Source organism: Pandoraea sp. PE-S2T-3, from assembly GCF_002179965.1.
Lineage (GTDB): Bacteria > Pseudomonadota > Gammaproteobacteria > Burkholderiales > Burkholderiaceae > Pandoraea.
Window position 1 is genome coordinate 115,344 of record NZ_NGUQ01000001.1, and the last position, 115,343, is coordinate 230,686.

Annotated in this window: 88 protein-coding genes, 2 tRNA genes and 2 pseudogenes (2 of these 92 cut by a window edge); 41 read left to right on the forward strand and 51 right to left on the reverse strand. The window is 62.7% G+C overall.

The features are described 5' to 3' along the window. Both CDV46_RS00525 and rraA read right to left on the reverse strand, forming a co-directional pair. A protein-coding gene (locus CDV46_RS00525; RefSeq protein ID WP_087721553.1) for a gamma-glutamylcyclotransferase family protein crosses the window boundary here: on the reverse strand, nucleotides 1-334 show its 5' portion. It extends 86 nt beyond the left edge of the window; only the first 334 of its 420 coding nucleotides appear in the window; its start codon is at nucleotides 332-334; its stop codon lies off the left edge, out of view. A gap of 56 nt (nucleotides 335-390) precedes the next feature. Next, nucleotides 391-885, reverse strand: coding sequence for a ribonuclease E activity regulator RraA (rraA, locus tag CDV46_RS00530; protein ID WP_087688828.1), 495 nt, complete (start codon nucleotides 883-885; stop codon nucleotides 391-393). A gap of 247 nt (nucleotides 886-1,132) precedes the next feature. On the opposite strand from rraA, the gene CDV46_RS00535 reads away from it, so the two are divergent. Beyond that, nucleotides 1,133-2,107: an AraC family transcriptional regulator gene (locus tag CDV46_RS00535; RefSeq protein ID WP_087688829.1), complete on the forward strand. Its 975-nt coding sequence runs from the start codon at nucleotides 1,133-1,135 to the stop codon at nucleotides 2,105-2,107. Here CDV46_RS00535 and CDV46_RS00540 read toward each other — a convergent pair. The 4 genes from CDV46_RS00540 to clpB all read right to left on the reverse strand — a co-directional run bounded on the left by CDV46_RS00540 (nucleotide 2,070) and on the right by clpB (nucleotide 7,646). Further along, a complete protein-coding gene (locus CDV46_RS00540; RefSeq protein ID WP_087721494.1) occupies nucleotides 2,070-2,933 on the reverse strand; it encodes a LytR/AlgR family response regulator transcription factor in 864 nt (287 codons plus the stop codon). The two genes, CDV46_RS00535 and CDV46_RS00540, sit on opposite strands and share 38 nt — an antisense overlap. Before the next feature lie 28 nt (nucleotides 2,934-2,961). Further along, nucleotides 2,962-4,119 carry a sensor histidine kinase gene (locus CDV46_RS00545; protein WP_176398972.1) on the reverse strand — a complete coding sequence of 386 codons (1,158 nt, stop codon included), beginning with the start codon at nucleotides 4,117-4,119 and terminating at the stop codon, nucleotides 2,962-2,964. Nucleotides 4,120-4,127: 8 nt separating this feature from the next. Next, complete coding sequence (locus tag CDV46_RS26980) at nucleotides 4,128-4,604, reverse strand: DUF2306 domain-containing protein (protein WP_176398973.1); 477 nt, start codon at nucleotides 4,602-4,604, stop codon at nucleotides 4,128-4,130. A gap of 414 nt (nucleotides 4,605-5,018) precedes the next feature. After that, nucleotides 5,019-7,646: an ATP-dependent chaperone ClpB gene (gene clpB / locus CDV46_RS00555; RefSeq protein ID WP_058379023.1), complete on the reverse strand. Its 2,628-nt coding sequence runs from the start codon at nucleotides 7,644-7,646 to the stop codon at nucleotides 5,019-5,021. A 219-nt stretch (nucleotides 7,647-7,865) separates the two neighbouring features. Here clpB and CDV46_RS00560 point away from each other — a divergent pair, with 219 nt between their 5' ends. Further along, nucleotides 7,866-8,486: a group III truncated hemoglobin gene (locus CDV46_RS00560; protein ID WP_254915885.1), complete on the forward strand. Its 621-nt coding sequence runs from the start codon at nucleotides 7,866-7,868 to the stop codon at nucleotides 8,484-8,486. A 54-nt stretch (nucleotides 8,487-8,540) separates the two neighbouring features. Here CDV46_RS00560 and moaE read toward each other — a convergent pair whose 3' ends face one another. The 6 genes from moaE to CDV46_RS00590 form a co-directional block, all read right to left on the reverse strand. Then, nucleotides 8,541-9,032, reverse strand: coding sequence for a molybdopterin synthase catalytic subunit MoaE (gene moaE, locus CDV46_RS00565; RefSeq protein WP_087721497.1), 492 nt, complete (start codon nucleotides 9,030-9,032; stop codon nucleotides 8,541-8,543). A gap of 65 nt (nucleotides 9,033-9,097) precedes the next feature. After that, nucleotides 9,098-9,355 carry a molybdopterin converting factor subunit 1 gene (gene moaD / locus CDV46_RS00570; protein WP_058379026.1) on the reverse strand — a complete coding sequence of 86 codons (258 nt, stop codon included), beginning with the start codon at nucleotides 9,353-9,355 and terminating at the stop codon, nucleotides 9,098-9,100. Between the two features lie 40 nt (nucleotides 9,356-9,395). Continuing rightward, entirely contained in the window at nucleotides 9,396-10,631 is a 1,236-nt protein-coding gene (locus CDV46_RS00575; RefSeq protein WP_087721498.1) for a molybdopterin molybdotransferase MoeA, read from the reverse strand. A 105-nt stretch (nucleotides 10,632-10,736) separates the two neighbouring features. Then, nucleotides 10,737-12,200, reverse strand: a complete 1,464-nt coding sequence (gene thrC, locus CDV46_RS00580) for a threonine synthase (RefSeq protein ID WP_087721499.1) — start codon at nucleotides 12,198-12,200, stop codon at nucleotides 10,737-10,739. A 52-nt stretch (nucleotides 12,201-12,252) separates the two neighbouring features. Beyond that, nucleotides 12,253-13,563, reverse strand: coding sequence for a homoserine dehydrogenase (locus CDV46_RS00585; RefSeq protein WP_087688838.1), 1,311 nt, complete (start codon nucleotides 13,561-13,563; stop codon nucleotides 12,253-12,255). A 37-nt stretch (nucleotides 13,564-13,600) separates the two neighbouring features. Further along, nucleotides 13,601-14,827 (reverse strand): pyridoxal phosphate-dependent aminotransferase, encoded by a 1,227-nt coding sequence (locus tag CDV46_RS00590; RefSeq protein WP_170936004.1) that lies wholly within the window; start codon nucleotides 14,825-14,827, stop codon nucleotides 13,601-13,603. Between the two features lie 369 nt (nucleotides 14,828-15,196). Between CDV46_RS00590 and CDV46_RS00595 the strand changes: the two genes are divergently transcribed. The 11 genes from CDV46_RS00595 to CDV46_RS00645 all read left to right on the forward strand — a co-directional run bounded on the left by CDV46_RS00595 (nucleotide 15,197) and on the right by CDV46_RS00645 (nucleotide 27,086). Next, nucleotides 15,197-15,583 carry an Mth938-like domain-containing protein gene (locus tag CDV46_RS00595; protein ID WP_087688839.1) on the forward strand — a complete coding sequence of 129 codons (387 nt, stop codon included), beginning with the start codon at nucleotides 15,197-15,199 and terminating at the stop codon, nucleotides 15,581-15,583. Nucleotides 15,584-15,615: 32 nt separating this feature from the next. Continuing rightward, nucleotides 15,616-17,337 (forward strand): glycosyltransferase family 39 protein, encoded by a 1,722-nt coding sequence (locus CDV46_RS00600; RefSeq protein ID WP_441339295.1) that lies wholly within the window; start codon nucleotides 15,616-15,618, stop codon nucleotides 17,335-17,337. A gap of 248 nt (nucleotides 17,338-17,585) precedes the next feature. Next, entirely contained in the window at nucleotides 17,586-17,957 is a 372-nt protein-coding gene (locus CDV46_RS00605; RefSeq protein ID WP_058379032.1) for an SMR family transporter, read from the forward strand. Between the two features lie 36 nt (nucleotides 17,958-17,993). After that, nucleotides 17,994-19,160 (forward strand): DegT/DnrJ/EryC1/StrS family aminotransferase, encoded by a 1,167-nt coding sequence (locus tag CDV46_RS00610; RefSeq protein ID WP_087688841.1) that lies wholly within the window; start codon nucleotides 17,994-17,996, stop codon nucleotides 19,158-19,160. Continuing rightward, nucleotides 19,157-20,224, forward strand: a complete 1,068-nt coding sequence (locus tag CDV46_RS00615) for a glycosyltransferase (RefSeq protein WP_087688842.1) — start codon at nucleotides 19,157-19,159, stop codon at nucleotides 20,222-20,224. The genes CDV46_RS00610 and CDV46_RS00615 overlap by 4 nt, the downstream gene beginning before the upstream one ends. 23 nt (nucleotides 20,225-20,247) lie before the next feature. After that, nucleotides 20,248-21,153 carry a formyltransferase gene (locus CDV46_RS00620; protein ID WP_087688843.1) on the forward strand — a complete coding sequence of 302 codons (906 nt, stop codon included), beginning with the start codon at nucleotides 20,248-20,250 and terminating at the stop codon, nucleotides 21,151-21,153. Nucleotides 21,154-21,160: 7 nt separating this feature from the next. After that, complete coding sequence (locus CDV46_RS00625) at nucleotides 21,161-22,204, forward strand: bifunctional UDP-4-keto-pentose/UDP-xylose synthase (RefSeq protein ID WP_058379035.1); 1,044 nt, start codon at nucleotides 21,161-21,163, stop codon at nucleotides 22,202-22,204. A gap of 243 nt (nucleotides 22,205-22,447) precedes the next feature. Further along, on the forward strand, nucleotides 22,448-23,353 hold the full coding sequence (locus CDV46_RS00630; RefSeq protein WP_087721501.1) for a polysaccharide deacetylase family protein: 906 nt from the start codon (nucleotides 22,448-22,450) through the stop codon (nucleotides 23,351-23,353). 69 nt (nucleotides 23,354-23,422) lie between these two features. Continuing rightward, nucleotides 23,423-23,884, forward strand: a complete 462-nt coding sequence (locus CDV46_RS00635) for a peroxiredoxin (protein WP_058379037.1) — start codon at nucleotides 23,423-23,425, stop codon at nucleotides 23,882-23,884. Nucleotides 23,885-24,250: 366 nt separating this feature from the next. After that, a complete protein-coding gene (locus tag CDV46_RS00640; protein ID WP_087688845.1) occupies nucleotides 24,251-25,990 on the forward strand; it encodes a PhoH family protein in 1,740 nt (579 codons plus the stop codon). A 241-nt stretch (nucleotides 25,991-26,231) separates the two neighbouring features. Beyond that, nucleotides 26,232-27,086: a C40 family peptidase gene (locus tag CDV46_RS00645; RefSeq protein WP_087721502.1), complete on the forward strand. Its 855-nt coding sequence runs from the start codon at nucleotides 26,232-26,234 to the stop codon at nucleotides 27,084-27,086. Between the two features lie 336 nt (nucleotides 27,087-27,422). Here the strand turns inward: CDV46_RS00645 and CDV46_RS00650 are convergent, their stop codons facing one another. From CDV46_RS00650 to CDV46_RS00685, 8 genes are all read right to left on the reverse strand, one after another. Beyond that, a complete protein-coding gene (locus CDV46_RS00650) occupies nucleotides 27,423-28,433 on the reverse strand; it encodes an inorganic phosphate transporter (protein WP_058379039.1) in 1,011 nt (336 codons plus the stop codon). A gap of 13 nt (nucleotides 28,434-28,446) precedes the next feature. Then, entirely contained in the window at nucleotides 28,447-29,073 is a 627-nt protein-coding gene (locus CDV46_RS00655; protein WP_058379040.1) for a DUF47 domain-containing protein, read from the reverse strand. 113 nt (nucleotides 29,074-29,186) lie between these two features. Further along, on the reverse strand, nucleotides 29,187-30,554 hold the full coding sequence (locus CDV46_RS00660; protein WP_058380343.1) for a replicative DNA helicase: 1,368 nt from the start codon (nucleotides 30,552-30,554) through the stop codon (nucleotides 29,187-29,189). A gap of 326 nt (nucleotides 30,555-30,880) precedes the next feature. Then, nucleotides 30,881-31,333, reverse strand: a complete 453-nt coding sequence (rplI, locus tag CDV46_RS00665; protein WP_087688847.1) for a 50S ribosomal protein L9 — start codon at nucleotides 31,331-31,333, stop codon at nucleotides 30,881-30,883. Nucleotides 31,334-31,360: 27 nt separating this feature from the next. Continuing rightward, nucleotides 31,361-31,642, reverse strand: a complete 282-nt coding sequence (gene rpsR / locus CDV46_RS00670; RefSeq protein ID WP_010803800.1) for a 30S ribosomal protein S18 — start codon at nucleotides 31,640-31,642, stop codon at nucleotides 31,361-31,363. Between the two features lie 2 nt (nucleotides 31,643-31,644). Next, nucleotides 31,645-31,947: a primosomal replication protein N gene (gene priB, locus CDV46_RS00675; RefSeq protein WP_087688848.1), complete on the reverse strand. Its 303-nt coding sequence runs from the start codon at nucleotides 31,945-31,947 to the stop codon at nucleotides 31,645-31,647. A 46-nt stretch (nucleotides 31,948-31,993) separates the two neighbouring features. Beyond that, nucleotides 31,994-32,371 carry a 30S ribosomal protein S6 gene (gene rpsF, locus CDV46_RS00680; RefSeq protein ID WP_087688849.1) on the reverse strand — a complete coding sequence of 126 codons (378 nt, stop codon included), beginning with the start codon at nucleotides 32,369-32,371 and terminating at the stop codon, nucleotides 31,994-31,996. Nucleotides 32,372-32,556: 185 nt separating this feature from the next. Further along, on the reverse strand, nucleotides 32,557-37,206 hold the full coding sequence (locus CDV46_RS00685; protein WP_140413263.1) for a hypothetical protein: 4,650 nt from the start codon (nucleotides 37,204-37,206) through the stop codon (nucleotides 32,557-32,559). 706 nt (nucleotides 37,207-37,912) lie between these two features. On the opposite strand from CDV46_RS00685, the gene CDV46_RS00690 reads away from it, so the two are divergent. Then, entirely contained in the window at nucleotides 37,913-42,529 is a 4,617-nt protein-coding gene (locus tag CDV46_RS00690; protein ID WP_087721504.1) for a hypothetical protein, read from the forward strand. Nucleotides 42,530-42,601: 72 nt separating this feature from the next. Here the strand turns inward: CDV46_RS00690 and CDV46_RS00695 are convergent, their stop codons facing one another. Beyond that, entirely contained in the window at nucleotides 42,602-43,513 is a 912-nt protein-coding gene (locus CDV46_RS00695) for a LysR family transcriptional regulator (RefSeq protein ID WP_058379046.1), read from the reverse strand. A gap of 121 nt (nucleotides 43,514-43,634) precedes the next feature. On the opposite strand from CDV46_RS00695, the gene gcl reads away from it, so the two are divergent. The 3 genes from gcl (at nucleotide 43,635) to glxR (ending at nucleotide 47,471) form a co-directional block, all read left to right on the forward strand. Beyond that, nucleotides 43,635-45,404: a glyoxylate carboligase gene (gene gcl, locus CDV46_RS00700; protein WP_087688852.1), complete on the forward strand. Its 1,770-nt coding sequence runs from the start codon at nucleotides 43,635-43,637 to the stop codon at nucleotides 45,402-45,404. A 172-nt stretch (nucleotides 45,405-45,576) separates the two neighbouring features. Continuing rightward, nucleotides 45,577-46,368: a hydroxypyruvate isomerase gene (gene hyi / locus CDV46_RS00705; protein ID WP_087688853.1), complete on the forward strand. Its 792-nt coding sequence runs from the start codon at nucleotides 45,577-45,579 to the stop codon at nucleotides 46,366-46,368. A 200-nt stretch (nucleotides 46,369-46,568) separates the two neighbouring features. After that, nucleotides 46,569-47,471 (forward strand): 2-hydroxy-3-oxopropionate reductase, encoded by a 903-nt coding sequence (glxR, locus tag CDV46_RS00710; protein ID WP_212677120.1) that lies wholly within the window; start codon nucleotides 46,569-46,571, stop codon nucleotides 47,469-47,471. Nucleotides 47,472-47,718: 247 nt separating this feature from the next. Here the strand turns inward: glxR and CDV46_RS00715 are convergent, their stop codons facing one another. The 6 genes from CDV46_RS00715 to CDV46_RS00740 form a co-directional block, all read right to left on the reverse strand. Next, the gene (locus CDV46_RS00715) at nucleotides 47,719-48,759 is read right to left on the reverse strand and encodes an asparaginase (RefSeq protein WP_087688855.1); all 1,041 of its coding nucleotides are present in this window, start codon (nucleotides 48,757-48,759) and stop codon (nucleotides 47,719-47,721) included. Nucleotides 48,760-48,861: 102 nt separating this feature from the next. Beyond that, complete coding sequence (locus CDV46_RS00720) at nucleotides 48,862-49,800, reverse strand: CysB family HTH-type transcriptional regulator (RefSeq protein ID WP_058379051.1); 939 nt, start codon at nucleotides 49,798-49,800, stop codon at nucleotides 48,862-48,864. Nucleotides 49,801-49,926: 126 nt separating this feature from the next. Next, on the reverse strand, nucleotides 49,927-51,003 hold the full coding sequence (locus CDV46_RS00725; RefSeq protein WP_087688856.1) for a sulfate/molybdate ABC transporter ATP-binding protein: 1,077 nt from the start codon (nucleotides 51,001-51,003) through the stop codon (nucleotides 49,927-49,929). Between the two features lie 99 nt (nucleotides 51,004-51,102). Continuing rightward, a complete protein-coding gene (gene cysW / locus CDV46_RS00730) occupies nucleotides 51,103-52,008 on the reverse strand; it encodes a sulfate ABC transporter permease subunit CysW (RefSeq protein ID WP_087688915.1) in 906 nt (301 codons plus the stop codon). Nucleotides 52,009-52,028: 20 nt separating this feature from the next. Continuing rightward, a complete protein-coding gene (gene cysT, locus CDV46_RS00735) occupies nucleotides 52,029-52,892 on the reverse strand; it encodes a sulfate ABC transporter permease subunit CysT (RefSeq protein ID WP_058379053.1) in 864 nt (287 codons plus the stop codon). 31 nt (nucleotides 52,893-52,923) lie between these two features. Next, complete coding sequence (locus CDV46_RS00740; RefSeq protein ID WP_087688857.1) at nucleotides 52,924-53,955, reverse strand: sulfate ABC transporter substrate-binding protein; 1,032 nt, start codon at nucleotides 53,953-53,955, stop codon at nucleotides 52,924-52,926. Between the two features lie 258 nt (nucleotides 53,956-54,213). On the opposite strand from CDV46_RS00740, the gene lexA reads away from it, so the two are divergent. Together lexA and CDV46_RS00750 are read left to right on the forward strand one after the other, a co-directional pair. Next, nucleotides 54,214-54,867 (forward strand): transcriptional repressor LexA, encoded by a 654-nt coding sequence (gene lexA, locus CDV46_RS00745; protein ID WP_058379055.1) that lies wholly within the window; start codon nucleotides 54,214-54,216, stop codon nucleotides 54,865-54,867. 173 nt (nucleotides 54,868-55,040) lie between these two features. Continuing rightward, nucleotides 55,041-55,457, forward strand: a complete 417-nt coding sequence (locus tag CDV46_RS00750; protein ID WP_087721505.1) for a hypothetical protein — start codon at nucleotides 55,041-55,043, stop codon at nucleotides 55,455-55,457. Nucleotides 55,458-55,489: 32 nt separating this feature from the next. Here CDV46_RS00750 and CDV46_RS00755 read toward each other — a convergent pair whose 3' ends face one another. Continuing rightward, a complete protein-coding gene (locus tag CDV46_RS00755) occupies nucleotides 55,490-56,611 on the reverse strand; it encodes an enoyl-CoA hydratase/isomerase family protein (RefSeq protein WP_087721506.1) in 1,122 nt (373 codons plus the stop codon). A gap of 190 nt (nucleotides 56,612-56,801) precedes the next feature. Continuing rightward, on the reverse strand, nucleotides 56,802-58,622 hold the full coding sequence (gene typA, locus CDV46_RS00760; protein WP_087688860.1) for a translational GTPase TypA: 1,821 nt from the start codon (nucleotides 58,620-58,622) through the stop codon (nucleotides 56,802-56,804). A 274-nt stretch (nucleotides 58,623-58,896) separates the two neighbouring features. Between typA and CDV46_RS00765 the strand changes: the two genes are divergently transcribed. From CDV46_RS00765 to CDV46_RS00780, 4 genes are all read left to right on the forward strand, one after another. After that, the gene (locus CDV46_RS00765; protein WP_087688861.1) at nucleotides 58,897-59,409 is read left to right on the forward strand and encodes a MarR family winged helix-turn-helix transcriptional regulator; all 513 of its coding nucleotides are present in this window, start codon (nucleotides 58,897-58,899) and stop codon (nucleotides 59,407-59,409) included. A gap of 111 nt (nucleotides 59,410-59,520) precedes the next feature. Further along, entirely contained in the window at nucleotides 59,521-61,041 is a 1,521-nt protein-coding gene (locus tag CDV46_RS00770; RefSeq protein WP_087721507.1) for an efflux transporter outer membrane subunit, read from the forward strand. Between the two features lie 84 nt (nucleotides 61,042-61,125). Continuing rightward, nucleotides 61,126-62,364: an HlyD family efflux transporter periplasmic adaptor subunit gene (locus CDV46_RS00775; protein WP_087688916.1), complete on the forward strand. Its 1,239-nt coding sequence runs from the start codon at nucleotides 61,126-61,128 to the stop codon at nucleotides 62,362-62,364. Nucleotides 62,365-62,401: 37 nt separating this feature from the next. After that, entirely contained in the window at nucleotides 62,402-63,952 is a 1,551-nt protein-coding gene (locus CDV46_RS00780; protein ID WP_087688863.1) for a DHA2 family efflux MFS transporter permease subunit, read from the forward strand. Between the two features lie 162 nt (nucleotides 63,953-64,114). Here the strand turns inward: CDV46_RS00780 and CDV46_RS26720 are convergent, their stop codons facing one another. Beyond that, nucleotides 64,115-65,047: a hypothetical protein gene (locus tag CDV46_RS26720; RefSeq protein ID WP_140413264.1), complete on the reverse strand. Its 933-nt coding sequence runs from the start codon at nucleotides 65,045-65,047 to the stop codon at nucleotides 64,115-64,117. Between the two features lie 277 nt (nucleotides 65,048-65,324). Between CDV46_RS26720 and CDV46_RS00790 the strand changes: the two genes are divergently transcribed. The 4 genes from CDV46_RS00790 to CDV46_RS00805 all read left to right on the forward strand — a co-directional run bounded on the left by CDV46_RS00790 (nucleotide 65,325) and on the right by CDV46_RS00805 (nucleotide 71,613). After that, nucleotides 65,325-65,819 (forward strand): acyl-CoA thioesterase, encoded by a 495-nt coding sequence (locus CDV46_RS00790; protein ID WP_058379063.1) that lies wholly within the window; start codon nucleotides 65,325-65,327, stop codon nucleotides 65,817-65,819. A gap of 225 nt (nucleotides 65,820-66,044) precedes the next feature. Beyond that, nucleotides 66,045-70,991: an RHS repeat-associated core domain-containing protein gene (locus tag CDV46_RS00795; RefSeq protein WP_176398974.1), complete on the forward strand. Its 4,947-nt coding sequence runs from the start codon at nucleotides 66,045-66,047 to the stop codon at nucleotides 70,989-70,991. Further along, nucleotides 70,988-71,365 (forward strand): hypothetical protein, encoded by a 378-nt coding sequence (locus CDV46_RS00800; protein WP_087721510.1) that lies wholly within the window; start codon nucleotides 70,988-70,990, stop codon nucleotides 71,363-71,365. The genes CDV46_RS00795 and CDV46_RS00800 overlap by 4 nt, the downstream gene beginning before the upstream one ends. A gap of 35 nt (nucleotides 71,366-71,400) precedes the next feature. After that, entirely contained in the window at nucleotides 71,401-71,613 is a 213-nt protein-coding gene (locus CDV46_RS00805; RefSeq protein WP_087688866.1) for a cold-shock protein, read from the forward strand. A gap of 141 nt (nucleotides 71,614-71,754) precedes the next feature. Here the strand turns inward: CDV46_RS00805 and truB are convergent, their stop codons facing one another. The 7 genes and pseudogenes from truB to scpB all read right to left on the reverse strand — a co-directional run bounded on the left by truB (nucleotide 71,755) and on the right by scpB (nucleotide 82,091). Further along, nucleotides 71,755-72,744: a tRNA pseudouridine(55) synthase TruB gene (gene truB / locus CDV46_RS00810; RefSeq protein ID WP_087721511.1), complete on the reverse strand. Its 990-nt coding sequence runs from the start codon at nucleotides 72,742-72,744 to the stop codon at nucleotides 71,755-71,757. A gap of 234 nt (nucleotides 72,745-72,978) precedes the next feature. Continuing rightward, nucleotides 72,979-73,347: pseudogene (gene rbfA / locus CDV46_RS00815) on the reverse strand (30S ribosome-binding factor RbfA); the annotation flags it as partial. 83 nt (nucleotides 73,348-73,430) lie between these two features. Next, nucleotides 73,431-76,400: a translation initiation factor IF-2 gene (infB, locus tag CDV46_RS00820; protein WP_058379068.1), complete on the reverse strand. Its 2,970-nt coding sequence runs from the start codon at nucleotides 76,398-76,400 to the stop codon at nucleotides 73,431-73,433. Between the two features lie 80 nt (nucleotides 76,401-76,480). Continuing rightward, complete coding sequence (gene nusA / locus CDV46_RS00825) at nucleotides 76,481-77,956, reverse strand: transcription termination factor NusA (RefSeq protein ID WP_087688868.1); 1,476 nt, start codon at nucleotides 77,954-77,956, stop codon at nucleotides 76,481-76,483. Continuing rightward, entirely contained in the window at nucleotides 77,953-78,411 is a 459-nt protein-coding gene (gene rimP, locus CDV46_RS00830) for a ribosome maturation factor RimP (protein ID WP_058379070.1), read from the reverse strand. The genes nusA and rimP overlap by 4 nt, the downstream gene beginning before the upstream one ends. Nucleotides 78,412-78,853: 442 nt before the next feature. Continuing rightward, nucleotides 78,854-80,776, reverse strand: coding sequence for a pseudouridine synthase (locus CDV46_RS00835; RefSeq protein WP_441339293.1), 1,923 nt, complete (start codon nucleotides 80,774-80,776; stop codon nucleotides 78,854-78,856). Nucleotides 80,777-80,927: 151 nt separating this feature from the next. Continuing rightward, nucleotides 80,928-82,091, reverse strand: coding sequence for an SMC-Scp complex subunit ScpB (gene scpB / locus CDV46_RS00840; protein WP_087721512.1), 1,164 nt, complete (start codon nucleotides 82,089-82,091; stop codon nucleotides 80,928-80,930). Between the two features lie 481 nt (nucleotides 82,092-82,572). On the opposite strand from scpB, the gene fnr reads away from it, so the two are divergent. Then, nucleotides 82,573-83,307 (forward strand): fumarate/nitrate reduction transcriptional regulator Fnr, encoded by a 735-nt coding sequence (gene fnr, locus CDV46_RS00845; protein ID WP_087688870.1) that lies wholly within the window; start codon nucleotides 82,573-82,575, stop codon nucleotides 83,305-83,307. A 222-nt stretch (nucleotides 83,308-83,529) separates the two neighbouring features. Then, complete coding sequence (locus CDV46_RS00850) at nucleotides 83,530-83,964, forward strand: YybH family protein (protein ID WP_087721513.1); 435 nt, start codon at nucleotides 83,530-83,532, stop codon at nucleotides 83,962-83,964. Nucleotides 83,965-84,084: 120 nt separating this feature from the next. Here CDV46_RS00850 and CDV46_RS00855 read toward each other — a convergent pair whose 3' ends face one another. Beyond that, nucleotides 84,085-85,041, reverse strand: coding sequence for a LysR family transcriptional regulator (locus CDV46_RS00855; RefSeq protein ID WP_087721514.1), 957 nt, complete (start codon nucleotides 85,039-85,041; stop codon nucleotides 84,085-84,087). A gap of 136 nt (nucleotides 85,042-85,177) precedes the next feature. Here CDV46_RS00855 and CDV46_RS00860 point away from each other — a divergent pair, with 136 nt between their 5' ends. After that, complete coding sequence (locus CDV46_RS00860) at nucleotides 85,178-86,194, forward strand: zinc-binding alcohol dehydrogenase family protein (RefSeq protein WP_087688873.1); 1,017 nt, start codon at nucleotides 85,178-85,180, stop codon at nucleotides 86,192-86,194. A gap of 100 nt (nucleotides 86,195-86,294) precedes the next feature. Here CDV46_RS00860 and CDV46_RS00865 read toward each other — a convergent pair whose 3' ends face one another. The 5 genes and pseudogenes from CDV46_RS00865 to hrpA form a co-directional block, all read right to left on the reverse strand. Next, the gene (locus CDV46_RS00865) at nucleotides 86,295-87,134 is read right to left on the reverse strand and encodes a competence/damage-inducible protein A (RefSeq protein ID WP_087721515.1); all 840 of its coding nucleotides are present in this window, start codon (nucleotides 87,132-87,134) and stop codon (nucleotides 86,295-86,297) included. A gap of 202 nt (nucleotides 87,135-87,336) precedes the next feature. Further along, entirely contained in the window at nucleotides 87,337-88,278 is a 942-nt protein-coding gene (locus CDV46_RS00870; protein WP_254915886.1) for an EI24 domain-containing protein, read from the reverse strand. A 116-nt stretch (nucleotides 88,279-88,394) separates the two neighbouring features. Next, a pseudogene (locus CDV46_RS00875) lies at nucleotides 88,395-89,378 on the reverse strand (sterol desaturase family protein); the annotation flags it as partial. 63 nt (nucleotides 89,379-89,441) lie between these two features. After that, complete coding sequence (locus tag CDV46_RS00880) at nucleotides 89,442-90,452, reverse strand: YVTN family beta-propeller repeat protein (RefSeq protein WP_087688876.1); 1,011 nt, start codon at nucleotides 90,450-90,452, stop codon at nucleotides 89,442-89,444. Between the two features lie 204 nt (nucleotides 90,453-90,656). Next, complete coding sequence (gene hrpA / locus CDV46_RS00885; protein ID WP_087688877.1) at nucleotides 90,657-94,763, reverse strand: ATP-dependent RNA helicase HrpA; 4,107 nt, start codon at nucleotides 94,761-94,763, stop codon at nucleotides 90,657-90,659. 44 nt (nucleotides 94,764-94,807) lie between these two features. Here hrpA and argA point away from each other — a divergent pair, with 44 nt between their 5' ends. Both argA and CDV46_RS00895 read left to right on the forward strand, forming a co-directional pair. Beyond that, nucleotides 94,808-96,157: an amino-acid N-acetyltransferase gene (gene argA / locus CDV46_RS00890; RefSeq protein WP_058379079.1), complete on the forward strand. Its 1,350-nt coding sequence runs from the start codon at nucleotides 94,808-94,810 to the stop codon at nucleotides 96,155-96,157. A 177-nt stretch (nucleotides 96,158-96,334) separates the two neighbouring features. After that, a complete protein-coding gene (locus tag CDV46_RS00895; protein ID WP_058379080.1) occupies nucleotides 96,335-96,610 on the forward strand; it encodes an oxidative damage protection protein in 276 nt (91 codons plus the stop codon). Nucleotides 96,611-96,759: 149 nt separating this feature from the next. Here the strand turns inward: CDV46_RS00895 and CDV46_RS00900 are convergent, their stop codons facing one another. After that, nucleotides 96,760-97,851, reverse strand: a complete 1,092-nt coding sequence (locus CDV46_RS00900) for a serine endopeptidase (RefSeq protein ID WP_087688878.1) — start codon at nucleotides 97,849-97,851, stop codon at nucleotides 96,760-96,762. An 18-nt stretch (nucleotides 97,852-97,869) separates the two neighbouring features. Continuing rightward, the gene (gene rpiA / locus CDV46_RS00905) at nucleotides 97,870-98,559 is read right to left on the reverse strand and encodes a ribose-5-phosphate isomerase RpiA (RefSeq protein WP_058380347.1); all 690 of its coding nucleotides are present in this window, start codon (nucleotides 98,557-98,559) and stop codon (nucleotides 97,870-97,872) included. Nucleotides 98,560-98,723: 164 nt separating this feature from the next. Here rpiA and tal point away from each other — a divergent pair, with 164 nt between their 5' ends. After that, complete coding sequence (tal, locus tag CDV46_RS00910) at nucleotides 98,724-99,677, forward strand: transaldolase (protein WP_087721558.1); 954 nt, start codon at nucleotides 98,724-98,726, stop codon at nucleotides 99,675-99,677. Nucleotides 99,678-99,793: 116 nt separating this feature from the next. Here tal and rlmB read toward each other — a convergent pair whose 3' ends face one another. After that, entirely contained in the window at nucleotides 99,794-100,564 is a 771-nt protein-coding gene (rlmB, locus tag CDV46_RS00915) for a 23S rRNA (guanosine(2251)-2'-O)-methyltransferase RlmB (RefSeq protein WP_087688879.1), read from the reverse strand. Between the two features lie 297 nt (nucleotides 100,565-100,861). Further along, complete coding sequence (gene rnr / locus CDV46_RS00920) at nucleotides 100,862-103,420, reverse strand: ribonuclease R (protein WP_084656247.1); 2,559 nt, start codon at nucleotides 103,418-103,420, stop codon at nucleotides 100,862-100,864. 286 nt (nucleotides 103,421-103,706) lie between these two features. Between rnr and CDV46_RS00925 the strand changes: the two genes are divergently transcribed. Further along, nucleotides 103,707-103,791, forward strand: a tRNA-Leu gene (locus tag CDV46_RS00925). 220 nt (nucleotides 103,792-104,011) lie between these two features. Here the strand turns inward: CDV46_RS00925 and CDV46_RS00930 are convergent. The 4 genes from CDV46_RS00930 to CDV46_RS00945 form a co-directional block, all read right to left on the reverse strand. Further along, a complete protein-coding gene (locus CDV46_RS00930) occupies nucleotides 104,012-106,225 on the reverse strand; it encodes a xanthine dehydrogenase family protein molybdopterin-binding subunit (protein WP_087721517.1) in 2,214 nt (737 codons plus the stop codon). Further along, the gene (locus CDV46_RS00935; protein ID WP_087721518.1) at nucleotides 106,222-107,250 is read right to left on the reverse strand and encodes an FAD binding domain-containing protein; all 1,029 of its coding nucleotides are present in this window, start codon (nucleotides 107,248-107,250) and stop codon (nucleotides 106,222-106,224) included. Before CDV46_RS00935 ends, CDV46_RS00930 begins: the two co-directional genes overlap by 4 nt. A 5-nt stretch (nucleotides 107,251-107,255) precedes the next feature. Continuing rightward, complete coding sequence (locus tag CDV46_RS00940) at nucleotides 107,256-107,888, reverse strand: (2Fe-2S)-binding protein (RefSeq protein WP_249277581.1); 633 nt, start codon at nucleotides 107,886-107,888, stop codon at nucleotides 107,256-107,258. Between the two features lie 386 nt (nucleotides 107,889-108,274). Then, a complete protein-coding gene (locus tag CDV46_RS00945) occupies nucleotides 108,275-109,276 on the reverse strand; it encodes an aldo/keto reductase (protein WP_087721520.1) in 1,002 nt (333 codons plus the stop codon). Between the two features lie 135 nt (nucleotides 109,277-109,411). On the opposite strand from CDV46_RS00945, the gene CDV46_RS00950 reads away from it, so the two are divergent. The 7 genes from CDV46_RS00950 to CDV46_RS00980 all read left to right on the forward strand — a co-directional run. Next, nucleotides 109,412-110,326 carry a LysR substrate-binding domain-containing protein gene (locus CDV46_RS00950; protein WP_058379088.1) on the forward strand — a complete coding sequence of 305 codons (915 nt, stop codon included), beginning with the start codon at nucleotides 109,412-109,414 and terminating at the stop codon, nucleotides 110,324-110,326. Between the two features lie 150 nt (nucleotides 110,327-110,476). Continuing rightward, nucleotides 110,477-110,561 (forward strand) — tRNA-Leu (locus CDV46_RS00955). A 386-nt stretch (nucleotides 110,562-110,947) separates the two neighbouring features. Further along, nucleotides 110,948-112,030, forward strand: coding sequence for an AraC family transcriptional regulator (locus CDV46_RS00960; RefSeq protein WP_087721521.1), 1,083 nt, complete (start codon nucleotides 110,948-110,950; stop codon nucleotides 112,028-112,030). 209 nt (nucleotides 112,031-112,239) lie between these two features. After that, nucleotides 112,240-112,806: a carboxymuconolactone decarboxylase family protein gene (locus CDV46_RS00965; protein ID WP_058379090.1), complete on the forward strand. Its 567-nt coding sequence runs from the start codon at nucleotides 112,240-112,242 to the stop codon at nucleotides 112,804-112,806. Further along, the gene (locus tag CDV46_RS00970) at nucleotides 112,803-114,023 is read left to right on the forward strand and encodes an acyl-CoA dehydrogenase family protein (protein WP_087688887.1); all 1,221 of its coding nucleotides are present in this window, start codon (nucleotides 112,803-112,805) and stop codon (nucleotides 114,021-114,023) included. Before CDV46_RS00965 ends, CDV46_RS00970 begins: the two co-directional genes overlap by 4 nt. Then, nucleotides 114,020-114,997: an ABC transporter ATP-binding protein gene (locus CDV46_RS00975; RefSeq protein ID WP_087721522.1), complete on the forward strand. Its 978-nt coding sequence runs from the start codon at nucleotides 114,020-114,022 to the stop codon at nucleotides 114,995-114,997. The genes CDV46_RS00970 and CDV46_RS00975 overlap by 4 nt, the downstream gene beginning before the upstream one ends. 51 nt (nucleotides 114,998-115,048) lie before the next feature. Next, nucleotides 115,049-115,343, forward strand: partial view of an ABC transporter substrate-binding protein gene (locus tag CDV46_RS00980; protein ID WP_087721523.1) — the start only. 890 nt of this gene lie beyond the right edge of the window; the window shows 295 of its 1,185 coding nt (coding positions 1-295); it begins with the start codon at nucleotides 115,049-115,051; its stop codon lies off the right edge, out of view.

The following is a 115,343-nucleotide window of genomic DNA, read 5'->3' on the forward strand; positions in this document are numbered from 1 at the left end:
TGACCGGGTAGACGATGCACGTGTACGTGGCGCCGTCGTGGGCCACGTCGTGCAATTCCCGCACGAACAACCCCGCTTCGCCCGGATAGACGGCCTCGATCTCGTCGAGCACGGCTACCAGCGCCGCTGGAATGCGATAGATGTCGCCGACCGTGCGCTCATTGGCTTGCGTTGATAACACCATGCCCGGGTAACGGCCAAAGTCGTAAAGGCGCCCGCCCAAGGTCGACGTTCCCACATACGTGGGCGCGGGCAGATGATGACGCGCCGCCGCACGCATCATGTCGTTGATCTCGCCCGCGCGCAGCGTGCCGTAGACGAAGACGTGAACCACCGCGTCTTCCCCGTTGCCAGTCGCTGCGCCGGTTGCCGCACTGATGACTTGATTTGTCATACCAACGGCTCCGTCGAAACGAGAATGCCGTCGATGTCGCTGTAGATCCATTCGCCCGGACGCACCAGCTCCCCGGCGATATCCACAATCAGATCGGTCTGCCCGGCGCCGAGCTTTACGCTCTTGCGCGGGTTCGTGGCGAGCGCCCGAATGCCGATCTCGCACACTTCCAGTTCCTCGGTGTCGCGCACCGCTCCATTCACCACGATGCCCGCCCAGCCGTTCTTCTCGCCGAGTTGCGCGAGGTTGCCGCCCACCAGTGCACAGCGCACCGACCCGCCACCATCCACGACCAGCACCCGGCCCTCGCCCGGCGTCTCAAGTGCAGTACGTACCCGCGAGTTGTCTTCAAAGACTTTGAGCGTCGCCGCCGGGCCGGCAAAACGACGGGCCTGTCCGAGCAACAGAAAGCCGGGTTGCAACACACGCAGGCGGCCGTCGGCCAGTGCGTCTTCATGGGCATCACACAAATCACAGGTGGCGAATTTCATGGCAAGGTTCCGATTCGAATTGGCTTGTTGAGGCGGCGGTATCCGGTGCCGCGTCATGCATTCTGGTGGGATGAGGCCGCAGGCCGCGCCGCACGCTGACATCGATCATAGCGCCTCGCCCGGCGGGAAAGCCAATGCGTCGGGTCCGCACGCGCTGCGCACTCGTGGTTAACCTCGACATTGCGCCAGCCGACACGCGGACACGGCTGAATTACACTTATGGGACACGAATTGTCGCGCTTACGCCATGCCTAGCTCCTTGCGCTTCCCGTCCGGACTTTCTGATCTGCCTGCCCCGCCCGATGCTGCGTCGTCAACGACCGCCGCCGAACCGGCAGCGGTGAACGCGCGCGCAACTCCGGCGGAAGGTGCCGATATCCCTGTCGAACCAGCGGCGCCCACGCCCCCGGCAAAGCACGTCGTCCCCCCGGAGTTCTCTCCGACGCCTGAACGGCCCGTGCGGTTACGGGCGCGGCCGATTCTCGACACGATTCGTGTACCCGACCACCGGCACGCGTGGGCACAGGTGGCGTACACGCCGCGCGGCGTGATCCAGATTGCGGTGTCCGATGCCGCATGGATTGTGCCGCCCTCGCGCGCGATCTGGATTCCGCCCGATGTCGAGCACAGCTTGCAGGTCAATGAGCCGTCGTACTTGCGCACGCTCTACGTGCATCGTGACTTCATCCCGTCCGGGCTGGATCACTGCCGGGTCGTGGAAGTCTCACCGCTGCTGCGCGAGCTGATCGCCGCCATCGACGTACCGGAAGACGAACTGGATGCGCCACGCGAGCAACTGCTCGGCGGCTTGATTCTGGATGAACTGCGCCGCGCGTCGCCGCTGCCGCTGGAAGTGCCCCTGCCTCGCGACAAACGCCTGCTGACGTTATGCAACGCCATGCTGGCCGACCCTGCCCGGGCGTGGACGCTCGACCAATGGGCGCGCTACGCAGGCGCGAGCCCGCGCACGATCGGACGCCTGTTCCGGCAGGAGCTGAACATGAGTTTCGTGCAGTGGCGGCAGCAGGTGATCCTTGCGCAAGCCATTCCGCTGGCCTCGAAGGGTTACCCGCTCGCTCGCATCGCTCGCGAGTTGGGCTATCGCAGTCAGAGCGCGTTCTCGGCGATGTTCAAGCGCACGTTCGGGCGCACGCCGAGCGAGTTCTTCGCCACCACCCCGGAGGCTACATCTGCCGGAACAAGTGCGCGTACTGACGACTGACGGCGACGCGGTCTTTGCGGCGCTTGAGCTTCAACGTCAGGCGCCCAAGCGGCGTGTGCTGTGCGCTCACCACTTCGGCCACATTGACGACGGTGCTGCGATGCACCTGCCAGAAGCGCGACGGGTCGAGTTGCGGCAGTAACTCGCGCAGGCTCGTGCGAATCAGCAGATCGCCATCGACAGTGGCGACCACGACGTACTTGTCGGCGGCTTCGAAGAAGCACACTTCCTCCACCGGCACGATGCGGATCTCGTCGCCCACCGATGCCCGCACGAACCGCAGATATTCACCCGCCGCCGGGGCTGAGGCCACCGTCACGCTTTTCGAACCGCTTGCCCCATTTGCCCCATGTGCCCCGTTCGTGCCATTCACCGCACCGCCCGGGGCCGCCTCATCTTCCAGATGCGTGCGCAGCGTCGCGAGCAACTGCGAGAGCGTGTCGTGCTTCGGCGCGGCCAGCCGTTCGCGCAGCCGTGCGACGGTGCGCGCGAGGCGATCGGGCTCCACGGGTTTGAGCAGATAGTCGATGGCCGCCGCGTCGAAAGCGTCGAGGGCGAACCGGTCGAACGCCGTGACGAACACGATCTGCGGCGCGCGCGTCAGCCGGGCACAGGCACGCGCCACATCGAGCCCGGTCGCGCCGGGCATCGCGATGTCGAGAAACACCACGTCCGGCTGCTCTTGCGCGATGGCCGCAATCGCCGCCGTGCCGTCAGGCGCCACCGGCAACACGTGCAGATCGGGCCATGCCTGCGCGAGCATGGCACGCAGGGCATCGGCGAGTAACGGTTCGTCTTCGGCAATCAGGGCGACGGGGGATGTCATGCACTCCACTCTCTGCGGAACTAGAAACCTATGCCGCTGCCGTCTGCCCGGGCGCATCCACGGGCAAGCGCAACGTTGCGACCACACCTTGCGGCACACCCTCGGCAAGGGTGAGACGCGCGGCGTCGCCGTAGAGCACGCGCAGGCGCTCTCGAATATTCGTCAGACCGATGCCGTGACCCGGCGCATCGTGTGGCATTGAAGGGGCCGGTGTCGTGGAAAACCCCGCGCCGTCATCGCTTACCTGCAACACGACAAACGGTGTCCCTGTTTCATCGACTTCACCATACGCACTCACCCGTACCGTGCCGCCGCGGCTCTGGCGCTCGATACCGTGCTTGATCGCATTCTCGACGAGCGGCTGCACCAGCATCGGCGGCACCCGTCGCGCCCGGCAATCGTCCGGCAGATCGAGCGTGTAGTGCAGGCGCTCGCCAAAGCGCACTTGCTGGATCGCCAGCAACGCGTCGAGCAACGCAAACTCGTCGGCCAGCGAGATGGTCTCGGCGCGTGTGGCTGCCAGCGATGCGCGCAAGAACCGGTTCATATGACCCAGCAATACACGGGCACGCGCGGGATCGCTGGCGATCAACGAGTCGAGATTCGCGAGCACGTTGAACAGAAAGTGCGGTTCAAGCTGTGCCTGCAAGGTCTGCAACTGGGCGCGCACCAACTGCTTTTCAGCGGCCGATTCTCGCAAGGCCTGCTGCGCTGCCGCCGCCTTCAACTGCGCCATCCGCGCCCGCGACCAACCGTGATACGTCCCTACGCCCGTGGCCAGCAACGCAATCAGCAGCACGATCGGCGTGGTGTGGCCATTGAGCGGACGCCACAACGTGAGCGGCAGCCCGAGCAGTACCGTGCCCAGCGTGATCCCGCCGACAAGGCCCGCCGAACAACCGAACGCTACCAACAACAGAAACGGGATGATAGGCGGCTCGCCATTGCGCCAGATCGCCCGGCGTCCGCCATCGATCAGCACGGTGATGGTGATGCCGATGCACTGGCTGAAAACGAAGTTCTGCCACAACGTGCCGCCGAAACCGATCAGCTTGAGTATCAGGGCGATCGCCGTGTTGAAGAGCAGCACACCCACGAGTTCGCGAAAAAACGTCGGCCAGAGACCGCGCGTCGGTTTGACGGGGGCCGGCTGCGGGGTCTCGACGGGTTGCGGTTGTCTCATCATCGTTGTCATTATCGTGTGCCCTCCCCGCCTGCCATGCCCGTCGCCGATGCCGTCGATACCGTCGATACCGTCGATACGCTCGTCGACACCGTCGCGGCCGTCATGACCTCGTGCCCCCACCGGGCGAGCGTCTCGTTGAGCATCCGGCCCGGCACCGCCACCGCCGCAACACCCGCGACGATCAACCCGGTGTATAGCCCAAGCATGCTGCGCCGATGCGTCACCACGTTGCCGCGCCGGATCGCGGCAATGGCCAGTACCAGACTCACCAGTACCCATGCCGCCAGCGCGTGCAGCCACGAGAAATGCCCCGGGTTCAACTCCCGGATGCCAAAGCTAGACAGCGCCGCGACCGCCATCGTCATCGCCCACGTCCTGCCCAGCCAGCGATGACGCGGAGTGCCCCGCCGCGCCATCAGAATCGTGATGCCCAGCATGACCGCCGCAATGGCCGCCGCCAGGTGAATTGCCACAATCGTTGTCATCGCTTCCTCTCGTCGTGATAGCTCATGACCCGACGATAGGAATTTGTTGCCGGTGGCGCACCCGCCATGCGACGAAGGACTCGCCCAGTGTCGCGAACGGTGATCCGTCAGCGCGAATCTCACGCGCCTTCGCTGACTGGCTGACTGGCTGACTGGATGCAGGCCCGCAGGCGCCACCTCGATGCCGGCCAAGTCGCGCGGTGTCAGCGCATCGACCTGCGTGCCGCCTGCCCGGTCGCGCATTCTCGCCGACGATTGTGACACGACGATGCCACGCGCGAGCGTTCCCCGTGCCGAGGCGCTCCGGCTGGCCTTTCGGCGTGTTACGGCGTCGAAAGACGAAAAAAAAGCGCGGCCGAAGCCGCGCTCTGCTACCTGCCGGGGAGGCCGTAACCTCCCCGCGAAGCCCTCGGCTTACTCCGCCGCGGCTTCTGTTTCCTTGCTCACCTGCGCGGCCGTGTCGCCGTCGAAGGTGAACCGCCCATTGCGCCAGTCGACCGGGATGGTGTCCTTCGGACCGAACTTGCCGGCCAGCACCAGCTTGGCGACCGGATTCTCGATCTCCTGCTGGATCGCCCGCTTGAGCGGACGTGCCCCGAACACCGGGTCGAAGCCCTCGCGCGCCACGTGCATCAACGCGGCCTTGCTGACTTCGAGTGCCATGTCGAGCTTGGCCAGACGCTTGCGCAGGATCTCGATCTGAATCGTCGCAATCGACTCGATGTGCTTCTGATCCAGACCATGGAACACCACGACTTCGTCGATCCGGTTCAGGAACTCGGGACGGAAGTGCTCCTTGATCTCCAGCCACACCGCGTCCTTGATACGCTCCTGCGGCTCGCCGACCATCGACTGAATCATCGACGACCCAAGGTTCGACGTCATCACGATCACGGTGTTCTTGAAGTCCACCGTGCGACCCTGACCGTCGGTCATGCGACCGTCGTCCAACACTTGCAGCAGCACGTTGAAGACGTCCGGGTGCGCCTTCTCGACTTCGTCGAGCAGGATCACGCTGTACGGCTTGCGACGCACGGCTTCGGTCAGATAACCGCCTTCCTCATAACCCACGTAGCCCGGCGGCGCGCCGATCAGGCGGGCGACGCTGTGCTTCTCCATGAACTCGCTCATGTCGATGCGGATCAGGTGATCTTCCGAGTCGAACAGGAACATCGCCAGCGCCTTGCACAGCTCGGTCTTGCCCACGCCCGTCGGGCCGAGGAACAGGAACGACCCGTACGGACGATCCGGATCCGACAACCCCGCACGCGAACGGCGGATGGCGTCGGCCACGGCGGTAATCGCCTCGTCCTGCCCCACCACGCGCTCGTGCAACTTGCCTTCCATGTTGAGCAGCTTCTCGCGCTCGCCCTGCATCATCTTCGAGACCGGAATGCCGGTGGCTCGTGAAATGACTTCAGCGATTTCTTCCGTGCCCACCTGCGTACGCAGCAGACGCGGGTGCGCTTGCTGGCCAGCCGCTTCGGCGGCAGCCGCATCCTTCAACTGCGCTTCGAGTTGCGGCAGCTTGCCGTATTGCAGTTCGGCCACCTTGTCGAGCTTGCCTTCGCGTTGCAGCTTGGCCAGCTCGGCACGCACGCGGTCGATCTCTTCCTTGACCTGCGCGCTGCCCTGCACGGCCGCTTTCTCGGCGGTCCAGATTTCTTCAAGGTCGGCGTACTCACGCTCCAGACGCGAGATCTCTTCCTCGATGAGCGCCAGACGCTTCTGCGACGCTTCGTCGGTTTCCTTCTTGATGGCTTCGCGTTCGATCTTCAACTGGATCAGACGACGGTCGAGCTTGTCCATCACTTCCGGCTTCGAGTCGATTTCCATCTTGATCTTCGACGCGGCCTCATCGATCAGGTCGATGGCCTTGTCCGGCAGGAACCGGTCGGTGATGTAGCGCTGGCTCAGTTCAGCCGCCGCCACAATCGCCGGGTCGGTGATCTCCACACCGTGGTGCAGTTCGTACTTTTCCTGCAAGCCACGCAGGATGGCGATGGTCGCCTCGACGCTCGGCTCTTCGACGAGTACCTTCTGGAAGCGGCGCTCCAGCGCAGCGTCCTTCTCGATGTATTTGCGATATTCGTCGAGCGTGGTCGCGCCGATGCAATGCAGCTCACCGCGCGCGAGCGCCGGCTTGAGCATGTTGCCCGCATCCATCGCCCCTTCGGCCTTGCCGGCCCCGACCATCGTATGAATCTCGTCGATGAACAGGATCGTACGGCCCTCGTCCTTGGCGATGTCGTTGAGCACGCTCTTCAGACGCTCTTCGAATTCGCCACGGAATTTCGCACCGGCGAGCAGCCCCGCCATGTCGAGTGCGAGCACGCGCTTGTTCTTGAGCGACTCCGGCACTTCGCCGTTGACGATACGCTGCGCAAGGCCTTCCACAATGGCGGTCTTGCCCACGCCCGGTTCGCCGATCAGCACCGGGTTGTTCTTCGTGCGGCGTTGCAGAATCTGAATCGTGCGACGGATTTCGTCGTCACGGCCGATCACGGGATCGAGCTTGCCGAGCGCGGCGCGTTCGGTCAGATCGAGCGTGTATTTCTTGAGGGCTTCGCGTTGGCTCTCGGCGTCCTGACTGTTGACGGACTCGCCGCCGCGCACGCCGACGATGGCGGCTTCCAGCGCTTTACGCGTGAGGCCACGGGCGCGGGCCAGCTTGCCCGTATCGCCCTTGTCGTCAGCCAGTGCCAGCAGGAACATTTCGCTGGCGATATAGCTGTCGCCGTGCTTTTGCGCTTCTTTGTCGGCCTGATTCAGCAGGCCCGCGAGTTCGCGGCTGACCTGCACGTTGCCATCGGTGCCTTGCACCTGTGGCAGCTTCGACAGGGCCGTCTCGATGTCGTGAGCCAGCGGTTGAACCTGCACGCCCGCGCGTTGCAGCAGCGAACGTGCTGCGCCTTCGGGTTGTGCGATGAGTGCGGCAAGCAGATGCAGCGGCTCGATATATTGCTGGTCGCGACCGACTGCCATGCTTTGGGCATCAGCCAGCGCTTCCAGGAACTGCGTGGTGAATTTGTCTTGTCGCATCGGGTGCTCCGGTAAGAAAACTTTCTGGATCGGATGTGCGGACAATCCCCTAAGGTTTCAAGGGCATTAGCGCCAAATGGTTGACATTTCGCGCAGGGCCTGTGGGTGGCCCGGTGAAGCCGTGGAATGCGGCAGTCGAACGACGCAGATCGTGGGGACACGCCCCCGCGACACGCCTGACTTTGAGGCTCATAATAGCTATTTTTAGCACGCCGCACCATGAGTCAACACGACCGCCAAGGCACTGGATCTACCCACAAGCACCCGGCCGGACATCGCGCCGAAACGGGGGATAAATCTGCGTCCGGGCTGGCGGCAGAAGCGGCCCTCGAAGGCGGCACTTTCGCCGCGACGCCGCCCGTGACACGCCTCGGTACGTGGCTCGATGCGTTGCCCCCCAAGCGGCTCGGGCAGGTCGACGAAGCGGCCGTGCAGTTGCTTGTTCACACGTTCTACGGACGCATTCGCGACGACGACCTGCTGGGCCCCGTCTTCCGGCAGGCGCTCGAAGGGCGCTGGGACATGCATCTGGAAAAAATGGTCGCGTTCTGGAGCAGCATCGTGCTCGGTGCGAAACGTTACCGCGGCAATGTGACGCAGGCGCATCAGCCGTTCGCTCACCTCACCGGCGAGCATTTCAGCCGTTGGTTGGTGCTCTTCTTCGATACGCTCGACGCGCTGTTCGAACCGGAAGCCGCCTTCGTCTTCGCCGAGCCGGCGATCCGTATCGCAGAGAGCCTGCAATTGAATCTGTTCGGATGGGAATACGCGCTGCCACCGGCGCAGCGCGCGTTGCTCGACAGCGTGAAGGCCGCGCGGCCCGCGCGGCCTCATGAATGAAAAATCGGCGAAATTGTTCGAATTTCGCCGATTTTTGTTGGGGATTTTTGATTTTTAGTCGGATTTGACCGAAGAATCCGGGACCCCACCCCGCCCCACCGCCCAGCGCTCACGTGCCGCCGTATCGGTATCGCGGGCATCGACCCAGCGCTCGCCTTGCGGCGTCGATTCCTTCTTCCAGAACGGGGCTTCGGTCTTCAGATAATCCATGATGAATTCGCACGCGGCGAACGCATCGCCGCGATGCGCCGACGTCACGGCCACCAGCACGATCTGATCGCCCGGGCCCAAGTCGCCGTACCGATGGATCACCAGCGCGTCGAACAGCCGCCAGCGCTCGCTGGCCTGCGCCACGATCTGCTCAAGCGCCTTCTCCGTCATGCCCGGATAGTGCTCGAGCGTCATGCGCGAGACGTCCTTGCCGTCGTTCAGGTCGCGCACCGTCCCCACGAAACTCGCCACCGCGCCCACGCGCAGGTCGCCCGCGCGCAGTTGGCGAATTTCGGTCGACAGGTCGAAGTCTTCGGTCTGTACGCGGATCGGCATGATCGGGTCTCGGTTCGTCTGCGTTGAGGTCTGCGTTGAGGTCAGCTTGGCGGTTGGCGCTGGACTCAGCCGCCCGTCACTGGCGGGAAGAAGGCCACTTCGCAGCCGTCGGTGAGGCGCGTGGACGCCGGCACCATCGTGTGATTCAGCGCCATGCGCAGGAATCGCTGCTCACCCAGCGTCTCGGCCCACAGCGGCCCGCGCAGGCACAACCATTGGCGCACGTCTCCCACGGTGGTAATGCCGTTGGGCACTTCCACATGTTCTTCGGCCACTTTGAGGGCCTCGCGTACGCTGGCAAAAAAGCGAAGATCGATCTGCATAGGTTGGGCCATGCCGCGTCAGGCGCGACATGCCTGTCTCTCAATATAGAAGGTCGGAAAACGGCAGGAACGCCACCGTCTGCCCCGCTTCGATGCGGTGGCCCGGCGGGTTATCGATGAGGCCGTCGCCCCATACCGTCGACGTCAGTACCGCCGAACTCTGATTCGGGAACGCGTCCAACCCGCCATTGGCGTTCAGGCGGGCACGTACGAACTCGTTGCGGCGATCGGCCTTGGCTTGCGTGAAGTCGGCGCGCATGGCGATACGGCGCGGCGTCACGTCCTGCACGCCTTGCAGGCGAAGGATGAACGGACGCACGAACAGCAGGAACGTCACGAAACTCGACACCGGGTTGCCCGGCAAGCCGATGAAATGCGCCGTCTGGGTGGCCTCCGCTGCCGCCGCGCTCGCGCCGGTGCGGTTGACCTCGCCGTAAGCGAGCGGTTTGCCCGGCTTGAGCGCGATCTGCCAAAGATTCAGACGGCCCTCGGCTTCCACCGCGGGTTTGACGTGATCCTCTTCGCCGACGGACACTCCGCCCGACGTGATGATCAGGTCGTTGCCGCGTGCCGCGTCGCGCAGAATGGCGCGTGTGGCCGACAGGTTGTCCGGCACGATGCCGTAGTCGGTCATCTGGCAGCCAAGGTTTTCCAGCAGGCTGCGCAGCACAAAACGATTCGAGTTGTAGATGCTGCCGGCACGCAACGTCTCGCCGGGCATCGTCAGTTCGTCGCCGGTGAAAAACACCGCTACCCGCAGGCGGCGCGCGACCTGAAGCTTCGCGATACCGACCGATGCCGCCAAGCCGAGCGCCGGGGCGCGCAGGCGGGTGCCCGCCGCCAGCACCACGCTGTCGCGGCGGATGTCGGCCCCCTGCCGGTTGACGAACTCGCCATCGGCCGGGGCGTGACGAATCACCACCGAACCGTCGTCGCGCGCTTCACACTGTTCCTGCATCACGACGGCGTCCGCGCCTGCGGGTACCGGGGCGCCCGTGAAGATGCGCGCCGCCGTGCCCGCTGCCAGCGGCTCGGGGGCGTGGCCCGCCGGAATGCGCTGCGAGACCGGCAACACCGTCTCTGCGCCCGTCAGATCCGCCCGGCGCACGGCATAGCCGTCCATCGCGCTGGTGTCCATCGGCGGCACGTCGAGCGTGGCCACAACATCGGCCGCCAGCACGCGCCCGTTGGCCGCGAGCGTGTCGACGGTTTCCGTCTGCCCGAGCGGACGGGCAGCGGCCAGAACAGCGTCAAGCGCTTCTTGTGTACTCAGCATGGCAGGCGTCGCGGGCCCGACAGGGCCCGGGAAGAAAAAGAGAGAGGGCGTCCCGATGCGTTCACGTGATGTGACACCGGGACGCCGCGGCGTCCATCGGCCAACTTACAGGCCGGTATGTTCCGCAATATAGGCCTTCACGCGGGCGACGTCGTTCTGCACCGTCTCGACGCGTTGCGGCAGCGATTCGAGTTGCTCGAAGCCCGCCGGACGCGGCGGCTCACGATGCAGCGCTTCACGAATCGTTTCGGCAAACTTGGCCGGCTGGGCCGTTTCGAGCACCACCATCGGCACGCCCGGTTCCAGTGCTTCGCGCGCAACCTTCACGCCGTCGGCCGTGTGGGTGTCGATGACCACGTCGTAGCGCTTCGCCACGTCCTGAATCGTCGCCACACGGTCGGCGTGCGTGCTGCGGCCCGACACAAAGCCGAACTGCGCCACGCGTGCAAACGCATCGGTGCCCGACAGGTCGAAACCGCCCTGCTCCACCTTGGCGAGCAGCGCCGCCGTGGCCTGCGCGTCGCGGTCCAGCAGATCGAACAGAAAACGCTCGAAATTCGACGCCTTCGAGATATCCATGCTCGGGCTGCTGGTGTGGAAGGTCTCGGCCGACTTGCGCACGCGATAGTTACCGGTGCGGAAGAACTCGTCGAGCACGTCGTTCTCGTTGGTCGCCACGACGAGCTTGTGGATCGGCAGGCCCATCATGCGCGCGATGTGACCCGCGCAGACGTTGCCGAAGTTGCCCGACGGCACGGTGAACGACACTTTGCCGTCCTGGCCCGACTTGCCGCCCGTGGCAGCAAAGTAGCCCTTGAAGTAGTAGACGACCTGCGCGACCACACGGGCCCAGTTGATCGAGTTGACCGTGCCGATCTTGTAACGCGCCTTGTAGGCATGATCGTTCGAGACGGCCTTGACGATGTCCTGACAGTCGTCGAACACGCCTTCGACCGCGAGGTTGAAGATGTTCGGGTCTTGCAGGCTGTACATCTGCGCGGTCTGGAACGCGCTCATCTTGCCGGCCGGCGAGAGCATGAAGACACGAATGCCTTCCTTGCCGCGCATGGCGTATTCCGCTGCGCTGCCCGTATCGCCGGACGTCGCGCCCAGAATGTTCAGGGCGTCGCCGTGCTGAGCCAGTGCGTACTCGAACAGGTTGCCAAGCAATTGCATGGCCATGTCCTTGAACGCGAGCGTCGGGCCGTTCGAGAGCGCCAGCAACGACAGTTGCGTGCCGTTCTCTTCGCCCAGCGGCAGCAGCGGCGTGATCTCGGTGGCGTCTTCGCCCGGACGCACGTTGCGGTACACCTCGGCGGTGTAGGTACGGCGCGTCAGGTCGGCCAGCACTTCCACCGGAATATCGCCAGCGAACTTGGCCAGCACTTTCGCGGCCAGATCGGCGTACGACAACTGGCGCCAGGCGCGCAGCTCGTCGGCCGAGACTTGCGGGTATTCCGTGGGCAGATAGAGGCCGCCGTCCGGCGCCAGCCCGCCCAGCAGGATGCTGGAAAACGATTGCGGCTCGCCCGAAGTCAGGCCCGCGCCGCGCGTGGAGATGTATTTCATGTCAGTCGTTGTCCTGTCCGTGGTCCAGTGGTGTCGAGTCGCTGCCAAGCGTTCAGCTCAGCGACTCCATACGGATACGCGTGACCTTCGAGAGCACGGTGCCCATCGCTTCGATCTTCGCGATGGCGGCATTGATGTGCTTCTCTTGCGTCACATGCGTCAGGAGGATGATGTCGGTCTGATGCTCGCCTTCGCGCGACTCTTTTTGCAGCAACGCGTCGATCGAGATATCCAGATCCGCCAGAATGCGCGTGAGTTCTGCCATCACGCCAGCCCGGTCGACCACGCGCAGGCGCAGGTAGTAGCTGGTGGTGACTTCGTCCATCGACAGCACCGGGGTGTTCGACAGCGCGTCGTGCTGGAACGCCAGATGCGGCACGCGATGTTCCGGATCGGCCGTTTGCAGGCGCGTCACATCAACGATGTCGGCCACGATCGCCGAGGCGGTCGGCTCGGCACCGGCGCCCTTGCCGTAGTACAGCGTGGCGCCGACGGCGTCGCCTTGCACCAGCACAGCGTTCATCGCACCTTCCACGTTGGCGATCAGGCGCTTGGTCGGAATCAGCGTCGGATGCACGCGCAGTTCGATCCCCGCTTCCGTGCGGCGCGTGATGCCCAGCAGCTTGATGCGATAGCCGAGTTCTTCGGCGTATTTGATGTCGATGGCGGCCAGCTTGGTGATGCCTTCCACATAGGCACGGTCGAATTGCACCGGCACGCCGAACGCGATGGCGCTCATCAGCGTGAGCTTGTGAGCGGCGTCCACGCCTTCGATGTCGAACGTCGGGTCGGCTTCCGCGTAGCCCAGACGCTGCGCGTCGGCGAGGGCCACGTCGAAGTCGATGCCCTTGTCGCGCATCTCCGAGAGGATGAAGTTCGTGGTGCCGTTGATGATGCCGGCGATCCACTGAATACGGTTGGCCGTCAGGCCTTCGCGCAGGGCCTTGATGATCGGAATACCACCGGCGACGGCAGCTTCGAACGAGACCATCACATTGGCCTTGCGGGCAGCGGCAAAAATCTCGTTGCCATACACCGCCAGCAGCGCCTTGTTGGCCGTGACCACGTGCTTGCCGTTCTCGATCGCCTTGAGGACGAGCTCTTTGGTGAGGTCGTACCCGCCGATGGTCTCGACCACCACGTCGATGGCCGGATCGTTGACCACTTCGAACGGATCGCCCGTCACTTCGGCGGCGTTGCCTACTAGGCCCTTGGCGCGTTCGACGTTGCGCACGGCGACCTTGGTAATCTCGATGCCCCGGCCAGCGCGACGTTGAATTTCTTCCTGGTTGCGTGCGAGCACCTGAAAGGTGCCGTAGCCTACCGTGCCAAGGCCGAGCAGGCCCAATTTGATCGGTTTCATGCAGTTTTACTCAAAAGTCGAAATCGGTTGGTGCGCATCACTTGCCGTGGCGACGGCGATAACCGTCAAGGAAGCGGGCAATGCGGCTGATGGCATCTTCCAGGTCGCCCTCGTGAGGCAGGAACACTACGCGGAAATGGTCGGGGTGCATCCAGTTGAAGCCGCTGCCCTGCACCAGCAGGACCTTTTCTTCGAGCAACAACTGGAGGATGAACTCCTGATCGTTGGCGATGGGGTACACCGCCGGATCGAGACGCGGGAAGAGATACAGCGCCGCCTTGGGCTTCACGCACGTCACGCCGGGGATGGCGGTAAGCATGCGGTGCGCGATCTCACGCTGCTCGTACAGGCGTCCGCCCGGCACGATCAGGTCCTTGATGCTTTGATAGCCGCCCAGTGCGGTCTGAATCGCGTACTGGCCGGGCACGTTCGGGCACAGGCGCATCGACGCGAGGATGTTGAGCCCCTCGATATAGTCGCGCGCCGGGCGCTTGTCGCCGGATACGATCATCCAGCCCGCGCGGTAGCCGCACGCGCGATAGCTCTTCGACAGGCCGTTGAACGTGATGGTGAGCACGTCTTCGGAGAGCGAGGCCAGCGAGGTGTGGGTCGCGCCGTCGTAGATGATCTTGTCGTAGATCTCGTCGGCGTAGATGATCAGCTTGTGCTCGCGCGCCAGGGAGACGATTTCCTTGAGGACTTCGTCGGTGTAGAGCGCGCCAGTGGGGTTGTTCGGGTTGATGACGACGATCGCGCGCGTGTTCGGCGTGATCTTCTTGCGAATGTCGGCCAGATCCGGCTGCCAGTCGGCTTGCTCGTCGCACACATAGTGCACGGGCGTGCCGCCCGAGAGACTCACGGCAGCCGTCCACAGCGGATAGTCGGGCGCGGGCACCAGCACTTCGTCGCCGTCGTTGAGCAGCGCCTGCATGGCCATCACGATCAGCTCGGACGCCCCGTTGCCGAGGTAGATGTCGTCGAGCTGCACGTCCTTGATGGCCTTCTGCTGGGCGTAATGCATGATCGCCTTGCGCGCCGCGAACACGCCCCGCGAATCGGAGTAACCGGCCGAGTTCGGCAGGTTGCGGATCATGTCCTGCACGATCTCGTCGGGCGGCTCGAAACCGAACGGCGCCAGATTGCCGATGTTCAGCTTGATGATGCGATGACCCTCGTCTTCCATGCGCTTGGCATGTTCAAGCACGGGCCCACGAATGTCGTAGCAGACATTCTGCAATTTCTGCGATTTGAGGATCGGTTTCACGGCGGTCGTTATTCTTGACTAGCTTGACTGGCTTGACGGGCGGCTGGCATGCCGACCTCTGGCGCAACGCTTGGACCGCAGGCGGGATTTGAGCGGACCGGCTATCCTCAGGCAAAATGCCCGATGTCCCCGGTTCCGGTGTCGCAAATGCCGCACTGCAACGGTTTGCCGTGCTGCGTACGGCAAAAAGCTATAATTTAGCCAATTATGACAGAGTTCGGCAATGCATCATTGACGGTTTCCGCCACGCGAGGCAAGATGCCCGACCGCGCCGAGCGTATAAATCCGTTCCGTTCATCAAGCGATCTGCTGCCACTCCGTCTCTATCCCTTATCCATTCCGTCCGCATCCGGTAGGGAATCTCCGAAAGTGAAACTGCACCAAGACCCCTCGCAAGCCTTGAACACGGTCACCGGCTACGGACCGGGTTACATCGAGATCAACAAGACGCGTCACAACCACAGTGTGATCGTCGCGCCCGAGGGCGAGATTCAAGCCTGGCCGGTATCGGCGTTCGATGCGCTCGAGCCGGCCCATTTCGAAGCCTTACGTGCCCTCGACCCGGAAGTCGTGATTTTCGGCAGCGGCGAGCGGCTGCGCTTCGCCCACCCGCGTCTCACCGCCTCGTTGACCAGCACGCGCATCGGCGTCGACTCGATGGATACGCAAGCGGCCTGCCGCACCTACAACATCCTGATGAGTGAAGGCCGCCGCGTCGTACTGGTCGTGCTCGTCGACAACGGAATGCCTGAGTGACCCGCGCCCCCGCCAAGACCGGGAACTCAGGGCTGCCTGCCGCTCACGCGCCGCTGCCCCCTGACCTCTCTCCTGCTGCACCGTACCCGCTCTCGCCCGCCGCGTTCTGGACGCTGCTCATCGGCTTTGCCCTCGTATGGTTCGGCATGCTGGATTATCGGCACCTGATCGCCAGCGACGAAGGCCGCTACGCCGAAATGGCGCGCGAGATGTGGACGACGGGCGACTGGATTACGCCGCGCTACAACGGCTACAAGTATTTCGAGAAGCCGCCGCTGCAAACTTGGATGAATGCGCTCACGTTTGCGGCGTTCGGTCTGGGCGAGTGGCAGGCGCGACTCTGGACGGCCCTGACCGGCTTCGCCGGCGTGCTGATGGTGGGCTACACCGGCCGGCGCGTGTTCAACGCGCGTGTGGGCCTGTTTGCCGCCGCCGCGCTGGCAAGCGCCCCGCTGTGGGCGCTGCTCGGGCACTTCAACGTGCTCGACATGGGGCTGTCGTTCTTCATGGGGCTGTCGCTGTGTGCCCTGCTGCTCGCGCAACGCCCCGGACTGCCCCGCCCGTCGGTGCGCGGCTGGATGTGGCTGTGCTGGGCCGCCATGGCGCTTGCCGTGTTGAGCAAGGGGCTTGTGGGCATCGTGCTGCCCGGCGCCGTGCTCGTGCTCTACACGCTCGTCGCCCGCGACTGGGCGCTGTGGAAGCGCCTGTACCTCGGCAGCGGCCTGATCGTGTTCTTCCTGATCGCAGCGCCGTGGTTCGTGCTCGTGCAGATGCGCAACCCCGAGTTCTTTGATTTCTTCTTCATCAACGAGCACTTCCGCCGCTTCGCCGAGGAAGGTCATAACCGCGACGGCGCGCTCTGGTACTTCGTGCCGGTGTTCCTTGTGGGTTTCCTGCCGTGGCTGTCGATCCTGCCCGGCACCGTGCGCGCCACGTGGCGCATGCCCCGTCAGCCCAACGGCTTCGCGCCGACCGTGCTGATGTGGACGTGGTCGATCTTCATCTTCGTCTTCTTCAGTGTCTCGCACTCGAAGCTGATCTCGTACCTGCTGCCGATCGCGCCGGCCATGGCCCTGCTGTTCGGCCTGTATCTGGCGCAGATGCGCCGTGACCAGTTGCGTGTGCATCTGGCCGGGTATGCCGTGTTTCTGATCGCAGCGCTCGTCATGGTGGCGATCTTCGTCGGCCGTTCGGGCAGCGTGCGCAACCCCAACGAGTTGTACAAGGCGTTCCAGATCTGGCTGTATTTCGCGTTGGGTGCCGGGCTAGTAGGCACGCTGGTCGCCTGGCGGCTCGCGCGTCATAGCGCCCGCCGGGCCGTCATCATGTTCGCCACGGCCATGTTGCTGCTCACGACCATCGGCGGCATGGGTCACGAGGTCTTCGGGCGGCAAAGCTCGGGCGTGCTGCTGGTGCCGGCCATCAAGGCGGAGATGCAGCGACTCGGACCCGGCACGCCGTTCTATTCAGTCAATGTGCTCGATCACACCATGCCGTTCTATCTCGGCACGGACATGATCATGGTGCAGCACCCGGACGAACTCGAATTCGGCGTAAAGCAGGAGCCACAGAAATGGGTACCGACGCTGGCCGACTTTTACACGCGCTGGCGCGCCGATCCGAAGGCGCTCGCGCTGGTCGATCCGGACACGTTCGGCAAGCTTGAAGCCGAGCACTTGCCCATGCGTGTCATCGCGCGCGACGCCCGGCGCGTTGTTATTAGCAAACCACTTCCGCAAGACAACGTAAAATAGCGCGTTTATAGTGCGTTTCAAGCGCCGGTTCGACTACCGGCCGCGGCATTCGTCTCAACATCCGAAATTATCAGGCACGGGGTTCGCGGGGAGCCCCTGCCTTCGGAAAAGTGTCGGTGCGTGCGCAGGACTATTGAAATCGACAGGGGTGTGACCCGGGCCGTTCGGGCCGTGCGCCAGCGGGCGCGGCCTAAGGATCAGCCAAGGAACGCCATCCATAATTATTCACAAACGTTCACAAACGTTCCATGAATCTCGCTACGTTTTCCCTTATTCTCACGGGCGTGCTGCTCAACGCGTGCGCCCAGCTGTTGCTCAAGGCAGGCGCCAATTCCATCGGCGCGCTCGAATTCACGCGCGCCAACATCGTGCCCATCGGCATCAAGCTCGCCACGCAGGTGCCGATCATGGGCGGCCTGGTGTGCTATGCCATCAGCGTCGTCGTGTGGATTCTGGCGCTCTCGCGCGTTGAAGTCTCGATTGCTTACCCGATGCTCTCGCTCGGCTACGTAGTGAACGCGTTTGCCGCGTGGTACCTGTTCGGCGAGACCCTGTCGATGCAACGTGTCATCGCCATCGGCATCATTCTGGTCGGTGTTTATATTCTTGCGCGCAGCTAAGCTCTGCGCCGCTTACCTGAGGCCTTGTCTACTACCATGAGCGAATCGGCGACCCCCACTGCCAATCAACCGTTCCTGCCGTTCACGCGGCCCAGCATCGACGACGCGACCATTGCAGGCGTCACCGAAGTGCTGCGTTCGGGCTGGATCACCTCGGGCCCGCAAGTAAAGGCCTTCGAACAAGCGTTGTCCGAATTTTTCGGCGGGCGCCCTGTGCGCACGTTCAATTCGGGCACGGCCACGCTGGAAATCGGCCTGCGCATTGCCGGCGTGCAAAGCGGTGACGAAGTCATCACCACGCCGCTGTCGTGGGTGGCTACCGCGAACGTCATTCTCGAAGTAGGCGCCACGCCCGTATTCGTCGATGTCGATCCGGCCACGCGCAACATCGATCTCGATCTGCTCGAAAAGGCGATCACCCCGAAGACGCGCGCCATCATCCCCGTCTATCTCGCCGGGCTGCCGGTCGATATGGATCGTCTGTACGACATCGCGCGCCGCCACAACCTGCGCGTGATCGAAGACGCGGCTCAGGCCATGGGCTCGACCTGGAAGGGCAAGCGCATCGGCGCGTTCGGCGATCTGATCTCGTTCAGCTTCCATCCGAACAAGAACCTGACGTCGATCGAAGGCGGCGCCCTCGTGTTCAACAACGAGGACGAAGCGCGTCTGGCCGAGAAGTACCGTCTGCAAGGCGTGACGCGTATCGGCATGGACGGCATGGATGTCGACGTGCTCGGCGGCAAGTACAACCTGACCGACGTGGCCGCCCGTGTCGGTGTGGGCCAGATGCCGCATCTCGCCGAATTCAACCGCCGCCGCACCGAACTCGCCCAGTTGTATTTCAAGGGACTCTCGAACGGTGCGGCCGCCGCGCTGGGCCTCGGCCTGCCGCCCGCCGACTTCGAGAACTCGAACTGGCATATGTTCCAGGTCGAACTGCCGCTGGATCGCCTGACGATCAGCCGCGCCGACTTCATGGAAAAGCTCAAGGCGGCCGGCATCGGCAGCGGCGTACACTATCCCGCCATTCACCTGTTTACAATGTATCGGGCACTTGGACATCACGAAGGGCAGTTCCCGCAGACCGAGCGTCTGGGTCGCTCGCTCCTCACGCTGCCCCTGTTCCCTGCCATGACGAACGACGACGTCACGCGCGTTTGCGACGCCGTCAACGCCATTAGCGCCAATCATCAAAAATGACTCATCCACAACTCTCCGTCGTCATCCCGGTTTATAACGAAGAGGCTGGCCTCGCCGCCCTCTTCACCCGGCTATACCCGGCGCTCGACCAACTGGGGCTGACCTACGAAGTGGTGTTCGTCAATGACGGCAGCCGCGACCGCTCGGCCGCCATTCTTGCCGAACAGTACCGCCTGCGCCCGGACGTGACGCGCGTCGTGCTGTTCAACGGCAACTATGGCCAGCACATGGCCATTCTGGCGGGCTTCGAACACACGCGTGGCGAATGGGTCATCACGCTCGACGCCGACCTCCAGAACCCGCCGGAAGAAATCGGCAAGCTGGTCGATCAACTGGCCGCCGGTCACGACTATGTGGGCACGATCCGCATGAACCGTCAGGACACGTGGTTCCGCCGGAATGCCTCGCGCCTCATGAATCGTCTGCGCGAGCGCATCACGCGCATCCGCATGACCGATCAGGGCTGCATGCTGCGCGGCTACAGCCGCCATATCGTGGACACCGTCAATCAGTGCCGCGAGATCAACACGTTCATCCCGGCGCTGGCTTACACCTTTGCGCAGAATCCGACCGAAGTGCACGTCGCGCACGAAGAACGCTTTGCCGGCGAGTCGAAATACTCGCTCTATAGCCTGATTCGCCTGAACTTCGATCTGGTGACCGGTTTCTCGGTCGTGCCGCTGCAATGGCTCTCGGGCGTGGGCATTACGTTGTCCGCCGCGTCGGGCGTGCTGTTCGTCGTGCTGATGGCACGCCGTTTCCTGTTCGGCTCGGAAGTCCAGGGCGTATTCACCCTGTTTGCTGTCACGTTCTGCCTGCTCGGCGTGATTCTGTTCGGCATGGGCCTGCTCGGCGAGTACATCGGCCGTATCTATCAGCAGGTGCGTCAGCGTCCGCGCTATCTGGTGCAAGCCGTGCTGCAAGAGCAGTCGGGCCGCAGCGCCGCCACGGCAGCCCTGTCGAATAGTTCGAACAGCTCGGCCGCCGGCGCGACGGAACTGGGTGCGGACGCCGCGCAGGATGCCGCATCGGACAGCCCCGCCCATCGTACGGGTGCACGTTGACAGGCCCGGAAATTACACACGTCATGAGTTCCAAAGCTGTCGTATTCGCTTATCACAACGTCGGCGTGCGCTGCCTGCAAGTGCTGCTCGCACGCGGCGTCGATGTCGCGCTCGTGGTGACCCATCAGGACAACCCGAACGAGAACATCTGGTTCGGCAGCGTGGCCTCGGTCGCCGCCGAGCACGGCATTCCGGTCATCACGCCCGACGATCCGGCCGATCCCGCGCTGGCGGCCCAGATCGCCGCCGTCGCACCGGATTTCATCTTCTCGTTCTATTACCGCCACATGATCCCGGTGCCGGTGCTGGCGATCGCCCCGAAGGGGGCGTTCAACATGCACGGCTCGCTGCTGCCGAAGTATCGCGGCCGCGTGCCGGTGAACTGGGCGGTTTTGAAGGGCGAAACGGAAACGGGTGCCACGCTGCACGAGATGGCCCTCAAGCCGGACGCGGGCGCCATCATCGACCAGACGTCGGTGCCCATCCTGCCGGACGACACGGCGGGCGAGGTGTTCGAGAAAGTCACGGTGGCCGCCGAGCAGACGCTCTGGCGTTGCCTGCCGGCGCTACTGGCGGGCACGGCGCCCCGCCATGCCAACAATTTGGCCGAAGGCAGCTATTTTGGCGGCCGCAAGCCGGAAGACGGCCGTATCGACTGGACGAAGCCTGCCGTCGAGGTCTATAACCTGATTCGTGCGGTCGCCCCGCCGTATCCGGGCGCGTTTACCGATGTCGGCGAGCGCCGCTGGGTGGTCACGCGGGCCCGCCTGTCACGGGCGCCCGCCCCCGCCGGTTTGCCCTGCGGCGTGCAAGTAGTGGATAATGCGCTCCTTGGCGTTTGCGGCGACGGAAATGCCCTCGTCATTCATGAACTAACGCTGGACGGCAAGGTTGTCACGCCGACACAGTTTTCCCAGCTCAATCACTGACCGTAATATGAAAAAAGTCCTGATTCTCGGTGTCAACGGGTTCATCGGCCACCATCTGTCGAAACGCATCCTGGAGACGACCGACTGGGAAGTTTATGGCATGGACATGCTCACGGACCGCCTTGGCGATCTGATCAACCACGAGCGCATGCACTTCTTCGAAGGCGACATCACGATCAACAAGGAATGGGTCGAGTACCACATTCGCAAGTGCGACGTGATTCTCCCGCTGGTGGCCATTGCAACGCCGGCAACCTACGTGAAGGCGCCGCTGCGCGTGTTCGAACTCGACTTCGAGGCGAACCTGCCGATCGTTCGCTCGGCCGTGAAGTACGGCAAGCATCTGGTGTTCCCGTCGACCTCCGAGGTCTACGGCATGTGCACCGACGGTGAATTCGACCCGGAAAACTCGCCGCTGATCTACGGCCCGATCAACAAGCCGCGCTGGATTTACGCCTGCTCGAAGCAGCTCATGGATCGTGTGATCTGGGGCTACGGCATGCAGGAAGGCCTGAATTTCTCGCTGTTCCGCCCGTTCAACTGGATTGGCGCCGGCCTGGACTCGATCTACACGCCGAAGGAAGGTTCGTCGCGCGTGGTCACGCAGTTCCTGGGTCACATCGCCCGTGGCGAGAACATCAGCCTGGTCGACGGCGGCAGCCAGAAGCGCGCGTTCACGGACATCGATGACGGTATCGACGCGCTCGTGCGCATCATCGACAACAAGAACAACGTTGCCAGCGGCAAGATCTACAACATCGGCAACCCGAAGAACAACTTCTCGGTGCGCGAACTGGCCAACATGATGCTGAAGCTGGCCGGCGAATTCCCCGAGTACGCCGAGACGGCCAAGAAGGTTCAGATCGTCGAAACGTCGTCGGACGCCTACTACGGCACCGGCTACCAGGACGTGCAGAACCGTGTGCCGAAGATCGAAAACACGATGCAGGAACTGGGCTGGGCACCGACCACGACGATGGACGACGCCCTGCGCAAGATCTTCGAAGCATATCGCGGCCACGTCGCCGAAGCTCGCCGACTGGTCGAGTAAGCATCAGACCCGCTTCCCCATGGTGGCGGGTCTCGTTGCATGAATCGCACTGCACGCCCGGTGCGCCCCTGGCGCATCGGGCGTTTTTGACTCGGTATTTCCTACGTAATGTCTACGTAATGCCTGCGCATTTCCCGCGAATGGCTCGTGAATCGCCCGGGCATCGCGTGCGCAGCTAATGTTTTCGCGGCATCCGCAACATCGGGCACCCGGCGTGCCACGATGCCCCACACGAGGACGGCTATGGCCAAGATTGTCCTGAAGATTGACGTCGACACCCTGCGCGGTACTCGCGAAGGCGTGCCCAACCTGCTCGCCGCATTGGCGGAGCATCAGGCGCAGGCCACCTTCCTGTTCAGCCTGGGGCCGGACCATACCGGTTGGGCGCTCAAGCGCGTCTTCCGTCCCGGCTTTCTGAAGAAAGTGTCGCGCACATCGGTGGTTGAGCATTACGGCTTCAAGACGCTGATGTACGGCACGCTGCTGCCCGGGCCCGATATCGGCCTGCGTGCGGCCGACGTCATGCGCACCGTGCAGACCGCCGGCCACGAGACCGGCATCCACACGTGGGACCACACGTACTGGCAGGACAATGTGCGCGGACGTGACGCCGATTGGACGCAACGCCAGATGTCACAGGCCTACGCCCGCTTCGGCCAGATCTTCGGTGCACCGCCGGTGACGCACGGCGCGGCCGGCTGGCAGATGAACAACCACGCGTTTCGCCAGATCGACGCCTGGGGCATGAAGTATTCGTCCGACGGGCGCGGCCACGCCCCGCATTACCCGATCGTCGACGGCGTGCGCCTGAACCACGTGCAGATGCCCACGACGCTGCCGACGGTCGACGAACTGCTCGGCGTCGATGACCGCGACGCGAATGCCGTGGCCGAACACCTGCTTGCCCTGACTCGCGATCCGGCGCAAGATCACGTGTTCACGCTGCACGCGGAACTTGAAGGTCAGAAGCTTGCCCCGCTGTTCCGCCAGGTGCTGGCCGGATGGCGTCGCCAGGGGCATGATCTGGTGACCATGGGTCAGTACTACGAGACGCTCGATCTCGCCAGCCTGGCGGCACGTCCGGTGGTGTGGGGCGAAGTCCAGGGCCGCTCGGGCGACTTGATTCTCGAGGGCCAGGCAGCCGCCTGAACCCGCTTTCCCGCGATCCCCCCCAGATTCCCTTTTCCGGCCTTGAACGGCCACCCCAAGGAGACCAACGTGACGGTAGCCATCGACACTCTCGTGCCTGACTTCACCGCACCGGCCACTGGCGGCGACTTCTCGCTCAAGGCCCATCGTGGCCAGAAGGTAGTGATCTATTTTTATCCGAAAGACAACACGCCCGGCTGCACCACCGAGGGCATGAACTTTCGCGATAGCTACGCCGAGTTTCAGGCGGCCGGCGCGCAGATCGTCGGCGTGTCGCGCGACAGCCTGCGCTCGCACGAGAATTTCCAGCGCAAGCTCGAACTGCCCTTCCCGCTGATCTCCGATGGCGACGAAGCGGTGTGCAAGTTGTTCGGTGTCATCAAGCTGAAAAAACTCTATGGCAAAGAACATATGGGGATCGAACGCAGTACGTTCGTGATCGACGAAAAGGGTGTGCTGCGTCTGGAATGGCGTGGCGTGCGCGTGCCGGACCACGTCAGCGATGTACTCGCTGCCGTCAAGGCACTCTGAAGGTGAAAATGGCGCATCGGCGTAGCGATGATGCGGCGCTGATGCAGCGTTGACCCAACGGTGCCGGGCAATGTCCGGCCGACCTGGGCGTCAGCGTCCGAGCGCTATTCGCGAACGTGTTGCCAAAGCGTCGACGACGCCGCCAGTCAGGTGATTCGACGCTATACAAGCACCGTCAGAGACGTTATAGTCGGTCGTAATGATCAAGCGCATTGAACGAGACTATTGCAGGCGTCGCCACGGCGGCGCCTTCAGCCAAGCCGCCTCTCCGGTGCGTCCGGGCAGGCGGCTTTTTTGTTGCCGGGATGTGATGTATTGCGGTCTGTCCCGGCCGAGTAGTGTTGTGTTTTCTTGAACGGGAAATCTATGCCATTGCCATCGGCGCCGACCAAACCGGGCACGCTGCTTGCCCCGGAACAATTCCCCACTCGCCTCAAACCTTCGCGCACGGAGGCCAAGAAACCGATCCCCTCGTCTGAACAACATGCACTGGGCGAATCGTCTGGTGCGGCTGGTACGGCCGAATTGAAGGTCGTCCCCACGACATCACCCGTGGCGCAGACTGCACCTCAGTCGCCACCCGCTGTTGCACGCTCGCCGCGTTCGGCACCTGTGGCCGACCCGTCAGGCGCGAATACGCCGCTCAAGGCGGTGAAGGCGCCCGCACCGGCCAACGGCGCGAAACGCGCGCGCGTGAAAGACCTGGAACCAGCCAAGCTCTTCGTACTCGACACGAATGTGCTCATGCACGATCCGAGCAGCCTGTTCCGCTTTGAAGAGCACGACGTCTATCTGCCGATGATGACGTTGGAAGAGCTCGACAATCACAAGAAGGGCATGTCGGAAGTGGCGCGCAATGCGCGTCAGGTGAGCCGCACGCTCGACGGGCTGGTCGCCGAAAGCGGCACGAAGTCGATGTCCGAGGGCATTCCGCTCTCGCGCCTTGGCAACAAGGACGCCACGGGCCGCCTGTACTTCCAGACCGACCTGCCCGAACCGCCGCCGCTCGAAGGGCTGCCGCAGGGCAAGGCCGACAATCAGATTCTGAGCGTCGTGCGTGCCTTGCAGGACAAGTTCCGCGATCGTCAGGTCGTGCTGGTGTCGAAAGACATCAACATGCGCGTCAAGGCGCATGCGCTCGGTCTGCCGGCGGAAGACTACTTCAACGACAAGGTGCTCGAGGACAGCGATCTGCTCTACTCGGGCGTGATGTCCCTGCCGCCGGACTTCTGGACGAAGCACGGCAAGGGCATGGAAAGCTGGCAGGACAACCGCACCGGCACCACGTTCTACCGCATCACCGGGCCGTCGTGCACCAGCTTCCTCATCAACCAGTTCGTGTATCTCGAGACGAATAACGGCGAAGCGCCGTTCTACGCTCAGGTGCGCGAGATCAACGGCAAGACGGCGTTGTTGCAGACGCTGCGCGACTACGGTCACCACAAGAACAACGTGTGGGGTATCACGGCGCGCAACCGCGAGCAGAACTTTGCGCTGAACCTGCTGATGAATCCGGAAATCGACTTCATCACGCTGCTGGGTCAGGCAGGCACCGGCAAAACGCTGCTGGCGCTGGCGGCCGGTCTGGCGCAGACGCTAGACGAGAAGCGCTACAACGAGATCATCATCACGCGCGCAACCGTGCCCGTCGGTGAAGATATCGGCTTCCTGCCGGGCACCGAGGAAGAGAAGATGCAACCGTGGATGGGCGCATTCGACGACAACCTCGAAGTACTGCAAAAGACCGACGACTCCGCCGGTGAATGGGGCCGCGCAGCCACGCAGGAACTGATTCGCTCGCGACTCAAGGTCAAGAGCATGAACTTCATGCGCGGCCGCACGTTCGTGAACAAGTTCGTCATCATCGATGAGGCGCAGAATCTGACGCCGAAGCAGATGAAGACGCTTGTGACGCGCGCCGGTCCTGGCACCAAGCTGATCTGCCTGGGCAACATCGCGCAGATCGACACGCCGTATCTGACCGAAGGCAGCTCGGGTCTGACCTACGTCGTGGATCGCTTCAAGGGCTGGGGTCACAGCGGTCACGTGACGCTCGCACGCGGTGAGCGTTCGCGTCTGGCCGATTACGCAGCAGAAATCCTGTAACGCTGACGAAGCTTCACTCGCAGCGATGACGGCGCCTTCGGGCGCCGTTTTTTATTCATGTTGAAAAGTTGTCGAACGGTCAGTCATCTCCACCGACCTCGCAGTCCAAACGCAGCATTGATGGCGCGGCGCTGACAAAATCACCCGGGAACTGCCTGTTTTGTGACCTCGACGCCACAAAAAGTCCGGATTTCGGCACTTATGCGATGCATTCGCCCGGTAAGCGTCGTAAACTCGGCGCATGCGAATCCAGCGCCCCTTCCGCATTCATCGCTCCACCGCCGCCCACCCGGCATCGCCGCGTGCGCATGCGCTGCCGTCACTGGCGTGGTTGTCGGGACGTTGCGTCGCCGTGCTGGCCGTCACCGTACTGGCCGCGGCCTGCTCCTCCGGCCCCAGCGTCCGCCAAGGCAGCAACGCCAATTTCGGCAACCGCACGATGGGCCCCGAGCGTAGCGCCGGGCAGGAGGAAATCACGATCGAGGCGATGAGTCTCGTCGGCATTCCTTACCGTTACGGCGGCAATACGCCGGATTCCGGTTTCGATTGCAGCGGTCTGGTTCGTTATGTGGTGGCGCGCGCCGCGGGTGTGAATCTGCCGCGCACGACTGCCGACATGAGCAGCATCGGTACGCCGCTCGAACGCGACGACCTCGCCTCCGGCGACCTCATCTTCTTCAATACGACGGGACGCGCCCACTCGCACGTGGGTATCTATGTCGGTCAGGGGAAATTCGTGCACGCGCCGAATACGGGCGGGACAGTACGGCTGGAAAGCCTGTACATCCCGTACTGGGCACGCCGCATCGATGGCGTCCGGCGCGTGGCGGCCAACAAGGCGCCGGCAGGCAATACGACTTACGTGAACCGTTCCGCACCGGATACGGTGGCGGCACAGACGCCGGCAACGGCACCACTGCCAGTCGTGCCGATGAACACCGCACCGAACCGTCCGTTGACGTCAGCGACGCCCTCGCCGCTCGAAACACCACAAGTGGCACCGCAAACGGCACCACCGAATCGCACGGCCAATCTGGTCCCGCCGCCAGCTCAGGACGACGACCCCATCGCACGCTTCGCCAACAGTTCGATGTAACGACTTCTGGCCGACGAGGTATTGCACCCCGTTCGGCCTTGTCTTGCCAGATCAGTGCAAATGCGCAAGCAAGGTTGCGGCACCACCAACATTAATGGCGACGCCCATCAGGATAGCCAGCGGGCGAATACGCAGCGAACGTTGGATCATCGTGGTCATGTTGGGCTCCTTTGCCATGCAATTAAACGCTATGAACAAATGATAATCAATTGCAATTAGCTATTGAAATTGATTGTCGCGATGACACCGATAGATCATCGCAATGCTCACCACGTCACACACGACGGGCAACAAAAAAGCGGCCGAAGCCGCTTTTTTGTTTTGCCGGAACTGACCTTACAGGATCTGCTTGCCGACCCACCAGGCGATGGCGGCAATGAACGCCGACGCCGGAATGGTGAGCACCCAGGCCCAGACGATGTTACCCGCCACGCCCCAGCGCACGGCCGAGAGTTTGCGCGTGGCGCCGACACCGACGATGGCGCCGGTAATCGTGTGCGTCGTCGAGACCGGCACGCCGAGCCACGACGCGAAGAACAGCGTGAACGCCCCGCCCGTCTCAGCGCAGAAGCCGCCGACCGGTTTGAGCTTCGTGATCTTCTGACCCATCGTGCGCACGATGCGCCAGCCGCCGAACATCGTTCCCAGACCGATGGCCAGATAGCAGCCGACGATCACCCACAGGGGCGGTTCAGCCGCTTCTTGCGGCCACATGCCCGCAGCGATCAGCAGCATCCAGATGATGCCGATGGTCTTCTGCGCATCGTTACCGCCGTGCCCGAGGCTATACATCCCGGCCGAAACCAGTTGCAGACGACGGAACCAGCGGTCGACCCGTGCCGGTGGCGTTCGGAAGAACAGCCACGACACCAGCAGCATGAAGAACGAGCCAAGCACGAAGCCGAGCAGCGGCGACACGAAAATAAACGCGACCGTTTGCAGCAGACCGCTCGCGACGAGCGACCCGGTGCCCGCCTTGGCCACTGCCGCACCGACCAGACCACCAATCAGGGCGTGCGAGGAGCTCGACGGAATGCCGTAGTACCAGGTGATGATGTTCCAGGCGATCGCCCCGACCAGTGCACCGAAGATCACATAGTGATCGACGATCTCCGGGTGGACGGTGCCCTTGCCCACCGTCGCCGCGACTTTCAGGTGAAAGACGAACAGCGCGATGATGTTGAACATGGCGGCGAAAGCCACCGCCTGATGCGGCTTCAGCACGCCCGTCGAGACCACCGTAGCGATCGAGTTGGCGGCGTCGTGGAAGCCGTTCATGAAGTCGAACAGAAGCGCCAGCGCGACCAATAGTCCGACCAGCCAGAGGCTGATGTGAAGCGTTGCCATCAATCGTCTCCGCTCAGGCGTTTTCCAACACAATGCCTTCGATGATGTTGGCAACGTCTTCGCACTTGTCGGTCACCGACTCGAGCAATTCCGACACAGCCTTCTGCTTGATCAGCTCTTTCACATCGGCTTCTTCGCGGAACAGCTTCGAGAGCGAACCGCGCAGCAGGCGGTCGGCTTCCGATTCGAGACCGTCGATTTCTTCGCACAACTTCAGGATGTCGCGGGCACGATCCATGTCGTTGAGCAGCGCCACGGCGCTTTGCACGCGCTCGCAGCACTTCACGCAGATCTCGCCGAGCTGACGTGCCTCGGTGGGCACGCTCTTGATGTCATACATCCAGACAGCCGTCGCCACGTCTTCCATCAGATCCAGGATGTCGTCCATGGTACTGATCAGCTTATGGATCTCATCGCGATCAAACGGCGTGATGAACGTCTTGTGCATCAGGTCGATTGTCTCGTGCGTGATGCGATCCGCCTTCTTTTCGCTGTTCTGCACGGCGACGGTACGGGACTCTGCGTTCGGCAGGTCGTTGAGCATGGCGGCAAGCTCTCGGCTGCCGGCAATCATGCACTCCGCGTGCTGGTTGAACAGGTCAAAGAACTTGCCCTCGGTGGGCATGAAGCGACCGAACATTATTGGGAAACTCCGGGTATTGAGTGGGGACTGGTCGACACAAAAACGTCACATTCTACCCTGTTGCGGGCGTGCGTCACCGCACGCCTTCTCAAACAGGCAGTAATTTCGCGTCAGTATTGGGGGCCGGCCAGATTGTCGAACTTGGTGTACGCACCGATGAACGCCAGGCGAACCGCACCGATAGGACCATTACGCTGCTTGGCGATGATGATCTCGGCGGTGCCCTTGTCGGGCGTATCGGGGTTATACACTTCGTCGCGATAGATGAACAGGATGATGTCGGCATCCTGTTCGATGGCGCCCGATTCACGCAGGTCGGACATGACCGGGCGCTTGTTCGGGCGTTGTTCGAGGCTTCGGTTGAGCTGCGAGAGCGCAATCACGGGGACGTTCAGTTCTTTGGCGAGCCCCTTGAGCGAACGCGAAATTTCGGAAATTTCAGTCGCACGGTTCTCACCGTTGCCCGAACCGCTCATCAGCTGCAAGTAATCGATGATGATCAACCCAAGCTTGCCGCACTGACGTGCCAGACGACGCGCACGGGCTCGCAATTCCATCGGGTTGAGTGCAGGCGTCTCGTCGACGAAAAGCTGCGTCTCGTTCATCTTCTGCATCGCGTGCGTGAGCTTCGGCCAGTCTTCATCGACCAGCTTGCCGGTACGCAAGCGATGCTGATCGAGACGCCCGACCGAACCCAACATACGCATGGCCAGCTGCGTCCCCGGCATTTCCATCGAGAACACGGCGACAGGCAGCCCTTCTTCCACGGCGATATGTTCGCCGATGTTCATCGAGAAGGTCGTCTTACCCATCGACGGACGGCCTGCCACGATGATCAGATCGCCACCGTTGAAGCCCGAGGTCATGCGATCGAGATCGACGAAGCCTGTCGGAATGCCGGTGATGTCACTACCGCCTTCGCGGTGGTACAGCTCGTCGATGCGCTCCACCACTTGCGTGAGCAGCGGTTGCAGTTCGAGAAAGCCAGTGGCACTGCGCGAGCCTTCTTCGGCGATGGCGAACACTTTCGCCTCGGCCGCGTCGAGCATCTGCCGCACTTCCTTGCCCTGCGGATTGAAAGCGTCGGACGCGATCTCGTCGGCAACCGTCACCAGTTTGCGAAGCACCGCGCGGTCGCGCACGATTTCCGCGTAACGGCGAATGTTCGCCGCACTCGGCGTGTTCTGTGCGAGGGCGTTCAGGTAAGCCAGACCACCGACATCTTCGCCTTTGCCTGCACTCGTCAGCGATTCAAAGACGGTGATGACGTCGGCCGGACGGTCGCTCGCGATGAGCCGGCCGATATGCTGATAAATCAGCCGGTGGTCAAAGCGGTAGAAGTCCCATTCGGAAAGAAAGTCGCCGATACGATCCCAGGCGCCGTTATCGAGCAGCAACCCACCGAGCACGGATTGTTCCGCTTCGATGGAGTGCGGCGGCACCTTCAGGGAGTCGAGCTGGGGATCGGGCGCGTTCATGCCGGGCATTATACCGTGCTCGTGCGATCCGCCATTGTCGCGATCCTGACCGGAAAATTCTCGCTTGCGCGACGATTTTCCCGAACGAGATTTGTCCAGCAGTTTCCCGGGAGGCAGCATAAGTCGGAGCTATCGAACGTAACGAACGTGGAACGGAACGCGCAACCGGAAGGCGGTCGGCGGGAGCGAGATCAGACGGGCAATCACGGCAGTGATCTTTGTGCAGCAACGAAAACTGCACGGACAGAACAGACGGACATAAAAAAACGGAAGCCGGCGGACCGGCTTCCGTCTTTTCAACGCGTCGGGAAGCTGACGCGTAATACTTAGGCGTGCTCGCCCAGGACCGAGACGGTCACATCGACGACGACGTCGGTGTGCAGCGCGACCTGAACCGGGAAATCACCCACGGTCTTCAGCGGGCCATTCGGCAGACGCACTTGCATCTTCTCGATCTTGAAGCCTTGACCAGCCAGCGCTTCAGCGATGTCGTGGTTGGTGACCGAACCGAACAGACGGCCGTCAACACCCGACTTCTGCGAGATTTGCACGGTCAGACCCGACAGCTTTTCGCCTTCGGCTTGTGCACCGGCCAGCTTCTCAGCAGCAGCCTTTTCCAGTTCGGCGCGGCGAACTTCGAATTCGGCGATCGCGTCCTTCGTGGCACGGCGAGCCTTCTTGTTCGGGATCAGGAAGTTACGTGCGAAACCATCCTTGACCTTCACGATGTCGCCCAGGTTACCCAGGTTGACGACTTTTTCCAGCAGAATCACTTGCATTATCTATTCTCCTTCGTCGACTGGCGATTAAGCACCGTGCAGATCGGTGTACGGCAGCAGCGCCAGGAAACGCGCGCGCTTGATAGCCGTATCGAGTTGGCGCTGGTAGTGCGCCTTGGTGCCCGTCAGGCGAGCCGGGGTGATCTTGCCGTTGTCGCCGATGAAGTCCTTCAGCGTTTCGACATCCTTGTAATCGATCTGCTCGACACCGGCAACGGTGAAGCGGCAGAACTTCTTGCGCTTGAACAGCGGGTTTTGCTGTTGGCGGCGGCGATCAAACTTCTTGTTTTTACCGTTAGGACGCGGCATGTTCAACAATCCTTTTCAAACTCTTGCAATGCTGTGATGTGAAACACCAGGGTTCGGCTATTGCGATGCTTCTTGGCGAGGAACCCAGCCCACTGAGCGGGTTTCTCGAGTCCCAATGCCATCACTTTGGCACTGATGGGACCGATCGCAACTGCCGGAATCGAGAACTCGACCTGACGGGCAATGCCCGCTTCTTCGGTCGCTCCCGCATGGGCCAGTGTCACGTCGATCACGGGAAGCCCGGCTGGGGTATAGCGCAGCGTGCCGATTTCGACGATGCTGGCTTCTAGCCGTAAGCGATTCACGCGGTCGATGGTTCCAATGGCGCCCTGATGCGTTCCGGTGCGCTAATTACGAAGCGGCAGCTTCCGTGACGGGCGTCGCGGCAGCCTTCTTGGCTTCTTCGCGGGCCACTTCCTTCATCATCGGCGACGGTGCGGTCTCGGCCTTCTTCATGCGAACCACGAGGTGGCGCAGAACGGCGTCGTTGAACTTGAATGCATGTTCCAGTTCGTCCAGGGTTTCCTGGTCGCACTCGATGTTCATGCAAACGTAGTGAGCCTTGGCCAGCTTCTCGATCATGTAAGCCAGTTGACGACGGCCCCAGTCTTCGACGCGATGGATCTGACCAGCCTTGGCCGTCACCATGCCGCGATAGCGTTCGATCATCGCAGGCACTTGCTCGCTTTGATCGGGGTGAACAATAAATACGACTTCGTAGTGACGCATATGTAGCTCCTTTTGGAAATAGCCGCCTGAGCGTCAGATCAGTGCAGCAAGGTTGCAGAACTCGCGATTATAGCCACTTTCGCGTGACTGTTCAAGAACGGGCGGTAAACGAGCCGCAAACCACCGCGTTCCCATCATGCCGCGCTCCCGCTAGCCGGACATGACTGGAATGTCACCGCGAGGCGTCAGTCGGGCACGGCCTGACGATTCCACGGGGTGTGCCCCGGCGTGTAGCGTTGATACGTGCCGGCGCCGCCGAGAAACTCGTTGATGCGCACGCGTTGCCCGGCCCGGCGCGTGTAGGCCAATATGCCGATGAGGTGCTCAAGCGAGGCAGCATGCCCCAAAACCCGTTGGACCGCGCCATGCCCATTTTGCCCGAGCAACGCACTGACTTCCGGCACCAGCCCGTCGTAGACGATGCGGTCCCGCGCAAGTAACTGATACCGGGGGGTATTGGTGTTGCGCATGAGGTCGTCCCACGAGTGCTCGCCTTGCGCAACCATTTCGCTCATCCCCTCGACTTGCTCAATCGCTCGATGTGCCGGCAAGGCCGGCTTGAATTCAGGGTAGAGGCTCGATCCGCCAATCACCCGCGAATCCCTCGTTCGCAATATGGCGTGGCTCAATTCATGCAGCAACGTCGACGCCAGTACCTCGGTTGAGTATCCAATGATGGACGAGGTATCGAAAACGATGACCGGACGCCCCAGGTGAGGTATCAGATCAAGATGCTCAAGTACCCCGCTCAACGTCTCGGCCATTGAGCCGTCGGTATGTTCGATCACGCCGATCACGTCCAGACGTGCCGCCGACACCGCCTGCAACCCAGCGTCCAGCCGCCCCAGGTCGATGCGCAGCGCTTCGGCGAGTTCCTGCGCCTGATCGGGCACAAAACGCTTAAGGACACAACGCGCATCGTCGGACAGGCTCGGACTCAATGCGGCACGCGCATCGCTGAGTATCTCGCCCGCTCGTGTGAACATGTCGTCGACATGGATCCTGAGCGCAGGCGTTTCGATATCACGCAGACTCTTCAACATGGGATTCCCATTGATTTCGCGCGCGTTCAGGGTGCCGTCCGACATGCGTTGTGTCAGCCCAAACCGAGTGACGTCGGGTGGCGTCATCGGCTTCAAGACAATGTTGAACGCCTTGTCGTTGTGCTGCGCAATGACGAACCGGTACGCTCGGTCGCGGGTCATGACAACGCCGAATCTTCGGTCTGACGCATCGACACCCTCCGCGTAGGGGAGCGCCATCTGGATCTCGACGGACTCCTCCTTAAACCACGGACGATTCGGTTTGTCGCGATTCTCCAGCATCTTCTCACTGAGCAGCGCACGTCGGTTTGCGTGTTCCGCGTCACGAATTTCATCCAGCTCAACGTAAAAGCTGACCCGGACATATCCGCTGTCCGGGTAGGCCGTCCCCAACGGCTCAAGGTCATGGCTCAGGGTGCCGACCTTGCGCTGAATCAGCTCCCCATCGAGCATCGTGCGCCACATGATGTCGTCACCGTCCAGCCAATAATCGTCATGCGTGCTTCCGTCAGGCCAGTCGACGCGCTTCACACGCACGGCGACGTCAGTAAGATCGACGGGTTGCCAAAGGCCGTTGAGATCGCGTCTGCGATACATGAGCGGCGCAGAGGCTTGCGGAATTCGCATCTGCAAGCGCGACGGACCCCGCAACACGTCGCATGCGCTTGACGCGGGTGAACGCCTTACCCGCGCGCTACATGCTGCGGATTGACGACGAATATCCGTGTGCCCGGCTTCACGTACGGTATTTGCCGGCCCGACCTCTCGCCCACCTGACGTCAGCCGCCCTGCGTCATCCATGCCAAGCCACGGGCCATACATCTTCCCCGTATGGGGATTGACGAGCCGTACGCCCTCCGAGGCACGCCGGACCACAACGTGCTCCCGCCCGCCCAGACGGGCCAGCTCAAGCGTCTCGCCGGCGGCCTCAAGTGTCTCGCCATTGGCACGCAGCTCGGCCGCAAGCGTAGACGGCACATACCAAACCCCGTCGCGATGCAGAAAGACGGTGCCGGTATGGGCCTCATGCGCCCAACGCTCGGCCACGCGCGAAAGCAGCGGCAGACTGCCGATACGCGTCAGCCAACGGCGCCCGAATCCCGGCAGACGAAGCATGCCCCGAACACCGAGTTCCACACCGGGATCGACAAAGCGCGCAAGGGCCACGCCGGTGTGCTTGAACTGCGCGTTGGCGACGTCAATCGCGGCGGACACCGCCGGGTCGGACAACACGCGCGTAAAGCCACCCGCCAGACCGGCGCGGCGCACGACGTTCTGCGAGACGTCGTCGAGCACGGCACCGACCAGCGTCCGGCTGACCTGCAACACCGCCTTCTCCGCCATCACCGCCGCGTGGACCAGCGGAATGGCGTTGGCAACATCGATACCGCAGTCGAGCATCGCAATGCGATAACTCCCCGACGTCACATCCTCGACGCAGTTGTAGAACGGGATAAATCCGAGCAACGCGCGCCGGACGGCCTCCCGATGGACTTCGGTCGGCGTCTTGCCATAGGCCCCCTCCCTGAATGCCATCAGCCGGTCACCGAACGCCTGCGCCACGGCGCGCGTCGGTGACTCGTGCGGCTTGCCTGCCGCAGGCGCAATCGTGCGGTACGCAGCGACATCGCTTGGCGTGCGCTTCGGCACCCCCTCCCCCGGACCGAAGAGCGTTTCAGGCGAAGCGCGCAACCACGCTTCGGTGCGCCCGTCATAGGCCGTGATCTTCAGCGCAGACAGCGTCACCGCGAAGTGCCGTGTTGTCCCGCCCATCGTGGCATCGATGAAAACAACGTTCGTCGCCTCTTTTTCGATGATTTCCGTCCGGGGCTCGCCAACAAAATGCCGACGCGACTGCGAACTCGCCGCGGCCAACGGCACCAACAGCTTCACGCTCGGCACACGAATTTGCCACTCGCCGCAGGTCCAGTGCCGGAAGTCGTAAGGGGCAAGCGCCCTCACAAGCCCCTCGAGTGCGGGCAGCAATATGGTGTCCCGGATATGCTTCACGCCGGCGGCAAACTCGGTGTCGAAGCGCGCCGCAAGCCCCTCGGAGTCCAGCCCTGCGTCATGGAGCCGTTCGCCCAACGCTGGGTCGATCCGGTCGATATCCGCCATGCAGCCATCGAGAATCAGGTCTTCCATGGCAATGAGGTCGCCGGGATTGACGCAGTCGCCACGCACCGCCCGGAGCAACTTCGCGCCCGCCTTTGCCAACAGCCACGAACCGCTGTTCTGAATACTCGGCGGCCCTACGTCGATGGAAAAGTACAACGCGTCGTCGTCCGGCAACTGCCTGACGAGCTCGCGAGTCAGCACCGCCGTACGCGTTGGCAACTCACCGCGCAAGGCTTCAATGCCATTCGCGGCCGGTGCACCGAAAGCCCGATGCATGCGCTCGTCAAACGCATCGATGGCGGTTTTCATCGCCGTCGCGGCGTGCAAATCTTCGTCACGTAAATCGATCAGTCCCTGCGCGTGGGCGTGAAGCAAAATCGGTTCCGCATTGATGTGGAAAAACACGTCGATCGCCGTGCCGTTGTCGTTGGCACTCTCGATCGCGCTCTCATAAGCCGTCGCGGCCAGTGCCGTCAGCTCCGGCGGCGACATCTGCCAGGCATCCGGACCGGCCATCGTCATACCGATCCGGGTGAGCGCCCACGGCAAATCCCCTACCCGCATCCCCCCCATGCTGTCGGGCAAGCCAAGTGCCGGGTCGATCAATGCGCCCGCCAGCCGGTACACCCAAGAACGCGCATCGCCAAGTTCCCAGCGCTCGCTGCCAAACACCAGGTCACCCAAGCGGGCGCGTAGCAGGTCAGCATCGGGCACGCCCACGGCAAGCGTACGTTCGCCATACCGGGCATCTCGCTCGGTCTCGCACGTTTGCTGCTGATGACCGGGATGCAGCCAAGTCAACCACTGCGTGCGCAACGACGGCGGAATCGTCGCTGGATCGTCGCCCCGTGCCGGCCAGATCATGGCCGTCATCACGCGAACGAAGGTCGCCTGAACAAACGTGGGATCGTCTTGCAGCGACGTCGCATGCGCGCCATATCCCAGCGAAATACCTGCGCGGGTGACCAACGCGTCGAAGGCGGTCGTAATGAAGTTCGCCGAGTCCCATGGCGAACGATGGGTTGCCTTGGCGGGGCGCAGGCAACCGTGTAGCGCGAGCAACGCAGACTCGCGCGTTTTCAGCCGTTCAGCCCCTTCGCCCGGCAATGCCTCGCCGCAGAACTCCGTCAGAAACGCAGCAAATGGCGGACCATCGAAAAAGCCGGTGAGATTGCCGCTGCCAAGCCAGTCTTCGCTCAGCAGCGATGCCGCCCCCGTCGTCAAGACAGTGTCGTTGGCGTCTGCCGTACGAGGTGTCCGCAGCGCGCGGACGCTACGGGTCACGTTAGTCGAGTTAGCCACGTTAGCGACATTAGCCGCTTGCGACGCCTGAGGTGCTCGGGCGAGCGTCGTCGCATCGCTGAATCTCTCGTCCAGCACGCTTGCATCGGACGCTGACGGCGCGGTGGGCGGCACGTAGCGCTGGCGTACGTTCATATCGAGATCGCTGTTGACGGACGCCCCGTCGCGCGATCTGGCATTGCCGCTGTGACTAGGCAGGCTGCGTGCCACCACGACCGGGCACGCAACGCTCAGGAGCGCCGCCCCCATCAGCAATGTCTTCCATACCCCGGAGCCGGCAACATCGGCGGTGGCCGGCGCGTGCGTCGAAAGCGATGGGGGTGCGGACGATGCCAGTGTCGCGGGCACGCGCCCGGTGCGGGCGGGCTTCACCCATCGCAAACTCGCCGTCCAGGTCTGGCCCTCGCGGTGTTGCCCGGTACGGCAAAGCGCCTCGGCCGTGCCGCTCGCGTGAGTGCGTCTCGGTGGGCGCGCATGACTTCGTGCGTAAAACGACGGCTTTTGCATGATGACTCTCGGTTGACGGTGCCCGCCGGTCCATCCGGCCGACACTCAGCGCGGCATCATGCGTGGCATCGCCGAGCGGCATTTCTTGGATCGGACAAGGCGCTGCGGGCCTTGACGCGTCGACCGGCAAAATCCCAGCGCGCCACCGCCGTTTGCCTAACCGCCGGGATAACAAAGTTCACATGATGACCTTGTGGGCGCTGGCCGGATCCGCCGACCCCGCGCGCCATTCATCAAGCGAGGTCATATGTCCAAGTCATCTTCTTGTGCCACGCGCCCGACGGGGCGTGCGGCCAGTTCGGGCGCACCCCAGCGCCCGCACGCACAGCGCTCGCACGCACAGCGCTCGCGACCGCCGTCAGGCAGCGAAAACATGCAGCGCGTGGCGCATTCCCGCCACACTCAGCGATGGCGTGGCGACTTCCGGTGCGCGCGGGGTATTGCCGACACCGGGAGCGTGCGGGTCAAGGCTCGCGGGCTATCCGGCGTGGTATCGCCACACACGTCACCGCACACACTGTCAGACATTTCGCTGGACGGACCGGGGGAGGTGTCATGGAAAGCGTTGTTGATGGGCGCTGCCCTGCTGATGGCCGCGTGTCCGCCGGGTGTGGCCGCGCGCGCCCGTCACCCACGCGGCGCGTCTCCCATGGCGCGCTCCACGGGTGCAACGGGTGTGACGAATGCGACCGATGCACTAACCGGCGTGCACAACGAGGTCGTGACGACAGCCACACCCCGTACGGCGGGCGCTTCCCCCTCACTCGTGAGGTCGACGTCACGCGTCGCAATGTTGCAGGGAATCGACGATGTCACGGCGATACCAACAGGGCCAGCCTCCGCGCCTCCCGCGTCCCCCGCGTCGGCGCAGCACACCGACATCGATTCCGCGTCCCCGGCGGCATCGTCAGCCCCCGCACTTGACGGCGACTGGCTTGCCGGGAGTGATCTGAGCACGTTCCTGGACGGCCCGTCGTTCACCGATTTCGTCGCGATGTTCGGCAACGGCACGCCGCCCGGCGAGACCCGGGCATCGTTTCTGAATGCGCTCTATCAGGCACTAGATCCGCAGGATCTCCCGGGCGTTTCACCGTGGGATGCCTCGAATTTCAAGCGCACAGCCACCGACGCGTTGGGTAACGAAGTCAGGGCCATCGACGCGCTGCTGCAACGCATCGGCTTATCGTTGGGTTACGGCACGGCACCCGCCGCGTATGCAGACCCTACCTTTGCGCAGGGCATGCTGGCCCGGTTGCTCCACACCATGATCTTTCCCGGCATGAACGATGCGAACGATCAAATTCCGGCATCGCTTCGCACCCAGTGGCTAACGTGGCTCCGCCCCGATGCGTTCAATGCGGCGTGCGCGGGCGAGGACACCGGGCACTTCGAACGGGCCGGCAATGCGGATCGGTGGCTCGCCCGCCTGGGCGATACGGTCTTCGCAGACGAAGGCGCCGATCTCGCGCAGGCAAAGTCGTGGGCATACCGGCTGTTGGGCGCCCTGTTCGATCCGATATTGGCCGTCGATGCAAACGCCGCCCCTGTACGCGTGGGCAGCCTGCCGTGGGCGTTGCAGCGAATCGGCATGCGTGTGACCGGTTTGAGTGCGTGGCAATCGAGCGCCCCGGAATGGGTCACGACAGCCGCAACGGCTTACCTGACGGCGCTCGAACTCGGACCGGAAGCGATCACCGCGTTTTTTCACTCGAACGCCGACATCGTGCTGCTGTTTGCGCATGCCTCGGGGACCGTCGATTTGCGCGACGACAAGGCACTGGCCGCGGCAGCATTGCAAGATGCGATGGACTTGTTCCACGTTCAGATGGCCGAATCGTTCTCGAACGATCACGCCGAATGGATCGACGCCTTGCGTGGTGAGCTGCCGAGCCGCGCAGCGATTCTGACGCGGGCGCTCTCCGACCGGCTCCCGGAGGTCGAGTCGGTGTACTTCACTGTGGCACCGGTGCCAAAGTATTTCGAGACGACCCATTTTGGAAGACTGATCACGGTTGCCTTGGCGTTTTACAAGACACTGCGCGGTGACTGCATTAGGCAAGACGAGTTTTCCGCCATGGAGGACCTGATTCTCGACGGCTGCATGGATGACATACATCGCATCGCGCCGGCACTCGGCGCCCGGCTGCGCGACGCGGGACTCGATACCCAAGGGGTCAATCAACGCTTCGACGCCGAGTTCACTGCGAGCGTGGCGCATATTCGCGACGTGATCTTGCAACCAGCGCTGGAGGCACTCGTCAGCGGACTCGCATCGGAAGCGTTTCGATACTGGACATGCGGTACGTGGCAGATGCGCGTGCCCACCGTGAGGCTGCTGGTGCCGGACGAATCGTCAAACGCCCACACGTGTGCGTCTTGTGCGGGAGGTTTTTCCGAGGGCCAATTCGCCGACACCGAAGCGACGCATACCGTTTTCATCGATACCACACTGGACGGTGCGGCAAACCACTTTGTGGTCACGCTTGCGCCGCTCAGGATCGAGAGATTCGACGGTGACGCCGACGCCTGGATGCATGCCTTTGCCCGCAAGCTGGTCGGCACGCAGGGTGACGAACCGCCGCTGCGCGCACGCAATGACGTCGCAAGCTATCGAATGATCAAGCCTGCCGCGGGCAATCTGCATGAGTCGCCGACGCGCGCACTCGCCGCCGAATTCAGTGCCCGGCTGGAGGCGTTCCGGACCGCCGCGTATGACAAGACACCGATCGAGTTGCATCGAGAATCCGTCCATCGGTTACTGCTCGGGTTCGTGCCGTTCCACGACTGCGCCGACGACGTGCAAACCGGCAGCTATCGGCGGGCATTGGTCGACTGCGGTATCGATGTTGTCGGCGCCATCCCGTTGGCTTATGCCGCCATGACGGCGCAAAAGGCTACGTGGCAGGCCTCGCGCTTGCTGTTGCAGGCCGCCATCGACGATCTGTCGCACGGCGTCGCGCGCCGCGCCGGCTTGCGCGGCGCGGCGCGTCTCGTCCCACACCTGCTTGCAGAGCCTGCGGTGCTTGCCGCCGTCGATCTCACCAATTTTCGCCTCTCCCAGACCGGGTTAGCGGCAGTGCGCTTCGTTGACCCGGGATTTGAGTTGGCAACGCGCGCAACACTGCACTTGCCGGACTTCGCGCGACGTCTTCGAGACAAGCTTCGCGCCGTGAAGGTCGCCCCGAGCACCGTCAACGCGTGGACACGTGAAGCCGATGCCGCCGTGACTTATGTGCACCACGCAGGGGTATGGCAAGTGCCACACGGACAGACCGGCGCCTTCCACGCCGCCCGCCCGATAGTGGCGGCCGATGGCGGGCAACTCGATCTGGTTGACTGGGATGCGCACACCGGCGCCGTTGTGAAACGCGATGGGGCATGGCTGCGTCTGGCGAATCCGCACTCTGGAAAAACGTACGGGCCGGCATTTTTGACGAATGCGCACAGTAAGATCATTGCGCCGACTCCCGTCACACTGCGCACGCGCCATGCGCCTCGAGCACCCGCACCGGAATCGAGCGACCTCTTGCCGACGGGCGCACCCGACGCATGCCCTGCGCCTGAAACGTTCGGAGAATTACGCAAACGCCGCGCCGTAACGCGCGGCACGATACCGTGCGCCATACTCTCCCGGCAACAAGGCGCGAAATCGGCGGTCATCACGCCGTTGTTCCAGCAGCCGCCCCCGTTGCGGCACTTCGACACGAAAACCGAGCAGTGGCGCGATGTCGACGCCAACGATGTCGCGGCCCGCATCGGCGAAGTAGCGTGGCCGATCCCCGATACGTTCGATGAATACTATCTGAAGGGCAACCGCGTATTCTGGTGCCCTACCACACGAGGGGCGAAGCAAAACTACCTGCTCGCCGGCGTACTCCATCTGCCACCGGTACTCACTGGCGTGGTGTATCCCGAGCATGGCTATGTGCGCATCGACGTCAGCATCGATCTCGATACGCTGGCGGAGCCGTTGCACTTTGAACGGCGGCGTGCGCTGTACGCCTCACGCGCGTTGGGACAGGGCAATCGCGCCGCTGAACCGGGGCCGGGGACCAGCCGCGGACGAACGAAATCGCCGGAGGGGGCGTTCACCATGAAAGTGGCGTTGCCCTACGCCGAGACGGTGGCGCAGGGCAACGAGCAGCCTGCGGTGGTGTTGCTCGGCGCAGACGCCTACGGCTTTCTCATGCATCGGACGAGAGGGCGGACGCAGCGCCCCTATCCCGTGTCGTTTGCACCGCTCACCCCCGATGCGCAGCAAAATTTCCACACGTTCCAGGCGGCGTTGCACAGCGACTTGAACGCGCGCTGGGTCGGCGAGACCCAAATGCTGGGCAGTCTGCGCGACCTAGATTCCCCGGGTCTGGAGGCACAATTTGATCGCATTTTTGGCCGCGCCGAGAGCCTGCTGGTGGAGGCACGCACGGCGCTGGGTGGTCAGCTCGCGCCCATGGTGATCTGTCTGCTCGATCGCTTCGTGCCAGGCAGGGCCCATGAGTTGGCGGCTGCGCTCTCCCCGGTTCTCGCGAAAATGCATGAAGGGTTGCAAGTGGCCCGGCGCGAGCGGGACACGGTCATGGGCGTCATGGAAAATATCTCCGGTGCCGTCGCAGAGACGCTCTACGGCACGTTAGGACACCCGGAGTATGCGTCCAACTTGCAGCGGCCCGTGATCGGCTTTGATACCTCGGCACTGGCATCGATGCCCGACGAAATGCTGGCGGCGGTGCTGCTGCATGAAATCTCCCATGCCACCGTCGCCAGCAGCGACGCCCTCTCCGATGGCCGCGACATTTACGCGGGTGTGGTACCGGCGCCTCGTACGCAGCGAGAGTTGCCGACGATGGTTCCGGCCCCTTCCGGCGAGGGGGATGATAATCGCTTTCCGCCCGACATCATGGATCGCTCCGACACCCCCCGCTACCACTTGATCGTGCGCGACTATCTGGTGAACGACGGCTTGCGTGTCGACATTGGCCAGATGCTGAACCAGCAAGGGGATAACGCCATCCGTGACATCGTGCAACATGCCGACTCGCTGGAACACCTGATTCTCACGATCGCCTACGCGCACGACCCCGCCCAGCACGGTCGGATCGGAGGGCTTCTGCGCCGCGAGACATCGGTCTATCAGCGCTACACACCAACCCATACCCCGTGGGCACACCGGACGTCGCCCGGCACGTAAGGAATCGGGGCAAAAATCCGGCGGGTGAGTTTTCCTGCCGGAGAGACGGCCCATCCCTTGACAGCAAGCCCCCTACTCCTGCTCCAGCCAGTAATTGGGCCGGGCAAAGACCTGCCGCAAATGATCGATGAACAATCGCACGCGAGCGGGCTGGAAACGTTGTTGGGGGTAGACGGCGAGGATGTCGTAATCCGGCAGGGCATACTCGTCGAGTACGGTTTCGAGTTCGCCCGAAAGCAACTCGCGCTGAATTTCCCACGTCGAGCGCCAGCCGAGCCCGAGCCCTTCCAGCGCCCAGCGGTGCAGCAGCTCGCCGTCGTTGCAGTCGAGATTGCCGTTCACGCGGGTGGTGACCAGCTTGCCCTGCCGCTTGAAGTACCAGCCGCGCTGCTGCCCGCCTTGCAGGTTGAACGCCAGACAATTGTGTTTCGCCAGATCCTCCAGCGTCTTGGGCCGCCCGTGCCGCGCGAAGTACGCGGGCGTGCCGCACACCACCCGCCGGTTCTGCGCCAGCTTCACCGCCACGAAGTTGGGGTCGACCGAGCCGCCGATACGAATCCCCATGTCGTAGCCTTCGCGCACGATGTCCACCACGCGATCGGTCAGGTTGAATGAAATCTGCACTTCCGGATGCTGGCGCAGAAACGTGGGCGCATGCGGCGCCACGTGCTTGCGCCCGAACGCCGCCGGGGCCGAGACGATCAGGTGGCCCGACACCGCGTGCCGCCCGGCACTGATCTCGTTCTCCGCCATGTCCCAGTCGCCCAGCAACTGCTTGCAGCGCTCCAGAAAAGCGCCGCCCTCTTCCGACAGCGCCAGCCGCCGCGTCGACCGGTACATGAGTTTGATGCCCAGCCGCTTTTCGAGCGCGTCGATGCGCCGCCCGAGAATCACCGGCGAGACGCCCTCCTTGAGCGCCGCCGCCGCCAGACTGCCCGCTTCGGCCACCTGTACGAAGGTCTCGATCTGCTTGTAACGGTCCATCCCGCCTCCATTCGATACTTTTTGTTATTAAAAAAACGATCTTTTGTGATCTTATCAAACAAATCGTACCGGCTTAAAGTGGCTTCCAAGATCATTACCGATTACACATTGGAGGAGTCACATGGCCAAGATGACCGCCGTAGAGGCCGCCGTTCGGGTGCTGGAGAAGGAAGGCATCACCACCGCGTTCGGCGTGCCGGGCGCAGCAATCAACCCGTTCTATTCGGCACTGCGCAAGGCCGGCAGCGTCGAGCACGTGCTCGCGCGCCACGTCGAAGGTGCGTCGCACATGGCCGAAGGCTATACCCGTGCAGAAGCCGGCAACATCGGCGTGTGTATCGGTACCTCGGGCCCCGCCGGCACCGACATGATCACGGGTCTGTACTCGGCACAAGCCGACTCGATCCCCATTCTGTGCATTACGGGTCAGGCACCGCGCGCCCGTCTGTACAAGGAAGATTTCCAGGCCGTCGATATCGAATCGATCGCCAAGCCGGTGACCAAGTGGGCCGTGACCGTGCGCGAGCCGGCACTCGTGCCGCGCGTGTTCCAGCAGGCATTCCACCTGATGCGCTCGGGCCGTCCGGGTCCGGTGCTGATCGACCTGCCGTTCGACGTGCAGGTCGCCGAGATCGAATTCGATCCCGACACCTACGAGCCGCTGCCGGTCTACAAGCCCGCTGCCACGCGCGCGCAGGCTGAAAAGGCGATCCAGATGCTGCTCGCCTCGGAGCGTCCGCTGATCGTGTCGGGTGGCGGTGTGATCAACGCCGACGCCGCCGACCTGCTCGTCGAATTCGCCGAGACAGTCAACGTGCCGGTCGTCCCCACGCTCATGGGCTGGGGCACCATCGCCGACGATCACCCGCTGATGGCCGGCATGGTCGGGCTGCAAACGTCGCACCGCTTCGGCAACGCGACGATGCTCGCCTCGGACTTCGTGATGGGCATCGGCAATCGCTGGGCCAACCGCCACACCGGTAGCGTCGACGTCTTCACCAAGGGCCGCAAGTTCGTGCACGTCGACATCGAGCCGACGCAAATCGGCCGCGTGTTCGGCCCGGACTACGGCATCGTCTCCGATGCGAAGGCTGCGCTCACGCTGTTCGTCGAAGTGGCCAAGGAACTGAAGGCTGCCGGGCGTCTGCCGGACCGCTCGCAGTGGGTCGCCGACTGCCAGAAGCGCAAGCGCACGATGCTGCGCCGCTCCGACTTCGATCAGGTGCCGATCAAGCCGCAACGCGTGTATCAGGAAATGAACGCCTTCTTCGGCCGCGACGTGCGTTACGTCTCGACCATCGGCCTGTCGCAAATTGCGGCCGCACAGTTCCTGCACGTGAACAAGCCGCGCCACTGGGTCAACTGCGGTCAGGCCGGCCCGCTGGGCTGGACCGTGCCGGCAGCGATCGGTGTGAAGGTGGCGTCGCCGTCGTCGGACGTGGTGGCCATCTCGGGCGACTACGACTTCCAGTTCATGATCGAAGAGCTGGCCGTGGCAGCGCAGTTCAAGGTGCCGTACATCCACGTCGTGGTGAACAACTCGTATCTGGGTCTGATCCGTCAGGCACAGCGCAACTTCGACATGGATTACTGCGTGCAGCTCGCGTTCGAAAACGTGAACTCGCCGGAATTGAACGGCTACGGCGTCGATCACGTGAAGGTTGCCGAAGGTCTGGGCGTGAAGGCCATCCGCGTGCATCAGCCGAACGACATCCAGCCCGCTTTCGAACAGGCCCGCAAGCTGATGGCCGAGTTCTCGGTGCCGGTGATCGTGGAAGTGATTCTCGAGCGCGTGACCAACATTGCGATGGGCACCGAAATCAACAACGTCAATGAGTTCGAAGAAATCATCGACGTCGTGGAAGAAGACAACAGCGCAGTGACGGCGTAAGCCGCCCGCCTGTGACCGTTTGCGGGGCGTGTGCGTCCCCTCCGATAAGACCTAGACCCCCTTATCGGCCCAGCACGCGCCCTGCAATCCCTGCAATACCCCGTACCACCCGAAACACCCTGAATCGAATCGTCGAAACCAACCCCCTATAAGAAAGAGAGGAGTCAGCGCAATGACGAAATTTGCCGCCAATCTGACCATGCTGTTCAACGAGGTGCCGTTCCTCGACCGCTTCAAGGCGGCCGCCGCAGCGGGTTTTCGTGGCGTGGAGTTCCTGTTTCCGTATGCGTTCCATCGCGACCAGATCGCCGACAAACTGAACCAGTACCAGCTCGATCTGGTGCTGCACAACCTGCCGGCCGGTAACTGGGAAGCGGGTGAGCGCGGTATCGCGATCTTCCCCGAGCGCATCGCCGAGTTCCGCGACGGCGTGGGCGAAGCCATCACCTACGCCAAGGCGCTGGGCGTGAAGCAACTGAATTGCCTCGTGGGCAAGCAAGGTGCCGATCTGTCGACCGACGCCGCCCGCGAAACGCTCGTCGGCAACCTGCGCTTTGCCGCCGACGCACTCAAGGCTGAAGGCATCCGCCTGCTGGTCGAGCCGATCAACACGTACGACATTCCGGGCTTCTTCGTGAACCGCACGAAGCAGGCGCTGGAGATCTTCGACGACGTGGGCTCGGACAACCTGTTCTTGCAGTACGACATCTATCACATGCAACGCATGGAAGGTGAGCTCGCCAAGACCATCGAGACGAATCTGGCGCGCATCGCCCACGTGCAGTTGGCCGACAACCCGGGCCGCAACGAACCGGGCACGGGCGAAATCAACTACGCCTACCTGTTCGCCCTGCTCGATCGCATCGGCTACACCGGCTGGATCGGCTGCGAGTACAAGCCCGCCACCACCACGACCGACGGTCTGGGTTGGTTCAAGGCGGCGGGTCTGCGCGAAGCGGCATAAGTCCGACGCCACAACACGTACGTACGCGCAAGCACAAGACAAGCACGACACAAGCAAGGCTGCTGACGGCGTTTCGACGAGGAAGGGCCCCGCCGGCCGCATGCAGGGGGCATGCGGCCGGAGCACGGGGACATGGGCAATGACGGCCCGCCTCGCTGACCGGTAACCGCAGCGGCAGCAGCAGCGACAACATTCAAACTTTGGCAACAAGGAGTCTCGAAATGGCACAACTCGGTTTTATTGGTCTGGGCATCATGGGCGCGCCGATGGCGAAGCATCTGCAAAACGCCGGTCACAAGCTGTTCCTGTACGAGCGCCGCACGCCCCCGCAAGACCTGATCGACGGTCAGGCTACGTGCTGCACGTCGGCCAAGGAAGTCGCCAAGCGTGCCGACATCATCTTCGTGATGGTGCCGGACACCCCCGACGTCGGTAACGTGCTGTTCGGTGAAGACGGTCTGGCCGAAGGCCTGACGGCCGGCAAGATCGTGGTCGACATGAGCTCGATCTCGCCGATCGAAACGAAGGAATACGCCAAGAAGATCAAGGCGCTGGGTTGCGAATACCTCGACGCGCCGGTCTCGGGCGGCGAAGTCGGCGCGAAGGCTGCCTCGCTGTCGATCATGGTCGGTGGCTCGCAAGCCGCGTTTGACGACGTGAAGCCGTTCTTCGAGCTGATGGGCAAGAACATCACGCTGGTGGGCGAAAGCGGTGCCGGTCAGACCTGCAAGGTCGCCAACCAGATCGTCGTCGCACTCACCATCGAAGCCGTGGGCGAAGCCCTGCTGTTCGCATCGAAGGCCGGTGCCGACCCCGCCAAGGTGCGTGAGGCACTGATGGGTGGCTTCGCCTCGTCGCGCATTCTGGAAGTGCACGGCGAGCGCATGGTCAAGCGCAACTTCGAGCCGGGCTTCCGCATCTCGCTGCACCAGAAAGACTTGAATCTGGCGCTGCAAAGTGCGAAGGCACTCGGCGTGTCGCTGCCCAACACGGCCACGTGCCAAGAGCTGTTCAACGCCTGCGCCGCCAACGGTGGTTCGAGCTGGGATCACTCGGGTATGGTGCGCGCGCTGGAACTGCTCTCCAACCACACGGTTGCCTGAGCACAGTCAGCGAATCTCACGCCCCGCCCTCACGCGGGGCGTGAATCATCGGGTAGTTCGCGAGAAGACGAAGAAGCGGCCGCCACAGGCCGCCAGCATGACCAGTAAGGGGAGGTGAATGCGTCACACCACGCGAGTGGCGCATCGCTGAAACGGTAACGGCGCGAGTCGCATGACTGGCGCCGTATTTTTTTGCCTGCGTTCGTCGTGACGATCACGTCTCGATCACGTCACGATCCCGCCGCGATCAATACTCGTCGAACAGACTCTGCAAGCGATCGCGCGGCACGCCGGCCTGCAAGGCCAGCATCAGCAGCACGCGCGCCTTGTACGGATGCAGATTGCCTGCACTCACAAAACCGTACTGATCGTCGGGCGCCGCGCCGTTGTGCATCACGTGACCGCTGCCTACGCGTGCGGCACGCACGACGGCCACGCCCCGCTGCACGGCCTCGGCAAGCGACTGTTGCAGCAGCGAATGCAGCGAGCCGTTGCCCGTGCCTGCCACCACGATGCCCTGCACGCCCGCCTCGACCAGTGCGTCGACGGCAATGCGCGAAACCCCCGCATAGCTCGACACGACTTCCACCGCTGGCAATTCGCCCGACAGACCGACGAACTCGCTTTCGACCGTGTGGTATTGCAGCGCGGCACGCTGGAACGCGACACGCTCGTCCTGCACCCAGCCAAGCACACCGATTTCCGGCGACAGGAAGGCATCTACCGCATACGTGCTCGTCTTGATGACGTCGCGCGCGCAGTGAATTTGATTGTTGATGGCGACCAGCACGCCGCGCCCCGCCGAAATCGGATCGGTCGCGACACGCACGGCATTGAGCAAATTGAGCGGGCCATCGGCAGACAATGCCGTCGCCGGACGCATGGCGGCCGTAATCACGACCGGCTTGCGGCTATTGACCGTCAGATGCAGGTAGTAAGCGGTCTCTTCAAGCGTATCGGTGCCGTGGGTAATCACCGCCCCGGCGACGTCGGGCTGCGAGAGCAAGGCGTTCAGGCGTGCGGCAAGCTTCTGCCACAGCGAACAGCTCATGTCCTTGCTGTCGATTTGCGCGACTTGCTCGGCATGGATATGCGCAATGCTGCCCAGCGCCGGCACGGCCGCGAGCAGGTCCTGTACACCGAGCGCACCCGCCTGATAACCGGCCGTACGCGTCGCGTCAGCGGCGCTGCCTGCGATCGTGCCGCCCGTGGCGAGCAGCACAATGCGCGGCAATTCGCCGGTGGGCACGGTGTAATGCGGGGTCGGATTAAAAGAGGTCAAGGTCATGCCAGCGATTGTATCGAATCCTGCCCCGGTTCCCAATCGCGGAAAACCCAACGGGCGGCGTGCCCCGGCGCACGGGGCACGCGCGCCGGGGGAATTTTGATCTCAGGCGGCAAACTCCAGCGCTTCGCGCAGTTGCGTCGAGATTTCCTGCTCCTTGAGTGCCGGTGCGAGCATCTCGATGAAGCGGTAAGCATACGAGCGCAGGAACGCGCCGCGACGCAGGCCGATACGCGTGGTGCTCGGCTCGAACGCGTTGTCGAGTTCGAGCACGGCCAGATCCTGATCCTTGCGCGGGTCGACCGCCATCGCCGCGACGATGCCGATGCCCAGCCCGATCTCGACGTACGTCTTGATGACGTCCGTGTCCAACGCGGTCAGCACGATGTCCGGCACCAGTCCCTGGTCGGCAAACGCCTTGTCCACGTGCGAGCGGCCGGTGAAATCGCCGTCGTACGTGATGATCGGATATTCGGCAATGTCGGCCAGCGTGACGCTCTCACGGCCCACCAGCGGGTGATCCTTCGGCACCACGGCGACGTGATGCCACGAATAGCACGGGAACGTCACGATATCGGGGAAGCGATCGAGCGCTTCGGTCGTGATGCCGATATCGGCTTCACCGTCGATGACCATCTGCGCGATCTGGCGCGGGCTGCCCTGACGCAGGGCCAGATGCACCTTCGGATACACGCTAGTGAACTGCTTGATGACCTGCGGCAATGCGTAGCGTGCCTGCGTGTGGGTGGTGGCCACCACCAGATGCCCACTGTCCTGATCGGCAAACTGACGCGCCACGCGGCGCAGGTTTTCCGCGTCGAGCAACATGCGCTCGATCAGTTGCAACACGGCCTTGCCCGGCTCGGTGAGGCCCGTGAGACGCTTGCCGCGACGCACGAACACGTCGACGCCGAGCTCATCCTCAAGGTCCTTGATCTGCTTGCTCACGCCCGACTGCGAGGTGTAAAGCGCACTCGCGGCTTCGGTCAGGTTCAGGTTTTGCCGTACGGCTTCGCGCACGTAGCGCAATTGCTGGAAATTCATGGTGTGACTCCGCCCTATCGCTTGTCTGTTACATCTACCTAGTACGTCTTGTCTTTAACTGCTTATCGATTTTCTGTCTGCTGTCCCAGGTGCTGCTGACCGCCCCGTTGCCGGGAGCGCTCATGTTCAGGCCTGCGCCGAGAACACGCGCAACTGACGCGGCACGGCGCGCAGCGGTTCGCCCGCCGTCGCACCCAATGCCTGCCAGCCCGAGCGCGTGAGTTCGGCTTCCCAAACCGCATCGCCCGGTGCCGCCAGTTCCACACGCACGGTGCCGCCCAGCGGGATCGCACGGCGCACCGACACGTCGATGCCCGGGCCGCCATCGTGCGCCGGCAGCAACGCGAGTTCATGCGGGCGCACGTAGGCAATGGCGCGGCCGTCCTGCGGCAGTGCCGGCAGATCGTCCTTGGCAACCGTCACGCGATACGCGCCCGCATCCGCAATGAAGTCATGCGTCTGCAACTGCCCCGACAGGCGGTTGGCCGCGCCGAGGAATTCGTAGACGAAGGCGCTTTCGGGCGTGTCGTACACGTCTTGCGGCGCACCGATCTGTTCGACCTTGCCCCGGTTCATCAACACGATGCGGTCCGCCACTTCCAGTGCTTCTTCCTGATCGTGCGTCACGAAGATCGTCGTGATGTGAAGCTCGTCGTGCAGGCGGCGCAACCAGCTGCGCAGTTCCTTGCGCACCTTGGCGTCGAGCGCGCCGAACGGCTCGTCGAGCAGCAGCACCTTCGGTTCGACCGCCAGTGCACGGGCCAGCGCAATACGCTGACGCTGCCCGCCGGAGAGTTCTGCCGGGTAGTGATCGGCCAGCCAGTCGAGTTGGACAAGGCTCAGCAGCTCATGCACCTTGGTGCGAATCTGCGCGTCCGAGGGGCGATCGCGGCGCGACTTCACGCGCAGGCCGAACGCCACGTTCTCGAACACCGTCATGTGACGGAACAGCGCGTAATGCTGGAACACGAAACCGACTTGACGCTCGCGGGTGCCCACGCTCGCCACGTCTTCGCCGTTGAGCACGACGCGCCCGGCATCGGCAAACTCAAGGCCGGCCACGATGCGCAGCAGCGTGGTCTTGCCGCAACCGGACGGCCCGAGCAACGCCACCAGCTCGCCCGTGGGAAATTCGAGACTCACGTCGTCGAGCGCCGCGAAATCGCCGAAACGCTTCGAAACCTGTTGTACTTGAATGCTCATCTGCCTTGCTCCTCGATGCGATGGCCGCGTTGGCGGCGTTCGCGTCTGCCTTCGTGTTCGTTGGTGTGCTTTGGTATGCGTATGCGTTTGCTTGCGGCTTCAGGTGGCGGTCGCGTCGATGCGGCGTGCGGCCTTGTCCTGTGCCAGCTTGCGTTCGGCCCACAGCTTCAGGCCCAGCGTCGCCAGCGCCAGCAGCGCGAGAATCGATGCCGCCGCGAACGCACCCACCGTGTGGTAATCGTTGTATTCGATCTCCACATGCAGCGGCAGCGTGTTCGTTTCGCCGCGAATGTGGCCGGACACCACCGATACCGCGCCAAACTCGCCCATCGCCCGCGCGTTACACAGAATCACGCCGTACAGCAGGCCCCATTTGATCTTCGGCAACGTCACCCGCGTGAACACCTGCCAGCCGCTGGCGCCCAACACGCGCGCCGCTTCTTCCTCTTCGCTGCCCTGCGCCTGCATCAGCGGAATCAGCTCGCGGGCGACGAACGGGAACGTCACGAAGATAGTGGCCAGTACCAGCCCCGGCAGCGCGAATACGATGCGCAGGTTGTTGGCGTCGAGCCAGTCCCACAGCGGGCCCTGACGGCCGAAGATCAGCAGGAACGTGAGCCCCGCGATCACCGGTGACACCGAGAACGGCAGGTCGATGAGCGTGGTCAGCACGCTCTTGCCCTTGAAGTCGAAGCGCGCAATCGCCCACGACGCCGCCACACCGAACACCACGTTCACCGGCACGGCGATCACGGCAATCAACAACGTGAGGCGGATGGCCGAGAGCGCATCGTCGTTGGTCATGCCGTCCCAATAGGCGCCAATACCTTTGCCCAGTGCAGTGACGAACACCGACGCGAGCGGCAACACCAGAAACAAGGCGAAAAACAGCAGCGCCAGACCGATCAACACGACCTTGACGAGCCTGGGCTCGTCGGTCGGATCGGTGCTGCGCACTTTCGGCACGTGCGCAGCGGCGGCCGGGAGAGTAAGCGAATCGGACATGATCGAATCTTTCTCTGGAATCACGCGCCGCTGGCGCGTCGGCCCGAATGACGGCGTTGCAGCCACCATTGCAGGGTATTGATGAGGAGCAGCAGCACGAACGAGATCACGAGCATGACGACGGCCAATGCCGCAGCGCCTGCGTAGTCGAACTGTTCGAGCTTGGTCACGATCAGCAGCGAGGTGATTTCCGAGACCATCGGAATGTTGCCCGCGATAAAGATGACCGAACCGTACTCACCGACCGCGCGGGCAAATGCCAGTGCGAAGCCGGTCAGCAGCGCCGGCAACACCGCCGGCAGGATCACGTGACGCACGGTCTGCCAGCGCGAAGCGCCCAGACAAGCCGCCGCTTCTTCCTGCTCGCGCTCGAACTCTTCGAGCACCGGTTGCAGCGTGCGCACCACGAACGGCAGACCGATGAACGTGAGCGCGACAAAAATACCCAGCGGCGTGAAGGCAATCTTGATACCCAGCGGCTCGAACCAGCGGCCGATCCAGCCATTCGGGGCGTAGATGGCGGCGAGCACGATGCCCGCGACCGACGTGGGCAACGCGAACGGCAGATCGACCAGCGCATCGACGATGCGCTTGCCGGGGAACGTGTAGCGCACCAGCACCCACGCCAGAATGAAACCGAACACAGCGTTCAGGAGCGCTGCCGCCAGCGAGATGCCGAACGTGAGGCGATACGACGCCAGCACGCGCGGCGAACTCACGGCGGTGACAAAACTCGCCCAATCGAGCGAGCTTGCCTTGATGAAGACCATCAGCAACGGCACCAGCACGACCAGACTCAGGTACGCCACGGTGTAGCCCATCGTCAGGCCGAAGCCCGGCAATGCACTCGGCTTACGCCAGATTGGAAACAGTGCGGTACTCATGCGATCGTCCCCTTCGTTCCTTTTTTCCGAATTACTTCTTGGTGTAGATCTGATCGAAGATGCCGCCGTCAGCGAAGTGCTTGGCCTGCGTCTTGGTCCAGCCGCCGAGATCGGCGTCCACCGTGTACAACTTGAGCTTCGGATACTGCGACGCGTACTTCTTGGCGATTTCCGGCGAACGCGGACGATAGAAGTGCTTCGCGGCAATCTCCTGCCCTTGCGGCGAGTACAGCCATTGCAGATAGGCTTCGGCCACCTTGCGCGTGCCATGCTTGTCGACGTTCTTGTCAACCACGGCCACCGGCGGCTCCGTCAGAATCGACGACGACGGCACCACGATGTCGAACTTGTCCGGACCGAGATCCTTCACCGACAGCAGCGCTTCGTTTTCCCAGGCGATCAGCACGTCGCCGATGCCGCGCTCGACGAACGTCGTCGTCGCGCCGCGTGCGCCCGAGTCCAGCACGCCCACGTTCTTGTAGATCGCCTTGACGAAGTCCTGCGCCTTCTGTTCATTACCGCCCGGTGCCTTGAGCGCGAACAGCCATGCGGCGAGGTAGTTCCAGCGGGCGCCGGCCGACGTCTTCGGGTTCGGCGTCACGACGCTGATGCCCGGCTTGGCCAGATCGTCCCAGTCCTTGATGTTCTTGGGGTTGCCCTTGCGCACGAGCAGCACGATGGTCGACGTGTACGGCGTGGCGTTGTCCGGCAGGCGCTTCTGCCAGTCCTTGTTCACCAGACCGGCTTGCGCGAGTTCGTCGATGTCGGCAGAAATACCGAGCGTGACCACATCGGCCGGTGCGCCATCGAGCACCGTGCGGGCTTGCTTGCCCGAACCGCCGTGCGAGGCCTTCAGCGTGACGGTGTCACCCGTGGTCTGTTTGTAATGGGCTTCGAAAGCCTTGTTGTAATCGGCATAAAGCTCACGCGTCGGGTCGTACGACACGTTGAGCAGCGAAAAGCTTGCCGCTTGTGCCTGTACCGTCATGCCGACGGACAGTGCGATAGCGCCCAGTGCGGTCGCCAGTTTCTTAGCTTTCGAACCCCGTGCTGCAATGCTCATGACTTTCGCTCCTTTTTTGCTTTCGTGTGGTAGGAGGCCAGTCTAGGGGGGCGGCTAAATAATTAAAAATAATATTTTGGCTTTTGTTTATACCGGAATAAGGATTAGAGATTTTGTGCTGAGGGATGAGGGGCACCGGTTTGCGGCAGAAATCGGGGTATTTGAGCGCGAAGCTCATGAAGTACTTGAAGTTTTCGCTTGCGCTTTTGGAAACACTGTATAAAAATACAGCCACCTGTGCTTCCATACAGTGATGCCATGATCAAACTTACCGCACGTCAACAGCAGGTCTACGAACTGGTTCGCCAGGCCATTGAGCGCACCGGCTTCCCGCCGACACGCGCAGAGATTGCCGCCGAGCTGGGCTTCTCTTCGGCCAATGCGGCCGAGGAACATCTGCGGGCGCTGGCGCGCAAGGGTGTGATCGAGCTTTCCGCCGGGCAATCGCGCGGCATCCGGCTCAAACGTCTCGATGAGGCGGGCGGCGTGCATCAGTTCACGCTGCCGCATATGGGGCTGATGCAACTCTCGCTGCCGCTCGTCGGGCGCGTGGCCGCAGGCAGCCCGATTCTGGCGCAGGAGCATATCGAACGCAATTTCCAGTGCGATCCGAACATGTTTGCCCGTCAGCCCGATTACCTGCTGAAAGTGCGCGGGATGTCGATGCGCGATGCCGGCATTCTCGACGGTGATCTGCTGGCCGTGCAGAAAGCCGCAGATGCGCGCGAAGGACAAATCGTCGTGGCGCGTATCGGCGACGACGTCACGGTCAAGCGCTTCCACCGCGTGAAGGGCGGCGTGGAGCTGATTGCCGAGAACCCTGACTTCGAGAACATCAACGTCAACGAAGGCAGTGGTGATTTTGCGCTGGAAGGGATCGCGGTCGGCCTGATTCGCAATAACGATCTCTAGGCGCAAGCCAAAGGCGCGCAACGACTTCACGTCGCGCGCCATTCCCTGACGATCAAGTAACGCTGATTTGCGCCGGGCTGGGTCCGGCGCCCGTGCCCTGCTGCGCCTGCGATTTGTGAAGCGATGCGACAGGACACCTCTCTCCAACCGCTATTGGAAGAAGGAAACGCATCATGGCTCGACTCTTTGGTTTGCTGCGCACGTCCCTCGGTCAACCGCGCATTCGCACGGCCACCGCCTCAGCGCAGGCGCGTCTGTCTGCGGTGTATGGCCTGTCGGCCTTGTCCGGACCGTTCGCGGCCGCACCGGCCATCGCACGTTCTTACACGGTCCCGACGCGTACCCGCACTACCGCCCTGCCCCGCGCTATCGCTTCAGTTGTCAGTTCGGCTGCGCGTCGCGCCTGCCCCGCTGCGCAAGCGGTCAAGGCATCGCGCAATGTGCGTGAATTGCAGACACGCCGCGACGCGCATGACGATGTGCGCGTCTATCGTGACGTCTCGCACATCGTGATGGTCGGCAGCATCGCCGACATCTGTCGCAAACTCGATCAGGCCGTTGGCGAGCAGTTTTGTCAGGCAGCGGTGTAGGCGCGTGTATTCGCGCGTAGGCGCGGCGTCTTTTACTCGCCCAGCGTTGCCAACGGGTGATCTGCGCCGCGACGCTCGCCATCGAAGAACCGGGCAACGTCTGCCGGTTTGACGTCTTCGATACGAGCGTGTTGCCAACGTGGTGCGTGGTCTTTATCGACCACGAGCGCGCGAATGCCCTCAACACCTTCGGCACCCGTGCGCCCATCCAGATTGAAAACGCAGCGCATCATCAGCCATTCTTCCCGCAGGTCTTCCGCCAGCGACAATTTGCGAGCACGCCGCACTTGCTCCAGCGTGACGCACACCATCAGCGGTGAGCGCTTGTTACGCAGCAGGTCCTCGGTTTCCTGCGCCCAGCCAGCATATTCGCAACGCGCTTCACGCGCCAGCGAATGCAGAATTGCCGTGGCGTCAGCATGACCGAAGTGCGTGTCGATGACGTCACGCAGTGCCGCGAGCTTGCCCTGAGCCAGCCCAACCGGGGGCAGACTTTCGCGCGCGAAATTGCGGGCTGCATTCAGCACGGCATCGCTATCTTGCCAGTCCCCCGTTGCCAGTTGCTCGCATAGCGCCGACAGCGACGCACGCGGCATCACCACGTCGGCCAGACCGATCTCGCAGGCGTCAACGGCGCCGAACACCGTGCCCGTCATGCCGAGATATTCACCGAGGTGCCCCGCAAGATTCGCGAGGAAGAACCCGCCGCCAACATCGGGAAACAGGCCGATGGCTGTCTCCGGCATCGCCATGCGTGTGGCTTCGGTCACGATGCGCAACGCTGCGCCTTGCGAGATCCCCATGCCACCGCCCATCACCACACCATCCATCAACGCGATGTACGGCTTCGGATATGTGGCGATGGTGTAGTTCAGCGTGTATTCGTCGGTGAAGAAGTCCATGATGCCCGCCGTCGCTTCGCCACCCCGGCTGACGACTTCATGGAAATAGCGAATGTCACCGCCTGCGCACAAGCCCTTCTCGCCTTCGCCCTGCAACACGACGCCCAGCACTTGGGGATCGTCTCGCCAGACGTGCAAAGCGCTGGCGATCGCACGAATCATGTCGTGCGAGAGTGCGTTAAGCGCCTTCGGGCGTGCGAGCGTGATGAAACCGATACGGCCACGAATCTCAGTGCGAACAAACTCAGTCATGTCGAGTAGCTAGATCGAGGGGGTTGATGTGAAGTCGGAACGTACAAAGTGACTCGGCCGGGTCGAAAACGCACGGGCGCGTCGAATAAAAAAAGCCGGCGCTGAGCACCGGCTTTCTTTCCAACAGACTGGCATCTGCAACCGGACGGGAGACTCCCACTGGCTGCCGACCCTATCGCCGGCGACTACTTTACGACGCGTCGCGCGAAGCGCGCTTGCGCTCGTGTTCCTTGAGGTAACGCTTGCGCAGACGGATCGTCTTCGGCGTGACTTCAACCAGTTCGTCGTCGTCGATGAATTCCACCGCGTACTCGAGGTTCATCGCGATCGGCGGCACCAGACGCACGGCTTCGTCGGTACCCGACGCACGCACGTTCGTGAGCTGCTTGCCCTTGATCGGGTTGACCACGAGGTCGTTATCACGGCTGTGAATACCGATGATCATGCCTTCGTACAGCGCATCGCCCGGCGACACGAACATGCGGCCGCGATCTTGCAGCTTCCACAGTGCGTAGGCCACGGCAGCGCCGTCGTCTTGCGAGATCAGCACGCCGTTGCGACGCTCACCCAGCGAACCATCCTTGAGCGGTGCGTAAGCATCGAAGATGTGGCTCATCAGGCCCGTACCACGGGTCATCGACAGGAAGTCGCCCTGGAAGCCGATCAGGCCACGGGCCGGAATGCGGTATTCCAGACGCGTACGGCCACGGCCGTCCGAGACCATGTCCAGCATTTCGCCCTTGCGGCGGCCGATTTCTTCCATGACCGCGCCCTGGTGATCGTCTTCCAGGTCGATGGTCAGCATTTCGTACGGCTCGTGCTTCACGCCGTCGATTTCCTTGAGCACCACGCGCGGACGCGACACGGCCAGTTCATAGCCTTCGCGACGCATGTTCTCGATGAGAATCGTCAGGTGGAGTTCGCCACGGCCCGACACTTCGAAGACCGAGTCTTCGGCCGTGTCTTTCACGCGCAGCGCCACGTTGTGGTTCAGTTCCTTGTGCAGACGGTCGCGAATCTGGCGGCTCGTCACGAACTTGCCTTCACGGCCGGCCAGCGGCGACGTGTTCACGCAGAAGTTCATGGTCAGCGTAGGCTCGTCCACCGTCAGCAGCGGCAGCGCTTCCGGCGTATCGATGTCGCACAGCGTTGCACCGATACCCACGTCTTCGATACCGTTAATCAGCACGATGTCGCCGGCTTGCGCGCCGTCCGACATCACGCGCTCCAGGCCTTGGAACGTCAGCACTTGGTTGATCTTGCGCTTGAGCACTTCGCCTTCCGGACCGAAGCGCATGGCCACTTGCTGGCCCGGCTTGATGCTGCCGCGCGTAATACGGCCAATACCGATACGGCCGACGAACGTCGAGTAGTCGAGCGAGCTGATTTGCAGTTGCAGCGGCGCGTCGACGTCGGCTTCACGCACGGGCACGTTCTTGAGAATCGCGTCGAACAGCGGGCGCATATCGCCTTCACGCACGTCCGAGTCGAGGCTCGCGAAACCATTCAGTGCCGAGGCGTAGACAACCGGGAAATCCAGTTGCTCGTCGGTAGCACCGAGCTTGTCCATCAGATCGAACGTCTGGTTGATCACCCAATCCGGACGTGCGCCCGGACGGTCGATCTTGTTGACCACGACGATCGGCTTCAGACCGAGGCCCAGGGCCTTGCGGGTCACGAAGCGGGTTTGCGGCATCGGACCTTCGACGGCATCGACCAGCAGCAACACGCTGTCGACCATCGAGAGCACGCGCTCGACTTCACCACCGAAGTCCGCGTGACCCGGGGTGTCAACGATGTTGATGTGGGTGCCTTCGTATTCGACGGCGCAGTTTTTGGCGAGGATCGTGATGCCGCGCTCTTTTTCAATGTCGTTCGAGTCCATCACGCGTTCAGCGACGTGCTGATTTTCGCGGAAGGTGCCCGACTGGCGCAGCAATTGGTCAACCAGCGTGGTTTTGCCGTGGTCGACGTGCGCGATGATAGCGATGTTACGGAGAGCGCGGGTCATGAAAAGGTGCTCGAAAAAAGCCTTTGGAGAATCCGCGATTCTACCACTTGCGCATGTCCCACGTCATGGCATTTCTGCAATGCAACAACGGCTTACCGCATTGACACCGCGCCGTCACGAATTTCCCCCGCACGCCAACCTCCCGCCACGCACCAATTAGAGGCTTCTTTCTAGTGCGACGTGAAATATATGCCTAGTCAACTATTGCATCGCCTTGCTTTTTATTAAGTGCCCGCTATAATCGTGACAAGTCAATTATTGCATCATCACGAAAATGGCCGAACCACCCGCCACGCTCAACGATTCAGCGCCGACGCCGCCCAGCGATGCGGCGCCCGCCGTCGACCCGCCCCGCAACGGTTACAACATCGACGATTCCCTTGGCTATCTGGTGGCCCGGGTGCGTCAGCTGATCATGGCCGAACTGACGAAGGAAACCTCGCAGTACGGGCTGACCAGCACGCAAGCCACCATGCTCTATAAGGTAGCTACGGGTAAAAGCAAGACGGCAGCCGATCTGGCGCGCGACTACTGTATAGATGCGAGCGCCGTAACCCGGCTGCTCGACCGTCTCGAAGCGCATGGCCTGCTGGTGCGCGAGCGCAGCAAGACCGACCGCCGCACGGTCGATCTGAGTGCGACCGAGGCGGGCAACGCGATGGCCGACCGCATGCCGGATATCTTCGTGCGTGCCGCCGATCACCTGATGCGTGGCTTCTCCGTCGAAGAAATGGGCTTTCTGAAGAGCCTCCTGCGGCGCGTCATTGCCAACGGAGAGAGCGGATAACCGCCGGATTCCCCTCGAATAAAGCTTGCCATGTCCACTATTGCACGGACTCGCAAGTGCCCGATTCCCCGATTATTGTCAGTAGAAGACTTCACTCGTAAAGGTTTTGCGATGAAAGCGGCCTCACCGTTCCTCCCGCGTCTGCGGGCCCGCACAGCGATTTCCGCCCTTTGTCTGGCGGCAGTGACGCTGGGATTTGCCGGTTGTGCGAATTTCGCCGGTATCCATAGCGACAAGCAGATTTCCACGCCCGACCAGTATCAGACCCAGCGCAGCCTGCCCGCCGAGGGCGGTCAATGGCCGGGCACTGACTGGGCCCAGCGTTTTGGCGATCCGCAACTCGTCTCGTTGATCAACGAAGCGCTCGCGACCAACCCCGATCTGGCCTCGGCAGCCGCGCGTCTGAAGGCCGCACAGGCCCAAACGGAAGGTGCCGCTGCGGCGCTGCTGCCGTCCGTCGGTTTCCAGGCCGACGTGTATCGCGAGAAATTCACGGAAAACACCATTTATCCGCCGGGTTACGGTGGCACCTGGTTCACTCAGGGCGACCTGAATGCCTCGCTGTCGTGGGAACTCGACCTGTGGGGCAAGAATCGCTCGGCACGTGCGCAGGCGACCAACGCCGAGCGCGCCGAAGAAGCCGAAGATCAGGAAGTGCGCCTCGCACTCTCCACCGCAGTGGCTCGCTCGTACAACCAGCTCGCGCAGCAATACGCCCTGCATGACGTGCTGGAGCGCATCGGCAAGCAGCGCCAGAACCTGGGCAAGCTGACGAACGACCGTGTGCGCGCCGGACTCGACACGCAAGTCGAACAGAAACAGGCCGAAAGCAATACCGCCGATATCGAGACGCAACTCGCGCAACTCGACGGCCAGATCCTGCTCACGCGCCACCAACTGGGCGTGCTGCTCGGCAAGGGCCCGGACCGCGGCCTTGAAATCGAGCGTCCGAAGCTTGCACAACTGCCGACGCCGGCGCTGCCCGACAACCTGCCGCTCGCCCTGCTCGGCCGCCGTCCCGATGTGGTCTCGGCCCGCTGGGGCGTGGAAGCTCAACTCAAGGGTGTGGACGTTGCCAAGGCACGCTTCTACCCGGACGTGAACCTCAACGCCGCTTTCGGCTTCTCGACCTTCGGGCTGGGCAAGCTGATCGATCCGAGCAGCCAGAACATTCAGGCCGGTCCGGTGATTTCGCTGCCGATCTTCGACGGCGGGCGCCTGCGCGCCAACCTCAAGGGTCAGTACGCCGCGTATGAAAGCGCCGTGGCGAACTATGACTCGACGCTGAACAAGGCACTCGGCGATATCGCCGACCGCATGTCATCGATTCGTTCCGCCGACCGGCAGATGGTGTCGCAACGCGTGGCGCAAAACGCTGCGCAGCGTGCCTACGATCTGGCCATCGACCGTTACAAGGCAGGCCTCACGCCGCAAGTGACAGTGCTCACAGCCGAGTCGTCGCTGCTGCTGCAAGAACAGACACGCGTGAATATCGAAGGCGCACGCCGCGACCAGCAGATCGGACTGATCAAGGCGCTGGGCGGTGGCTTCGACGCGCAGGCAGCCGGTCTGGTCGTCGGGCAGGAACGCCCGGCCACGGCCGACGGCGATGCGGCAACGCAAACGCACTGACCTGCCCTGAACCGCACAGCAGCACATAAGACACACAAGACACAACGTCAAAAAGCACATTGAGAGATTAGTACGGAGCGAATGATGAGCGACAACCAACAACAAGCGCCTGCTACGCCGGCCCCGAACAACGGCAAGCGACGCCGCATGATGCTGACGCTGACGGCCGTGATCGTGATTGCAGCGATCGGCTACGGCGCCTACTACGCGCTTTATGCGCGTTATTACGAAGACACGGACGATGCGTACGTGGCGGGCAACGTGGTGCAGATCACGCCGCAAGTCTCCGGCACCGTCACAGGCGTGAAGGTCGACGATACGCAGATGGTCAAGGCTGGCCAGCCGCTGGTCACGCTCGACCAGACCGATGCCCGCGTGGCCCTGCTGAAGTCGGAAGCGAATCTGGCGCAGACCGTGCGTCAGGTGCGTACGTATTTCGTGAACAACGACGCCTACGCGGCGACGGTCTCGATGCGCGAGTCGGATCTGGCCAAGGCACAGGCCGACGTGAAGCGCCGCGAGATGGCGATTGCCTCGGGCGCCGTGTCACGCGAAGAACTGGCTCACGCTCAGGATGCTGTGAAGTCGGCACAAGCCGCGCTTGAGCAGGCCCGTGCGCAGTTGGTGTCGAACAAGGCGCTGACCGACAAAACGTCGGTCACCACGCATCCGAACGTGCAGCAGGCGGCCGCGCAAGTGCGTGCCGCGTATCTCGACTACGCCCGCACGTCGATTCCGGCGCCGGTGGACGGCTATGTCGCCAAGCGTTCGGTGCAGGTCGGCCAGCGTGTCGCGACGGGTGCACCGCTGATGGCGCTGGTGCCGCTCAACGAAGTCTGGGTGGATGCCAACTTCAAGGAAGTGCAGATTGCGCACATGCGCGTGGGTCAGCCGGTGACGCTCACGGCCGACGTCTACGGCTCGGCGGTCGAGTACAAGGGCACGGTGGCGGGCTTCTCGGCAGGTACGGGCAGCGCGTTCTCGCTGCTGCCGGCACAGAACGCCACGGGTAACTGGATCAAGGTGGTGCAACGTCTGCCGGTGCGTATTGCGCTGGACGCGAAGCAACTGCAACAGCATCCGCTGCGCGTGGGCCTGTCGATGCAGGTGAAGGTGAACGTGCGCAACACCGACGGCAAGGAGCTGGGTGAAGCGCCGACGCTGCCGGTGTATTCGACCGACGTGTACGACAAGGTCGGGCACGACGCCGACGACATCGTGGCGAAGATCATCACTGAAAACGCTGGCGCGGCTGCTGGTTCGGGCGCTTCGGGCGCCGCCAACGACACGCGCAACCAGCCCGCTCGCGCGCGTCCCCTGTAAATCGGAGGGGGGTGCCCCCCACCCCCTTTGACAACTCATGGCAACTCAAAACGCTCCTGGCCCGCTCTCGGGCGGCCAGTTGGTACTCGGCACGATCGCGCTGTCGCTCGCCACGTTCATGAACGTGCTCGACACGTCGATTGCCAACGTGTCCATCCCTGCCATTTCCGGTGACCTCGGTGTCTCGTCGAGTCAGGGCACGTGGGTGATTACGTCGTTCGCCGTCGCCAACGCCATTTCTGTACCGTTGACGGGCTGGCTCACCGAGCGCTTCGGCGCGGTGCGTCTGTTCATCACGTCGATTCTGTTGTTTGTGCTGGCTTCGTGGCTGTGCGGCATGGCGCCCACGCTCGAAATTCTGCTCGCTGCCCGTGTGTTGCAGGGTGCCGTGGCCGGCCCGATGATTCCGCTGTCGCAGTCGCTGCTGCTCTCAAGTTATCCGCCGGCCAAGAGTTCGATGGCCCTGGCACTCTGGGGCATGACGACACTCGTCGCCCCGGTGATGGGGCCGATTCTGGGTGGCTGGATTTCCGATAACTACCATTGGCCGTGGATCTTCTACATCAACATTCCGGTGGGTATTGCCGCTGCGTATGTGACGTGGATGATTTACAAGAAACGCGAAACACCCACGCAGCGAAAGCCGATCGACAAGATCGGTCTCTCCTTGCTGGTGATCTGGGTCGGCTCGTTGCAGGTGATGCTCGACAAGGGCAAGGAACTCGACTGGTTCAACTCGGCAACGATTGTCGCGTTGGCGCTGGTCGCACTCGTGGCGTTCTGTTTCTTCGTGATCTGGGAGATCACCGAGAAGCACCCGGTGGTGGACCTGACGCTGTTCAAGCGGGTCAATTTCACGGGCGGCGTGGTGGCGATTTCGGTCGGTTACGGGCTGTTCTTCGGGAATCTGGTGATCTTGCCGCAGTGGTTGCAGATCTATCTCGGCTACACGGCAACCGAAGCCGGGCTGGTGATGGCACCGGTCGGGTTATTCGCCATCATCTTGTCGCCGATTATCGGCAAGACGCTGCCAAAGCTCGATGCACGCTGGGTGGTGACGGTGTCGTTCCTGCTGTTCGCGCTGGTCTTCGTGATGCGTTCGCACTTCAACACGCTGGTCGATACGCGCACGCTGATGATTCCGACGTTCTTGCAGGGCGTGCCGATGTCGATGTTCTTCATCCCGCTCACGGCCATCATTCTGTCGGGCTTGCCGGCGCACCGCATTCCCGCAGCGGCAGGTCTGTCGAACTTCGTGCGGATTACGTGCGGCGCGGTAGGCACGTCGATTGCGACCACGGTGTGGGATAACCGCATCACGCTGCATCACGCGCAGTTGACCGAGCATCTGACACCGTACGATGCGACGTTCAACGACTCGGTGCAGACGCTCAATCAGTTGGGCATGTCGACACCACAGGCGCATGGCTACATCGATCGCATCGTCACGCAGCAGTCGGCGATGCTGGGCGCAAACGACATCTTCTGGATCTCGGCGTTGTTGTTCGTGCTGATGATCGCGATGGTGTGGATTACACGCCCGATACGTGGCGGTGGCGGCGGCGACGCTGCGGCGGGGGCTCACTAAGCAGCACCCTCGCGACACCCCCGGGAACCTCCTTCCCCCCGAGTGCCCGGCCCTGCTCTGTACTACCGGGCACTTCTTGAACCCCGCTGACGTTAGCGGGGTTTTTTTCGTTTGGCGGCGTGCCCCAATGGCGGGCACCGCACACACATTTACCTCGTCCGTTCACTCCCGCACGTCGGGATCACGCGCCTCGACATGCACGCTTTCCAATGGGTAAGCCGGTGCATCGGGCGCATAGTACTTATCGACCAGCGTATCCGACGTTGACGCGGCGGCTTTCGTCGCCCCTGCCACGCCCTCGATCCATCGATAAAGCGCAATCAAACCATCGGGCACCGTCGACACATCGCTGCTGAACGGCAAACGCGCCACGAGCAGGATAAATAGGGTCGTAGAGGCAGAACGGATATAGCACGCGAGTTGCTTCTGCCAATGCGGATCGTCATGCATGACGAGCTTTCCGCGTAATTTGTCGAGAACCGTTGTGAGCATGGCGGCGCGAATCGATGGACTTGGCGTGACCATGCTGCCGGGCGCTTCGCCGCCGGAAGGTTCGGGCGGCCCCAGCGCGGCAAGCATTTGTTCGAAGACCCCGAGCTCATTCATCCATCCCATGAGGTTGGCAACGCTGTCGCCCCGAAACCGCAGGGCCCCGGGCTTACCGATTTCGATGGACCAGCAAATCAGGTCGCCCAGCGCGAGCAATGCGAAATATGGCGCCAGCATCATCCCCGGCGTGAAGACAGCGCTTCCGATGCGTAACACTTGAACGGGTGAATACGCCGGGTTGGGTGGAAATACTGTGGAAGAGGTGGAAGTCGATGGCACCATGGTCGCTTCGTACATAACCTCGGCAGCGATCCCGGCGAAGTACCCCGGCGCCATGTACGGGGCGGCTGCGCTTGCCGCTTGCGCGGCAAAATTGGCCATGTGGGCCATCAGCACCCCTGCCCCGGCAACCCGCGAATAGCGAGGAAGCGCCTCGGCCGGGAGCATGGCTTGGTGTTCCGAAGGGGGGTCGATTCCGCGAGGCGAGGAATTCAATGGGACAACTGATGTCGCCGCGGCGGGCAATCCGCCAATGCTGGATAGCATCCTGCAAGCTCCATGGCGCCGAGGTTCGTGCCATGGCACGACGCTAGCCGGCGACGTTGACGATGCCTGGCATCGCGTCACCCCACATTGCGTAGCGGGGGAAATCACAACGTTATGCGCGGCCATTGTCCATCCGCTTTCAGATTTCGCCTGCCTGGAAATGTCACCCGTCGGCACGCGTTTTGCGCATTCGCAGTATCATCGGCGTTCTGACGGCCGAACGCTCTGCAATGGGCGGCGCCCGACGATACATTTCCCCCGCACAATCAGCACAATCATGAATACCCCGCAAAACCAGAGCGACCGCTCCGAGATCACCTTCCGATTCCTGGCCGAACCGGCTGCCGTCAACTTTGGCGGCAAGGTGCACGGGGGCTCGTTGATGAAATGGATCGATGAAGTGGCCTACGCTTGCGCCGCCACGTGGTCGGGCCGTTATTGCGTCACGGTAAGCGTGGGCAATATTCACTTCCACCGGCCGATTCTGGTGGGCAATCTGGTGGAACTGCGTGCGCGCATCGTCGCCACGGGGCGCACGAGCATGCACATCCATGTGTCGGTGCACGCCGGTGACCCGAAATGGGGCGAACTGCGTCAGACGACTGACTGCCTGATGGTCTTCGTCGCGGTCGATGAGAGCAATCACCCGGTCAGCGTGCCGTCGTTCGAGCCGAAGACCGACGAGCAGAAAGCGCTCGCCAAGTACGCCATGGACGTTCGTGCTGCCTTGGGCGCCATCGACGCCCTCAAGCCCGAGAACGTCGCCAACTAACTCGGCAATGCGGGCGGTAGTCTCACCGCCCGCCCGCCACGCTGTCTTCCCAGCGTTCGCCGTACCCCCGCCCTGCCCCACTCCCCCTCGCTCCCACGTTCTGACGTCAGCGTCCCACGGCGTCTGACGGCTGTCGCCTGTCAACGTTGACAGTGTTTGGCCGTGATTCGTGGTGCTTCAATGAAGGCAACTCCGGCATATCGCCGCCTTCGTGGGAGCGTCAACATGTCTCCGATCAAGCATTTCAGCAGCAACGCACAATTGGCGTTCGAAACCTATGCGTCGATGAACCGGCACGTAGTCGTCAGCCCCAAAAGCGGTCAGGGCCTTTTAAGAATTCCGATCGCCAGTCTTTTCGCCGATGCCGGTACGTCACCGGCGCTCGACATCAGTCTTTCGTGCAAGACCCACGAAGGCGACCTCAATATTCTTCCTTGCGGTATCTACACGAGAGTTCGGGAAAGCCTAGCGGATGATCCCTACGATACTTTTGCGAATCTTCCGCTGTGCGACGGGCGCACGCTTAACTTCGAGTTGCGCTCGGGTGAATCATTCAACGGCGGGGATTTTCTGGTGGAGGGCCCGGGTTATGCCTTAGTCGTCTATCACAAGAATGGCGTCTCAGAAAAATTCGGAACTAGTGATTTACTCAGGCAGCAGGCAGGCGCTCAAAAATCATGGATATACCCGACTCACTACATCCTGCCCTCGGGCCGGTCACTGAAATTCGATTGGACATTGTTCCGAGGCGGACCGCGAGTCGTCGCCATCAATGACGATGACGGTCGTCTGCTAAACGCAGACTGGATGGATTCACCGCTCGCCGATATCGGCGCCAAAATCCCGGCGCCAGTCCTGAAAAGCATCACCCTTTTCCCCGGTAGCGACGAGCAGGTGAGCTACGCCTGCACATATGCCAATACGCGCTATGCCTTCGAGCAAACCATTGAAGGCACAGGCGCGATCGGAACCGCCAAGACAATCTACGTTCTCGAAAATGAACAAGGCGCGATCAAGAAATTCGAAATGCGCCGCCAGCAGTCAATGCCGGCGGAAAAGAAGGGAGATCCGGATGTGCTGGAAACCTCAACGCACGCCGAGTTGATGGAGTTCAACGACAAGCAGATCGTCAAGCACACCACCTTGCCCGGTGAGACCGTCACCGCCTTGATCGAGAGTTACAAGTACGACGCCAACAAGACCACCATTGCCTGCACACAAGGCAACAAGAACGTTCTCTCGCGCGTGTACTCGTTCAATGACACCGGACAAGTCTCCGAAGCCGTCACCGCCGCCGATGTCACCGTACTCACGGAACAAAGCGTCAGCATCGACAAGGCACGCGGCACCGCGACGCATAAAACGATCAAGAAAATCGCCAACGTCGTCGTTGACGAACTCGCGCTCGAATACGATGCCAGCGGCAACCTCATCAAGTCCACTCAAGGTGACACGATCACCGAATGGACCTACTTCAACAACTACGCCGCGTACACCGTCAAGGAAAACGCGACGAGCTATCACGACACCAGCTTCTTCGGCATCCTGTTGAAGGTCGTGGATTTCACCAATCCGATTGGCCTCGGCTTCGTCGCGTTCGGTTCCGGCGGGCTGACATGGGGCACAAGAATCGATTCGACAGTCACGATGTCGATCACCAAAAACGACTACGCGAAAGCCGCCTTTCAACTCCCTTTCGACATGAGCTACGCGGGCGACACCCAGAACTTCACCTCGCACGTGGAGTCCGAACTCGTTTGTCGGCAGGATGGCGGCAAAAAATATGCACTACGTCTCACGTACTACGGTTATGCCAGTCTCACCTGCAAACCCGTAGCTGGCGTTGACCGGGAATACGTGCTTCTGCCGGGCAGAAAACTCACCGTGATGCACCCGTCATACGAAGAAATCGACGTCAGCGCGGAGCAACTGAAAATCGCCAAAGCAGCTGCCAAGGCACTGCTCGATAGTCTCGACAAACAACTCAGTACCGCCGGCGACAAGAAATCCAAGGACCAGACGCAGAGCCTCATCGACACACTGAACAAAAGTCTGGTTCAGCAGAGCAAGACCAACGCCCGCGGTTTTAAATTGAAACAGCCAAGTGCCGGCAAGTGGACCGACCGCTCGATGCACCTCGAAGACATCGCCTATCAGACGAACGTCAACGACCCCGGGTTTGGCCAGATCAGCACAACCTCGGCGTGGCTGATCGGTGCGGGCGGCGGCAAGGTCAGAGGTTCGGAAATCAAGACCTCGTTCACTTACAAGACCGACGCCAAGAACAAGCGAAAGATCACCGTCCTGACGACGACCGAGACGGCGGATGCAACGACGTTCACATTGAGCCAGACACGCTCCGCGCTAACCGGACGCATCGATGAATCTGTCGATGGCGAGGGCGTCAAGACCACGTGCAACTATGACAAGTTTGGCATTCTGATCAAGGAAACCGCCTCGCAGGAGGGTGTCACTGCCGGGCAACGCGAGTACACCATCACACCGCTCAAAGGCAGGCGATGGCAGCACGAAACCCTCGACTCGGTTTCGAAGCAACGCACCCGTGTGATCCGAGACGAACTGGCACGCGATTGTGAGAGCTGGGCCAGTCCCGATGGCAAGGTCTGGCTGCTGATGAGCCGATGCACCTACGATGCCCAAGGCCGTCTGGCGAGCGACGAGCAATACGATTACGACTACGCGAACGTAAAGCACAGCATGCTGACGACGAACTGGACCTATGACGACGCCAAAAACACGTGCAGCGTCAAGAAAGTTCAGACCGACGCCGGCGGGAAAGAGCTCGACACCCAGTCGCTGACACTCGCGAGCAAAGCCATGGGCGAAACCATGGTGGTCGGTGCCGCCGAAACGCAGCGCGACTACGATGCTGCCGAACGCACGCTCACTGAAAGTGCCGGCGCATCGGGTGCGCCGTCATTCAGGAAACTCACCGCCTTCGACGCCGGCGGCAACATGACGTCGGTCAACACCGAGACCATCGACGGGAGCAGAACAACGCTCCCCGGAGACAAGATCACGATGGCCTACGACGGCCAAGGCCGCCTGAAGACACTCACGCCTGCGAAAGGCGCTCCCACGGCCTTTACCTACGACCGCTTCGACCGCTTGCTCACGTCGACCACCGACGGCATCGAGATCAGCAACATCTTTCCCGACGAAACACTTGCCAGTGTCGCCGTCACGGCTTACCTCAAGGACGACAAGGGCACGATCTCGCTGGGCGAACAGCGGGTCGACGGTCTCGGCCGTCCCGCCCGAGAGATCAGCAACGGCACCGATGCCATCTTCGAGTACAACGGCGCATCGCGCTGGGGCAGGCAAATCGATGCTGGCGAGCGTCCCGCAACGGTCACGGGCTACAAGAGCGAGATCGACGGCAGCGGGCTGAGGTACACCGAGACCATGACGGACAACGCTGGCACGCGAGCATCGAAGACACACTTCAGCCATCGGCAACAAATCATCGCGTTCGAGGACATCACCGGCGCGAAGACGGCCTTCCAGTACGACGCTTTCGGACGACTTGAGCGCTCCATCAACGATAGCTGCGAAGCCACGTACGTCTATTCGGATAACGGCCTGCTGTCGAAAGAAACGATCAAGGCCGCGAAACAGAATCTCACCATGACGGTGCAGTACAGCTACAACCGCTCGGGGATCGAGATCAAGCGCAAATTCGAATGCACCGGCGTCAAGACGCATGTCATTGAAAGCCAACGCATCGGCGACGGCCGCATCGACCGCATCATGCTCAAGGTCGACGACAAGACGTCGAACGCCGACTACTTCGAGTACGACGCCTCACAACGCCTGAAAACCTGGTCCTGCTCGCAGGCGGGTTTCGCAGGTTATGGCGGCAAGCAATACGTCAAACAGGTCTTCGATTACGACAAGCTCGGTAATGTACTGTCGAGCGAGAACGAGTTCTACACCGGCACGAGCCGTCCGGAGGTGCTCTCGGTGTCGACGACGACGCGCACCTACGACGCCAAACCCGGTGTGCTCACCTCATTGGACGGCAAGCCGTACGACAACGATGACGCCGGGCGGCTGACCAAGCGATCGAACCGCACCCTCGCCTACTATGGCAACGGCCGGGCCAAGAGTTGCTCTGCCACGGCAGGTGGGAAAGACGGTGATTTTGTCTTCACGTATGACGATCTTGGGCGAATTCGCGGGGGTTCTGCCGGTAAGGGAAAGTGGAACGAGACCTACCACTACCGTGGGCAACGGCGATATGCCGTTTCTCAGCAGGACGATGCAAAGAAGCACGGTTTCAACAAGCGCACGCTCGTCCTGAAGAACGACAGCCCGTCATGCTTCCTGCAAGAAGCATCCACGACGATCGACGACAAGACGACGGCAACCAGTTCGTTCGAACTTCGCGATCAGGCGGGGACCGTCTTCGCCAGCATCGACCTCGACACCAAGGCCATCACGTACTACCGCTTTTCCCCTTACGGCTACCGGACTTCGGATCCCGGTGCAGTCACCTGGCTCGGCTTCAAAGGCGAGCCGCTGAACTATGTGGGGTTCTACCATCTCGGCAACGGCTACCGGATGTACGACCCGGAGCATTGCCGCTTCCAGTCGCCCGACATCATGAGTCCGTTCGACATAGGAGGAATTGCCGCCTACGTCTATTGCCACGGCGACCCCCTCAACTATCACGATCCGAGCGGGCACGCGGAGATTGCGCAGTACAGTCGCCTCGACACGATGCCGCTCATGTACACGCAGGAATTCCGTATTGCGGCAAGCGTGCTGGGCCTTCTGGCAACGCCATTTACCAGCGGCAGTTCTCTTGCCCTTGCGATCGGCGTGACCGGGCTCGCTGCGGTCGGCAGCGCGTTCGATATTTCCTCCATTGTCCTGGAGGATAGTGATCCGGAGCTGGCGAGCGTACTGGGGTATCTCGGACTTGGTTTTGGTGTGGTCAATCTGGGCACCGGGGTATTGGGCACGGCACGGCGGGCGCCTGCGGTGGTTGCGGGTCAGGGACTTCGAGGCGGCGGCTTATATAGCCGGATGGTCGCTCGCTTTGGCCGGGTGAAGCCCGGCTTTGCCGGCAACGCCACGAAAAAATGGGCCTCCAAGGCAACAAGGGATTCAAAGCGCTCACGAAGGGAAATAGCTACGCAGGCGTGATCAACGGTGCCTATGGATCCACGCCGTACGGCGACGCTGCGGCGAAAGTGTCCAACTACCTGTCTACCGATTTTTCAACGGCAGCCTACGCCAAGGAGATGCAGGGCCTTGCCAACACAAAGTCGCTCGACATAGGGGGGCTGTTCGGCAACTTGGACCGTCAGCACGGCGTCGACCTCCTCTTACCTATGCAACAAATCACGTTCGACCAAGTGATGGACGCCCTCGCCGGCGCCGGATACCACTACAAGGTTGTCGACGGTCTGTTTTGCCGCAATGCCACAAGCGTCATGGCACCGGGTTTCGCAAAGTCGGGGCTGAGCAGGATTTTTGACGGTATGGACTGGTGGAGCGGCGCTCGAATGACTTCCTGAGCGCAAGATCCGCAAGTCCCTTTAAGGAGCGAAAAATGTCACGAGGTAAAGTCAAATTCTTTAACAACAACCGAGGTTTCGGCATCATCACGCCGGATGATGGCGGTGATGCTGTCTTCCTGCCTTCGGCCTCACTCGTGGGGTTTGCAGCGATGGGTATCGAAGCGGACACGCCTGTCGAATATGACGTCGTTCAAGGCGCCAAGGGGCCCATGGCGAAGAATGTGAAAATCGTGGCAACCGAGTGATTCGCGGTGAGGCCCGCCCTGGTCCGGAAGCCGTCAACATCCGGCTCGTAGCCGCCGGCGCGTCACGCTCGCCGGTGCTTCGGAAAATGTGTGATGGGACTCGCGAACGCGAGTCCCTGTAAATGACGTTGTTGCTGCGGATTACTGCGTCTTGAGCAAGCGCTGCGGCGTGAGAAGTGCCTCACTGTCGAGGCGGGCGACGCCGAGCAGGCGTGCTGCGTTGTCATCGAACGCTTCCGCATAAACCTTCACTTCGATACCCTCTTCGTGCCCGGACGCGCAGGTGCGCAGCGTTTGCGGGCAACGCGTTTCGTCGAGCCGCAGTCGTTGACCGTGAGCGAAACGTTTGGCAAGCGCGTCGTCCAGCCACACCGTGGGCAAGGTCTTGAGCAACGCATCCACCGGCGCGAGTTTTTCCACACGCTGCGGTTGGTCGATGGCGTTGAGGTCTTCGAGCGTCACCGCACCGTCAAGCGTCAACGGACCCACCGCTGTCCGGCGCAGTGCTCGCAGGTGAGCACCACAGCCCAGCGCTTCACCAATGTCTTCCGCCAGCGTACGCACATACGTCCCCTTGCTGCACGTCACACGGAAGGTGAACTCCGGCGCGTCGGGCAGCGAGCAATCCAGCAGTTCCAGCGAGTGAATCGTGATCTGGCGTGCCTCGCGCTCCAGCGTCTGACCCGCACGCGCGTATTCGTACAGCGGTTTACCGTCACGCTTGAGTGCGGAATACATCGGCGGCACTTGCGAGATCGGTCCGGTGAATTGCGGCAATACGGCGCGAATGGACGCCTCATCGACCGTCACGTCGCGGGTTTGCAGCACTTCACCTTCGGCATCTCCCGTCGTCGTGGTCTCGCCCAGACGCACGCGAGCCTCGTAGGTCTTGTCCGCTTCGAGCAAATCCTGCGAGAACTTGGTGGCCTCACCGAAACACAGCGGCAGCAAGCCGGTGGCCAACGGATCGAGCGTGCCGGTATGCCCGGCTTTCAACGCTTGCAGCAAGCGCTTGGCCTTGATGAGCGCGTCGTTCGACGACAGCCCCAACGGCTTGTCCAATAGCAACACGCCATCGAGGGCGAATCGGGGAAGTTTTTGGCGGGGTGCCTGCGAACGCGGGTCCGTCATGATGCGGGAGAGCTTGAGATTTTCGTGGAGAATCAGCCACGCCGCGCGTCGTGCGCCAGCAGGCTTCGTGCACCGCCGGACCGGCCTTTCGGCAGCCCGGCGTGCTCAGTCGGTCGAACCCGGGACTACGGAGACCACCGCTTACTTGCGGTCGTCGTCCTTGCCTTCGTCCTTACCTTCGTTATCAACGTCGTTCGTGTCTTGTTCTTCTTCGTCGACGCCGCCCGCTTCCTCTTCTTCCTTCGCGCGCGTGGCGTTGGCCGTGTCGATGAGGCGCGACATTTCGATCGCACGTTCGATCGATTGGTCGAAGTGGAAGTGCAACGTCGGCACGGTGTGAATGTGCAGACGCTTGAACAACATGTTACGCAGATAACCGGCCGCTTCGTTGAGCGCTTCGCCCGTCTGCTTGGGGTCACCCGTCAGCGTGGTGTAGTACACCTTCGCATGCGCGTAATCCGGCGTGACTTCCACGCTTTGCAGCGTCACCAGACCAATACGCGGGTCTTTCACTTCACGCTGGATCAGCTCGGACAGATCGCGCTGAATCTGATCGTTGATGCGCAGATTGCGGCCGCCCGGAATATTACGTTTCTTTGCCATGACTCACTCGCTAGTAATGCAATGGCCCACCCCACCGGTTACCCGGCCTGGTGGGCCATTCCACATCCGTTGAACGTCGCGCCTTACAGCGAACGCGCAACCTCAGTGATTTCGAACGCTTCCAGTTGGTCGCCTTCCTGGATGTCGTTGAAGTTCTTCACCGACAAACCGCACTCGAAGCCCGTCTTGACTTCCTTGACGTCGTCCTTGAAGCGCTTGAGCGAATCCAGCTCGCCCGTGAAGACCACGACGTTGTCGCGCAGCACGCGGACATTCGACGAGCGCTTGACGAAGCCGTCGAGCACCATACAACCGGCAACCGTACCGACCTTCGGCACACGGAACGTCTGGCGAACTTCGACGAGACCGGTGATTTCTTCCTTCTTCTCCGGTGCCAGCATGCCCGACATTGCCGCCTTCACTTCATCCACTGCGTCATAGATGATGTTGTAGTAACGGATGTCGATGCCGTTCGACTCGGCCAGCTTGCGCGCCAGTGCATCGGCACGCGTGTTGAAGCCGATGATGACCGCCTTCGAAGCCGTTGCCAGGTTGACGTCGCTTTCGCTGATGCCACCCACGGCGGCGTGCACGATCTGCACACGCACTTCCGGCGTCGAGAGCTTGTTGAGCGACTGCGCCAGTGCTTCCTGCGAACCCTGCACGTCTGCCTTGATGATGAGGGGCAGCGTCTTGACTTCGCCGTCGGCCATCTGTTCGAACAGGTTCTCGAGCTTCGCGGCTTGCTGCTTGGCCAGCTTCACGTCGCGGAACTTGCCCTGACGGAACAACGCGATTTCACGCGCCTTGCGCTCGTCTTGCACGACCAGCACTTCTTCACCGGCACCCGGCACTTCCGACAGACCCTGAATTTCCACAGGGATCGACGGACCGGCTTCCTTCGCGTTCTTGCCCGTTTCGTCGAGCATGGCACGCACGCGGCCATAAGCCTGACCGGCCAGCACCATGTCGCCACGCTTGAGCGTGCCCGACTGCACCAGAATCGTCGCCACCGGACCCTTACCCTTGTCGAGCTTGGCTTCGATCACGATACCCTTGGCCGGGGCCGCTTCCGGTGCCTTCAGTTCCAGCACTTCGGCTTGCAGCAGCACGTTCTCGAGCAGATCGTCGATACCCGTACCGGTCTTCGCCGACACCGGCACGAACGGCGAATCGCCACCGTACTCTTCCGGCACCACGCCTTCGGCCACGAGTTCCTGCTTCACGCGGTCGGCGTTGGCTTCCGGCTTGTCGATCTTGTTGATCGCCACCACGATCGGCACGCCGGCCGACTTCGCGTGAGCGATCGCTTCCTTCGTCTGCGGCATCACGCCGTCGTCGGCCGCCACCACCAGAATCACGATGTCCGTTGCCTGAGCACCACGGGCACGCATGGCCGTAAAGGCCTCGTGACCCGGCGTGTCGAGGAACGTCACCGTGCCGCGCGGCGTTTCAACGTGATACGCACCAATGTGTTGCGTAATACCACCCGCTTCGCCCGACGCCACCTTGGCGCGACGGATGTAGTCCAGCAGCGAGGTCTTGCCGTGGTCGACGTGACCCATCACCGTCACCACCGGCGGACGCGGCAAGGCTTCGCCTTCCGGTGCGTCATTGCCCAGCGACAGCAGCGTTTCCGGATCGTCCATCTTCGCGGCAATTGCACGGTGGCCGAGTTCCTCGACCATGATCATTGCCGTTTCCTGATCCAGCACCTGGTTGATGGTCACCATCTGACCCATCTTCATCATCAGCTTGATGACTTCCGAGGCCTTCACCGCCATCTTGTGAGCCAGATCGCCCACGGTAATGGTTTCCGGCACGTGCACGTCACGTACGATCGGCTCGCTCGGTGCCTGGAACTGATTGTCCTGCGCATGACGATCGCCACGACGGCCGCCACGGCCACCGCCACGCCATCCGTCCGAGCCACCGCTTGCGTCGCCGCGGGTCTTCATGCCGCCACGCTTGTTGCGGTTATCGGCATCCTTCTGCCACTGACCCGGCTTCTTGTCCTTCTTGTCGGCGGTCGTCGTCGACGGTGCAGCCGTGGTCGCAGGCTTCTTGTCTGCCGGCTTGGCCGACGTCGAACCTTCCGGCTTGGCCGGCTTGTGCAACGTACCCTTGGCTTCCGGCTTGGCGGCGGCCGGCGCCGCTACCGGTGCAGGTGCCGGCTCCGGTGCCTTCAGCACGCGGCGCGGGGCATTCAGCATTTCGCGAATGGCACGCGCTTCGGCTTCCGCCGCTGCACGACGCTTGCGAATCGCTTCCTCTTCGGCACGCGCCTTGTCGGCCGCAGCACTGGCCTTCTCGGCGGCTGCACGCGCTTCTTCGCTGGCCTTGCGGGCCTGCTCGCGCTCAGCGTCTGCCTTGGCGGCCGCTGCCTTGTCAGCTTCCTGAGCAGCAGCTTGCTTGGCCTGCTCAGCCTTTTCCGTCTCGGCCTGAGCAGCCTTGTCGGCTTCAGCATCGACCTTGACTTCGGCTTTCGCTTCCGCCTTGGCCTTCAGCTCAGCCGCAGCCTTGGCCGCCGCCGCAGCGCGCTCCGCTTCTTCACGGGCACGACGCTCAGCCGCTTCCTTCTCTTCACGCTCGCGGCGCTCGGCCTCTTCGCGTTCGAGTTGCTCTTGGCGAAGCTTCAGTTCCGCAGCCTCGGCAGCAAGACGCTCCGCCTCACGGCGTGCGTCTTCCTCGCGTTGGCGCAGTGCTTCGTCTTCGGCCGAAACCGCAGCGTTTTCAGCGCCCTCAGCCACATCGTCGCGCTTGACGAACGTCCGCTTCTTGCGGACTTCGACTTGAATCGTGCGCGCCTTTCCGGTCGAGTCGGCTTGCTTGATTTCCGAGGTCTGGCGACGCGTCAGAGTGATCTTCTTTTTGTCGCCGTCGCCAGCGCCGTGCGATCGGCGCAGGTGTTCCAGCAAACGGGCCTTGTCGGCTTCCGTTACCGAATCGTCGGCGCTGAGTTTGTCCACACCGGCGGCTTTGAGTTGCTCCAGCAACACGCCGGCCGGCATTTTCAGTTCTTCAGCAAATTGGGCTACGTTGATGCTCGCCATTCAAACCTCTTCAAGCAAGGCCACGCGCCTTGCGGTTAACTTCAAAGTTCACTGTTCCATATGCATGCCGGGGCAGGTCATCATTGGAACCAGTGCTCTCGCGCTTTCATGATCAAAGCCTTCGCAGCTTCCTCGTCGACACCGGTCATTTCGGTCAGTTCGTCGACGGCCAGCTCGGCCAGATCATCGCGCGTCTGAATTTCATGCTCGGCCAGTTTGGCCAGCAACTCGGGCGTCATGCCGTCGAGGCTCTTCAGGTCGAGCGCAACGCCCTCAACCTTCTCCTCGGTGGCAATCGCCTGCGTCAGCAGTGCGTCGCGCGCACGGTTGCGCAACTCATGCACCGTGTCTTCATCGAAAGCTTCGATTTCGAGCATTTCGTTGAGGGGCACGTAGGCGATCTCTTCCAGACTCGAGAAACCTTCCTCGATCAGGATGTCCGCCACTTCCTCGTCCACATCGAGACGCTGCATGAACAACGTGCGCAACGTACCGCGCTCTTCGCTCTGCTTCTCGGCCGATTCGTCCGGCGTCATGATGTTGATCTGCCAGCCGGTCAGTTCCGACGCGAGACGCACGTTCTGACCGCTGCGGCCAATCGCCACGGCCAGTTCGTTCTCGTCGACGACGACGTCCATGCTGTGCTTCTCTTCGTCAACGACGATCGACTGCACCGCCGCCGGCGCCAGGGCACCGATCACGAATTGCGCCGGGTCTTCCGACCACAGCACGATATCGACGTTCTCACCGCCCAGTTCGTTACGCACGGCCTGCACACGCGTACCGCGAATACCCACGCACGTACCGATCGGATCGATACGCTTGTCGTAGGCCACCACGGCGATCTTGGCGCGCACACCCGGGTCACGGGCAGCGGACTTGATCTCGAGCAGGCCTTGCTCGATTTCCGGCACTTCCATGCCGAACAACTCGATCAGGAACTCCGGTGCGGTACGCGAGAGTTCGATCTGCGGGCCACGGGCCGTACGATCGACCTTCACGATGTACGCGCGAACGCGGTCACCGATACGGAGGTTTTCTTTCGGAATCAGTTGATCGCGACGCAGCAGCGCTTCGACACGGCCCGACTCGACGATCAGGTTGCCCTTATCGAGACGCTTGACCGTACCGGTCATGATCTTTTCGCCGCGCTCGAGGAAGTCCGACAGGATCTGCTCGCGCTCGGCATCGCGAATGCGTTGCAGAATCACTTGCTTGGCGGCTTGCGCGCCGATGCGGCCGAATTCGACCGACTCAACCGGCTCTTCGACGAATTCGCCGAGTTCGATCGCGTCGTTGTCTTCCTTGGCTTCAAACAACAGAATCTGCTTGTCCGGCTCTTGCAGGCCAGCCTCGTCGGGCACAACCAACCAACGACGGAAGCTCTCGTGCTCGCCCGACTCGCGGTCGATGTGCACGCGAATGTCGACGTCTTCGGTGTAGCGCTTTTTGGTGGCCGAAGCCAATGCTGCTTCCAGCGCGCCGAACACGACATCTTTGTCGACGTTCTTTTCGCGCGCGAGCGCATCGACCAACAGCAATACTTCGCGACTCATCGTTTGCGACTCCTAAAATCAATCTGCGGCACTAGGCGCGCACGGTCAATATCCGCGAGGGTGAATTCGAGCAGCGCCGGGCCGCCCTTGCCTTCGAACTCGAGGCTCAGATTTTCGCCTTGCGGCGCCTGCAAGATGCCGCGGAACTGCTTGCGGCCGTCCAGCGGCACACGCAACGTGAGACTCACTTCAACACCGGCAAAACGCTCGAAGTCGCGCAGCTTTCGCAGCGGACGATCCAGCCCCGGTGACGACACTTCGAGTCGGTCATAGTTGACGTTCTCGACCATCAGCACGTGCGAGAGCTGACGGCTTACCGTCTCGCAGTCATCGATGCCGATGCCCTCAGGCTTGTCGATATAAACGCGCAGCAAACCGCCGCCGGCGCGTTCAAGATCGACCAGCTCGTAACCCAGGCCTTCGACCGTGGTCTCGATCAGTTCTGGCAATTGCAACTTTGCTCACCCTAGAAAAACTCGTGCGCATCAGCGCCCGACTATATCTGCGCGCCCCGCATGGGACGCCGCACGATACCTGCCTCGACCGTCCAGGCCGGCGTGCCTGTGTCGACACACCCACTCCCCAACGCGGCGGTATCGGCCGCGCAAAACGCTCGCGGCAAAAAAAAATGGGCGAAACGCCCATTTCTTACATCCTCATTGCGCATGAGGTGCGCGCCGCAACAGAAAGTCCGGCACGCCAACCAGCTTATTCACTGATTTTATATGGTTTTTGGCCATTTTGCAACGCTTGGCATGGCAAATGCCCGTGGGACGGGCGTCTTCACAACGCCGCTGCAATGCAATAAGTCCGCCGCCTTCCGGCGTGTCAGTCGGGCGCCCGGGGTGTCGCGAATGCCGTGCATCCGCTCCGCCATGCCGGGCCTGCCGTGAAGCATCAGCGCGAACGGTTACCGCCGCGATTGCCCCGGTTGCCGCCCGTGTTGCCCTGGCCGCCACCGCCGCCGGCACGATTGCCGCCGCCGCTGCGATTGCCGTTGGCGTTGCCGCCACGACCGCCACCGCCGCCGCTACCGCCTCGGGATTGACCGCCGAAACCGCCACCACCCGCGGAATTGCCGCTGCGCGATTGACCACCAAAACCACCGCCACCCGCCGAATTACCACCCCGCGACTGGCCGCCAAAACCACCACCGCCAGCGGAATTGCCGCCGCGCGATTGGCCGCCGAAACCACCACCGGACGCATTGCCACCACCGAAGCGGCGACCTTCACCGCGCGGCGATGCCGCCGGCGCCGGGAAACCACCGCTCGGACCGACAAACGTAGTCAGCGGATTAGCACGCGGACGACGTGCCTGACCGTAGCCCTGCTCGCGAGTGAACACGCCAAGCGCGGTCTGCATCGGGTCCGGCTGACGGCGCGGCTCTTTCGGCGCACCTGCCCCACCACGCGTACCCTTGCCACCCTTTTCGGCTTCGCTTGCACCGGGCACCTTCATGCCGACGGCGGCGAAGAGCGAACGCACCTGAGCGTCGTCCAGTTCTTCGTAGCGGCCACGCTTCAGACCGCGCGGCAGCGTGAGCGGGCCGTAACGCGTACGGATAAGACGGCTCACCATCAGACCTGCCGCGTCGAACATACGACGCACTTCGCGGTTACGCCCTTCGGTCAGCGCCACGTGATACCAGTGATTCGAACCTTCGCCGCCGCCATCCTGCAAGCGCAGGAAGTTGGCCTTGCCGTCGTCGAGCTCAATGCCACGCAGCAATTGCTGACGCGACGATTCGCTCAACTGGCCGACCGTGCGCACGGCGTATTCACGCTCGATGCCATAACGCGGATGCATGAAACGGTTGGCCAGATCGCCCGACGTCGTCAGGATCAGCAGACCTTCCGTGTTGAAGTCGAGACGGCCCACGGCCAGCCACTTCGCAGTCTTCATCGGCGGCAGACGGTCGAACACCGACGCGCGGCCTTCCGGATCTGCATGGCTGACGATCTCGCCCGATGGCTTGTGATACAGCAGCACGCGCGGGGGCTTGCTGGTGATCCGGCGCTTGACGAGCTTGCCGTTGATGCGAACCTGATCGGTCGGCAGAATGCGCTGGCCGATGTGTGCCGGCTCGGCATTAACCGATACGCGACCGGCAAGAATCAGTTCTTCCATCTCGCGACGCGAGCCCATGCCCGCCTCGGCGAGCACCTTATGCAGCTTGGGCGCTTCGTCGTCCGGCGAAAGCACACGGCGATCGGCCGATTTGCGGGCACCGCCACGCTTGGCGTCGCCTTCGGCTTCTTCGCTATCGAAGCCACCCGACGTCACAAACGCGAACAGATCGTCGTCGCCGGCTTTTCCGCCGCGGGGGCCTGCACCGGCACTGCCGGTCGCCTTGCGTCCACGGCCCTTGCTTGCGCCCTGGGGTTTGCCTGCGCCAGCACCTGCGCCGCCACCATTACCGGCAGCGCCTGCATTCCCGCCATTGGCTGCGTTGCCAGCAGGCGCGCCTTGCGCCCCTTGGCCCGTGCCATCGCGCTTGGCACGCGGCTTGCGCGCGCCAGTGCCATTACCGCTGCGGCCACGGCCTTGTGCGGCAGACGCGGCGCCATCGGCAGCCACTTCCTGAGCTTGCGGCGCGTCGCCCTGCGGGGCGTCGGCCGAGTCGGACTCGCCCGGGCCGCCTTCATCGCCTTCTCGCTTGGCTTGCTGGGCCGCACGACGGCGGGCGATCAGACTACGCGGACCACGGCGCAAACCGCGGCGCGACGCCTTGTCATCGCCGCCCTCGCCTTCCGGCGCGCGTGCTTCGGCACCGGCATCGCGTGCGTGCAGGTCCTGGGATTCTTCGTTTTGTTTCAACACAACCTCATTGGAAAACGGGATCGTGGCGGGCAGGCAACTATCGCTGCCCTGATCCGTGTTCGCACCATGAATGCGCGGCAAACCTATGCCGCGGCTTCGTTTTTGTCGCTAACGGCCCTGTGCGAACCCGGCGCGATGCGCCGGAGCCTCAGGTACCGGTGACGAGATTCTTGTCGTCCCCGCCGTTTTCGTCGTCGTCCTCGTCCGCACCGGGCAAGGGCTGCCCGGATGCGGCTTCGTTCGCCGCCGTGTCGGCAGCGTGCGGGGCCACATCTTGCGTTGCCGGCGCGGCGGGATCGGCCGCCTGCGTCGTCACGTGCTGCATATCTTGCGGCGGATCGTTGTCGATCGGTGCCGCAGCTTCCGAGTCTTCGGAATGTTCCTCATGCTGCTCGACAGCGGCATCGATTTGTCCGGCATCGACCGGATCACTGTCCAGTGCGTCGACCGACTCCTCGACGTGCTGATTAACCTGCGCATCGTCCTGCTCACTGACGTGCTCAACGCCCGCGAGTTCCGTCGATACCGGCAAAACACCGTCTTCACCCTCGGCAATGACTGCATCGAGCAGTGCGTCGTCGGTGAGTGCCTGCGCCGCCTCCGACACCGGCCGCTGGTCTTCCGGCACGCCCTGGGCGAGCGGCAGATCGTCGGCACGGGCTTCGGCCAGTCGGGCCAGCGCCTCGGCATCGGCGACCGGCGCATCGTCCGAGGTCGCCTCGTTATTGCTGTCTTCGCCTTCGGCACGTTCGCCGAATTCGATGTTCTGTTGCGCGAGCAAATCGATTTGCGCCTGCGCCGCCGGGTCTTCCAGCGGCGGCAGTGCGTCGAGTGCACGCAAGCCGAGATCGTCCAGGAAATCCTTGGTCGTCGCGTACAGACCAGGGCGTCCTGGCACGTCACGATGGCCGATCACCTCGATCCAGCCACGATCTTCAAGCTGCTTGATGATCTGTGTATTGACCGTCACACCGCGAATTTCTTCAATATCGCCACGTGTGACCGGTTGACGGTATGCAATGATCGCCAGCGTCTCCATCACAGCCCGCGAGTACTTCGGCGGCTTTTCCGGATTGAGGCGATCGAGATATTCACGCATGCGCGGACGGCTCTGGAAACGCCAGCCGGTGGCCAGAGCCACCAATTCCACACCTCGGCCATCCCATTGCACGCGGATTTCCTCGAGCAGCGCGCGCACCGTATCGCCTGACACGGTGTCATTGAAAAGCTTTCGCAGATCGCCCACCTTCAGCGGCTCTTGCGCGCAAATCAACGCGGTCTCGAGGACGAGTTTCGCCTCTTGGGTATTCATGTGCGACTAAGCAGACCGGGGGCTTGGCGACCCGGCATCAGGAATAAATGGATGCTTGGAACACGAGAAACGGTCGTAACCGCTTCGCATAAGCGCGCGCCCTTTTGTGTTCGGTCGTAGTGACGGCGGCGCGACCTGGATGCTTCGAAACGACCTGCCGGGAAAACGCCCAGGCCGATAGTGCGGCGAGACGGACGTCCGGTATGTGCGCAATTATTACTGAAACACTGTCGCCCGTAAAGCGTCGTCGATATGTCTGGGTCCCGCGCTCGCCCTTACCGGCCGGGAGAATGCCGCCATCGCCCCGCCGGCCGCCATTTGCCAGCCTGCGGCGTCTTGTCGCATTCGCACACGGCGCGGACCGACACAACCCCTCAAACGCCCGTTCTGCGCCCCTATCGAGTCCAACAGGCCACGCCGTCGTTTGAAACGGCGGGTAGACGCACCATGGTAAACTTCTGAAATAACTTCAAGGGCATTCATGACCACCGAGATCGGACGCATTCCAGTCGCTCAGCCGCGTTGTTCCACGTGTTCGCTGGGGCAGTTCTGCCTGCCCGTCGGCATTCCGGCACCCGAACTGGAACGACTGGATGCACTCGTGAGCGAGCGCCGCCGCCTGAAAAAGGGCGAAGTGCTCTATCACGCCAACGATGCGCTCAACGCCGTCTACGGCATCCGTTTCGGCTCTCTCAAGAGCTGCGTTACGGCACCGGACGGGCGCGAGCAGGTCGTCGGCTTCCACCTGCAAGGCGAACTCATCGGCCTTGATGCCATCGCCGACAACCACCACCCGAGCACCGCGGTCGCACTCGAAGACAGCGAACTCTGCATTGCCCGTTTTGGCGAACTGGAGACGCTCTCGCGTCAGGTACCCACGCTGCAACGTCAGATGCACCGCCTGATGAGTCAGGAAATCCGCAACGAACACCAGCAGTTGCTCGCGCTCGGCACCATGCGCGCCGAAGAGCGTCTGGCGGTATTCCTGCTCAACCTGTCGGAGCGTCTGGCCGCACGCGGCTACGCTGCCAACGAATTCGTGCTGCGCATGAGCCGCGAAGAAATCGGCAGCTTCCTCGGTCTCAAGCTCGAGACGGTGAGCCGGCTGTTCTCCCGCTTTGCCCAGAACGGCATGATCGAAATCCGCCAGCGCCACGTCAAGATCATCGACGCCACCGCTCTGCGCACACTGGCTGGCGCCCCCTCCGCCTGCTAAGAGCGGCTTGCGCGCATAACCAATAAGCTACCGGTCGACTGGATCGCCCGCCTTGCGCCAGATCAAGAGTCGCGTAACGTCGATGACGACGCACGCGATTCGCGACACAGGCCGGGCGGTGCGCGCAGGCGTTCGACAAGCCCGGGCAAACCCTCCATAATCGGCGCGTTCGCCGTCCCGCCACCTGTGGTCCGGCGCATCACCCCGACGGAGGCCGCCGTAATGCCCGCAGCCATTTTTCTGAGTCCGGAAGACGCCGAGCACGCTTATTACGAAGCGCTTCGTGCCGGTGACATCGATATCCTGATGAACGTGTGGTCGGAAGACGAGGAGATCGTCTGCATTCATCCGGCCGGTCCGCGCCATGTCGGCCCTGCGGCCGTGCGCACGAGCTGGCGTCAGATTCTGTCCAAAGGCGGCCTGCAATTGGCCGTCAGTCATCTTCAGGTCGCACACAACCCGCTGTGCGCCGTACACAACGTGCTGGAACAGATTTTGGTGGAAACGCATCCCGAAGCGCGCTACGCGTTTGTGCTTGCCACCAACGTCTATCTCAAGGAAGCCGACGGCTGGCGCCTCGCCCTTCACCACGCGAGCCCCGCCATCGGTCACGAAGATACCCGCTCGCCGACGTCTCACTCGCATCGCCTGCATTGACTTCGTCGGCACGGACTTCGGCTGCACTGACGTCGCCTGCATTTCACCGCCTGCAGCTAGTCGGACGGGTAGCGCCCCCCACCTGCTCGCCGACGACGGCCGACTCCCTGCCTCTACGGCTCACACGCCCGCGTCCGTGGCGGCAGAATCGTCCTGCGTGTCGTCCTGCGCGTCGTCTTGGCTGTCCCAATAGGGCGTAGGACCGAAACGCGCCTGAAGGAAATCGATCAGCGCATGTGTTTTCGGCGGCACGAAAGCGCGGCTCGGGTACACCGCCCAGATTGCGACTTCATCGGCCAGCGGATACGCCGACAGCACCGGCACCAGTTCGCCGCGCCGCAAGTACCCCCCGATATCCCACGTCGACTTGGGCGCAATACCCAGCCCCGCCACCACGGCGTCACGCAGCACTTCGCCGTTATCCGACGACAGCCGCCCCGTCACCCGCACACTGAGTGCGCCCCCGGATGTCATGAACCGCCAGTCACGCTGATCGCCCAGCGTCAGACAATCGTGCCCGGCCAGATCACCGGGGTGCTTCGGCGCGCCGCGGGCGGCAAGGTAGGCCGGTGACGCGCACAACACGCGCCGATTGGGCGCGAGCTTGCGTGCAACCAACGTCGAATCACGCAACGCCCCCACGCGAATCGCCAGATCCACACCCTCCTCGATCAGATCGACCACACGATCGGTCAGCCGGAAATCCAGCGAAATCCCCGGGTACTGCGCCAGAAACGCAGGTAGTGCAGGCGAAACGTGTTGCCGCCCGAACGACGACGAACACGACACCCGCAAGCGCCCCTGGGGTGCCGCAAGCCCCTGCCCGACCGACGCCAGCGCCTGCGCCTCTGCCATCAGCAACGCCTGCGCCTGCACGAGAAAAATATCGCCTTCCTGCGTGAGTGCCACCCGACGCGTCGTACGATGAAACAAGCGCGCGCCGAGCACGGCTTCAAGTTGGGTGAGCCGTGTACTGGCCGCAGCAGGCGACAAACCGCGTTCGCGGCCCGCAGCAGACACGTTTCCCAGTGCCGCCACCCGCACGAACAACGCGACAGTCTCCAGGTCCAACGACATTTATCGCCTTTTCAAAAAAATCTTTTCTGCATTATGCGGATTATCAAAGTAATCGACCAGTCGTAATCTCTCGTCATCATGGTCGGCGCTGGTTAGCCTCAGGGCGAAGCGCCTTGCCCTTTCAAGGAGAAAACAGATGAAAGCTGTCGGATTAACGCGTTACCTGCCCATCGACGACCCCAAGTCGCTCGAAGACGTCGAACTGCCCACACCGACTCCGGCGGGCCGCGACTTGCTGGTCAAGGTCGAGGCCATTTCCGTGAACCCGGTCGACACGAAGGTCCGTGCCCCGAAAGACCGGGTGGAAGACGCGCCGCGCGTGCTCGGCTGGGACGCAGCGGGCACCGTCGCCGCCGTTGGTCCGGACGTCACGCTCTTCAAGGTCGGCGACCCGGTGTACTACGCGGGCAGCATCACGCGCCCCGGTGCCAACAGTGAGTTCCATTTGGTGGATGAGCGCATCGTCGGCCACATGCCGGCGTCGCTCGACTTTGCGAATGCTGCGGCGCTGCCGCTGACGACCATCACCGCTTGGGAAGGCCTGTTCGACCGCCTCGGCATCGCCCCGGACGGCAGCGACGAAGGCAAATCGATTTTGATCGTCGGCGGTGCCGGGGGTGTCGGATCGATTGCGATTCAGCTAGCGCGGCGTCTTGCCCGGTTGAATATCGTGGCGACTGCCTCGCGACCCGAGTCTGCCGACTGGTGCCGTCAGTTGGGTGCCCAAAACGTGATCGACCACTATCAGGACATCCCTTCGCAACTGCAAGCGCTCGGCTTGCGTCATGTGGATTTCGTCCTGTGCCTGAACGACACCGACAGGCATTTCCCCGCGCTGGCCGAAGCCGTCGCACCGCAGGGCAAGATTTGCTCGATCGTGGAGAATTCGGCGCCGCTGGAAGTCGGTTTGCTGAAAAGCAAGAGCGCCACGTTCGTGTGGGAATTCATGTTCACGCGGGCAATGTTCGAAACGCCCGACATGATTGCGCAGCACAAGCTGCTGACCGAAGTGGCACGACTGGTCGACGCGGGCACGTTGCGCACGACCGTCGGTGAGGTGCTGGGTCCGATTAACGCGGTCAATCTGCGCCGCGCCCATGCGCAGTTGGAAGGCGGACGCACCATCGGCAAGCTGGTGCTGGCAGGATTCTGAGCCCGGTATCCGATAAAAAGAAAGGCGTTTGCGCACGATTGCGCAGACGCCTTTTCTACATCCTGTTCGCGACAACGCGCGGGCACCCGCCCCGCCCGCTTCACTTCGTCGTCGGCACCGTCCCTTCAGGCAACGCCACCGCTTCGGCCGGATGGATGATCTCGCCGCCCAGCGCGTTCACACCGGCCACCAGCCGCTCAAACGCTGCGCCAACCTGCGCCGGGTCGCCCTTCACCCCGAGATCGATGTGGCGCCGCGCATAGACCGCACCGCGCTCGGCATCGCCCACGCTCGGCAGGCTGAATACCTTGATGCCGTCATATTCGGCTTCGATGGCTTCCATCAGCGGCGTCAGCGTCGACTCCGCCAGCCCGAACACCAGCACCGAGCGCTCGGCGTGTCGCGTCAGATGATGCAACTGGGTGTAATACGTGTCGAGCACCCACGCCATCATCGGCCACGCCATCACCGGGAAACCCGGCATGAAATGGTGTTGTTCGACCGAGAAACCGGGAATCTTGTTGTACGGATTGGGCAGGATGCGCGCGCCGACCGGAAACTCGCCCATCTTCAGACGATGGCGGTTGTCGGGGTTCGTCATGTCGGCACGGCCGTCACCGCTCGTGTCTGCAATGCGTTCCATGATGAGCGCCTCGGCTTCGGGCGTGAGGGCCAGCGGCACGTTGAGCGCCGCCGCCGCGCACTGACGCGTGTGGTCGTCGGGGGTGGCGCCGATGCCGCCGGTCACGAACACGACGTCGTCGGTCGCCAGCGTGCGGCGCAGCGTGGCCGTGATGCGCTCGGGATCGTCGCCCACATACTCGGCCCAGCCCAGTTGCATGCCGCGTTCGGCGAGCAACTCGATGATCTTGGGCAGGTGCTTGTCGTGGCGACGACCGGAGAGGATTTCGTCGCCGATGATGATGATGCCGACCGCCATGATGCTTCCTTTGTGTTGTCTTGCCGACGCGCTCGCGTTGCTCGTTTTGCCCGATGCAGCGCGCCGTCGGCGCTTGGGGGAGGGTCTTGAATCCGGACCGCGGCCGTCCGGCCCGCTGGACGTCCGCAGATCAACGATTGTGCCACTTTCGCGGCTAATCGTTACAGCACTTGCACACGAGCGTCGCCCGCTCACTGCCGCGTCACCGCCCTTCCGGCGGCGGCAGCATGGGCGGCGCACCCGAGGTGCCCGAAGCACCCGCTGCGCCCGCAGCATCGCCACTTTCGTGGGTCAGCGTCGTGGCGGCCGGCAGCACGGTGCCGTGAAGCGTCGGTTCGTGATGGGCGGCCTCTTCGATGCGCAACCGCGAGAGCGCGCGCAGGCAGTAATGCGCGAACCACAGCGCCGAAAACACGAAGATCACCACGTAAAGCCAGATCGCCAGCAACGCAATGACCGGGAACAGCACGATCATGATGACCGACGACACCCACAGCAGCGTCGGCAACGAGCCCAGCAGCCCGGTCGCCACCCCGATGACCAGCAGCGGCAAGCGTCGTTCCCGCACGATCCGCTTGCGCTCCTCCGCACTCGCGTGAAACGCCAGCGCGTCGTAAGTCATGACCCGATACGTCAGCCAGCCCCACAGCAGCGGCGGCACGATCGCGAAGAACGGCGGCACGAGCCACAGCGGCAACGTCACGAGTGCCGCGATGAGAAAGATGACCGTGGCGCCCAGCGACTGGCCGAGGCTGCCCCAGAACGAGCCGCCCTTGCGCGCTTCCAGATGAATGAAGTGCCGGCGCGACAAATGCCGCAATACGGCCGGCATCGACCAGCCGGCGATCAGCAGCAGCGCGGTGACGACGATCAACGGCACGAGCAGCGCCACGAGAATGAACGGGGCGAGCGCCATGCGCACGCTATCTACGCCGAAGTAGCCGAAGAACCGGTAAATCCACTGCGTGAACTCCCACTGCTCAAGCCACAGCCGCAGGAAGTCGGTGAACGGCTCCCAGCCGAACCAGATCACGGCCCCCCAGATCAGGCCGGAAACAAAAAAGGGCATCGCCGTGAGCCACAACATGCGCGGGTGCAGCAGGCTCACGAGCGCGCGGCCAAGCGCGCGAAGAATATCGTTCATGCAGATTCGGTGCGGTCAGTACGGGAAGCGGATGGACGGCCATCGCGGTCATTACGACCGTTGGGACCATTGGTGATATCGGTGACACCGGTGACACCGGTGACATTGGGGCCATTCCGGCGAGTCGGCCGCAGGCTTCTGGCCATGCGTTTGAGGCCGAGCCATTGCTGGGCCCAGAACCCTTCGCCATAGTCGGCCGAGCGGCCGGCCGGCGGCGGCAGTTGATCGCGAATGCCGGTCGCCACGGCGGCGGACGAAAAGTCTGCCGTGCGAAACGCCATATCCCACCAAGGGAACAGCACGCCGAAATTGCAGCCGCGATGGCGCCCCTCATGTCCGGCGCCGATGGCGTGATGGCGGCGATGGAACGTCGGACTCACGAGCCACCGCTCACCCAGCCACCCGAAGCGCAGCCGGGTATTCGCATGCTGCAAGCTTTGCAGCCATTCCGACACGGCCACGAGCAGCACGAACTGCACCGGGCTCACGCCGATCAGGATCGCGATGGTCGCAAAAAACGCGGCCTTGATCAGATCGTCGAGCAAATGGTTGCGGTTATCCGTCCAGAGCGACATTTGCCGCTGGCTGTGATGCACCGCGTGCAGCGCCCACCACCAGCGGAACGTGTGGCCCCAGCGGTGATACCAGTAACCCGCAAAATCGAGGATCAGCAGATAGATCAGAAAACTCGCCAGCGCGTGATCCGTCACCCCCGGCCAGACATCTTCCAGATTCAGATTGACGAAACCCATCAGGCGCAGCCACGACTGCAAGGCGTCAAAGAGCGGGCGGAACGCGAAGAAGAACACCAGATTGACCAGGCCAAGCCGGTGCACGAGCGTGTAGAGCACGTCCACACGCACGGCGCGCCGTTCGCGCCATGCTTCAGCGGGCGCAATGGCTTCGAGCGGGCGCAGCAGCACCAGCATGAGCACAATCTGGAGAACGCCGATGAGGAAGAACTGCACGGCGTCGTAAGCATCGTCGGCGAACGACATCAGCCCGGTGGCGAACAGCACGGGCTGCACGATGCGGGTATAGATCTCGGTCTGCGCCGCCGAGAAGGCGGCGTAGAAACCGTCGACCAGCGTTTCGAACATGGAGCGGGGCCGGGCGGCACGGGGACACCCGGTCAGAGAAGCCGTTGCGGCAATGCCCCGATGTTACAGCACCGGCGCGCGGTCGTAGAAGTAGATCCCGTGCGGGGAACGGCCGACCGGAATGGTGTTGATCAGCTTGCGCGACGCGAGGTCGATGATGCCGACCTTGCGCGCCCAGCGGAACGTCACCCACAGCGTCTTGCGGTCCGCCGAGAGCTCCATGTCGTCAGGCCCCGGCAGCAGGCCGGTGATGTCGCCCACGTTGGTGAGCGCGTCCTGATCGATGATGCTGATCGTGCTCGATACACGGTTCGAAATCAGCACGTGCTTGCCGTCGGCCAGCGAGCGGAAGTTGTGCGCGCCCTTGCCCGTCGGGATCGTCTTCACGACCTTCTGGTTGCGCCAGTCCACCACAGCCGCGTAATCGGCACCGGTCATGCCCACCAGCAAGTACTTGTCGCCGGGCGTGAGCCACACCCCTGCCGGGCTGTCGCCGACCTTCATCTTCCAGATCACTTTCTGGCTGGCCAGATCGATGGCGGCCACTTCGTTCGACTCTTGCAGCGAGATGAACACGAGCTTGCTGTCTTGCGTGAAGACCAGGTGGCTCGGCATCTTCTTGAGCGGAATGCGCGACGCTACCGTCAGATTCTTGCCGTCGAACTTGTAGACGTCCACGCGATCCAGACGCAGACCGTTGGCGACGAACCACTTCTTGTCCGGCGAAAAACCGATCTGATACGGGTCTTCGATGTTCTCGATCTTGCGTTGAATCTGCCCCGTCTTCGGGTCGAGGAACACGAGGTTGTTGCCCACCGAGTTCGCCACGATGAGCGACTGGTTGTCGGGCGTCGCCATCAGGTGATGCGGTTCCTTGCCGACCGGAAACGTCTGGATGACCTTCTGGCTGGTCTTGTCGATCAGGCTGACGCTGGCGTCGCCGGAATTGAGCACCACCACCACGCCGTCCGGCACCGCTGCGGGCGCGGCCGGTGCGGCCACGGCCGCCGGCCCGGCAAGCGCCGTCAGGCCGAAGGAAGCAGCCAGACTGGCGGCGATCAGGAATTTACGCATTGCGAAATCTCTCGGGAAAAAAGAGTCACTGAAGAGTCTCTGCGAGGTCGCTGCGGGGCCATCGTCTGGCCGCCGCAGCGTCGCGAAAAAGTTTCGCTATTGTAGGCTGGGAAATTGCCTAAGCGCGCGCCTCACCGGCGCTTTTTTGATCAGACGAAACAGTATCTCGACAGTTCCTGATGTAGCGCAAACCGGCACGGGCAATCAGCGTTGCAACGCCTCCCAGACCTTGTGCAGACGCTTGACCGACACCGGCATCGGCGTGCGCAGCTCTTGCGCGAAGAGCGATACCCGCAGCTCTTCGAGCAGCCAACGGAACTCCTCCAGCCGCACATCGCCGTGGTCGCGGCGCTGCGACGTCGCCCGTTGCCAGTTTTGCAGCAGCGGGCCCAGTTCGCTCATCGCACGTGCATCGCGGGCCGGGTCGGCCTTGAGCTTGTCGATACGCGCCGCCATCGCCTTCAGATAGCGCGGGTAATGGGCCAGTTGCGCGTACGGCGTGTCGATCAGGAACCGCTTGCCGATCAGACGCTGCAACTGCGCCGTGAGGTCGGCGTAGGCCTGCGCAAACGGCTTGGCCTGCGCCAGCTTCTTCTGCAAGGCCGCATATTCCGTGAGAATCAGCCCCGCCAGCCGCGCGATCTCCTGCGCGAGCAGCGTGAGCCGGCCGCGCCCTTCGTCCTTGCGCGCGACGAACGAGGTGTTATCGCTCGGCCACGGCAATTGCAGGCAGGCGCGCTCCAGCGCGAGATCCACGATCTGATCGCGCAACTCCTCCTGCGTGCCCAGATTCATGTACTGCATCGCCATCTGTTGCAGGCCGGGGATGTTCTTCTCGAGGAATTTCACCTGTTCGCGCAACTGAATGGCGAACAGACGCCGCAGCCCGGCGCGGTGCTGACGCTGGGCTTCATCGGGGTCGTCGAACACTTCCAGATCGCAGTGATCGCCACGATCGACGAGTGCCGGGTAGCCGAACAACGTCTGCCCGCCACGCCGGATTTCGAGCATTTCGGGCAGTTCGCCGAAGCTCCACGTCGTGAGGTTGTCGTATCGGCCCGGCTCCACCGCTGCCGCAGACGCGCCCTGCCCGGCACCCGCGCCGCGCGAGGCTGCGCCCTTCGCACCCCCAGCAGCCCCCGCCGCGCCGGTCATGTCGCCCTTGCCAGCCTGCTTGGCAGACTGACGGCCACCGCCATCGCTGCCCGCACCACTCGCAAGCACGCCAGTGGGCGTCGTGCCGCTCTTTGCCGCGAGCTCTTGGAACGTACGCTGCGCCTGCTGACCGAGTTCTGCGCGCAATTGCGCGAGATTGCGGCCCATGCCGAGTTGGCGCCCGTGCTCGTCGACGATCTTGAAGTTCATCGTCAAGTGCGCGGGCAGCATCTCCAGCTTGAAATCGCTGGGGCTGAGCATGACACCGGTCTGCTCGCGCGCATCGGCCATCAGCGCGTCGAGCAAAGCCCCCTGCCCGAACGTCGCACGGTCGACAAACCCCGCCGCGTACTCGGGCAACGGCACGAAGTGACGCCGCAACTTCTGCGGCAACGACTTCATCAACAGGTGCGCTTTTTCCTTGAGCATGCCCGGCACCAGCCACTCGCAGCGGCGCGCGTCCACCTGATTGAGCGCGAAGAGCGGCACGGCGAGCGTGACACCGTCGCGCGGCGAACCCGGTTCGAAGTGGTACGTCAGCACCATCTCGATCCCCGCGATGACCGTCTTTTTCGGGAACAGATCGGTGGTCACGCCGGCCGCTTCGTGGCGCATCAGGTCGTCACGCACCAGATACAGCAGCTTCGGCGTGCCCTTCGCCGTCTCGCGATACCAGTGCTCGAAACTCGTGCCGTCGTAGAGATCCTCCGGCACCTGTGCGTCGTAGAACGCGTAAATCAGCTCGTCGTCGACCAGCACGTCCTGCCGGCGCGACTTGTGTTCCAACTGTTCGATGTCGGCGATCAGCTTGCGGTTATGCGCGTAGAACGGCAGCTTGGTTTCCCATTCCCCTTCCACCAGCGCACTGCGCAGGAAAATCTCGCGGGCACGACGCGGATCGCGCGGGCCGAAATTCATCCGGCGGCGCGCGTAGATCGTCAGGCCGTACAGCGTGCCACGCTCGTAGGCGGTGACCTGCGCGGCCTTCTTTTCCCAGTGCGCGTCGGACAGCGAGGTCTTCACCAGATGCTTGCCCACGCGCTCGATCCATTCCGGCTCGATGCGGGCAATGCAGCGCGCATACAGGCGGCTCGTCTCGACCAGTTCACCGGCCATCACCCAGCGGCCCGCCTTCTTCACCAGCGACGACCCCGGCCAGATATGGAACTTGATGCCGTGAGCGCCGAGGAAATGCGGATCGTCGTCGGCCTTGCAGCCGATGTTGCCAAGCAGACCGGCGAGCAACGCGAGGTGCACCTGTTCATACGTCGCTTCCGACTCGTTGAGGCGCCAGCCCTGCTCGCGCACCACCGTCAGCAACTGGCTGTGCACGTCGCGCCATTCGCGCAAGCGCAACTGCGAGAGGAAGTTCTCGCGGCACGCCTGCCCGAGCAAACGGTTCGACTTCTTGTGCGCAATCGCCTCATCGAACCAGCGCCACATCTTGATCCACGAGAGGAATTCGGACTTCTCGTCGGCGAACTTGCGATGGGCGTTATCGGCGGCGTCCTGCGCCTCGATGGGCCGATCGCGCGGATCTTGCACCGCCAGTCCGGCGGCGATGATGAGCACTTCGCGCAGCGACTGCTGATCTCGCGCGGCGAGAATCATGCGGCCGACGCGGGGGTCGAGCGGCAAACGGGCCAGCTCGCGCCCGAGCGGCGTGAGCTGATTGGTGTCGTCCACGGCACCCAGTTCGTTCAGCAACTGGTAGCCGTCGGCGATCGCGCGGCCCGGCGGCGGCTCGATGAACGGAAAGTCCTCGACCTTCGCCAGACGCAGCGATTGCATCCGCAAAATGACGGCGGCGAGCGACGAGCGGAGAATTTCCGGGTCGGTGAAGCGCACGCGCGACTGGAAGTCCGCTTCGTCGTACAAGCGGATGCACACGCCATCGGCCACCCGGCCGCAACGCCCGGCGCGCTGGTTCGCCGCCGCCTGCGAGATCGATTCGATCTGAAGCTGTTCGACCTTGTTTCGGTAGGAATAGCGCTTCACGCGCGCGGTGCCTGCGTCCACCACATAGCGAATGCCCGGCACCGTGAGCGAGGTTTCCGCCACGTTGGTGGCCAGCACGATGCGCCGCGCGTTCGACGCCTTGAACACGCGCTCCTGGTCCGTCGCCGAGAGGCGGGCGAACAACGGCAGAATCTCCGTGTGCGGCGGATGGTGCTTGCGCAGCGCCTCGGCGGCTTCGCGAATTTCGCGCTCACCTGGCAGAAACACCAGCACATCGCCCGAGCCTTCACGGCAAAGTTCGTCCACGGCATCGACGATGCCATCCATCAGATCGCGATCGCGGTCTCGCGCGCTGGCGCGGCTGCCCTCGCGCCCTTCCGCGTTGGCAATGCGGGCGTCGTCCTGAATCGGGCGATAGCGCACTTCCACCGGGTACAGGCGGCCACTGACTTCGATCACCGGCGCGGGGTGCAGCGTTTCGCCGTCCATCGTGCCGAAGTGACGGGCGAAGCGGTCCGCGTCGATCGTGGCCGAGGTGATGATCACCTTCAGGTCGGGCCGGCGCGGCAGCAGTTGCTTGAGGTAGCCGAGCAGGAAGTCGATGTTCAGACTGCGCTCATGCGCCTCGTCGATGATGATGGTGTCGTACGCACGCAACAGCGGGTCGGTCTGCGTCTCGGCCAGCAGAATGCCGTCGGTCATCAATTTGACCGACGCGCCATTCGAAAGCGTGTCGTTGAAACGCACCTTGAAGCCGACGATTTCGCCGAGCGGGGTGTTCAATTCGTCGGCGATACGGCGTGCCGTGGCCGAGGCCGCGATACGGCGCGGCTGCGTGTGGCCGATCAGGCCTGTGCCGCCCGCACCCAGCCCGCGACCGAGCGCGAGACAGATTTTGGGAAGCTGAGTGGTCTTGCCCGAGCCGGTTTCGCCGCTCACGATCACGACCTGATGGCCCGCGATGGCGCGGGCGATCTCCTCGCGGCGGCCGGACACCGGCAGCGCTTCGGGAAACTGAATCTCGGGAATTCGGTTGGCGGCGGCCTGCTTCGCGGCCAGCCGCTCGGCGTCGCGTTCAGCCCGTTGGGCGGCCGTCATGCGGCGTTCGCCGGCATTCTCACGTCCGCGTTTAGGTCCCGCAGCCGGCACTGTCGGCTTCGGGGGCTTAGATTGTCGATTTCGTTCATCACTTGCCATGGGCGCGCATTATATAATCTGCGGATGTTTGCGCACGTACACCCATGCTGACCGAACCCGATCCCGCCCTACAAGACGAAGAGACCGCCCACCAAGCCCAGTTTGTGGATTGGCTGCGCTCGGTCGCCCCCTACATCCATGCATTTCGTGACAAGACCTTCGTGGTCGCCTTTGGTGGCGAACTTGTTGCGGCCGGCGGGCTCGATACCCTGATTCAGGACGTCGCGCTGCTGTGCGCCATGGGCATGCATATCGTGCTGGTGCACGGCTCGCGACCCCAGGTCGAAGAGCAGATGCGCCTGCGACATATCGAATCGCACTTTGCCCAGCAGCTCCGTATCACCGACGCGGCCGCGCTTGAAGCGGTCAAGGAAGCGGCCGGTGAGTTGCGTCTGGATATCGAAGCGTCGATCAGCCAGGGTTTGCCGAATACGCCGATGGGCAACGCGCGCATCAGCGTGGTGTCGGGCAACTTCGTCACGGCGCGCCCGGTGGGCATTGTCGACGGCGTGGATTTCCAGCACACCGGCGTGGTGCGCAAGGTCGATGCCGAATCGATTCGCCTGTCGCTCGCCAACGGCAAGATCGTGCTGCTCTCGCCGCTCGGCTTCTCGCCGACGGGTCAGTCGTTCAATCTGACGATGGAAGACGTGGCATCCTCGGCGGCGATTGCGCTGCGCGCGGACAAGCTGATCTTCATCACCGAGACGCCGGGCATTCTCAACGAATACAACGAGTTGCAGCGTGAGCTGACGCTCGAAGACGCCCAGCGCATGCAGTCGCAGGGCGCGCTCGACCGCGACTCGGCGTTCTATCTGAAATACGCCACACGCGCTTGCCGCGCGGGCGTGGGACGCGCGCACATCGTGCCGTTCGCGCTCGATGGCAGCATGCTGCTCGAACTGTTCTCGCACGATGGCGTGGGCACCATGATCTCGTACGAGAACCTGGAAAGCCTGCGTGAAGCGACGGTCGACGACGTCGGCGGCATCTTGCAGCTCATCGAGCCGCTGGAATCCGACGGCACGCTGGTGCGTCGCGGACGTCACCAGCTCGAGCGCGATATCGACCACTTCTCGGTCATCGAGCACGATGGGCGTCTGTTCGGCTGCGCGGCATTGTATCCGTACCCGAGCGAGCGCATCGGCGAGATGGCCTGCCTCACGGTGGACCCGGAAGCTCAGGGTTCGGGGGACGGCGAGCGGCTGCTCAAGCATATCGAGCAACGCGCGCGGGCGCGGGGGCTGGAGCGGCTGTTCGTGCTCACCACGCGTACCGAGCACTGGTTCCTCAAGCGCGGCTTCGTCAAGGCAGGCGTCGACGACCTGCCGGCCGACCGTCGCCGGCTTTACAACTGGCAGCGCCGGTCGCTGGTGCTGATCAAGAAGCTGTAACACGACACCGGGGGACGGGCCGCGTGGTTTGAGACCGATGTTTCATCGGCACCTTGAGTCTGACGCGCCCTGCCCCCATATCCGGATATCGGCCACGGCAAACGACGTCTCGATGTCGTCGCGTGAGTGCGTGGCCGCTCTTTTCACGCCCTACCCAAGATTACGAAGGAGTTCCCCATGGCTCGCATGGTTCAATGCATCAAACTCGGCAAGGAAGCCGAAGGTCTCGATTTCCCGCCGATGCCCGGCGAGCTCGGCAAGCGCCTGTGGGAGAGCGTGTCGAAAGAAGCATGGGCCGGCTGGCTCAAGCAGCAGACCATGCTCATCAACGAAAACCGTCTGAACATGGCTGACCCGCGCGCGCGCCAGTATCTGGTCAAGCAGACCGAGAAGTACTTCTTCGGCGAAGGCGCCGATGTGGCGCAAGGCTACGTGCCGCCGCCCTCGGAGTAAGCCTCGCGCACTGCCGGTGGCCTTGAGGGTCATTGAGGGTCACCGCCAGCCGAGATGAAAAAAGGGGTTCGCGACGTCATGTCGTGAACCCCTTTTTCTTTGCCTGAACCGCTGACTGCCAGCGGCTGTCAACGTTGACCGGACGCGTGTCAGGCAGGCTTGCCCGTCATGCCCATGCCTTCAACCGCCGCATTTCCCGCGTTGGCACCGAGCGACGCTGCCCCGCAGTGGTGGCAATAGTGCGCGAACGCGTTCTTGCGCGTCTTGCACGTGCCGCAGTGGTCGAACAGGCAAATGCCGCAGTGCATGCAGAAATCGCGCTCCGGGTCGTCGAGCTTCACCGGACGTTCGCACCCCGGGCACACCGCCTTCGACAGCCGCGCTTGCGCCAGATCGTACGACAGCGTCTTGCGGCGCTCCTGATCCGGCAACTGCTCCTCCGCCTTCTGCCGCGCCAGATAGCGTTGCAGCGAGACGATGGCGTAGCGCCCGATCAGCACCGTCAACACAATGCCCACCAGATAGCGCACATAACCACCGTAGTCCGGCAGATACGGCACCAGTTCGACAAAGAATGCGAACAGCGCGAAGAAGATAAAGCCCCAGACGAACGGCCACCACGTGCTCTTGCGCTGACGCACGAAGAGCCAGCCGCCAATGGCCAGCAACGGCAACGTGATCGCCAGTCGAATGCCGAAGACTTTCAGGTCCTGCGAACGCTGGATCGCGGCCAACTGTTCGCTGGCTGCCGTGTTGAGTGCGAAGCGTGCCGTACGGGCCGACTGCACTGCGCGCGAGGCGTCGAGTTGCTTCGTTTCCAGCGTGTCGACCTGCGTTTGCGCATCGCGTTCGGCGGCCTTGAGCGCGTCGAGGGCGCGCGTGCGGGAGACGAGTTCGGCATCCTGACTCGCCTGCGCCGTAGCGGTGCGCGTGGCCACCCAATCGTTGAACGACTCACGCGCATTGCGATAAGCCGTGCTGCGCGCCTTCAGTTGCAGACGTGCCGTTTCCAACTTCGTCTGGATGTCTTCGGCCTGCGTTTCTGCCTGCTTGATGGCGGCATCGGCGCGAGTTGCCTGTGCCGGATCGATAAACGAATCGAGCGTGGGCGCCGGAGCGACGCCCGGCAGCTTGTCGACCACCAGACCGCCGAGGCCGATCAAAAACGCCGCAAACAGCACGGCGATCAGCCACAGCCCACGGCGAAACCAAGTTTCGGGAAGACGACGCGATTGAGCCATCCTGCCCTCCAGGGTCAGTTATTTGTAGTCGATGGTCTTGACGCCCTCGGGCGTGCCCATGAGCGTCAGGTCGGCACCACGTTGCGCAAAGAGGCCTACCGTCACCACGCCCGGCAGTTGATTGATTTGCGTCTCGAACGCCACCGGATCGAGGATTTGCAGGCCGTGCACATCGAGAATCGCGCAGCCGTTATCGGTCATGTACGGGCTGCCATCGGCGCGCACGCGCGCTTGCGGCTTGCCGCCGAGGGCGGTGAGTGCACGGGCGACGCTGGCCTGCGCCATCGGGATGACTTCCACCGGCAGCGGGAACACGCCGAGCACGGCGACGAGCTTCGACGCGTCGACCACGCAGACGAATTCCTTCGCGACCGAGGCGACGATCTTCTCGCGCGTGAGCGCCCCGCCGCCGCCCTTGACCATGTGGCCCAGCGCGTTGATTTCGTCCGCGCCGTCCACATAGACGGGCAGGCTGTCGATCTGGTTCAGGTCGAACACTTCGATGCCGTGCTTGCGCAGGCGCTCCGTGCTCGCTTCCGAGCTCGATACCGCGCCGCGATAGCGGCCCTTGTGGGCGGCGATGGCGTCGATAAAGCAGTTCGCCGTGGACCCGGTGCCCACGCCGATCACGCTGCCTTCGGGCACGTGTTGGTTCACATAGTCGGCAGCAGCCTGGCCGACCAAGCGTTTGAGTTCGTCCTGGGTCATGGGGAATTCCGGCAAAGTTTGGTAAAGTCGGAAGTTTACCGGAGTCGGGCGTGCCGCGCCGTATTTCGTCGCACGGCATGCCGGCAGTTTCGCGCCGACCGCCCCCGTTGCGGGGCGGCATCATCGGCATCATGTCATGCAGTGCATTACTCGTAAGGCCCGCCATCATGAATCAGCTCGATCAGCTCAAGCGCCACACCATCGTCGTTGCCGACACCGGCGACTTCCAGGCCATGGATGCCTACAAGCCGCAGGACGCGACCACCAATCCGTCGTTGATTCTCGGTGCCGTGCAAAAAGACGCCTACAAACCGATTCTCACGCGCGTGGTGAGTGAGCATCGTGCCGAGACCGTCGACGAAATCATCGATCGGCTGCTGATTGCGTTCGGGCGCGAAATTCTCGACATCGTGCCGGGGCGCGTGTCCACCGAAGTCGATGCGCGTTTGTCGTTCGACACTGCCGGCACCGTTGCCCGTGCGCGCAAGATCATTGCCATGTACGAAGCCGAGGGAATTGAGCGCAAGCGCGTGCTGATCAAGATCGCGTCGACGTGGGAAGGCATTCGGGCGGCGGAGATTCTCCAGCGCGACAACATCCACTGCAACATGACCTTGTTGTTCTCGCTGGTGCAAGCGGCGGCATGCGCCGAAGCCGGTGCCCAACTGATTTCGCCCTTTGTCGGCCGGATTTACGACTGGTACAAGAAGTCTGCCGGGGCCAAGTGGGACGAAGCCGCCAACGCGGGCGACAACGATCCGGGCGTGCAATCCGTCGCGGCGATTTATCGCTATTACAAGCATTTCGGTTACGACACCGAGGTCATGGGCGCGAGCTTCCGGTCAGCCGGCCAGATTCTGGCGCTGGCGGGTTGCGATCTGCTCACCATCAGCCCGGCGCTGCTTGAGCAGCTGCGCACGACCGAAGGCGACGTGCCGCGCAAGCTCGATGTCAAAGACGCGCGTGATGCGGCGATCGATCGCGTGAAGACCGACGAGCCGTCGTTCCGCTTCCAGCTCAACGACGATGCCATGGCGACCGAAAAGCTTGCCGAAGGCATTCGCGCGTTTGCTGCGGATGCGATCAAGCTCGAAGCGTTGATCGAAGCGGCACGATAAGCCGCCGGGTTCGGGCGGATCAAAAGCAAAAAGCCGGCGAAAGCCGGCTTTTGCGTTGCTGCTGCGCGGATCGTGAATCGTGACCCTTGACTCTTGACTCTTGACTCACATGCGACTTACTTCGCTTTGGCGGCCACCTTGCGTTGACGCACGGCTTCGTACAGGCACACAGCGCTGGCGACCGAGACGTTCAGGCTTTCGCAGCCGCCCGACATCGGGATGCTCATCAGCATGTCGCAGTTCTCGCCCACGAGGCGGCGCATGCCCTCGCCTTCTGCGCCCATGACGATCGCCATCGGGCCGGTGAGCTTCGTGCCGTAGATGTCGGCGGGTGCGTCGTCCGACGTGCCGACCACCCAGATGCCGCGATCTTTGAGTTCGCGCAGCGTGCGCGACAGGTTCGTCACCATGATGTACGGCACCGTTTCAGCGGCACCGCTGGCGACCTTGGCCACCGTTGCGTTCAGGCCGACCGCGCGATCCTTCGGAGCGATCACAGCGTGAGCACCGGCGCCATCAGCCACGCGCAGGCAGGCGCCGAGGTTATGCGGATCGGTCACGCCATCGAGAATCAGCAGCAGCGGGTCACCCGAGATGCCGTCGAGCAATTCGTCGAGGTTCAGCGCGAGCGAGACTTCCTGCGCGCGGGCGACCACGCCTTGGTGGCGTGACGAACCGGCCATGCCGTCGAGGCGTTTGCCGTCGGCCTGCACCACCTTGATCTTCACGCCCGGCGCGCCCTTGGCGGCTTCCACGGCCTTCAGAAAGTCCGACATGCGGCGATCGCGCCGGGTCGGGTCGTAGTAGATCTCTTCGATGCTGGTTGCGTCGTGGCGCAGGCGGGCTGTGACGGCGTGAAAGCCGAACAGCATTTTCAATTGACTCATTTCACATCCTCAAAATAGCGTGTGCCGAGGCAGGCCCCGACGTCGGGCGGGCCGGACGGGTCGCGTTGGCCGGGGGCGTCGAATTCTCTGAATTCGCCCGGCTGTCGTACAAAGTACGACGGCGGCGGCACCCTTGCCGGGTGTCCGCCGCCGCAACCCTACGCGGTCTTCTGCGCTGCCTTGCTTGGACACGGGGGTCGGCACAAGGCGCACATCTTACTGCAAAGCGCGAACGGCCCCTGCGCTTTCCACGACATCGTGCACTGGGTGCATCGTGTCAGGCACAGGGCAATCCGATCAGCGGCGCGGCTTCTTTGCCGGGCCGCCTGCGCGTTTCGACGAGGCCGTTTTACCGCCCGAGCGCTTCACGGGCGTGGGTGCGCCGCGTTCGCCGTGGGGGATCTTGACCTTTGCCGGCTTCGGTTTGGCTGCGTGCTTGCCGGCCGGGGCCAGTTGCACGCCGTTGAGCAGCGCGCCGCCCTTGGGCAGTTGACGCACCGACGGCCCTGCCCCTGCACCAGCCGTGCCTGCTACGCCCGGCGTACCGGCGGCAGGCGTCGGCACCGGTGCGCCACCGCGCTCCGTGCGGCCTGAGGTCTTGGCGAGACTGCGGGCATTGGCTTCCTTCACCAGACGGAAGTCGATCTTGCGGGCATCGAGGTCCACACGGCTGACTTGCACGCGAACGCGGTCCGTCAGGCGGTAGCGAATGCCGGTGCGCTCACCACGCAGTTCGTGGCGGACTTCATCGAACTGGAAGTAATCGCTGCCCAGTTCCGTCACATGGACGAGGCCTTCGATGAAGAGGTCGTCGAGTTGCACGAAGATACCGAACGACGTGACCGCGCTGACCGTGCCGCCGTATTCCTCGCCGAGCTTGTCGCGCATGAAGTAGCACTTGAGCCAGGCTTCCACGTCGCGCGAGGCTTCATCGGCGCGGCGTTCATTGGCCGAGCAATGCAGGCCGAGTTCTTCCCAGACTGCGTCGCGCTTCTTCGCCGAGGGTGACTTCTTGTTCTTCGCGGCCTCGTCGTCCTTTTGGAGCTTACGGGCGTGCGGCGAAATCCCGGTCGTCATATCGACGCCCTGCGGAATCTCGGGTTCGTACTTGCGGCCGGCGAGAATGGCCTTGATCGCGCGGTGCGTGAGCAAGTCCGGATAGCGGCGAATCGGGCTCGTGAAGTGGGCGTAGGCCGGATAAGCGAGGCCGAAGTGGCCGATGTTATCGGGGCTGTAGACCGCTTGCTGCATCGAGCGGAGCAGCATTGTCTGGAGCATCGGTGCGTCGGGACGCGATTCGATTTGCGTCATCAGCTCCGAGTAATCCGAGGTTGCGGGTTCATCGCCGCCGCCGAGCGAGAGGCCGAGCGTCTTGAGGAACGTGCGCAGCACCTGAAGCTTCTCGCCCTTCGGCCCTGCGTGGATACGGTAGAGCCCGGGTTGCTTGTGACGCTTGAGGAAGTCGGCGGCACAAACGTTCGCCGTCAGCATGCATTCCTCGATCAGGCGGTGGGCGTCGTTGCGGGTGCGCGGCAGGATCTGTTCGATCTTGCCTTGCGCGTTGCAGACGATATACGTCTCTGTCGAATCGAACTCGATGGCGCCGCGCGACTTACGCGCTTTGGCGAGCACCTTGTACAGCTCGTAGAGATTTTGCAGATGCGGCAGCAGTGCGGCGCGGCGTTGGGCCTCCGGGCCCTTCGTGTTGCCGAGCACGGCGGCCACTTCCGTGTACGTGAGGCGTGCGGCCGAGTGAATCACGGCCTGATAGAACTGATATGCCTTCACGTCACCGGTCGGGGTGACGATGGCATCGCAGACCAGCACACAGCGATCGACGTCCGGGTTCAGCGAGCAGAGGCCATTCGAGAGTTTCTCCGGCAGCATCGGAATGACGCGGCGGGGGAAGTAGACCGAGGTACTGCGCGTGAGGGCGTCGGCGTCGAGCGGGCCGCCTGAGGTGACGTAATGCGACACGTCGGCGATAGCGACGATCAGGCGGAAGCCGTTGGCGCGGCCGATTTTGACGGGTTCACAGTAGACTGCATCGTCGAAGTCGCGGGCATCTTCACCGTCGATCGTGACGAGGGGCACATCGCGCAGGTCCACGCGGTGGCGCAGGTCTGGGGCGCGAACTTCGTCGGGGAGTGCACCGGCGGCGGCGAGGGCTTCGGGGGAAAACTGATGGGGCACGCCGTATTTACGGACGGCGATTTCGATTTCCATGCCGGGGTCATCGATATCACCGAGCACTTCCGAGACGCGGCCGATGGGTTGGCTGTAGCGGCTGGGGTAATCGGTGAGTTCGACCGAAACGACTTGTCCGACCTTCGCTTTGCCTTGCGAGCGGGGCGGGATGAGGATGTCGTGCCCGATGCGTTTGTCTTCCGGGGCGACGACCATCACACCGTTCTCGTTGAGAAGGCGGCCGATGACGTGGGTGTTGGCGCGGCTGACGACTTCGACGATGTGGCCTTCTGGGCGGCCGCGGCGATCGTAGCCGGCGACGCGCAGGAGGACGCGATCGTTGTGCATGACCTTCTTCATCTCTTCCGTGGGGAGATAGAGGTCATCGCCATCGTCATCGCGCACGGCGAAGCCGTAGCCATCGCGGTGGCCGATGACACGGCCGGCGATGAAATTCGAGGGGTGAGTCAGTTGATAGTAACCACGGCGATCGAGACGAATTTGGTCATCGCGTTCCATGGCGGCGAGGCGTTTAAAGAAGCCTTCGCGTTCTTGCTTTTTGATGGCCAGGGCTTCGGCGATATCGTTGGCGGACAGCGCGGAATCGGCGGTGCGCAGTACACCGAGGATTTCTTCGCGGCTCGGAATCGGATAGGGATATTTGCTCAAAGGTCGGTAGCGTTACTGTGCCGGTTGAGTCCGGCCGAGCGGCGCACCATGCGCCCTACGGTCCGTGGTGATGTTCGCGCACCGGTAAAGGGGGTGTGTGGCGAGAACAAGGACAATCATACGGCAAACCTTGCGAAAACTGCCACCTGTGCGGATTTTGGTTTTTGCGTGGGGGTTGGGTGGGGAGTTTGAAATTTTTTTGTGCGGAAGTGTTGACAGTGCGAGGGTGCATGCGCATAATCTCACTTCTTCGCAGCGAGCAGGCAGTAACGAGTGAGCTGGCGATGCCCAGATGGCGGAATTGGTAGACGCACTAGTTTCAGGTACTAGCGGGTAACACCGTGGAGGTTCGAGTCCTCTTCTGGGCACCAAGACAAAAAAAGCCGGTGATCGAAAGATCACCGGCTTTTTGTTTTGGCGCCCAGAAAGCAATGTGCTTGAGCACATTGCGTGGGGACTCGAAAGGCATCGCATGCAGGCGATGCCGGGGTCGCGCGGAGTGTGACCGAGTCCTCTCGGTGCCGGGAGGCGCCGTACGGGAGGTTGAAGCGACCACTGATCGTGGGCCAGAATTAGCGGTGTATTGCGGCGTCAGATATCCATCACCTTCTCAACCGTAATCGGCAGATCCCGCACGCGTTTCCCGGTAGCGTGAAACACCGCATTCGCCACCGCAGCGGCCAATCCGGTAATCCCAATTTCCCCAATCCCTCTCACGCCAAACTCATTGAGCGCAAGGTCAGGGTAATCAAGAAGAATCACGTTGATATCGGGTTGATCGGCGTGAACGGGGACGAGGTATTCGGCGAAGCTGTTATTGGCTGGGAGTCCGGAGTGGGGATCGTAGTCGGTGGCTTCGAAGAGGGCCATGCCGATGCCCATGACGATGGCACCTTCCACCTGATTTCGGGCGGTGAGCGGATTCACGATCTTGCCGACATCGATCGCGCTGACCACGCGAGAAACGCGCAGGTGAGAAATACCGGGATCGAAGCGGACTTCCACAAAATGGGCGCCGAAGCTACGGAAGGAGACTTTGCCTTCAGGGGCACCGCCGGTGGCGCCGTCGCCGATGGCGAGTCCGAGCCGAAGCTCTTTAAGCACGTCGCCGAACGGCACGTGTTTCCCGCGATAGACCAGCGCGCCGTCCGCAAACTGCACCTCTTCCGCTTTAGCCCCGGCAAATGCGCCCTTCCCTGCCACCGCATACGAAGTGAGTTGTCCAATAGCGTTGCGCGTCGCCGCAGCAACAGCGGGCATCACACTGGCCGTCGCCCATGAGCCACCGGAGAGCGGTGCTGCGGGCATTGCCGAGTCGGCGAGTTTCACATCAATCTTCGCAATGCTGACCCCAGTCAAATCCGCCACCGTCTGCGCGACCACCGTATACGTCCCGGTGCCGATATCTTGCACCGCGCAGGTCACCTCTACCGTCCCATCAGCGCGCAGCATCACGCGAGCCCTTGCAGGCGTACGCATCGCATCCCAGCTACAGGCGGCCATACCCATACCGATGACTTCATCGCCGTCCCGCATCATCCCAACACGGGCATCTCGCTTGCGCCATCCGAACGCATCCGCCCCTTGCACAATCGCTTCACGAAGATGATTACTCGACCATGGGAGATTGCTGCTTTCATCTCGCGTAGAAATATTACGCAGGCGAAATTCCAGCGGATCGAGACTGGCGGCGAGCGCCATCTCATCCACCGCCGACTCCAGTGCGAACAGCCCGGGCGCAGCGCCCGGCGCTCGCATGGACGTCGGCGCGCCTTGGTGCACCCGAGTCGTATGGTGGCTCACCAGAACATTGGCGCAGCCGTAAAGACTCTTCGACATCCCCCCGCAGTTTTCAGTGAAGTTATCGACAAACGCCTGCGTGGAAATCGACTCATGTCGTAGCGAAACAAGCTTCCCGTCAGCATCCGTCGCTAGCCGCAGCCGTTGCTCCGTTTGCGGCCGGTGCCCGGTCGTCGTAAACATCTGCGCACGCGGCACGAGCAACTTCACCGGCCGTCCGACTTCGCGGGAAACAGCGGCCGCAGCAATCGAATGCGGCCAAATAAACAGCTTCGAGCCGAAGCCGGAGCCGATAAACGGCGCCTCGACAACCACACGCTCAGGATCAAGCCCGAACACGCGGGCAATCGTATTGCGGTGCACGGTAACGCCTTGCGTCGCCTCATAAAGATGCAGTCCGCCATCGCGCCACTGCGCCGTGGTGGCGTGCATTTCCATGGGGTTATGCGTTTCGACGGGCGTGCGATAAACCACATCCACACGGCGTGCGGCGTTATCGAACGCGGCGGCGGCGTCACCGCGCTGGTGCCCTCGCCCGCCGTCTTGCGTGCCGTTGCGGGCGACGCCTTGTTCAAGACTCGTGAGCGGCGTTTCCTTCAGATAATCCACCCGCACCCGATACGCCGCTTCACGCGCATGTTCGAACGTATCGGCGACCACCAGCGCGACAAACTGCCCGGCGTAGTAGACCTTGTCATCCTCAAACGGCAGCCGGTGCTCGTCGGTAATCGACGCCTCGAGAATCGCGTTGAATCCGCCACCGCGTTGCGGCACGCGAAAGAGCGTCGGGAAATGATCGTGATGAAAGATATCGACGACACCGGGCACGCGCCGCGCGTCGCGCACATCAATGCTGCGGATCGTGCCGCGCGCTACGGTCGAGAACACGCCGTACGCATAACAGAGCCCGGGAGGATGCCAATCTGCGGCGTAATGTGCGGCACCGGTGACCTTCTTGCGGCCATCGATGCGACGAATTGGCTGACCGATCGTGGGCGTCGTCATACCGCACCTCCCGCCGCGAGTCGCGAGAGATTTCGGACGATGGCCTGTTCGCACAGTGCGATCTTGTAGCCGTTCTGTCCGTAGTCATGTGCGCCGTCGAGCGCCGCCGCTGCTGCCCGCTGCCAGAGTGCGGGCGACGCTTGCCCGCCCCGCAGCACCTGTTCAGCTTGCAAGGCGCGCCATGGCTTCGTCGCCACCCCGCCAAGCGCCACCCGCGCGTCGCGCACCACACCCCCTTCTAGCGACAGAATCACGGCACACGACGCCAGCGCGAATTGATAGGACGCCCGGTCCCGGCGTTTCAGATAGGCACCGCGCGCGTTCGCGAGCGGCGCATCGAGCGTCACATGCGTAATGATTTCGTCGTCGAGGAGTGCATGTTCGCGCCACGGCGTGTCGCCGGGCAGCCGATGAAAATCGGCGAAGGCGATATCGCGCTCGCCTGACGCGCCTTGCACGTGCACCGTCGCGCCGATGGCGGCCATGGCGACACACATGTCGGAAGGATGTGCCGCGATGCATTGCGCGCTGCCACCGAGCACCGCGTGCAGACTGCGGTGATGGCCGCCGATGGCGGCACACCCCGAGCCCGGCTCCCGCTTGTTGCACGGCGAGACGCCGTCACGGAAATAACCACATCGCACGCGCTGCATCACATTCCCGGCCGTCGTTGCCTTGTTACGCAGCGCAGTACTCGCGCCACTCAGCAGCGCCTGTGACAGCACCGGGTAATCGCGCACGACATTCGGGTCATACGCCAGCGTTGTATTCGTCACCAGCGCACCAATGCGCAGACGTCCGTCGGGCAACCGATCGATACGGTCCATACCGAGCCGATGAATATCGATCACGCGGGCCGGCCGCATCACATCGAGTTTGACCAGATCGAGCAACGTCGTGCCGCCCGCGAGATAGACACCCTCACCCACATTCATTGCGGCGTTCTCGGGCGTGGTGTGCGCCGTCGCGTGGACGCTGATCGCCTGCGCGAGACTTTGTGGCCGGATGAATTCGAACTGTCGCATGGTGCTTAGCCTCCCATGCGCGAGCGCGCATCCTGAATGGCGGCGAGGATATTGCGATAGGCGCCGCAGCGGCAGATGTTGCCGCTCATGGCTTCGCGCACGGCCGCGTCGTCGTGACCGATACGTTTATCAGCGAGGACCGCGACCGCGCTCATGATCTGACCGGACGTGCAGTAGCCGCATTGATAGGCGTCGTGCTCCCAGAACGCCGCTTGCACCGGGTGCAGCGTGTCGCCGCGCGCAAGACCTTCGATCGTGGTGACGGCGTCGCCTTCGTGCATCAGCGCCAGCGAGAGGCATGAGTTGATCGAAATGCCGTTGACGTGCACCGTGCAGGCACCGCACTGGCCGTGATCGCAGCCCTTCTTCGTACCGGTGAGTTGAAGTTGATCGCGCAGCACATCGAGCAGGATGGCGTTCGGCGCCACATGCAGCGCGCGACGCTGGCCGTTCACCGTCAGCGTGAGGGGCTCACCCTCGACAGGCGCCGCAGCACCGGCGTTGGCGCTCGTGTTGGCGATGGCATTCCCGTCAGTGGTTTGCGCATGGGCGTTGGGCAGCCACGCGGCGCTGGCACCGGCAAGGCTCGACGCGCCGAGCGACTTCAGAAACCGGCGGCGTCCGGCCGGATCGGCCACGGCGGCGGCAGCATGAGCGGCGGCTGTGGGCGGCGATGGCGGATGAACCGAAGTATCGGGTGAATGGGGTGAATGGGGTGAATGGAGTGAATCGGGCGACGGCGGTGACTGCGGGGGTTGATGGCCATCATGCGAGCCATGGGCGTGGCTGGAACATGACGAATGGGGGGAATGGCAAGCATGTTCCTTCATCGAGAGGCTCCCTGAGGGCAATCGTTGAGGACGGCGACCGTTCGCCGCAAATCCATTCGAGCACTATAGAGAAAGCTTGCGCGGCTTGCAGGTGTCAGGAAACTGCCATCTTGACGCCATCTGACGTTCGTTGCGGGTGTTCGCGCACGCATGCGGCAGCGGCTGCGCGCTCACCGCATGCTTCGGGATTACGGTCAGATTTTCGCGTCGCGCAGGCGGGGTGCCATGAATTCTGGTCCTATTGGCGAAGTCACGTATTTGGCGAGGATTTCGTCGATATCGGCAAGATCCTGTGCGGAGAGTTGCCAGCCGAAGGCATCGTGAACGCCGTCGAGTTGATCCGGGCGGCGCGCACCCCAGAGGGCAATCGTCGGCCCTCGATCGAGCACCCAGCGAATCGCCAGCGCGAGCACCGACTTGTCGTGACGCGCCTTCGCGAAGTCCTTGAGCGCACTCACGGCGGCCAGATACTGGTCAAACCGTGGCGCTTGAAACTTCGGGTCGGACTTGCGCAGATCGTCGCCTTCAAACGTCGTGTTCTCGTTCATGCGCCCCGAAAGCAGACCACGGCAAAGCGCACCGTAGGCCAGCACGACGAGCTTCTCGCGCTTGGCATACGGGAGCACATCGGCATCGATCGCCCGTTCGAACAGGTTATACGGCGGCTGCACGGCGGCGAGCGGCGCTGCGCGGCGGAACGTGTCCATCTGTGCGGGCGAGAAATTGCTGACACCGATAGCGCGGATCTTGCCGGCTTCACGCAGTTTTTCCAGCGTGGCGGCCGTCTCATCGAACGGGACCAGCGGATCCGGCCAATGCACCTGATAGAGGTCGATGTAATCCGTGCGAAGGCGGCGCAGCGAGTCCTCGACTTCCGTCTGAATGCGGGCGGGCGTCGAATTACGGCGAATACCGTCGTCGCCCCACGCCAGCGCGACTTTCGTGGCGATCACGGCCTTGTCGCGCAGGCCTTCGAGGGCACGGCCGACGATCGCTTCCGAGTGGCCGAAGCCATAGACCGGGGCTGTATCGATCAGGTTGATACCGCGCTCCACTGCACTGCGAATCGTGGCGACCGAGGCGTTGTCGTCCGCTCCGCCCCACATGGCGCCGCCGATGGCCCACGTCCCCAGGCCGATGCGGCTGACCGGCGTGTCGATGCCTGCGATGTGTAGCGTTTCTGTCACGTCCTTCATTGAGCGACCTCCCGAAAACATGTAATTCTGTAGAATTTAGCTCATAAAAAATTGAGTATTATTCAACGAACGCTTAACTCGTTGTACGTGCTCGACGTTTCTGGTTTTGGATATTTGATACTTGTTGGGACCTACATGCCTGCTTTCACTCGCGGCGAGCTTGCCGATCTGAACGTTTTCGTCACCATCTGCCGCCGGCAGAGTTTTCGGGAGGCCGCCACCGAGTTGGGCGTGACCACATCGGCGTTGAGCCATGCCATGCGCAACCTTGAGGCACGTTTGGGGGTGAAGTTGCTCAACCGCACTAGCCGGTCGGTTTCACCGACGGCGGCGGGTGCGGCGTTGGCGAAAGAACTGGAGCAGGGTCTTGAGCAGATTGCGTCGGCGATCGGGGCGTTGGATCGTTATCGGGCGTCACCGGCGGGTCGATTGCGTTTGAACGTGCCGCGCGATGCGGCGCGGCTGTTACTCGACCCGATCTTGCCGCGATTTGTGGCGGCGTATCCGGACATCGAGTTGGACATCACCGTTGACGACCGCATGCTGGATATCGTGGCCGAGGGGTTCGATGCGGGGATGCGATATGGCGACACCGTGCCGGGCGACATGATTGCGACACCGTTGACGCCGTCGTTGAAGTGGATTGTGGTGGCATCGCCGGCGTACTTGGCGCGGCATGGGCGGCCGAAGTTGCCGCAGGATTTGTTGTCCCACAATTGCATTCGGATGCGGTTGGGCGACAACTCGCTGTACAAGTGGGAATTGGGGAACGGGTCGAATGCGATCGAGCTGGATGTGCCTGGGGCGTTGAGTATCAACGAGACCGATGGCGTTGTGGCGGCGGCGTTGGGTGGGTTGGGGTTGGGTTATGTGCTTGAGCAGAATGTGAGGGCGGAATTGGCGGCGGGCACATTAGAGGCGGTGTTAAGTGATTGGGCGGTGGATGGGCCGCCGTTGTCGATGTATTACCCGAGTCGCCGGCAGACGTTGCCTGGGTTGCGGCACTTGATCGACATGATTCGATCCGAGCATATGGGGCGAGCGGCTTGAGGAAGCGTGAGTGGGTGCTTTATGAAGTGAGTTAAAGAAATGCTGGGGGTGTTGATGACTTTTTCGTTAAAACCTGTTGACAGCATGTGAGGGTCTCGGCATAATCTCACTTCTTCGCAGCGAGCACGCAAAAACGAGTGAGCTGGCGATGCCCAGATGGCGGAATTGGTAGACGCACTAGTTTCAGGTACTAGCGGGTAACACCGTGGAGGTTCGAGTCCTCTTCTGGGCACCAAGACAAAAAAAGCCGGTGATCGAAAGATCACCGGCTTTTTGTTTTGGTGCCCAGAAAGCAATGTGCTAATGCACATTGCGTGGGGACTCGAAAGGCATCGCATGCAGGCGATGCCGGGGTCGCGCGGAGTGTGACCGAGTCCTCTCGGTGCCGGTAGGCGCCGTATGGGAGGATGAGGTTGCAGCTGATCGTGGGCCAGTACATCGCGGCGGCGCCATTCCCTCGTAGCCCTTCGCCCTTCACCCCTCACCCTCACCCTCACCCCCTCACCCTCCACTCCAGTCATAAGCATTCAACAAAAAAATAGTTGTGTGGGGAGATGTGTGTGGGGAGGATGGATGTTTTGCCTGAGGTGATGGGCGAGGCACGAGAGAGAGTTGGCAGCCATGTCGCGAGATCGGGTGACGAGTGACGAAGCGGGATACGAAGCGGGATATCAAGCGTCGGATCCATCCGAGCAACCTGACCGGGTGGCGGATTGGTTATTGGCGGGGTTGGAATTAAAGAGCACGTTATTCCATGTTGGGGAATATTGCGGGGCTTTTCAGGCGTCGACGGCGGGTCACCAACGTGCGAGTTTCCATGTGGTGTTGGCGGGTGGATGTTACTTGCACGTAGGCGCAGAGAACGGCCAGCCTGCGCGATCGATACGACTGAGCAAGGGCGATGCGGTCTTCTTGCTTTCGGACCTGAGTCACTGCTTGTCGCCGGATGCGGCCCCGCCCGCAGACTTATCATTGCGCGCGGGAAAAATGACCGCGTTACCCGCCAAGGAAGACGAGCACACCACCACCTCAACCGTCGCCTTAGCCTGCGGCTTCTTCGAATTCCGCACCGAGTTGGACGCGTTGGTGCTTGGCATGTTGCCGAACCCGATCGTTGCGCGGCGCGACAGCGGCCGGCATGAGGGTCTCACGCAAGTCTTCGCGTTAATCCAAGCGGAAGCACGGCGCCCGGGCGAGACACCCTCCCCGTTGCTCGCGCGGCTCACCGACTTGCTTTTCTACTATGCGTTGCGTGAAGCCGTGCATGCCGAGGACGTTGCGCCGGGCATGTGGCGTTTGATGCGGCGCGACGCCTTTGGCCGTCTCGCCGCAGCCATCATCGAGTCGCCGGGTGAGCGGTGGACCACCGACACGATGGCCGATTTCGTGCACATGTCGCGCGCCCGATTTTGCAAGCAGTTTGCTGAGATCGGCGGTCAGCCGCCTGCGCAGTTCGTGACATTGGTGCGCATGAAAACGGCGGCAGCGCTGCTACGTTCCGGCGTGTCATTACCCGACACGGCGGAGCAGGTCGGTTATCAGTCCGAGTCTGCGTTCGCGCAGGCATTCAAGCGCGTCACAGGCATTCAGCCGGGCGCGTGGCGTCGGCAGACGAGCACCGATAGCGCCACCGACGCGCGTTTGCGAGCCCCCTCCCCTGCGCCTTCCGCTGACGCAACCGTCACACATTACGCGTTACACTGACGCGCCCGCGTCGCCATGCCCGCTCATGGAGGGCATGGCAAATTCAGCAATACCTCCGACGCGTCCAGCCAGACCAAGCACCGCAGCAAGGCAACGTCAGACGCCGCCGTCTGCCGGATGAGACGAATCCGCAGTATTTCCAGACGCGCGCGCATTGAGTGCTTGGCCGGGCCTCTGCACAATGGAGGCTCGACTTTGAGGAGCCCGATATGAGCCGACTGCCGTTGCATACCGTTGAGACCGCCCCGGAGGCGAGCCGTCCGTTTTTGGAAAAATCGTTGGCGGCGAATGGATTCCTGCCGAACCTGGTGGCGTCGCTTGCCAATGCGCCGACGGCGCTTGAGACGTATTTGACCGTGGGTGCGATCAACGGCCGTGCGAGTCTGACGCTGGCCGAGCGCGAAGTGGTGCAGATTACGGCGGCCGGCATTCATGGCTGCGGGTTCTGCGTCGCGGGACACACGGCGGTGGCGCTCAAGAAGGCCCAGCTCCCCGAGGCACTGGTCAATGAAATCCGCGATCAGCAGACGCTTTCCGATGCGAAACTCGATGCCGTTGCCGTGTTCACGCGTGCTGTCATTGCCACGCGCGGCGCGGTCTCCGATGCCGAGTTCTCGGCATTCAAGTCTGCCGGGTTTGACGATGCGGCCGCATTGGAAGTGGTGCTCGGCGTATCGTTGGCGACGTTGTGCAACTTTGCCAACAATCTCTCGCAAAACGAACTGAATCCGCAACTGGCGGCGTATCGCTGGGCGCCGAAGGGTCAGGCGGCATGAGCACGCACGCCAGCCCGTCCGCTGCTGCGGCCGGCGCAACCGCAAACACGGCAAACACGGCAAACACCGCAGACGTCCCTTTCGGCCTGAGCGAGCGCGCGCCCGCACTTGCCACATGGCTGGACGCGCATGCCGAAGTGCTGGACACCGACGCCACGCTGAGCGCCGAGGTTGTGCCACAACTGGCACAGGCCGGGTTGTTGCGCGTTGGCGTGCCCGTGGAACTGGGCGGGGCTGGCGGCACGATAGGCGACGCCATCGACAGCGTTGCGGCGGTGGCGAGTCATTCATTTGCCGCTGCGTTCGTGCTGTGGGGCCAGCGCACGTTTATCGAATATCTGTTGCAAAGCCCGAATCGCGGTTTGCGTGAGCGTTTGCTGCCGTCGCTGCTCAGTGGCGAGCTTGCCGGGGCAACGGGGTTGTCGAATGCGATGAAGTATTTATCGGCCATCGAGCCGTTGCAGATTCGCGCGACCGACCGCACCGGTACGGGTGGCACGCCTGCGTGGCACGTGACGGGTGGCTTGCCGTGGATCACCAACTTGCGCAAACAGGGCTTCGTCGCAGCGGCTGCGGCCGACCACGACGCAGGCGGCCCGCCATCGATCTTCGCGATTGCGCACGATGCAGAGGGTGTAACGCGCAGCGACGATCTCGACCTGATCGGTTTGCGCGGCACGAACACAGCGGCACTGCAAATGACGGATACGCCGCTTGACGACAACGATCGCATTACCGACGACGCCCCCGCATGGCTAGTGCGTGTGCGGCCCGCGTTTCTCGGCTTGCAGTGCGGCATGTCGCTCGGTCTTGCGCGCCGCAGTCTTGCGGCGACGAGCGATGGTGGCCCGGGTGCACGCGCCGCCGTGGCCGATGAAGTTGGCGCGCTTGCCGACCAGATCGACACGCTTGCCACGCGCCTGAAATCCGGCGTCGCGCAAGGCGAATTCGTCACCACACCGGCGAAGCTATTCGAGTTGCGCATTGCGTTGGCGGGCGTGGTTCACGATGCCGCGACGCTCGAAGTGCAAACGGGCGGTGGACGAGGCTACCTGCGTGGGCTGTCGGGCGTTGCGCGACGTCAGCGCGAGGCAGCGTTCGTGCCGATCGTGACGCCGAGCCTCGTGCAGTTGAAAAATCAATTGGCGGCGCAGCGAGCGAAGTCGGGCGAATCCGAAGCTTCTGCTGCACAACCCCGGACCGGAACGGCCTCATGAACCAACCCACGGCGACGCAACGCGCGCGTGCCGACACGCTGAGCGCCCCGGCACACGAGGATGACTCGCGCGACGTCGAGCGCGCTGTCAAGGCATCGGAAAACGCATCTGCAACGCCGAGCGTGAACGCCACGCCGTTTCTCACGTTGCGTGGTGTCGGACTGGCCTACGGGCCGCGAGAGATTCTGCGGGGCGTCGACCTGAGCGTCGCACCTGGCGAACTCGTTTCCGTGCTGGGCCCGAGTGGTTCGGGCAAGTCGACGTTGTTGCGGATCGCCGCCGGGCTGCTGCCACCGAGCACCGGCGCCGTCGATATCGATGGCACGCCATTGAGCGGTCCGCGCCCCGACGTTGCCCTTGCTTTTCAAGACCCTTGCCTGTTGCCGTGGCTCTCGGTCGAGCGCAACGTGGCCTTCGGCCTCACGTTCGCACGTCAGCCCAAGCTCTCGCGCGAAACCCGTCGCGAGCGCATCGACGCGGCACTCACCGAAGTCGGGCTTGCCCACGCGCATCATCTGCATCCGCGCCAGTTGTCGGGCGGCATGGCGCAGCGTGTTGCGTTGGCACGCTGCCTCGCGCGGCAACCGCGTGCGTTGCTGCTCGATGAGCCGTTTGGCGCTCTCGATGAAGTCACGCGCGCCGACATGCAGCGACTGCTCGTCACTGTCGTGCGCGATACCGGCGCGGCCACCGTGCTCGTGACGCACGACATCGACGAGGCCCTGCTCGTCTCCGATCGCATCGTGCTGCTCGGCAATCAGGGCCGCACGCTGGCGCAATGGCACGTCGACATTCCCGAACCGCGTGAGACGCAGGTGGAAGCGCTGGGTGCCCTGCGCATTGAAATCCTGCAAGCGCTGCAACGCGCGATGTCACGCGGCGTGGCGAATGCGGCAGACGCACCGGGCGAATCGCGTCTGTCTCGCGCCGCAAACACGCCGGACGCCTCAAACGCGACGGCGAATTCGCTGTAAATCATCGACCACACCGACCACACCGACCAGACCTACGGGGATCTCTTATCCATGTGCCAAATTTCCCGCCGTGAATGGCTCAAGCTTGCTTCGATGATGACGGTCGCCGGCGCTGCGCCGCTGCTGGCTTCTGCGGCTGCACGTGCCGCGGCCGAGCCCGATGCGCCGTTGCGCATCGGCTACCTGCCGATCACCGACGCCACGCCATTGCTCGTCGCGCACAACAACGGGTACTTCGAGCAGGCCGGCATCAAAGCGGAAAAGCCAACCCTGCTGCGTAGCTGGGCACAGCTGATCGAGGCATTCCTGTCGGGTCAGGTCAACGTCGTTCACCTGCTCTCGCCGA

Coding starts and splice junctions, on each gene's coding strand:
- lexA (WP_058379055.1), top strand. CDS start 54,214: ATGATCAAACTTACCGCACGTCAACAGCAGGTCTACGAACTGGTTCGC.
- CDV46_RS00715 (WP_087688855.1), bottom strand. CDS start 48,759: ATGACCTTGACCTCTTTTAATCCGACCCCGCATTACACCGTGCCCACC.
- CDV46_RS00865 (WP_087721515.1), bottom strand. CDS start 87,134: ATGGCGGTCGGCATCATCATCATCGGCGACGAAATCCTCTCCGGTCGT.
- moaD (WP_058379026.1), bottom strand. CDS start 9,355: ATGCAGATCGATCTTCGCTTTTTTGCCAGCGTACGCGAGGCCCTCAAA.
- cysT (WP_058379053.1), bottom strand. CDS start 52,892: ATGAGTACCGCACTGTTTCCAATCTGGCGTAAGCCGAGTGCATTGCCG.
- CDV46_RS00935 (WP_087721518.1), bottom strand. CDS start 107,250: ATGCGACAGTTCGAATTCATCCGGCCACAAAGTCTCGCGCAGGCGATC.
- CDV46_RS00860 (WP_087688873.1), top strand. CDS start 85,178: ATGAAAGCTGTCGGATTAACGCGTTACCTGCCCATCGACGACCCCAAG.
- rraA (WP_087688828.1), bottom strand. CDS start 885: ATGAAATTCGCCACCTGTGATTTGTGTGATGCCCATGAAGACGCACTG.
- CDV46_RS00880 (WP_087688876.1), bottom strand. CDS start 90,452: ATGCGTAAATTCCTGATCGCCGCCAGTCTGGCTGCTTCCTTCGGCCTG.
- CDV46_RS00740 (WP_087688857.1), bottom strand. CDS start 53,955: ATGAGCATTGCAGCACGGGGTTCGAAAGCTAAGAAACTGGCGACCGCA.
- scpB (WP_087721512.1), bottom strand. CDS start 82,091: ATGAATACCCAAGAGGCGAAACTCGTCCTCGAGACCGCGTTGATTTGC.
- rpiA (WP_058380347.1), bottom strand. CDS start 98,559: ATGACCCAGGACGAACTCAAACGCTTGGTCGGCCAGGCTGCTGCCGAC.
- CDV46_RS00640 (WP_087688845.1), top strand. CDS start 24,251: ATGCCATTGCCATCGGCGCCGACCAAACCGGGCACGCTGCTTGCCCCG.
- fnr (WP_087688870.1), top strand. CDS start 82,573: ATGACCACCGAGATCGGACGCATTCCAGTCGCTCAGCCGCGTTGTTCC.
- truB (WP_087721511.1), bottom strand. CDS start 72,744: ATGACGGACCCGCGTTCGCAGGCACCCCGCCAAAAACTTCCCCGATTC.
- CDV46_RS00970 (WP_087688887.1), top strand. CDS start 112,803: ATGAGCACGCACGCCAGCCCGTCCGCTGCTGCGGCCGGCGCAACCGCA.
- rplI (WP_087688847.1), bottom strand. CDS start 31,333: ATGCAAGTGATTCTGCTGGAAAAAGTCGTCAACCTGGGTAACCTGGGC.
- CDV46_RS00805 (WP_087688866.1), top strand. CDS start 71,401: ATGTCACGAGGTAAAGTCAAATTCTTTAACAACAACCGAGGTTTCGGC.
- CDV46_RS00855 (WP_087721514.1), bottom strand. CDS start 85,041: ATGTCGTTGGACCTGGAGACTGTCGCGTTGTTCGTGCGGGTGGCGGCA.
- argA (WP_058379079.1), top strand. CDS start 94,808: ATGCTGACCGAACCCGATCCCGCCCTACAAGACGAAGAGACCGCCCAC.
- CDV46_RS00690 (WP_087721504.1), top strand. CDS start 37,913: ATGGGCGCTGCCCTGCTGATGGCCGCGTGTCCGCCGGGTGTGGCCGCG.
- rpsF (WP_087688849.1), bottom strand. CDS start 32,371: ATGCGTCACTACGAAGTCGTATTTATTGTTCACCCCGATCAAAGCGAG.
- gcl (WP_087688852.1), top strand. CDS start 43,635: ATGGCCAAGATGACCGCCGTAGAGGCCGCCGTTCGGGTGCTGGAGAAG.
- rlmB (WP_087688879.1), bottom strand. CDS start 100,564: ATGAGTCAATTGAAAATGCTGTTCGGCTTTCACGCCGTCACAGCCCGC.
- clpB (WP_058379023.1), bottom strand. CDS start 7,646: ATGCGACAAGACAAATTCACCACGCAGTTCCTGGAAGCGCTGGCTGAT.
- CDV46_RS00560 (WP_254915885.1), top strand. CDS start 7,866: ATGAGTCAACACGACCGCCAAGGCACTGGATCTACCCACAAGCACCCG.
- CDV46_RS00535 (WP_087688829.1), top strand. CDS start 1,133: ATGCCTAGCTCCTTGCGCTTCCCGTCCGGACTTTCTGATCTGCCTGCC.
- CDV46_RS00605 (WP_058379032.1), top strand. CDS start 17,586: ATGAATCTCGCTACGTTTTCCCTTATTCTCACGGGCGTGCTGCTCAAC.
- CDV46_RS00975 (WP_087721522.1), top strand. CDS start 114,020: ATGAACCAACCCACGGCGACGCAACGCGCGCGTGCCGACACGCTGAGC.
- CDV46_RS00655 (WP_058379040.1), bottom strand. CDS start 29,073: ATGTTCGGTCGCTTCATGCCCACCGAGGGCAAGTTCTTTGACCTGTTC.
- CDV46_RS00765 (WP_087688861.1), top strand. CDS start 58,897: ATGGCCGAACCACCCGCCACGCTCAACGATTCAGCGCCGACGCCGCCC.
- CDV46_RS00780 (WP_087688863.1), top strand. CDS start 62,402: ATGGCAACTCAAAACGCTCCTGGCCCGCTCTCGGGCGGCCAGTTGGTA.
- rpsR (WP_010803800.1), bottom strand. CDS start 31,642: ATGCCGCGTCCTAACGGTAAAAACAAGAAGTTTGATCGCCGCCGCCAA.
- CDV46_RS00755 (WP_087721506.1), bottom strand. CDS start 56,611: ATGACTGAGTTTGTTCGCACTGAGATTCGTGGCCGTATCGGTTTCATC.
- CDV46_RS00950 (WP_058379088.1), top strand. CDS start 109,412: ATGCCTGCTTTCACTCGCGGCGAGCTTGCCGATCTGAACGTTTTCGTC.
- CDV46_RS00650 (WP_058379039.1), bottom strand. CDS start 28,433: ATGGCAACGCTTCACATCAGCCTCTGGCTGGTCGGACTATTGGTCGCG.
- CDV46_RS00775 (WP_087688916.1), top strand. CDS start 61,126: ATGAGCGACAACCAACAACAAGCGCCTGCTACGCCGGCCCCGAACAAC.
- CDV46_RS00615 (WP_087688842.1), top strand. CDS start 19,157: ATGACTCATCCACAACTCTCCGTCGTCATCCCGGTTTATAACGAAGAG.
- CDV46_RS00960 (WP_087721521.1), top strand. CDS start 110,948: ATGTCGCGAGATCGGGTGACGAGTGACGAAGCGGGATACGAAGCGGGA.
- CDV46_RS00895 (WP_058379080.1), top strand. CDS start 96,335: ATGGCTCGCATGGTTCAATGCATCAAACTCGGCAAGGAAGCCGAAGGT.
- CDV46_RS00625 (WP_058379035.1), top strand. CDS start 21,161: ATGAAAAAAGTCCTGATTCTCGGTGTCAACGGGTTCATCGGCCACCAT.
- CDV46_RS00850 (WP_087721513.1), top strand. CDS start 83,530: ATGCCCGCAGCCATTTTTCTGAGTCCGGAAGACGCCGAGCACGCTTAT.
- CDV46_RS00660 (WP_058380343.1), bottom strand. CDS start 30,554: ATGAACGCGCCCGATCCCCAGCTCGACTCCCTGAAGGTGCCGCCGCAC.
- CDV46_RS00540 (WP_087721494.1), bottom strand. CDS start 2,933: ATGACATCCCCCGTCGCCCTGATTGCCGAAGACGAACCGTTACTCGCC.
- CDV46_RS26980 (WP_176398973.1), bottom strand. CDS start 4,604: ATGACAACGATTGTGGCAATTCACCTGGCGGCGGCCATTGCGGCGGTC.
- CDV46_RS00750 (WP_087721505.1), top strand. CDS start 55,041: ATGGCTCGACTCTTTGGTTTGCTGCGCACGTCCCTCGGTCAACCGCGC.
- CDV46_RS00585 (WP_087688838.1), bottom strand. CDS start 13,563: ATGAAACCGATCAAATTGGGCCTGCTCGGCCTTGGCACGGTAGGCTAC.
- CDV46_RS00725 (WP_087688856.1), bottom strand. CDS start 51,003: ATGAGCATTCAAGTACAACAGGTTTCGAAGCGTTTCGGCGATTTCGCG.
- hrpA (WP_087688877.1), bottom strand. CDS start 94,763: ATGGCAAGTGATGAACGAAATCGACAATCTAAGCCCCCGAAGCCGACA.
- CDV46_RS00930 (WP_087721517.1), bottom strand. CDS start 106,225: ATGACGACGCCCACGATCGGTCAGCCAATTCGTCGCATCGATGGCCGC.
- CDV46_RS00575 (WP_087721498.1), bottom strand. CDS start 10,631: ATGCTGAGTACACAAGAAGCGCTTGACGCTGTTCTGGCCGCTGCCCGT.
- CDV46_RS00870 (WP_254915886.1), bottom strand. CDS start 88,278: ATGAACGATATTCTTCGCGCGCTTGGCCGCGCGCTCGTGAGCCTGCTG.
- typA (WP_087688860.1), bottom strand. CDS start 58,622: ATGACCCGCGCTCTCCGTAACATCGCTATCATCGCGCACGTCGACCAC.
- nusA (WP_087688868.1), bottom strand. CDS start 77,956: ATGAGTCGCGAAGTATTGCTGTTGGTCGATGCGCTCGCGCGCGAAAAG.
- CDV46_RS00790 (WP_058379063.1), top strand. CDS start 65,325: ATGAATACCCCGCAAAACCAGAGCGACCGCTCCGAGATCACCTTCCGA.
- CDV46_RS00900 (WP_087688878.1), bottom strand. CDS start 97,851: ATGGCTCAATCGCGTCGTCTTCCCGAAACTTGGTTTCGCCGTGGGCTG.
- CDV46_RS00610 (WP_087688841.1), top strand. CDS start 17,994: ATGAGCGAATCGGCGACCCCCACTGCCAATCAACCGTTCCTGCCGTTC.
- CDV46_RS00620 (WP_087688843.1), top strand. CDS start 20,248: ATGAGTTCCAAAGCTGTCGTATTCGCTTATCACAACGTCGGCGTGCGC.
- CDV46_RS00965 (WP_058379090.1), top strand. CDS start 112,240: ATGAGCCGACTGCCGTTGCATACCGTTGAGACCGCCCCGGAGGCGAGC.
- CDV46_RS00545 (WP_176398972.1), bottom strand. CDS start 4,119: ATGATGAGACAACCGCAACCCGTCGAGACCCCGCAGCCGGCCCCCGTC.
- CDV46_RS00770 (WP_087721507.1), top strand. CDS start 59,521: ATGAAAGCGGCCTCACCGTTCCTCCCGCGTCTGCGGGCCCGCACAGCG.
- CDV46_RS00795 (WP_176398974.1), top strand. CDS start 66,045: ATGTCTCCGATCAAGCATTTCAGCAGCAACGCACAATTGGCGTTCGAA.
- thrC (WP_087721499.1), bottom strand. CDS start 12,200: ATGAAATACATCTCCACGCGCGGCGCGGGCCTGACTTCGGGCGAGCCG.
- CDV46_RS00720 (WP_058379051.1), bottom strand. CDS start 49,800: ATGAATTTCCAGCAATTGCGCTACGTGCGCGAAGCCGTACGGCAAAAC.
- CDV46_RS26720 (WP_140413264.1), bottom strand. CDS start 65,047: ATGCTATCCAGCATTGGCGGATTGCCCGCCGCGGCGACATCAGTTGTC.
- cysW (WP_087688915.1), bottom strand. CDS start 52,008: ATGTCCGATTCGCTTACTCTCCCGGCCGCCGCTGCGCACGTGCCGAAA.
- CDV46_RS00630 (WP_087721501.1), top strand. CDS start 22,448: ATGGCCAAGATTGTCCTGAAGATTGACGTCGACACCCTGCGCGGTACT.
- hyi (WP_087688853.1), top strand. CDS start 45,577: ATGACGAAATTTGCCGCCAATCTGACCATGCTGTTCAACGAGGTGCCG.
- moaE (WP_087721497.1), bottom strand. CDS start 9,032: ATGCCGATCCGCGTACAGACCGAAGACTTCGACCTGTCGACCGAAATT.
- CDV46_RS00695 (WP_058379046.1), bottom strand. CDS start 43,513: ATGGACCGTTACAAGCAGATCGAGACCTTCGTACAGGTGGCCGAAGCG.
- infB (WP_058379068.1), bottom strand. CDS start 76,400: ATGGCGAGCATCAACGTAGCCCAATTTGCTGAAGAACTGAAAATGCCG.
- CDV46_RS00945 (WP_087721520.1), bottom strand. CDS start 109,276: ATGAAGGACGTGACAGAAACGCTACACATCGCAGGCATCGACACGCCG.
- CDV46_RS00645 (WP_087721502.1), top strand. CDS start 26,232: ATGCGAATCCAGCGCCCCTTCCGCATTCATCGCTCCACCGCCGCCCAC.